Below are 115,343 nucleotides of genomic sequence, written 5' to 3' on the forward strand. Positions count from 1 at the left end.
TCACACCCAACTGACGACTGATCTCCGCGATCGTGCGGCCTTGCGCCGAAAGCACCTCGGCCTCTCGCAGCTTGTGGATGATCTCTTCGGAACTAAAGCGCTTCTTGGGCATGGTCCAAATCTCCTTGGTCATAGTTTATGAACAATCGATCTGGATCAGTTTTTTCAGGTCAGGTCAGTGGGGTAATCGAACGGATAAAGCGGGAGTGCCTGAGGTGCTAGTCTGGTGGGCGCCGGTTCTCGCCGTGCCGCCACAACAACCGCAGATCGACCCGGGAGCGCTTCAATTGATCCGTTTGTCGACCATCATTTCTTTCATCCTGATATTGGGCGTTGGTCTCTACGGAGTGGTGTTTATCAAGAGGTCGTACGATGAATTTTCACTCTTGACCCGCGGCACGACTGCAATCGTTCTGCCCATCGAAAAATACGAAACGACGACGCAAGGCTCCGGCTCGAACACTAAGTACTACTACGTCGCGGATCTGAGCGTAAAACTCAAGAACGGGGAGATTGCGACTATTCCCAGAAAGCCCATTGCGCTTGAGACGATCAAGGAAAGTCACAAAAGGGAATTGAGCATTGTATTCGTGCGAGCAAACCCCAGGATCAATCGCTTTACCGAAGTGCCATCGGGTCTGTTGAAGATATTGCTGATGTTCGTCGGCATCAGCGTAATCAGCTTCTTTTGGTTTCGTCGTGGAAGGCAATGAAAATCTCTTGCGGAGCTTGCCTGCCCACCGGCTCACTTACTCGGACCGAAGGTGAGCGTGAGCACGGCCCTGATCGTCATCGGCGCAATCGGCGATAAAAGCCCCGAGCGCGCGGCCGTATACCCTTCCGCATTCGTAAGGTTCGACGCCAGCACTCGCAACGCGGCCTGACGGCCGGCCAGCTTGAAGTTACGGCGCGTGCCGATGCTCAGGGTCGTGATGGCCGGCGCTCTCAAGGTGTTGGCGGTGTCGACCCAGCGTTCGCCCGAATAGTTGAGGTTGGCATCGAGCGACCATCCGTCGCGCAACTGATACTCGATGCTGGCGGCGGCCGCGCGTTGCGAAACGCCGACACCCTCCGAGCCGATCAGGCCTGCATCGACAAGCGTACCGGTCACTGCAGACTCGAAGCCGACGACGCCGACGACGATGTTGGTGCGGTCGTTGAGTCGACCTGCGATCGAAGCTTCAACGCCGCGATGGCGAACTTCTCCGACCAGTCCGAACGAGCCGTCGCGTTGGAGGCCTTGACTGGGTTTGGATACATCGAAAAGTGCGCCGATGAAAGTCAGCCGCGGCGAAAGCGCATGACGCGCGCCCAACTCGAATTGCTCGACTTCGCCAGGGGGCAGCACTTCGTCGGCGTTGCTCGCGAACAGCGGTGCCACGCCGCTCTCCTCCAGTCCCGTCACCCAGCTACCAAACAGTGCGGTTCGCTCTGTCAGATTGAACACCGCCGACGCATTGTAGTGCGTGCTCTCGCTGACCCGCTGGGTCTCCGCCCCGGCCAGGGAACGCACCGCTTTGTCGTAACGGATGCGATGGATCCCAAGCCGAAGCTGAAGCCGCTCATCCCAGGCAAGCGAATAGCCCGCCGATGCGGTGACCTGTTCGACCCGGTCTTCGCCGCGCGTGCCAGACCATGGAACTTCCCGTACCTCCGGCGGATCGCCGGAGAGCTGGAACGCACCAAGGGGAATGGCGAGGTTCGAGCCGAATTCGGCCGTCGTGCGGCCGCCCCGCAGCGACAGGGTGATGCGCTGGTCGAGCGCACCGCCCTCAAACTGGCGTCCAATTCGCGCTTCGACCGAGTCTGAGGTCTTTGCGCGCCCCGGGCTTCGAAGCAGGGTGGCTGTCGCGCGTCCCGCGCCGTCCGACGAAATGAGGGTGAAGTCGTTCTGCTCGATGTCGAAGATCGAACGAAATGCCGATACATCGGCAGTGAAACGACCGAACCGGGCGTCGTAGAGGACGCCCATGTTCGTGCTTGCAGCGGCCGTCTCGGCCCAACTTGGCGAGTACTGATGCAGCGTCCGCAACGGCGGCGGTATCGCCCCTGCGTTGGCGACCACCGCATAGTCGCCATCGTAGTGGCGCTGATACCTCGATGCGAATGCACGCAGCCGCTGATCGGGTGCGATGTCCAAGGCGACGACGCCACCCATATTGAAGGCGACGCCTTCGTATCCCTGAGCGTGCCGATGCAGCGGGCGCCACAAAAATCCACCCGCGAAACTCAAGGGCCCGGCACGGAACGAGCCGTCGCCCTGGACCGCGCGGGTTCCGAACTCGCGAAAGCCCGCGCCCAATCGAAATTCGTTCGCCGGGCCTGCTTCTCGCAGCCGGTAGTTCACCACGCCCGATGGCGCGGGATAGGCAAGACGCGCAGCGTTCACGCCGACGCGCACGCTGGCGCTCGACAACACCGTGTCGTCCAAGACCGCGGCTCGGCTGAAATACGCGTCGTCGATGCGGTAGGCGCCGCTGTCGTTGAGATCGAAGCCGCGGACCTGGCTTTCGCTGTAGAGGCCGGATTGTTCGATCCCAACGCGTTCGCCGAAGGCGTCGACAGCGGATGTGAGGGCGTTGTCCTGCGCCGTCGCGGGAGCCGCGCATGCGCAAAGGATGACAAAAATCACAATGCAAGACGCGTTCTGGTTCATCGACAGCTCGCAGGACTTTCGCCGGTTATCGGCGCGCTGATTCTGCAGTCCGCAGCAAGCGCTGAGCGCCTGCATAACGGCTCATAACATTGCATTTCCTGCCACCTGGCGTAATGTGCGCGAATGCGCAACCGAACTCGCGAAGTATGGTTCGTGGTGTTCCCGGGGTCTGAGCTCCTCGACCTCAGCGGGCCCTGGTCCGTGCTCGGTTATGCGAATGAAGTTCTGGGTCAGCCCGCTTACGCTGCCAAAATCGTCGCACCTGCAAGCGGGGCCGTGCCCACGCGCCACGGCGTCGTACTGGGTGGTGCGTGTTCTATCGACGATGCCGAACGCGACGGCTTGCCGAACACCGTGGTGATCGCCGGCGCCACACCGGCCAATGGTCGTTCCGCCGGCGAAATGCGCGTGGCGCAGTGGCTTCGTGCGAATTCGCGTCGCGTCTCCAGAATCGTGTCCATTTGCACGGGGGCGTTCGTGCTTGGCGAAGCGGGTTTGCTCGATCGCCGCTTGGCCACGACGCATTGGGTTTATCGCGACGAATTGCGGAACCGGTTCCCGCGCGCACGTGTCGAAAGCGACGACATGTTCATACGCGACGGACGCATCTGGACCTCGGCCGGAATCACCGCGGGTCTGGACTTGATGCTGGCGATCATCGAGGAGGATCACGGCCATCAGGCCGCACTGACCGTCGCCAAAAGCCTGGTGCTCTACCTGCGGCGCCCCGACCAGCAGGCAATGTTCTTTGACGAGAGCATAGTTCCCGAGCGCGGGCTGGCCGGCAGGGTCCACGCCATGACTGCGTTGATCCAGGGCCACTTGGCCAAGCCTTTACCGATTGCCAAGCTGGCGAGACTGGCCGGGATGAGCGCCCGCACGCTTGCCCGGGTATGTCAGCAAGAGTTCGGTCAAACGCCGTCAACCGTCGTTCGTCGAATGCGACTGGAGCAAGCTCAGCGCATGCTGGAGCACACCTCGCTGCCGCTCAAGACCATCGCGGTAAGAACCGGGGTTGGGGATGAAGCGACCTTGTGGCGGCTTTTTCGGCGTCAGCTCGGGATAGCACCCGTGGAATATAGAAGGCGCTTCAAACCGAGCTCGACTGTTTGAAGGCGGTGTTTGGAGGCTTGAAGGCAGTTGAGCCGCCTCTGGCGCTTCGGGATTTTCGACGGGTCGAAGCCTGATGGTAGCGGACGGGGGCGTCGCTGAGCTTCATGCCACAGGAGCCGGGTGTACGGCCGCGGAACTCTTTCTCTGACCTGTTTAGAGTACAGATTGCGTTTCCACTTAAGGCAGGGACTGCATTTGAGGTCGGCGCGGACTCATGGCCTGGCAATGGACTGACACTTGGGAGATGGCCGGTGGACGATGTCGATGACGCCCGCGAACTGGTGGAACAGCGGATGCGCGCCACGGGGTTCGAGAGGGGCATCTTCGACAAGGTGATGGATCTGCTCGAACGGTTCGACAGCGATCGGGAGAGCCTGTTCGAGGAGATGCTCTCCGAACTGGAGCAGCCCGGCCACGACGGCCTGCGCGACCGGTGGGACACCAATTGCGAGCAAGCCGAGGCGCTGATGGATCGCCTCGAAGACGACATCAAGTCTGTCCTGGAAGACAGCCAGGCAAACGCGTTGACTGTCGACCAGCGGTGGATCGCCGTCGGCCCGCGCGACTTCCTCGCTGGAGAGCGCAAGATATGGAAGCAGGTCGCCCGGCTCGACGTCCCCGACGTCGCCGCGCTGATGAGCAAGGTCCTTGAGACCGACATCGCGATCATCAAGAAGTGCGAGGAAGACCTCAAGAACGCGCGCAACAGCGACGTCATCATCGAGCAGCTCCTCGCCAAGAACTTCGCCACCATCACCGATCTGGGCAAAGGCCTGCTTGCCACATTCGTCCAGCTCCCTACTGCCATAGGCCGGCTGGCGGTCTACCTCCTGGATGACCCGACCGCCCAGGACGCGATCACCAAGGTGATCGAGGCGTTCGAGAAGACAGCCGCTGAGAACTACGAAGCGGCCAAGCAAAAGCGCGCCGCCAAGCAGACGGTCCTCGACAATATCAAGCTGCTCACCGACGCCCGTGAGCAACTGGACGAGGAATGGATCGACAAGCTCTTCGTGCGCGGCGCGGAGGCCGCCTCCAGTTGGCGAGGTATCGGTGCGACGGGCGACTACCGGGCGACCGATTGGGACTGGGTCAAGGACAACGTGATCGACCGAGGCCTCGACACGCGGGCGGAGGCGGCCAAAGAACAGTCCGCCCAGCTCTACCAGGACTTGTATCCGACGTTCATCAAAGAGAGTACGAATGCATTCGCCCAGTTGACCGACGACCCGGACACCCTCGCCAGGTTCACCGAGGAGCTGAAGACGCACTTCGAGTCGCTGGAAACGTTGTTGAAGGGCGAGGCGGCGTTCGTGGCGGATCTGGCAGACGGTCCCTACAAGCAGACGGCCATTAAGTCGCTGGCGAGCGCGATGGAGACCATCACAGCCGGCTGGCGGATGCTCTTCGAAAAGACCAAAGCCGCCGCCGACGAGGTGAAGAGGTAACCCTATGACCGACTTTTTCGTTGCCACGGGCAACACGGCCGGCGACGGCACCCGCGCGCGACCGTTCCACGACCCATGGCTCGCCCTGCGGCAAGCCGTCCCCGGCGACCGCATCCATATCGCAGCCGGGACCTACACCGGGCGCAGCGAACGCTCTTCCTGGGTCATCGATGCCCCGGACCTGACCGTGCTCGGCGGTTACAGCCCCGATTTCGCCACCCGCAACCCGTGGCGTACGCCGACGGTGCTCGCCGCGCGCGCCGATCTGCGCGTCCAGCACGAGCCCAACATGATCCAGGGCATGAGCGACCACGGCGGCCTCATCCTGGATGGGTTGTTCTTCGACGCGGCCGGGCGCAGCGAGTACGACGACCAGGGCGGCTTGCTGCGATCGTTTTATTCGGATGGACCGATCGTCGCGGTGCGCGGCGCGGGGATCACCATACGCAACTGCGTGTTCGCCAACGGCGGCGCGGGCGCCGTCGAGATCGGCGGCAACGCCGGGGTGTTCGAGAACAACCTGGTCATCAACTGCATTGGTCCCTGCTTGCTCGCCGTCCGTGACAGCGCAGCCGAGGCGCCGACCACGGTCAGCCGCAACACGTTCGCTTTCGGCCACGACCACTCCGATCCGCCCCGCGGTACGGGCGCCGACCGCGCCATCGGTGTGCGCGTCAGCGGCGCCGCGTCGATCGCCGACAACGTATTCTTGGGCTGCGGCAATGCGGCCATCGCCTGCCTCCACGACATCGATCAGATCGCCATCGATCGCAACCTGTTCTTCGCCACGTTGCGCGACATCGTGCGCAGCCGGGTCTCGGGCGCGGAGGCTGAGATCACTGAAGAGCACGCCGAGGAGCTCGAAGACGTCGGCCTGCGCTCGGCGGCCGGGAACACCCTCGGCGACCCGCAGCTGACCGGGTTGCCAACGGCGTGGCTGGATGCGTACACCGTGGACGCCGCCGCGACCTATGAGCGCCCGCCGCGCGCGGCCCTGAACGCACTGCGCAAGGCCGCGGGGCTCGGCGATCTGCCATCCACATTGGATTCCGACGCGCAGCGGCCGGTCATGCGCAGGCTCACGCCGACCGAGGTGCTCGCTATCGCTGTCGGTGTATCGCAGGGCTGCCACCCGGTCGAGCCGGCCGTACCTGCGCCGTATGTGGAGCGCAAGCCGGATCCGGTCTACCAGACCATCGATTGGGCGCGGCTCCACAAGGCCGATCCGGCGCTCGCGGGCACGCCCGTGCAGGTGCGGGCCGGCCTCGGGTTCGACCAGAACACGCAGATCATCCCCGAACTTGCGCAGACGCACATCGGCCTGGCCCTCTACGAGCCCGGCATCGACACTTCCGGGTGGCGGGCGCTCGCCCCGCGCTACGGACTGGTCCACCACCAGTCCGAGGACGCCATCCGGTATCAGCGCGGCCTCGACGTCCAGTCCACGTACCTGTTGCGCGGCACATACCGTACCGACCTGGCGCCCGGCGGACGGCAGGCCGTGACACTCGTCGTCGACGGCATCGCGCCCGTACTCGACGTCCAGCCTGTCGAAGCGCCGCGCCCGATCGGCCGCGACTGGTTCGTCCGGGCCGGATCGTCGGGCGGGGACGGCAGCCGCGAAGCGCCGTTCCGCGATCCCTTCCAAGCGCTGGAGAAGGCCGCCGAGGGCGATCGCATCCTGGTCGCCGAGGGCGAATACACCGGTCGCCTGCGGTCGGGCACGTGGCGCATCCCGGTGCGCTACCTGACGCTGCTGGGCGGATGGAACGCCGAGTTCGGCGCTCGCGACCCGTGGCGCCACCCGGTGCGTTTCGTACTCACTGCGGAGATCAAGGCAAAGGGCATCTTCGGCGATCCGGTACTGACCGTAGAAGACTCCGCGGAGGGCCTGATTCTCGACGGATTCGTGTTCGACGGATCGACCTACAACGTGTACGACGACACGGGCGCCCTCGATCCCAACCATTCCCATTCGGCGGCGCTGCTCGACCTGCGCAGCGGCAAGGGCGGCATCAGCGTACGCAACTGCGTCTTCGCCAACGCCGGGTACTGCGCGGTGCAGATCAACGCGGTGTACGGAACGTTCGAAAACAACGTCATCGTCAATACGAGCGGCACCGCCGTACGTCTTCGGATTTCTGGCGCAGTGCCCTTTACGCTCCGTGCGAACACCGTTCTCTTCGCTGCCGACCCCACCGGCCGTGCCTCGACCGGGCAGTCCACCACCGGCTGCCTGCTGGACATCTCCGGCCAGGGTGTCGTCCGGGTGGAATCCACGGTGCTCGCTTTCGCCGACAGCATCGCTGTGCGGGCCACCGTGCCCGGCCAGAGCCTGATCCTCGAGGACAACGTGCTGGCCGCCAATCTGTACGCCGACATCTACGACGGCCGCCACGTGCTCGTCGATGCGGCGAACCGGGGCCGTACCTTGCTCGACGCCCCGTTCAGCGGACAGGCCAGCACCCGGTTCGAGCTGCCGGCGCTGCCGGTCGATCCGGCCTACGCCCGCCAAGCGGTCGGACGCCTCTCGGCGCTGGCCGCCGCGATGCCGAAGGACGGGCTCAACGCCGCCGCGGCGGCACTCGGTGTCTCGATCACGGCATCGAAGGTCGAAGCGCCTGGCGAGGCGACCAAACCACCGGAGCTCGCGAAGGAGCCCTCGGTCGCCGACTTGCTGGCTGATCTCGGTCGGGCACGGCAGGCGTTCGAGGCGAAGGACGCTCCGCCGCCGCCATCGGCCGACCCGCTGTACTGCCCGGTCTACCCGGTCGAGGCAGCGCTGAAGCTGGCACTGAACGCCCCAGCGGACGCGTCCGGCGCCCACGCGATCGCTGTCGCGTGATCCATGATCGACCCACGGCTGTAGAGAGCATGCTGGAACTGACCCGCGAGAAGCAGCGGTTGCGCGGCGGCATAACTGCGCTATCGGCTTTCGATGTGCTGCATTTACGAGTAGTTCGGCGCGACGAACCTGATCAAGTCCCTCCGGGAGCAAGCAGAGGTTTCCAAGAGCACCTACGTTCATGGAACAGAAAAGAGTCACGGCAACGGCAACGGCCACTAAGCCGTTGAAGCTGCTGTACGTAAGGGCAATTCAAAGCTGCGATACAGACGACATGGAGCCCTAAGGCCTGTGTGCCCGATACGCACTGGGTTGCAAGCCGGTCCAGTGCTTGAACGCGCGGTGGAACGTGCTCGATTCGGAGAACCCCACGCGACGGGCTATTTCCGCGATCGGTATCGGCGTTTCCGCCAACAAAGTGATGGCCGTGTCGCGGCGCCAACCGTCCTTGATGCCCTGGAAGGTGTTTCCCTCCCGCTTGAGGTGGCGGCGCAGTGTTTGCGGACTCATGGTCAACCGTTCCGCGGCGGTTTCCAGGTGCAGCATCGAACCGTCTTCGTCGTGGCCGAGCATGCGCCGTACTTGCGCACTGATTTTTTTGCCGTGCTCGCGTCGCAGCAACAACTCGTAGATCGAGTTGCGCAGGAACACGCGCAGGCTGTCGTCGCCTTGCACCACCGGAGCGTCGAGATAGGCAGCGGGGAAGCACAGCGCGGTCCGCTGCGCACCGAAACGCAACGGCGCGGCGAAGATGATCTCGTACTCGCGCGCGTAGGCGGGCATCGCGAAGCTGAAATCCACGTGCTTGAGCGGAATCGAATCGCTTATCAGCCAACTGGCGAAGCGATGGCCCGCGACCAGCAGGGTCTCGGCGAGAAAAGGATCGGTAAATCCGTTCTCGTTTTCGTCGATGACCAAGTAGCCCAGTTCGCCGTCGCGGACGATCAGGAAATCGGGGCGGCCGCCTTGCAGCAGTGCGTAGTAGCGGCTGGCGCGGGACATGGCGTGCCCCATCGAACTGCTGTGGATGATCGCCCGGCAGATCATGCCGAAGCTGCCAAGCGGCAGCGGATGCCGGCCGCAACCGAGCAGTTCGTCGTCCATATGACGCCACAGCGATTGCAGTAGCCGGGCATATTGCTCGAAGCTCACGCGCGCGCGGGGCTCGCTGAGCGCCGATGCGGGAATGCCGGCCGGGACCAGCAGCGGCTCGATCGGTTCGCCCCGACGTTTGGCGCCGCGCAGCGCCGCATGCACGAAGTGAATCGAGACTGTGCGGTTGTGGTCGGACGAGCCCGTGCTCGGCGCTCTGGCTGACTCGGATGGCATCGCTTGCGTTCGGCTGTCCTGGGAAGCCTGCAGGCGGTTTCGGCCCCTGCGGCAGGAGCGGGCTTTATGCACCAATACCCGCAAAAGCCCAAGTCCCGAGGAAGCAAGCTTCGACCATGCCCGGCCTGTCATAAGCGACGCGCATCACAGCTGAGCGATTTTGCCAATGAATCGCGACGATTCCGCCATTGAGCCCCCAGGGGCCGTTCTTTAGCCTCCTAGCGCGGCACTGCTTCAGCCGACAGGGCGATGCGGTTGTTTCGCCCAGCCGCGCCCACGGGTCTGGTCTGCGCGCGCCCTGCGCCGAGCTTGGATGCTGGGTGACCGATGCGATGACCGTATGCCGAGCGCGTGCGGTTCCCCCGAATCTCTTTCATGGAGTCCGCGTCATGTTGAAGAAGACCCTGCTGAATCTGACCGTCGCCGCCGCGCTCAGCGCCGCCGCGATCATGCCGGCGGCCGCCGCCGACACTTACACCAAGACCAAATACCCGATCGTATTGATTCACGGCTTCGCCTCGTCCGACCAGGTGCTGGGCTTCAGCACCTTCTACAACATCCCCGACGAGTTGAAGGCCGGCGGAGCCACGGTGTACGCGGCGAAGTTGTCGGGCTTCAATTCCGATGAGGTGCGCGGCGAGGAACTCATCAAATATCTCGACAATCTCAAAGCCACGCAGGGCCACGCTAAGTTCAATCTGCTCGGCAACAGCCAGGGCGGACTGACCGTGCGTTATGTCGCCGCGGTGCGCCCGGATCTGGTCGCCTCGGTCACCACCGGCCATACGCCGCACGCGGGCACCGCCCCGGCCGATCTGCTCACGGTCGTGCTGCCGGAGGGCTCGCCGCTGCGTCCGATCGTCGCCGGCGTGATCAATGCGTTCGCGTCGTTGATGGGCGGAGAAGCCGATGCGTTGGCGGCATTGAATCAGCTCAGCTCCATGGGCGCGGCCGAGTTCACCCAGCGCTACCCGCAAGGCAAGCCGACCAGCGATTGCGGCAGCGGCGCCGCGGTCGTCGATGGTGTGCGTTATTACTCCTTCGGTGGTGTGGGCGTATCGACCAATCCGCTGGATCCCACCGATCTGACCGCGGGCGCGGTCAGCCTGACCTACTTCGGCTCGCCCAACGACGGCGTCGTCGGCCAGTGCTCCTCGCATTGGGGAGAGGTGTTGCGCGACGACTACAACTGGAACCACTTCGATTCGGTCAATCAGGTGTTCGGCCTGCGTTCGGTGTTCTCGTCCAATCCGGTCACCGTGTATCGCGCCCAAGCCAACCGCCTGAAGAACCTGGGGCTGTAATCGGTGCGAGGTCGAATCGTCGCATGCGCCGCCGTCGTCGTGGCGGGCGGCGTGCTCTGGTGGGGCGTCCAAAGCAGGGCGCCTCATCCCGATCGCGCCCGCGCACCGGACGGTGCCGTCGCGTCTGTTTCCAAGACTGATGGATCGCCGGCGCAAGCCGGCGATTCGGTGCGGGCGGCCGCAACGGAACATCCCGATTCGCTGCGCGGCACCGGCGTGGACGGCGCGGTGCGCTTGAACGCGCGTGGTGCGCCGATCGCCGACCGTGAGTTGCGGCGCTTGTTCGACTATTTCATCAGCCGCATCGGCGAACGCGACGAACAGCAGATTCGCGGCGATCTCAAAGCCCATCTCGATGCCGGATTCGCCCCGGCGGCCGTCGCCCAGGTGATGGTCTGGTTCGACAGCTACATGACCTTGGAACGCAGCGCGGCTTCGCTGGCCGCCGCCGGCGGCGATCCGCGCGCAGCGGTCGCGCGTTTGCGCGCATTACGTCGCGAGCGCATGGGCGAGGCCATCGCCGAAGCCTGGTGGGGCGATGAGGACCGCTATCTGGATTACACCCTGGCCCGTCAGGATCTCATCGACGATCGCAGCCTGGACGCCGCGCAACGTCAGCAAAAGCTCGCCGAACTGGAGCGGACGCTGGACCCCGCGCGCGTGGCCCTGATCCAACAGGAAGACCAGGCCGAACTGTCGCTGAAGCAAAGCGAGGATTACGCGAAACGCAACGTGCCCGCCGCGCAGCGTTTCGCCGAACGCGAGCGTCAGTACGGCTCGGACGCGGCACGGCGACTGGCCGATCTGGACGCTCAGCGCGCCCAATGGGACCGTCGTTTACGCGACTACGCCCAGCAGCGGCACAAGATCATGGCCGACGCTTCGCTGTCGATCGCTCAGCGCGATCGGCAGCTGCAGTCGCTGTTAAGCCGCGGCTTCGATGCCAATGAACGCAGGCGGGTGGATGTCATGGTGCGCAACGACCTGCTTCCGCCCCTGAACTAGGGGCGGTATCGAAGGCAGGACCGATTCGAGTTCAAGCGCGGAACGCAAGCGCGCCCTAGCCTGCCGGCAACAATCAGAAGTCTCCGATTGGATAACGCAGGCAGCAGGTTTGGCGGTTGATCGAACTCGATGGTGCATCCAGCAGGTTGACGCAATAGGCGGTCATCGGGGCCCGGCTGTCGCAAACAGTCCAGTCGCCGTCAGCGCTGTGCTGCCGCGGGGCTCTCGGTGTGAATCACGCAGCGCCATTGATCGTCGAGCTTGACCCACGTCGAGGTGTCATAGACGTCCATCTCCATGGATTTTCCATCCATCTGCGTCTTCTGGCTTACGCGGTAGCTGGCAATAGCTACGTCGTCTCTCGGGAAGAGTATGTCCATCCCGGATATTTTGTACTCGATCAACTTGAATCTTTCGTCGTTCGCCATCTTGGCGTAAGCCGCATGATCGAACTTATTCGCGCCATGGGCGCTGACCATGAGCGCGGGTTCGGTCAGCATTCCGGTGGCCACTTCAGATTCGCGATCGAGTATCGATTGCCAGAAAGAATGCTCGAGCCGCTCAATCTCGCCCTTGTGCTTGGAGGCGTTCATGGGAACGATCCTTTTCAGGTATGACGATGTTCATGGATAGGCGATATGGCGTTATTCCTTCGTGAGAAGCGCGCAGACATCGCCTAACAATTCCGAAGCCTCCTCGGCTTGGCTCAGTTCCGGGCCGGCATGCCTGTCAACGGTCAGCGGTTGACCGCGGAAGTTCATGTCTGACGCCAGGTTCGATCCAGTCCACGGCCGCAACTGCGCGCGGGCGATGGGTAAGTGCCGAAAATATCAGCAGTGCTTTGTTCTCGGGCCACCATCGGAGATACGGTTCGTTTCAGCGGCGAGTTAGGGAAAAAACGGTAATCGGTTGAACAGCGGTCGGCTGTTCAGGCGGCTGGGTCTCTACGAAGCCCCGGGGTTATCCGGAACGCTTCAAACCAAATTGTCTGATAAATTGCTTTCATGCCGAACAAGCCGAACAACATGTCCGATTCATTCAATTGCTCACGGCGCACGTTGCTGCAATTGGCCGGAAGCCTGGCTCTCGCACGCGGATTGAGCTGGTTGCCCGTGGCCGACGCGAAGGCCACGCCGGCGCACGCGGATGCGACCTCGCGAAGTCTTTGGTACGCACGGTCGGCGGACGAGAAGCAGCTGCTGCTCGACGGCCTGCCGCTCGGCAACGGTCACTTGGGTGCGTTGTTGGGTGGCGACGCTGCGCAGGAGTGCCTTGCGATTACCGACGGCAGCCTCTGGCAAGGGAGGCGCAACGACGAGCCGGACAACGAGGGCCAACTGCCCTATGAGCCTTTCGATGCGAGCAGGTTCGGAAGTTTCGCCCTGCTGGCCAAGCTGCGTCTGTCGTTACCCACGCACGCCGCGCCGGAAGACTATCGCCGCGAACTCGACCTGCAGCAAGGTTGCGCACGCGTGCATTACACCAAGGCAGGCACGCGCTATCGCCGCGAAGCGTTCGTGAGCCACCCCGATCGCGTGCTGGTCCTGCGCTTCACGAGCGAAGGCAGTGGTGATTATCAGGGGACGCTGGCGCTGGAAGGCGCACATGGCGAACGCACGCTTGAGGCGGGCCCACAGCCGTCCGACGCCCATGCGCTAGGCTTCGAAGGGCGCTTCGAGAACGGGCTGGGCTATGCGGCGCAGATGGCCATCGTCGCCGACGGCGGCCGCGTGGCGGTAGACGGCGATGTCCTGCGCTTCGACGGTTGCCGCGCGTTGACCGTGGTCCTCGCCGCGGCGACGAACTACGCGCCCGCCGCTCCGGATTTCATCGATCGCAAGGCCGAACCGATCGGAGTGGCATCGCAACGGATTCACGCGGCACTGGCCAAGCCGGTGCAAGTCCTGCGCGATACGCACGTGGCCGATCACCGCGCGCTGTTCGACACGATGCAAGTGAACCTCGGCGCATCCAGCGCGGCACAGCGAGGTCTGGACACCTGGGCACGGCTGCAGGACCGGGCAAAATCGCAGGTGCCCGATCCCGAATTTGAGGCTACGTATCTGCAGTTCGGCCGCTACCTCACCATCGCCGGTTCGCGCGACGGCCTGCCCACCAATCTGCAGGGCTTGTGGATCACCGACAACGACCTGCCCTGGTTCAGCGACTACCACACCGACATCAATCTGCAGATGAACTACTGGTTGCCGGATCGAGCGGGTCTGGGCGGCCAATGCTTCGAGGCTTTGGCCGACTACTGCGTGCAACGCCTCGAGATGTGGACGCAGATCACGCGCGAGCGCTTCAACGACCCGCGCAACCGCTTCCGCAACACCTCGGGAAAAGTCGCCGGGTGGAGCGTCGCGATCTCGCTCAATGCCTTCGGCGGCAACGGCTGGTGGTGGCATCCGGCCGGCAACGCGTGGCTGTGCCTGAGCCTGTGGGAGCACTGGCAATACACGCTCGACCGACGCTACCTGGAGAAGATCTTCCCACTGCTGCAAGGCGCATGCGAATTCTGGGAAGCCCGGTTGATCGAGACCGAAGTGCGCGATGCGGACGGCACCACGCGCCGCATGCTGGTCGACGATCACGACTGGTCGCCCGAACAAGGGCCCCAGGACGCGCGTGGCATCGCCTACGCGCAGGAACTGGTCTGGGCGCTGTTCGGCCACTACGTCGAGGCCAGCCGCGTGCTGGGGCGGGGCACGCATCACGCCGCCGTGGTCGGCAGGCTGCGCGAACGACTGTACCTGCCGCGTGTGCTCGATGACGGGGTGCTCGAAGAATGGATGGGCGCGCACGATCTGGGCGAGCCGCGACACCGGCACCTTTCGCATCTGATCGGCCTGTTCCCGGGCGACCGCATCCACGGCGACACCGCACCGCCGGCTCTGGTGGCAGGCGCGCGACGCGCGCTGGACTTGCGTGGCGAGGACAGCTACGGGTGGGCCAACGCCTGGCGCGCGCTGTGCCGCGCACGGCTGCGCGAAGGCGATGCCGCCTACGATCTGCTGATCGCCAACCTCGCACCCTGGCGGGAGGGATCGAAGGCGATGGCGGGCACGTCGGCCAACCTGTTCGACATCTATGCCCTCGGCGGCAAGGGCATCTTCCAGATCGACGCCAACTTCGGCGCGGCGGCGGCGATGCTTGAGATGCTGTTGTACTCGCGCCCGGGACGGATCGAACTGCTGCCGGCTCTGCCGCGCGCCTGGCCGCGCGGCAAGGTGACGGGGATCGGTGCGCGCGGCGGTTTCGTGGTCGATCTGGCATGGCGCGACGGCCGCGCCGAAGAGGTACGCATACGCAGTGTCGGCGGTACTGAAGTCGAACTGGCGCATGCCGGGCAAGTCCTGCCGCTGCGATTGGAAAGCGGGCAGTCTGTTCAGCTGCGCGTAAACGCCGAAGGTCGGCTGGGTTATCTCTAGCGTTGGCGTCTCATGGCGACCGGATTTAATTATTGATGTGGACGCAACCGCGTGCCTGGCGCAGAATCGCCAAAAAATCACGGTAGGTGGCGCAATGGCTCAGTCGATGCTTTTCGCGTTAGCTCTGGCGGCGGGTGCGGTGCTTCCCCAGGTCGATACGACGACCGTCGCCACGGGCCTCAAGCACCCCTGGTCGATGGCGTTTCTTCCTGGCGGCGATTTCCTGGTCAGCGAAAAGGAAGGCGGTTTCGTCCGGGTCACCGCGGATGGAACCAAATTTCCGATCGCGGGTATGCCATCGGATATCGACAATGTCCGGCAAACGCGAGCCGACAATAGCGGCCTGTTCGACGTCGTGCTGCATCCGGATTTTCTCCAGAATCGACGGCTCTATTTTTCCTATGCCTCCAAGGATCCCACCGGATCGACCACGCGCTTGTCCACGGCGCTCCTGGTGGATGACGGACTCGTCGATATCCAGGTGCTGTTCGACGCGACTCCACGTTCTGGCGAACGCTTCCACTACGGTGGCGGGCTGCTGATCGATCGCCATCGTCGACTGTATCTGACCGTCGGCGAACGTCATTACCATGAGCGGGACAATCCGCCGATGCCGGCGGCACAGGATCCCGCCAGCAGACACGGGAAAATCTATCGATTCACGCTCGATGGCCAACCCGCCGCGGGCAATCCCGACTTTGGCGCCGATGCGGTTCCCGGACTCTATGCGACCGGTATTCGCGCTGCCCAAGGCTTGGCGCAAGCCTCCGACAGCGATCGCATCTGGATGTCCGAACACGGCCCGGTGGGCGGCGACGAGATCAACATCCTGCGGCCGCGCGCCAACTACGGCTGGCCAGTGAAGACAGCGGGCGTCTATCGCGATCGCGAGTACAACCCGCAATCGCTGCCCGGCGCGATCTACACGGCCCCTGCCTGGATCTGGAAAGACCGTACCGTGGCACCGACCGGTTTGACGGTGTACAGCGGGTCGCAGTTTCCACAGTGGCGCGGCGATCTGATCATGACAGGCCTCGGCAGCGGCCACCTGATGCGCGTCGACCTCGATGGCGAACGCGTTGTCGGCGTCGACTATCTCATCGGCGGCACCCGATTTCGCAATGTGAAACAAGCCGCGGACGGCAACCTCTATGCGCTGACGGACGAGCCCGAGGGGCGAATCCTGCGGCTGGAACGAAAAGCGTCCACGGAAATTTCGCCCACTCGATAGTGGCTGTCTGCAGTCATGTCGATGGCGATCCTTGGCCTTGCGGTTGGCGCTGACGATCCAGCCCGTTATTCGGTGGCGGGCTGGGCGATGGCCCATGGCATGGCGCGGATATATCTGGATGGGTAATTTCCCAACAAGAACGATGGAAATGAGCCCGAAATCCATCAGCCCTGACCGCATCCGGCCGGCGCACATCGGCGCCGGCCGTCGCCGTCGTCATGGTTATCGACCAGGCCGCACCACGCAGCCCGGCTCGTTGATGCTGGTATCCAGCACCGCATAGCGCGCAGGCGTTGAGCCGTTGGCGAACACGTTGCCGAAGCCCCAGCCCTTCGAACCGTTGGTGAAGACGGATGCGTCGACGCGGGACACTGCCGTCGGCGAGGCGGCCGACGCGGTCAAGCGATGCATCTGCCCCACGCCCGGTCGATTCCACGCTTGTATGCTGCCGCGTCCGCTCAGGACGAAGCCGGTGCCGCCCACGCCGCTGTTGGCAGTGGTAAACCAGCCGCTGTCGCTGAAGCCGACGAAGCGTCCCGGGTTGTAGGGATCGGCGATGCAATACGTCGCATTGGACAAGCGCGCCATGCCGAAGTGGCCGTCACCATCCAGGATGGCCAGGACTACCGGCTTGCCGTCGGTCTGCAGCGCGATATCCTGGAAGTACCCATTGACGCCGTCGAAGTTGAAGCTAGGGGCAACGAAGTCGGTATCGATCGTGCCGTCGGGATTCACTCTGCGCATCCAGTCGGCTACGGAAAATCCGCGGAAAAAGATGTTGGCGGTCAATATCCTGCCGTCGGCCTGCTGGGCCACGCGATGGACGGGAATGTCGAGGTCCGGGCGGACGTAGCTGGTATCGAGGCTGCCGTCCGGGTTGTACCGCACCAGGGTGCCGTGAGGCGGGGCCGGGTCGCGACTGACGCCGTGTCCGGTCACCAGCTTGCCGTCGGCTTGAATAGCCAAGCTGGTAGCGCCGCTGGTCACGGCGTCCAGGATCCTGATTGAAACGCCGTTGCTGCCAAAGGTGGGATCGGGGCGGCCGTCGGTGAGATAGCGGGCCATTACCGATTCGGTGCCCCCGCGCCACCATACCCATGCTCCGGTGCCGGCGACGACGATCTTGCCGTCGGGCTGGATAGCGATCTCGCGTGCCTCGACACCGTTTTCCGACCATTCGTAGCGCGACAGCGCCACGCCGGAGTCGCCGAAAGATCGATCGAGTTCGCCGTTGCTGTGATAGCGAACGAGGAGCCCCCAGTTGAAGGCCGACCAATAGTCGATGACGTTGAGGGCGACCACGATCTTGCCGTCTGCCTGGACCGCGACGTCGTAGTTGGACACTCCGTAGTAGTCCGAATCCCAGTCACCGTCGGTGGTGGCTATTCCATCGCCGGAGAAGCTGCGGTCGGGCGTTCCGTCGGGGTTGTAGCGCAGCAATAGTGATTCGTCGTCGAGGAGGCCAGCGACTAGAATCTTGCCGTCCGGCTGAAGCGTCAGCGTGTCGCATGAACCTTTGTCTTCGCTCGTCTGCACGGCGATATCCACACCGCCGTTGTTGCCGAAACTGAGATCCGGTTGGCCATCGGCCTGTAAACGCGACAGGTGACATTTCAGAACAGGGATGGGGGTCCACCGGTAGTAACCGGTCGCCAATACCACGATCTTGCCATCGTTCTGGATAGCGAAAGCCTGGCCATAGAGAGGCTTGGGAACATCGTTGCGAATCGTGCCGCCGCGTCCGAAGCTGGGATCCAACGCGCCGTCGGACGGGGCTTGTGCGAAAGCGGGGGCGATGCTGGCCGCAAGCAGCGCGCATGCGAGGGACAGACGCCGTGCGCGGGGGAATGCACAGGTATTCATAGGGGACTCCTGTCGAAATATGACAAGCAGGCTGCCGTCGACGTCCCCTGTAACCACCGATGACCGCAGTTGGGTGATGCCCGGTGATCCGAGCGATAGCGCTATAGCACGTAACCGGGCGCCGGGCCGTGGCGATGTAGCGAAATCATGGATCGGCCGTTCGCGGAACTTCGCTTGCGTGATGCGATTCCTTCGTCAATTGCGACAGATTCCAGATGCGCTCTCCGACTTTCAGGCGACCGCTTAGGGAGGTGAATCACTACGACAGCATCGGTTCCTAACGCACCGCGTGGCCATCTGGAATGATGGTTGCTGTTTTGCATACGGCCGGCCAGAGAGATCTCCGGCAATGGGCGGCGGATCGACCGACATGGCGAAATCGTTTTGTAAAAACGTCTGATCTATTTTTCCATTCGGAAGGTAGCGGACCAACGCGGCGAAGTCGGGCTGATACAGCAAGGTGCGCGCGACGATGAAGCGGCCGTCGGGCTGAAGAACCATCGCCGGTTCGGGCCGTCCACTGCGCGGGTGCGTCTTGCTCCTTCGGTTCATGGCATCGGCGACGCTGTTTTCCACGTGGATGTTCCCTGAGCCTTGCTGGGGCTTAACAGCTCACTACTGTGATATCGGTATCCGCGGTTGCGGCCAACCGCCCCAAATGAAAGCCTCTGACGTGGCAGCTGTGACGACACAGCCGTCCCTCGGCGTCACGCCGCCGAGACTCGGCGCCGTCCGGGACACCGGAAGATCGACGCGATCGGATTCGCATATGCCCCAGCAGTGCTATCGTTCGGCAGCGCCGTAGAAGCCGGGCGCCCGGAACCAGCTTCAGCCTGATCGATGCGGTTGTGTATGGCCAGATTTCCTCATGCGTGGGTCGTTCTCGCCGTACTGGCGTCCCCGCTGACCGCAGGGGCGTCCCAAGCCCCCGCGGGCGATATTCCGTCCGGCGATTACGAGATTGCGCCCGGGGCGTTGGACGATGCGCTCAACGCCTTCGCCACCCGCAACGATCTGCAACTGATCTATTCGCCGGCCTTGGTGGCCAGGCGACGCAGCCCGGGCTTGACGGGTAATCCCGGGATTCGCGAAGGTCTGGCGCAACTGCTGGACGGCACGGGCCTCACCGCGGTCGCGGTAAGAGCCAATGTCTACTGGTTGCAGCCGGCGCCGCGTGCGCATTCGCGGCAGAAGACCGATGCAGGATCGGTCGCGCCAAAGTCGCCAGCCTCGCCGAAGTCGCCGACCCAGTTGGACACGGTGCATGTGACCGGAAGCCGGATCAAGCGCGCGGGGCTGGAAAGCTCGCTGCCTTTGACTCTGATCACCCAGGAGCAGATTCGCGCCAGCGGCCACCAGACTTTGTTCGATGTGCTGCGGTTGATGCCAGGCATGTCCGGTCACCATCCGCGCAATATCGCCAGCGAAGGCGGCAACAGCCAGGTGCCGACCGCGGCCGCGGCTTCGGCCAGTTTGTACTCGCTCGGTCCGCGAGCGACCTTGTTCCTCGTCGATGGGCGACGCATCGCCAACTACGGTCTGGTGTCGACCGACATGGGCGCGTTGACCGACCTCAACGGCATCCCGTTGAGCATGGTCGATCACATCGAGATCGCTCGCGGCGGTGCGTCGGCCATCTACGGCGCCGACGCGATGGCCGGCGTCGTCAACATCATCTTGAAGAAGGACTACCGAGGCGTCGAAGTCGGCGGCAGCTATGGCGTATCGCAGCGCGGCGATGCCGAGCAGCAGCGCCAGTACGCCAGCTTCGGCTCGCAGACGCGCGGCGGCGGCAACGTTTTCGTCAGTGTCGATCACTTCACCCGCAATCCGCTGATCGGCAGCCAGCGTCCGTGGGCCACGCTCGACCGGCGGAGGTTCGGCGGAGACGACCGGCGGATCCAACTGGGCTTCCTGCAGGACGACGGAAGCGTGGTTCCGACGGCCGGCTGTCGCCATCGCGATCCCACGCCGGCCGGCATCGAGTGCAGCTTCGATGTCCCGCGTTACAGCAGTCTGCAGCCGGGCATCACCAGCAATGCGCTGTACACCCATCTGCGTCAGCCGATCGGCGAGAACCTCGAGTTCTACGCCGATCTGCGCCTGTCGCGGACCGGACTGGAGCTGCGCAATGCGCCGAGCCATGGCGTGATGCCGCTGTCCGCCGATCATCCCGACAGCGAAGAGTTGCAAAACGGCTCGTACTCGCTATTGAACTACTGGTTCGCCGACGTGGGGCCGATAGGCAACCGTGTGGTCACCACCAACAAGGATTACGCCATCGGCATCAATGGGCAGCGCAACGCCTGGAGCTGGGATCTGAGCGTGTCGCGCCGCAACAACGAAGTCAGCAATCGCATCAACGGTTTGATCAGCCTGTCGGCGCTCGACTCGGTCATCGACGATCGAAGCTATCGCTTCAATCGGGTGGATAGGAATGCCGACGCCGTACTCGCCAAACTGTCGCCTACCGTCGTACTGGGCGGGCAAATGTCGCTGGATACCTTGTCCGGCAGCATCGACGGCCCGCTGTTCGCGTTGCCGGCCGGCGAGGTGCAGGTGGCGGCCGGTTTCGAAACGCGCCACGAGCATCTGAGCAATCGGCCCGATCCTTCGTTGACGCAGGGCGATATCGCGTTGGCGATGGACTTCCAGCGCCGAAGCGACAGCCGCAACGCGTCGGCGGTCTACGCCGAACTCAAGGCGCCGCTGCACGACAAGCTCTGGATGGATGCGGCATGGCGCCTGGATCGCAATCGCGGTTACGGCGACCAGACTTCGCCGATGTTCGGTCTGCGGTGGCAGCCGTGGCGGTCGCTGATGCTGCGCGCTTCGGCCGGAGAGGGCTATCGCGCGCCGACGCTGGCCGAACAGCGCGGCCCGCTGTTGATCAAGCAGCAGGCCAGTTACTACGTCCCCGTCGACGACTCGCTCCGGCCTTGCCATCAGGAAGCTTACGATCATTGCATCGTCGATCTGCGCGCGCGGGTCAACGCGGAACTCAAGCCCGAGACCTCGACCAGCCGCAACCTGGGCCTGGTCTGGACGCCCGGCGATGATTTTTCGTTGACCGCCAACCACTATCGCATCCGGCGCAAGAACGAAATTCTGCCGATCAATGCCCTGGGCCTGGAGGAAATCTCCCCCAAGGCCCTGATACGCGACGAGAACGGCGAGCTGATCGCCGTCGCCAGCTATCTCGACAACGTCGGCAGTACCGAAGTGCGCGGTTGGGAGATGGAGGCCGAGTACCGGCGCAAGACCGGGCGCTGGGGCGACGTCAGTTTTCGCCTGAGCGGCCACTACACGCATCGTCTGCTTCGACGGCAACGTCCGATCGCGTCGGTCGCGGACGATGCCGGCATCGAAATTCCCAATCGCAGCGTGCTGGGCGATGTGCGCTGGACCTATCGCGATTGGATAGCGACGCTCAACGTGTACTACATGGGGCCGACGACGGTGTCGGTACCCGGGCCCGTCAGCACCTTCGTCTACGGAAGCTACGTCGAGCGAAAGCGCCGCATACCGAGTACGACACTGACCGGCGTCGATCTGGCTTATGGCGGCATCAAGCGTTGGTTGTTCAGTGTCAACATCAACAATCTCGCCGACCGCCAGCCGGGCAACTACAACTACAGCAGCGGCGGCTACAGCATTGCCGACGACGATCCGGTCGGGCGCTATTACCTGGTCAGTGCGGCGTATCGGTTCTGAGCCGGGCGGGCGCGGGGCTTGCCGACGATCCGAAGAGGATCTTCAGCAAGCTCCACGCCTGTCAAACGCCCCGCGCGCCGGGCGGGCTCCATCTCGGCGTGTCGATGAGGCCTGACCCGTTCCGGGTCCACAGAGCTTGAACGCCCACTCCGACAATCAAAGTCCGCAAGGCGACGGCAGTACCGGATTTTGTTCTTTCACATTGTCGACATGGGCTACTTTTTTACTGCGCATGTCGGCGATCCGCGCTTCCACGTCGGCGGTGGTGATGGCTGCGCCTTCCTGGAAGAAGACCCAATCGATATCTTCCTGGTATTCGCGCATCTGAGGAGAATCGACGGGGCCTTGAGAGCCGTCCGCACCCTTGGGCATGAACCACAAGTTGAAGTTGATCGACATGAAATCCTCCGGGTACACGGCGCTGGTGTGCACGGAGAACAATGTGCCATCGACGTAGTAGCTGACTTTGTCGTCGGCGACCGTCAGCAGCAACGTATGCCAACCCGCATAACTGCCTTCCTTGCGGGAAAATTCGTTCACTTTGGTCCAGGGCTCGAGCTGGAACGTCTCCCAAGTGGTCGTCCACATCGCCGGCTTGGTGTTTTCGCCCCAGCCGCCGTTGGGCAGATACTCGAAATCGGTCTCACTGTAGTCTTTGTCCATCGGTGCTTTGAGCGGACTGATGGCATAGAACGTCTGGATCACTTCATCGCCGTCCGGCCCCGAGTTGGGTTCATCGCGGAAAAAGATGCGTGCGGCATAAGTGCCTTCGCGATATTTTCGCGCATGGCAAAACTGGGTGTGACGGGTCTTCTCGCCGGTGCCGTTGGTGACCGAGCTCATTCTGACTGCGCCCGCCGCGGTGTCCGGAATATCCGAATGGAACGACAGGCCCTGCGCGGACCAGGTCGCGCCTTTGATACCGGGATGGCCGGTTTCGGTTCTCACCTTCCAGCCGTTGCCGTGAAACGCGGCCAGATCGCGATAGCTGAAGTCATCGAAAAAGACGGCGGCCGTCGCCGGAGCCGAAGCTGGCTTTGCCGCGGCAGTTTCCGCCGGTTTGGATGCTTGTTCGGTCGCCGAGTCGGTTTTCGAACCGCATCCGGTCAAGGCAACGGCCCCGGCAAGAACGCTGGCGAGAAAAATACGATGCTGCCCCATGTTCTTATCCCTGTTCTTCGTGGCGGACTGTTTACGGCCGATTGCAGCGGGTGAATTTGTCGCATCACCGAGAACGTTGTCAAATGACTGGGCGATACATGCGCCGACCGGGCTCAGCGTCGGCAGCTGGTCGGGTTGTCGCCATGCCGCACTGCCGGCGGGGCGGCAAAAGCGGCGCATCACCTTCGAGATGGACTTGCAATCACAGTCCGGAGCAGCCGGGTATCCGATGCATGCGGGATGGAGCCTGCAATCACAGTCCAGGGCATGCCGATGTCTGATGCTTGCCGTCGAGCGGCGCCGTGTCTGGTCGTTGTTGTCGCGCCGTCACGGCGCGCATGGCCACGCGTCGCTCAGCGCATCAGGGCTGGATCGATCCATGAACGATCCGGTCACCCGCCGCCACGACGCGACAAGCCGCAGCCAGGGGACAACCATGAAACGACCGACCCACATCGGCCGCAGCGCCAGTATTCGCCGATCCATCGCATCGCTCGAATGCGGCGTGCCCGCGGGATTCATGCACTACCTGGCGCGCTTGAAGCCACTGAGCATCGTCTTTGCCGCCGCCTTGCTCGGCGGATGTCCCGCTACGCAGATCGACGAGAACGGCGTGCGCGTCCAGACCGGATCGATCCCGCCGCCGCCGACCACGACGCGCTTGAACGGCATCGGCTCTTCGCCCGCGCCCGCGCAGGCCAAGGCCGCCGCGAACTTGATGCTGCCGATCGAGTTGCTCAGTGCCGGCTATCCGACCACGCCGATCACCGCCCACGCCGATCTCGGCGTGAGCGCGGCCAACCTGTCGAAAGTGGCGCAGGTCTGGTTCCAATGCCATCGTTGCGGGTATTACGGCGCGCCCGAATTCGAAAAGGTCGTCACTGCGCTGCCCAAGGTCAAAGCCAGCATGCGGGTGATCGGCGGCGCGACCGCACCGGCGGAGATCGATGCGATCCCGTGGGTCGACATCACCGATGCCGACGTCGTGCTCGATACGCCCGAGCGTCTGCAAGGCGGCATCAACGGTGGTTTCTACACCATCAAGATCACGCTCAAGCTGACGCCGCAGAGCAAGAGCAAGCTGGTCGCCCTGCCCAAGCTCAACCGCGTGCAGTTCCGTTTCAACGGGACCGATGGCGAGACCAACGGCTTGCGCATTGTGCAATTGCAGCTGCGCGATACCGCCGCGAACGACGTCGGCCAGAACACCATCGCCTACACCAATCCCAAGGTCGAGAAGGACGCCGGCCGCTTGAACAGCGCGGATGCCGAGGCGGGGAGGGCGCTGTGGTACGCCGAGAATTCGCTGGCCAAGTCCAGCGTGGTGCGGCGCAAAATCCAGGCCTCGTGCTCGGGCTGCCACGCGCAGGATGGACGCGATCTGCAGTACTTCAACTATTCGAACAAGTCGATCGTCCAGCGCAGCCGCTTCCATGGCCTGAGCGAGGCGCAGGGCAAGCAGATCGCGGCCTTCATCCGCTATTCGCAGCGCGACCTGCCGCACGTGGCGCAGGCGCGGCCTTGGAATCCGCCGTATCAGCCCGGCCCCGGCCTGGACGCCCAGCCGCTCAACGAGTGGGCCGCCGGCGCGGGGCTGGACGCGGTGCTGACCACCGCGCAGGAGCAGATGAATTCGATGCTGGGTAAGCCGCTCGACACCGCGATGTCGGCGGTGACCCAGGCCGACATCGACAAGGCGATGGACGCCAAGGCCACCATGAACGTTCGCGAGATGCCGGTGAATCTGCAGTTCCCGGATTGGAACGCGTGGTTGCCGAGCATCCACCCGATGGATGTGTGGCCGGAAGGCGCGAACACCCAAGGCTCGTTCAAGGCCGGCGCCAACCTGCCGAACGGGTTCAAGCATCCCGCCGCGCAGCACAAGAAGGTCGCCGATTGGCTGACCGCGAAGAAAAGCGCGACGTTCGGCGATTGGAGCCATCTCGCCCCGAACGACCGCAACCAGATCAAGCACGAATTCTTCCTGCTGGGTTGGGATGCCTACAATTTCCTCGGCGGCGGCCGCGGCGATCACATCAACCACAATGGCGCGCCCTTTGGCGCGCAGTTGGGCGCGGCGAACCTCAAGCGCCTGGCCAGCGAGGCCACGATCCAGGCCAGCGGCCGACCCGGCGCATTCACCGATGCGGCCTTCATCGAGCGCGCGGTCGCCAGCATGCTGCACTGGAACTCGCTCAATCAGTGGTATCTGGCTCAGGCCTATGGCCTGGAAGGGAACCAGAAGTGGTTCTTCGGCGATATCGAGAACGGCCAGTGGGTGGGCCGCGGCGAGGCGCGCGGTTGGCCGTTCCGCACCGTCGGCCCGTTCTTCCTGGCGCCGCACATGCTCTACCAGCGCGACAACAACCTGCCCGGCGGTCGCTGGCGCGACTGGTACTTCGCCTGGGAGGCCGACAACATCACCGCGTCGTACTACAAGAGCAACCAGTGGTACCAGGCGCAGATGACGATCAACTCGGGCGCCCAGGACGACTGGTCCAACTTCACGATGGATTGGCCCTATCTGTTCGCGTTCGACAATCTGATCGGCGACATCGTCGGCACCTCGACGCCGGCGCATGCCGACATCAAGATCGGTCACTACATCCGCCTGATCCAGGGCCGGATCAAGGGCGCGCAGTACGTCATGAACAAGGTGCCGCTGAACCGGCCCAATCCCGCTGCGCCCGACGAGTTGTTCCAGAACAAGGGCCGCGACAGTCGCGCGAACGCGGCCAAGCAGTTCCAGCCGCGCAACTACATGGACAACGGCACCGGACAAACGCCGTACCGCGCGCTCAATACGCTGGCACAGGGCTTGCATCTGAAGGTGATCAACGGTTCGATCCGGATGTACCTGAGCGCCTACGGCGATGTTCCCGCCGAAGCGTGGCGTCGCTGCGATCCCAACAACTATTCCATGGGCGGTGAGCCCGAGCCGGTGCATGGGATGTCGTTCTGCCTGGATCGTTCGCGCACGCCGCTGCTGCGCGATCCCAACGGCAATTACTACCTGGCGGCCGGCAACACCACGCTGTATCAGGCCAACCAGTACGGCCTGATGACGGCCCGCGCGATGGGTGCCGACGCGCAACGCGTGCAGCAATGGGAGGCCTGGCAGAACCGGATGTGGCCGTGATCTTCGCGATGGCGGCCACGCGGCGCAAACGCCACGGCCGCTTCAGCCGGAGCCGGCGATAGGCCAATAAGGGCAGTCCTGCTCCAAAGGCTTGAGTTTCGCGCATTAAGAATCAATGGGTTGGCTGTGGACTGTTCAGCGGGTCATTCGGCGGTCAACATGTCGGCCAAGCCGTAAACTCGAAACCACGGACATGCACCGGGGAGAGGCTCGGCCTCGGGTCGCAGGAGAAGCCCATGAAGCGCACGTGGACCATCGTTGGCGTTGCCGATGTCGCTCGCAGCTTCGGCTGGTATCAGTCGTTGTTCGGTCAAGACAAGACCGCTCCGGCCCACGACTACTTCGGGCAAATCGTGGACGAGGACGGAACGGTCTTGATTTGCCTGCATCGATGGGGAGCGCACGAGCACCCGCCCTTGGCCGATCCCGAGCACGCCCAGCCGGGCAATGGACTGCTCTTGTTCTTCCGTGTAGACGACTTCGACGAGACCTTGCTCAGGGCCCGGTCGCTAGCCCCCAAGTTGGAAGAAGAACCTCATTTGAACCCCGCTACCGGAACGCAGGAATTCGCACTGCGTGATCCTGACGGGTACTACGTCATGGTCAGTGCGCTTGCCGTGGTGTGACACAAGGTTCAGGTCGGCTTTCGTCGAGCCGTGGACGCCGCCGTTGCGACGCCGGCACGCCGCCCGTCGCCAGGTGGTTTGACGGGCGTTGCCGAGTGGGTGTATCTATCGGCGGTCCGAGCAGGGAAGGGCTATGCCATGAGGAAGGCTGCAATGAATACCAAGGCGCTCATCGTGATGGGCTTTGTCCTCGGGGCGATGGCCGCTCCGGCGGCGGCGACCGACAAGATGATGATCGACATGCAGGGTGAGTCGCCGAATCGGGTCCTGGTGTACGTAGACGATCATTCGACCGACAAGTCGCCGATCGGGGACGAATCGGCCCGCATTCGCGAAATCGTCCTGACGATGGTCTACGAGGCCGCGGGACAGCCCTACTGGACCGAGACCGACCTGCAGTTCAAATGCCCCAGCCTGAGTTACGGCAAGAAGGCATCGCGTAAGGGGCAGGCGGACGAAACCGGGGTCCTCCCCGATGCCGACTCGGCCGAGTTCCGCATGGTCGAGGGACATAAGCGAATGAAGAATTCGCCGAACATCGAAACCTTGTCCGGCAGCAACTGGCAGACGGCATCGAACTACCTGATGCTCAAGGTCTATCGCGTTGCGTGCAGCGATGTGGCGATCAGCCAGGCGAAGCAGGCCGCCGCGATGCCGAACGGAAAGATGGATCCCGATGCGTTGCGCCGGAGCATGCGCGATATCGGCCTCGACGTGGCTGAGTTCCTGCCCGCCGAAGGCCTGTCGATGAACATGCTGGCCAGCTATACCTGGGAACATTTCTGGAAAGACGCTCCCAAGCCCGCGCTCAACAACGGCAGGCCGCTGACCGCGGAAGAGTCGACTGCGCTGGAGAAGGCGCTGAAGGACCAGATCGCCACGTTGGAGCAGCGACGAGATTCCGTCGGCGCTCGGATCAAGAAGATGGACGATGAGAATCGCTTCATCGGCGAGGCCGCGAAACTGCGTGGTGGCCGCCGCATCAGCAGCACCGAGCAGACGATGCTGAGCGTCTGGCTGGGCAAGGGCGAGAGCGATGTCGTCGCGGCGATGGGCGCGCCCAATGTCAGCGAAGCGGGCGGCATTCGCTTTCTGACGTATTTCGGTGAACACGATGGCCGTTTCGCCCTGGTAACGGCCGGCGGAGCCCACGTTGCGACCCAGGGTCTGTACGAAAGCTGCCAGGCTCAATTCGTCCTCAAGCCCGATGCCGCTGGAGCGATGCGCGTGGCGGACGTCGTCGTCAATGAAAGCCGCAGCGGTCCGGGCCGAGCATACGTTTGCTCAAGCTTGCTCAACGCACCAAGAAACTAGAACCCGACCCGGAATCGCCGATGCGCGTCTTTGGCGAAGCTTCCAGACTGCCGTCCCGCCAAGGCGGCGGGACGGTTTACGGCAGCGCGAAGCATTGGTCGTCCCTGGGCTGGGTTCTCGACAGCGGACGTCCAGTGACGACCCGCTGCGCCCGCTCATTCGGCGTTGACGCTCGATGGAGCCGACGCCGGGTGACGGCGCTGATCGCGGATCAATCGGCCTTGGCGCTCCCGGCAGCCATGCATTTTTCCAGCATCCGGTAGGCCTTCTGCAGCTCCACCAGCTTGACGGCATATACCTCCTTGCCATCGAGCTGCACCGTGAATTCATCGGTGTCCTCGCCTTTCTTGATGACCGTCTTAAGATAGTTCTTCACTTTAAGGAACAAAACGAAGGTGCCGTGTTCGGGAATGAACTTGGTGAGCGCGGTGGGATAAGTGACCGTCTTTCCCCGCGCATTGATGGTGATGCTGACCTGTTGGATGCCGTCCCGCGCCGGAATGTTCTTGCCGCTGAACCAGATCTGCCCGCCGCCTTCCTTCACTTGCGCGGCGTTTTCAGGGCCATGGATGGCGTACAGGCCATCGGTCATGATGTAGCTGACCGAGCAGCGCAGGCCGTTGTTTTCCCGGCTGCGCATCAGTACCCAAAAGCCGTCTTTCGACTTGTAGAAAGCGTCGCTGTACAGCGAGCCCTCGCTGCCTCCGCCTCCCTGGAGAAGTTCGGCCGGGATTTGCGCCATCGCCGAGGGAATCACCGGCAACGTGGCGGCCAAGCCGGCTGCTATGGCCCATAAATACTTTCTCAAAGGCATGGATTTACCCTCCGTGTTTCGCATGCCGGCCGATATTAGCATGCGGCGTGGCCGGGTTAATCGCATCGCAAATCCCGGCGCTGTTTGGGTTGCGCTGGACCAGTCCGTTCGTAAACGGCCGTTCGGCGAAGGTGCCGAGATGATTTTGATTCGGTCGTTGTTACTGAGTAATACCGCCGGGCCCTTCCATCCCGGCGGGTGCGCCAACAGGGGCCGGCCGGCGATGTCGGTTTGGGTTCCGGGTTAATCTTCACCGACCTTGGGATGCCTCAGTCCTGTTGAAATCGATGGGCATCGGGTGGTCGCGGCTCTATATGCACCACAGCTTCGCTTCACCCAGTCGCAGTGATTCGCCTCCTGGGCGTCCCGCTCGGGGCGGAAGACAATGAATCTGGAATCTGCCCGAATGATCGACTACGACCTCGAACTGCAACACCACAACGACGTGCTGCGGCGCGCGTGCGCGATCCGCGCCTCGGATCGGGTTCTCGACGTCGGATGCGGCACCGGACAGACTGCGCGCGAGGCGGCGCGGCTGGCGACGTCGGGATCCGTGCTCGGGATCGACCGGTCGAATGAGATGATCGAGCGTGCAAGGGCGCTTGCCGGCGAAGCAGAGCTGAGCAACGTCGAGTACGTATGCGCGGATGCCGAAGGACATCTATTGTCGCGCGAGAGTTTCGACGTGGCGATCAGCAGATTCGGCACGATGTTCTTCGGTCATCCGGTGGCGGCCTTCTCGAACATACGAAACGCACTGCGTCCAGATGGGCGTCTGGTGATGATGGTGTGGCAGTCGCGGGATCGTAATGAGTGGGCCACGTCCATCGAGCGCGTATTCACGTCCGACGAGGCAGGGAGCACCAACGCTGGCGCTGTCCCACAAGCTTTCTCGCTGGGCGACCCGGACGTCGTAAAGCGTCTTCTCGATTCCGCGGGCTTCGTGGCTCCCTCGTTCGACGAGGTGAATGCGCCTGTCTTCTACGGGCGCGACGTCGATTCCGCGTTCGAATTCGTTTCCGCATTCTCTACCGTGCAAGAGAAGGTCGCCCGCCTCGATGTCCAGCAATGTACGCGTGCATTCGATCGCCTCCGCCAGCTGTTGGCCGAGCACCAACGCGGCGATGGCGTATGGTTCGAATCACGCGCCTGGATCGTGGCCGCGCGCCGCAATCCATCCATGCGGAGCTGACGGACTGTGGTTCACACTATGCGCCGCTGACAACCTGGTTCGCCCGCCATGGCAACGAAACTCCGAGCCTCTCGTTCCAGCTTCGATGCGTTCGTGCGCGTGCGAGGCGCCCGAGAGCACAATCTGAAACGAAAAGGCGGGCCCGTGCAGGGGGCCCGCCCGCGAATCGCGCGTCCATCGGTCGCGACGAATCGTTACATCTCCACGATCGGCCCGGTCGGATCCGGCGGCGTGGGGCAACCACCCTGAGGCGTGCATATTCCGATCAAGCGCCATGCTCCGCCGCGGCATTGATAGAACGAGCCTGGATCGGACGGATGATCGTAAGGCACCTGAAACAAGTGTCCTTCAGCTTGCGCCGTGCATGCGTAGGTCGGCTCCGCCGCGACGGGCGCGGCGGCGATGATCGCTCCGGCGAAAAAAGCCAACGCGGCTGCTTTTGCACTCCATCCCTTCATGCGATTTTCCTCCTTCGATAGCCGCCGCGCTCACTCCCCGGCGAGGTCATGACGGCACGCGCAATCACGGTCAATCGCGATGACGCGAGCCTCCCGGAAGCGGCGGCGGCCTCCGGGAAAGGCGACGCTAGCACATGATGCGTCGCATCATGGTCCGGGTTCGGACTACCTTTCGCGAAGCCGGCGATGGAACGGTTGAGGGTGCATCGGGCGAAGGCATCGCCCGGCATTTCGGAAGCCGCTCGAACTCGCGTTCGCGATGACGGCGCCGCGCCGCATCGTGTTCCGCGCCGCCATCGCGAGCGGGATCGAACCGGGCCAGGCGGGCATCATGCGCGCAGCGGCCATCGAAGACCGCGTATCGCTCGGCAACGTGTTCGCAAACGGTGCGGCGCCGGCGAGCTATGCGGTGTTGGATGCCCGCATCAACTCGCCCGGCTGAGTGGTGCGGCCCACCCGATAGCTGTCGGCGATCGAGTTGTTTCGGCGAAGGTTCAGGAGCGGCCGGTTCGACCCGGCCGCTCCTGCTGGATCGCACCCGTTACCAGATCTTGATGCGATCGGCCGGCGCCAGATACAGCTTCTCGCCGGGCTTCGCGCCCCAGGCGTCGTACCACGCGTCGATGTTGCGCACGGTCTGCGCGCGCTGCGCGCCCGGTGCGTGGCCGTCGGTGAGCAGGCGCTGGCGCAATGCCGCGTCGCGGATCTTGCTGCGCCAGGTCTGGCCGTAGGCGAGGAAGAAGCGCTGGTCGCCAGTCAGGCCGTCGATCACCGGCGCTTGCTTGTCGCCGAGCGATTTGCGGTAGGCCATGTAGGCGATGGTCAGGCCCGACACGTCGGCGATGTTCTCGCCCGAGGTCTGCTTGCCGTTGACGTGCAGGCCCGGCAACGGCTCGTAGGCGCTGTACTGGTCGGCGAGTTTCTTGGTCGCTTCCTGGAAATGCTGCGTGTCCGCCGGCGTCCACCAGCTGGCCAGATGGCCCTGTCCGTCGAACTCCGCGCCGGTGTCGTCGAAGCCGTGGCTGATCTCGTGGCCGATCACCGCGCCGATCGCGCCGTAGTTCGCGGCCGGATCGGCGTCGGGATCGAAGAACGGCTTGTCGAGGATCGCCGCCGGGAAGTTCATCGCGTTCTGCAGCGGCAATTGCACCGCATTGACCGTCTGCGGCGTCATCCACCATTCGCCGCTGTCGACCGGCTGGCCGAGCTTGCCGATCTGGTGCCGGTATTCGTGCAGTTCCGCGCGCAGGCGGTTGCCCAGCGCGTCGTCGGCGCGGATCTCGAGCGCGGCGTAATCGCGCCAGCGCTCGGGATAGCCAACGCTCACGCGCATCGACTTCGCCTTCTCGCGGGCCTTGGCCTTGGTCTGCGGCGTCATCCAGGCGAGCGAGTCCACCCGTTCGTCGAATGCGGCGAGGATGTTGTGCACCATCTCCTCGACCTTGGCCTTCGACGACGCCGGGAAATATTTCTGCGCGTACACCTTGCCGACCGCGTCGCCGAGTGCGGTGCTGGTCGCGTCGAGCGCGCGCTTGCCGCGCTCGCGCGCCTGCGGCGTGCCCGCGAGCGTGGTGCCGTGGAAGCGGAAGGCGAGGTCGATGTACGCCTTGGGCAATTCGCCGGGGCCGCGCACGGCTTCGTTCCAGGCCGCGTGGTCCAGCGCGTGGAAGGCGAGGTAATCCTTCCAGGCCGGTAAGGGTTCGCTGCCCACCAGGGCGGCGATGCCGGCGATCGCGCCCGGTTGCCAGGCGACGATCCTGGTCTGCTTGGACAGCCCGGCCGAGTCGAAGAACGCGGACCAGTCCAGGCCCGGGGCGCGCTGCGCGAAGGCCGCCGTTTCCCAGGGATTGTTGGCTTTGTGCACGTTCTGCGACTCGATCACCGGCGCATGCGCCTTGGCGATCTTGGTTTCCAGCGCGAGGATCGTCTTCGCCTTGGCGTCGGCATCGGCGATGCCCGCCTGCTTCAACAACGCGGCCACGTAGGTCTCGTAGGCTTTGCGCGTATCGGCCATTTCCTTACTGGGCGACAGGTAGTACTCACGGTCGGGCATGCCCAGTCCGCCCTGCATCAGCGTTGCGACGTAGGCCGGTTCCTGCAGGTCCTTGGCGACGAACACGCCGAACAGGTTGTCGGTGTGGAAGTTGGTCGCGTTGAGCGGATCGGTGTCGGCGCGCACGCTGGCGCCGAGCACGCGCGACAGGTCGCCGCGCGAAGCGATCGCACCGATCGCATCGAGCTGCGGTTGCAGCGCCTGCAGGCCGTGTTTCTCGATGCCGGCTTCGTCCATGTAGGCGGCGTGGAAATCGGCGATGCGGCGCGCGTCGCTGCCGGGCGCGGGCTTGCCGGCGGCCAGTTCCGCGATCAGCGCGGCGTTGCGTTTTTCGGCGGTCTCCAGCAGCACGGTGAACGCGCCGTAGTTGGAGCGGTCCGCGGGGATCTCGAAGGTCTTGCGCCAACCACCGTTGGCGAAGGCGTCGAAGTCGTCGCCCGGCTTCACCGTCTTGTCCAGGCCGGTCAAGTCGATGCCGGAGATCGGCGCCGCGGTTGCTGCGGACGGCGCCTGAGCGGGCGCGGGAGCGGCGTCGGTGGGGGCGGGTTTGTTGCACGCGACGAGGGTGCCAGCCAGCGCCAGCGTCAATCCAAGAGACAGAATGTTCGGTCGGTAGGGCATCGTGGTTTTCCGGGACGGAAGCTTTAGGGATGTGGCCGGCGTTTTCACCAGGGCATTGACCGCCGCTTCGAAGGAGGCCGGATCTGGCCGGTGATCGGCGGATTGTCGGCTGCGATTTGGCCGACAGTGGCGGCCTGCGAATGGCGGCCCATTGTGCTTCAGCCTGTCCCCGGCCTGGAAGTGCAGGAAATCCGTAGGTCGTTCTGCCCATCGGACGATGGCCTGCCGCTGAGGCCCGCGGTTGCCTGAACACGCGCGGCGCGTCGTTCGCAGAAAGAAAGAGAGAGCGGCCTGTGATGTATTCGTTGGTCTTCCGGGTTGCGACGTGCGTATCGACTTGGCAGTCGTCTGGGTCCGCCGTGAGCCACAGACGATGCGCCGCTGTTCGGATTGACGATCTTCCCGGTCCGATCAAGAATCCGCGCTACTCCCTCTGTCAGGGGGCAATCCTAATTGGACGGCGGTCGTGACGATGCTCAGGGCGCGGTTGATCGTGATGTTCGTAGGAATAGCGCTCCCGTATGCGGCGCGACTGCCGCGCGGTATCGGGTGGCTTGAGCAGTACACCCAGCACGATATCGGCGCCTGGCTGTTCTTGCAGGCCTTCAATGCCGTCGCGTGGGGCGCGATCGTTGCGGTAAGCCTTCTGTACAAGCGTCCGTCGTCGGTGTTGGGGCCGGCGTTGCCGGGTTTCGGGTTCGTCGCGTTCGCGCACTACTCCCTGGATCTGGCCGCGGATGCGCAGGCGGCGCTCGGTTTGGTGTTCATTCCGATCTATGCGCTGGTTCCGATCGCGCTGGGTGCCGTGGCCGGGTACGTGATAGATCGGATGAAAACGCGCGCGGCTGCAGCATGACGGTTCGTTTGAGACGAGCCGCTTCCCGGTTCGGCTAAATTCAGGCGCAGATACTCATCTCAAGGAGCGAAATTTCATGGGAACTTGGTCGCACGAACCCTTTGGCAACGACACGGCAAACGATTGGGCGTACGACCTGGAGGAACGGAAAGATTTCTCTCTGGTCGATGAAGCGTTGCAGCGAGTGATCGATAACGGTGCCGACTACCTGGATGCGGATCTCGCGGCCGAAGCGATCGCCGCGGTGGAGGTGATCGCCAGGGCTCTGGGGCGGGGCACGCAATCGGACGTCTATACGGAAAAGGTCGACGAGTGGCTGAGTTCGATCGCGGCCAAGCCCGAGCCCGAACTGCTTGCCAAAGCCCAGGCGGCGCTGCTGCGTACCCTGGGGCCGGACTCCGAGTTGCGGGAGCTGTGGGAGGAGAGCGACGACTCCAGCGCCTGGGAAGACTCGGTCAAAGCGCTGCAGACGGCCATGGCGGCCTGACGGCCTATCCAGGTCGAAGCGGCCTTGCGGCTCGGCTCGATCGAGGTGTCGACCCGTTTCCCCCGCGGAGGACTACCGATGCCCTTCCAAACGAGCAGGATTATTTTGTTCGGCGACTGCGACCCCGGCGGCGTCGTCTACACTCCGCGTGTCGCCGATTTCGTCGTCGAAGCAGGGCTCGCCTTTCTGTCTTATGCGCTGGGCGGCCCCGCGGCGAGGCGGCTGTTCTCCATGGGTATTCTTCCTCCCGCGCGAGCGCTCTCGATCGAATTTCTGCATCCCATGGCCTGGGACGACGCGATCGATATCGAGGTGTCGGTCGAACGACTCGGCGAGCACTCGTTCACGCTGTCGATCAGCGGCTCCAACGCTGCCGGCGGCAACACGTTCCGAGCCTCGATCACCCAAGTCGCCGTATCGCCGCAGACCCGGCGGCCGGTGCCGCTGCCGGCCGAACTCAGAGTCGCGCTTGAGAGAACGCAAAGCGGTTGAGGGTCGGGTCAGCGCGTACACGCCAGCACGCTGGGTCCATCCGCCGCCGGCGTCGCTTCATTCGCTGTTGGCATCGCGGGCCGTGCGCGGGCGCTGGTTGCCGGGGCAGGCAAGCGGGGGCGGCCCGCCGATCGACATCGTGCCGTGGTCGGACCCGCTCGGCGACGAGGCGCCCCAGGCCGGGATGGCAACGGCGGCGGCGAAAGCGAGCGCGGCCGGAACCGGCGCGGGCAGTGCGGTCCTTGATACAGACGTCTGCATCCGGCGATCCCGAATCCGGCCGCGGCTCGGGTGGCTACCTGACGGAGGCTGTCGCGCCGGTCCCGCGGCCTCGGCGCACGGCGAAGGTCTGAAGTAAACCGCGGAGCGCGCCACTACAATGCCGCATCGAGTCCCTGGAACCGCGGAATGGAACCCTTCGTCGAAGACGCCGCACCGACCGGCCCTGGCACCGCTTCCAAGCTGCCGTCGGTGTCGCTGAAAGCGCCGCCGGGCCGGATCGCGGCCTGGGTCTTCACCGCGGCGGCGCTGGTGCTGGTGCTCAAGTTCGGCCTGCTCAGCGCGCTGCTGTCGGGGCTGCTGGTGTTCCAACTCGTGCATACACTCGCGCGCCTGGTCGACCGGCGGGTGAAAGGGCGCTGGGCGCGGCTGATCGCGGTGGTGTTGATCGCGGCGTTGGTGATCAGCGGCCTGACCCTGGCCACTGCGGGCCTGATCGCGTTCTTCCGCGCCGATACCGGCGGCGAGCAGGCGCTGCTGGCGCGGCTGATGGGGATCATCGACGCCTCGCGCAACCAGGTGCCGCCCTGGGCCCAGCCGTATCTGCCGGAAGACCTGAGCGAATTGCAGCGGGCGCTGAGCGCCTGGCTGGACGAGCATCGCGGCGAACTGAGCCTGGTCGGCGCGGAGGCGGTCCAACTCGGCGCGCGGCTGGTGATCGGCATGGTGCTGGGCGCGATGATCGCGCTGCAGGACGAACTGCAGCCCCTGAAGCTGGGACCGCTGGGCTCGGAGATGCTGGCGCGCGCGGCGCGGCTGTCCGACGCGTTCCGCCGGGTGGTGTTCGCGCAGATCAAGATCTCGGCGCTCAACACCGCCTTCACTGCGATCTTCCTGCTGATCGTGCTGCCGCTGTTCGGCGTGCACCTGCCGATGGCCAAGACCCTGGTGGTGCTGACCTTCGTGGTCGGGCTGCTGCCGGTGGTCGGCAACCTGATCTCGAACACCCTGATCACCGTCGCCGGCCTGTCGGTATCGGTGTACGTCGCCGCCGCGGCGCTGCTGTACCTGGTGCTGATCCACAAGCTCGAATACTTCCTCAACGCGCGCATCGTCGGCGGCGAAATCCAGGCGCGCGCGTGGGAGTTGCTGCTGGCGATGCTGATGATGGAAGCGCTGTTCGGCATGCCTGGGCTGGTGGCGGCGCCGATCTACTACGCCTACCTCAAGCGCGAGCTGGTCGAGCAAGGCTGGGTCTGACGCCGCGGCGATTGCGCCAGGGATCGTGCTGGCACGGGCGTTTGCATCGCATTCGCCCGCCGCGTGGCGAGGGCCGTGTTAAGGCGCCGCAGGCGCCTTGGCCGTGCGAGTGTCCTGTTCGCGCGTGGGCTGTTCTTGTTGCCGTTGTGCCTCGATGCCTTGCCCCTGGCGGATCGCATCGGCTTCTTGCAGGCGCTGATCGGCGGGTTTGGCCAGGGCCTCGGCCAGCGGCATCGAGGCGTGATTGGCGGACGGGTCCGGCGAAGCGTTCGCGCCTTGGCGATGCACCATCAGCAACTCGCCGGCCGCGTGCTGCGTGGTCTGGCGGTTCAATCCCACGGCGATGTCGTCACCGGGCTTGAAGTTCATTGCCACCGCCATCTTGAACGCGCTCGCGCTCAGGCGTTCGCTGTCGCCGTCCCAGGGCTTTCCGATGCTGTGATCGAGTTCGCGCACGCCGGCGTTGGTTTTCGCCAGCAGCGGGCTGTCGGGGTGGTCGCGGTCGGCGGCGGTGCGTGCGGCGGCCGGCGCCGGCGCGACGGCCGCTGGCGTTTGCGTCTGTGCCGCGGTCGGCGCTGGTGCGGCGCGGTTTTGCGCATCGCCGGCGTTGAGCGCGCCCGGTAGCGGCGTGTAGCTGGGCTCCGATATGTTCCGCCCATCGGAGGCGAATTCCGGCTTGCTCGCCGCCCGGGTCGATATCTTCGAGAGCGTTTCGGCGATGCCTTCGCTTCCGCCCGGCTTTCCGCGGGTGAGCTCGGCGATGAATTCCTCCGTGCTCTGGTTCGGCTCGGCGCGCGCGGACCAGATGGCGCTGTACCGCTGCGCATCGGCCACGGGCATTCCACTCGCGGCGGAGCGCGCCATTTTCTGCAACTGGGCCACCTCCGTCTCGGTCAGGGTGATGGTGACGTTCTTCCCATCCGCGGCCAGGGCATCGGGTTGGCCCTGCTTGCCGAACGCGGCGTTGAGAGCGGCCGCATCGGTCTGGGACATGGTGATCGCGTAGCGTCGCTCGGCCGTATCCTCCACTCCGCCAGCCCCGAACTTCTTTGCGATCTCGACGGTGGTGCCGCCGTAAGTTTCGGTGCTCAGCGATTCGCCGCTGCCGTCTTTGGCGTACTTGCCTTTAATCGTCAGCCACGTGGTGTCGCCGGTCTTGCTGACCAAGGTCTCCTCGCGTCCTTCCTTGGGAGGCGCTTCGAATACCTGGGTGATCGTCGTCGAATTGTCCGGAACCAGGACGCCGGTCAGGGTGCGCGAGCCGACGATCTCCTTGCGGCCGTCGGCATGGGTGGTGACGACATCGAGCGTGCCGTTCTTGACCAGGCTCCATTCGGTTTTCGAGGCCAGACTCACCTCATCGGTTCTGCCCTTCTGCTCTGGGAGCTTCTCCTTGGCGTCGATCTCGAACTTCATGCCGATATCCAAGGCGCCTTCTTTCTTTTCTATCGTGGCGACCCCGGCAACCGCTCTGCCGTCCTTGCTGTTTTCGATCGGCAGAACGCCATCCTTGAGGAAGCTCTCATAGCCTTTGCGCCCTTCCTCTGTGCTCAGGTCGAATTCGGCGGTCTTCAGCGTGCTTTCTTTGTCGTCGGTGGTAACGCCCAACAGGAGCTTGGCGTCGCCGATCTTGGCGCCGGCGCCCACGTAAACGTTGAGCGCGCTCTTGGGGCCGGCGGTTACGCGAATTTTGTTCTCGCCGGTCTTCTCCATGACGATGCCAAGGCTGTCTTCTTCCTTGAGATTAACTTCGGCGGCGATCTTGTTGTACGAACCTTCGAGCTTGCCGCTGCGATAGTCGGAACTGTCGATGCTGAGCTTGGTGCCGACCGGGACGTCCGCCGTGGCCATCGTGTACGGCGTAATCTTGGTCACATCGGTCGACTCGGCGTTCGCCTTGGGGACGGTGACCCGGTACTCCTCTTTCTTGCCCACCGTCCCGGTCGCGCTGCCTTTGGCGACATTTCCGTCTGCACTGACTTTGACCGCCACGGATCCGTCCGTGGTCAACGTATAAGTGATGGACCCGTCTTCATTCTCGAGATAATTGTCCTTGTGCTTGCCGTTGACCACGATCACCGCTTTGACCGGACCGAAGTCGATGCCCGCCTTCTTGCCGATGGAAACCTCTTCGCCGTTTCCCTTTTCCGATTCGGAGTAGGTAACGCCAACGGTGTTGGAGGAGATGGGGTTAATCTTGGCCATGGAGGACTGTCCGCTAATGAGTGTTCGTCTGAATCGGTTCGGTTACGCCGAACCAGGCAAGCCGAAGGCCGACCCAAGGCGCCGGGCCGGTGCAGTGAAGGCTTGGAGGTGCCGCGGAAACGAGTGACGCCGTTGTCCGCGATTATCCTGGGTTTGCGCTGTGGCCATCATCAGTCCGTTGGGTCGCTCGAGGGAACCGAGTTTGCACATTCATGTGCATCACGATCAGGGCCGGAGGCCTCAATTTTTCAGACGAGGCGTGAAGTTGTTGTTAATCGACAGGCCCCGCCACGCGCCTTGATCATCCTGAATCGGGGGCGGCCTGTCATGCGCTGCCGTCCTTTGACCCACGAAGATCGAATCGGCAGTGCAGGCAGGCGTCGACGTCGTAGTCGGTGCACACGCGGTCGTCCGATGGATCAGGCGATATCCACTGATGGGGCGTTTTTCCGCAGCCAGGGCAGCGGAACAGATCGGCTCTGTTTCGTCGTCTGACGGCGAGCGCGCCCAAGGCGATCAGAGCGCAAACCGCAGCGAACACCACGAGGATCGACTGGGCCAGGCCGCCGAGCAGGGCGACGATGACGGCGGTCCATGCAAACAGCGGACCGGTATCGGTAGTGCCTCGGAGGCGATTGTATTCGCTCAGCTTCATGCTTCTAAGGCTCCGGAAGTCGCGCCGCGATTGTATAGGCCGGCCCTGTCCGCGTGGATGCACCCTGGTTCCGCGGGCCGTCGTGTCGGCCGAGCGCCCGGACGCGGCCCAAGCCCGCCAAGCGTGCATCCGTCACGCATCCGCCCCAGTGAGTGCGACGGGTTGCGACGCCATGCGCAGCAAGCCGCGGCCGCTTGGGATCGAATCTGCCTGCGACCGCATGAAGGGCCGCAACCTCGGAGTGCGCCGGGACACGCACGCCATCGCAGCCTGTTGGATGTTGTCGCGCGCCGCGCTGCGGCGCGCGCGTGGCCTCACGCCGTGCCGAAAGCGCGAAGCGGTGTTCCCGTTCCCCTCGAGGAGAAGACAAATGAAACGTCTGTGGAAAGTGGTGGTTTGCCTGGTCGCAGGCTTGTTCGCCGGTGGCGCATGGGCGCAGAACTGGCAATTGGTGTGGAGCGACGAGTTCAACGGGTCGATCGGCCCGGACTGGGTGTTCGAAACCGGTAACGGCACCAGCGGCTGGGGCAATAACGAATTGGAGTACTACCGGCGCGAGAACGCCGGCATCGAGAACAACGCCCTGGTCATCACCGCCAAGCGCGAGGACTTCGGCGGGTTTCGCTACACCTCGGCGCGGATGAAGACGCAGGGCGTACGCACCTTCAAGTACGGCAAGATCGAGGCGCGGATGAGGCTGCCCTCGTTCATGGGCGCATGGCCGGCGTTCTGGGCCCTGGGCGCCAATATGCCGCAGGTGGGTTGGCCCGACTCCGGTGAAATCGACATCATGGAGCACATCAACAACGAGGACCGCACCTACGGCACCATCCACTGGCGCGACCACAACGGCAATTACGCGCAGTACGGCGGCAACACGCCGGTCAGCGTCGCCGACTGGCATGTGTACACGGTGGAGTGGGATGCCAACGCGATCCGTTGGTATGTCGACGGCAACCAGTTCCATGAAGCCAGCATCCAGAACAGCGTCAACGGCACTCACGAGTTCCACAACGACTTCTTTTTGTTGTTGAACTTCGCCATCGGCGGAAACTGGCCGGGCTTCAACGTCGACGAGAGCCGGTTCCCGGCGAAGATGCACGTCGACTACGTGCGTGTCTACAGCGCCGGCGGCGCCAGCGGCACGACGCTGGAGGCCGAGAACTTCAGCGCGCAGAGCGGCGTGCAGGTGGAGGCGTGCTCGGAAGGCGGCTACAACGTCGGCTGGATCGAGACCGGCGACTGGATGGCCTACAACAACGTCGCCTTCCCCGCGAGCGGCAACTATCAGGTGGAGTATCGGGTGGCCAGCCCCAGCGGCGGCGCGTTGTCGCTCGACCTCAACGGCGGCGCCATCGTGTTGGGCCAGGCGCAGGTGCCGGCGACCGGTGGCTGGCAGAACTGGACCACCGTCTCGCACACGGTCAACGTGGCCGCGGGTAACTACAACCTCGGCGTGTTCGCGCAACAAGGCGGTTGGAACATCAACTGGATCCGCATCACCCGGCTGTGATGCCAGTCCGCGCGGCGGGCAGCGCCTTCAGGCCTGCCCGTTGCGTGCTTCGCGAGTGGACGCTGCGCAGGCGGCGAGAGGTGAGGCCGCCGGCGGCGGAATCAACTCGTTCGCTTACGCCGAACAAGGCAACCCGCAAGAAAAAAACCGCATCGGCATGCGCTAATTTGGGTGGAAGATCGGCTTGGTGCAGTCGGAGTAAAACACACGGCAATTGGTATCTTCCTTGCTGCACTTTTGAATGCTTAATTCCGACAATGGCTCCCCAGGTTGTCTCCCAATAGCCCGCAGGTTGCGGTGGCGGCGCTGACTGGAACTGCTGCTTTTGCCGCGCGGCGTTCTCTCGTGCCCAGCAACCGGGGTCTTGCGAGACAGGTAGCCCAGAATTCGGACAAGCGAGCTGTGCCGACACGGGGCCGGCGAAAGTAAATAAAGCGACCAGCAAAAGACCTTGGGTCTTCATGACGGCCAAGTATCCCGTTCGGATGGAGGACTGCCCGGTACGGTACTCCCGCCGTCCTGGCTTGCCATGCGCGCCAGCTTGATCAGAACTGTATTGCGTTTTTCCGCTGTATGGCCCGCAAGGTCTTATCTCCCGGCCTGACGACCGGCTTGACCGGCGCGACTCACGGTCTCGACCGGATGCATCCCGACTGCGATCCGGCCTCGCCGTTGCTGCACGATCGATCGAGCGAGCGTCGGGTGGTAGGCTCGGGCCGCGGAGAGTGTGCAAGCACTCGGAGGTCGTCTTCGATGCGAACCGGAAACCTGTTCACCGATGCCGACGCGCCCGCCGAAGGCGAGCGCTTCGAGGCGCTGCTCACTCACAGGAACCTCGTCGTCGAGCGGATCGTCAGTTCCTCGGCCATAACGCCGAAGGAGTACGTGCAGGACCAGGACGAATGGGTCGTGTTGCTGCAGGGCGAGGCGGAACTGGAGGTCGCGGGCGAACGCATCGCGCTGGGCACCGGCGATCATCTGTTCTTGCCTGCCCGGACGCCTCATACCGTCCTGCGCGTTTCCGCCGGCGCGCTGTGGCTCGCGGTTCACTTGCATCGGCAAGAGTAAATCCGGCCCGATACCTCGGGCGTGTTCGGTGCCGCGAGTAGGCCTGGCTCAGCGCAGGCAAGCTGTCTGATGCCGAGGCACATTGGCGCCGATCGGCCTGCGTGCCATCAGGCGCTCGGTCGCCGGGCGCGGCCTTCGCGCTGCGTTTCCACCGGTCCCTCCCGTCATGTCGCCAGCCAAGCCTCGCCGCATGTAGTTGCATACGTAAGCACCGTCGTAACGCCGTGCACTGCGCCGCCGATGGCCCGGGCGAACGGGCGGGATCGAGGCGCGGGCGGAGTGCGAAACTGCGAAGCCGGCCTGTGTTTCCAGCGCGCCGATCGCTGCGCTTACACGCAGGGAGTCGCATTTTCACTCTGTGAAGTCATGCAATATGGCCCGGCAGAAACCGGTGTCATTTCTATTCGAGCGGCTCGCAGCGCGCTTGGGCCATGGCGATGACGACCGCTGTCGTGGATCGTCCAACGATGTTCGCAACCCTCCAGGACTCGCCGCCGGCGAAGGTCCTTGCCTGTGGCATGCCTCAGGAAAACCCACTACGACTCGAACGAGGAATCTTATGACTGGCAATAAGAAGATCCGCTTCAGTGCAATGGCCTTGGCGCTCACGATCTGTTGGACCGGCGCGGCCTGCGCCGCCGATCATGGCGCCGTCTACCCAGCCGATGCCGATCAATGGGAGCTCGCCGCCGGAGAGGTATCGGCGAAGGCGGTGCCGCCATTCAAGCACCCCGGCATCCTGGTCACCCAAACCCGCCTCAACAACATCCGCGCCGCTGTGCAGTCGAGCGCCTCCAGCGCGATGAAGACCGGCTACAACCGGCTCTTGCAAGACAGTCGCGGCTTGCACACCTATGCGCACTCGGCGCTGGCCACGGTGCAGGTGGTGCGGGCCGCCAGCGGCCCGCAAGAAGCGCGTTGGAAGAACGACGGTTTCGCCGCTTACTTGAACGCGCTGCGCTGGGCCGTCACCGGCGACACCCGCAACCGCGACAAGGCGATCCAGATCCTCGATGCGTGGTCGTCCACGTTTACCGCCTTCACCCTGGCCTCGGGCACCGACGCGCCGCAGGCGTGGCTGGAAGCGGCCTGGGGCTTGCCGGTGTGGGCCAGCGCGGCGGAGATCATCCGCCACCACAACGCTGGCCAAGCGGGTTGGACGACGGCGCAGCAAAGCCGCTTCAACGGTTACCTCAACAGGCTCTACGGCTATGCCAATCAGGCGTCCAGCCGGACCAACAACTGGGGCGTGTCGGCCGCGCTGGCGATGATGGCCGCGGGCGTATATCAGGACGACGCCAATCGCTACAACGCCGGCCTGAACCGGATGAAGCAGATGATTCCGCTGATCGTCTACAGCAGCGGCGAGGTGCAGGAGCTGAGCGCCCGCGATTGCCACCATCCGCAGTACTCGCTGGCCGGCATCGCCCAGGGCGCGGAAATCGCCGGAATCCAGGGCGACACCAGCGTGTGGACGCACACCATCGGCGGCGAGTCGCAGCCGCGATTCGCGCGCGGTCTGGAGTACATGGCCAAGTCGATCCTGTACGGCGAAGGTGCGCGCGATTGCCGCTCCTATGGGCTGTATGACGGCTACAGCGACATCGCAGTCAACGGCTATATGAACCGTGGTGTGGCCATTCCCAACTTCCAGAATGCCACCAAGCGCGGCCGCCCGGACGAAATTGCGGCGGAGTTCCTGGGTTATTCGACCGCCACGCACGGACGCGACGATTACTGATCACGTCGTTGCTGCGCCAATAAAACGAGGCGGCGAGAGGCATGAGGCCTCGCGCCGCCTCGTTGGTTTCAGCCTTCGCAACGATCCGCATCAGCTTCTTCGTCTCGCGGCTCAGCTACCTGCGGTCGACGCCCAAGTGTGGCGACGTGGTGGTTTACGGCGTGGACCGCGATGCCAACTACATCTTCGATGCGATCGATCGATCGCGCGTCGGCCGCTTGATTCGCTGAGCCGAGCGGACGGCCCGCCTCGCCTCGTGATGTTCCCGCGCGTCGACGACGTTCTCCGCGGGTACTCGCCCCGTATTCGCTCGCCACAACAGCGATTTCATCGCCCTCAGGCCGGTTTCGTCGCCCCGGTCTTGCGAGCGGGGGCGGCCGCCGCGTATCTGCTCTGAGCGGCCGCTGCCGTCGGATCTTGCGCCGACGCGGCCGTGAAGCATCCGTGGCCGGGGCGTCGTCGCCGACCGGCATGTTCATCCCCTGTCGATAAGCCGGGTCGGCGAAGCTTTTCCGAACTCGCGGCCGATGTCGACGGACCCATGAAGGACCATTGGCATGATCAGCAAATACGCTTTCGCGATCGCCGCGATGCTGTGCGGTACGCACGTAAACGCGGCGCCGCCCACGCCGTCGGACAGTTGGGTGATCGAAAACATCGCGGCGAACACACGGATGGCCCCGTGCGAGGTGCGGCGGATTCTCGGCGCCGAGTTTCCGATCGCCGCCGAGCAATACGTCATGAGTCCGTCTTCGCGGGGGCGCATCCAGCGTCTGGTGCGGCAGCGCCACGACGCTCGGCGCGACGACGAGGCCGGTGCGCCGGCGTTCGAGGCCTGCGCCGAGGGCGAGGGCGTGCGGCCCGCTACGAATCGTGGGCGGCCGGGTGAAGGCACTGCGCCTGCATTGCCGGCGTAACCAATCGGCCTGCCCGGCGGCTGTTCGCACGGCGCGGCGGTGGATACTGCATTCGCTTCGGGCCGGTCGATATTCGTCGTCCGGGCAGGGCCGATGGCGTCATTCGAGGTCGCTGGCCGGGTTTCAGACGCTGTTTTCGCGGCTTCGTCGCAGCAGCGTTGATCTCGCGGCGAAGGCCCATCAGTTTGATCCGGATGCAGACCCATTCGCTCGAGACGATCGACATGAAGCATCGCAAGTTTGCGCGGACGACGTTGTTGCTGGTGTCGGCGGCGATCGCGGGCATCGCCCAAGCGGCGCCCGTCGCGGCCGAGGCCGCCGCCGCTTGCCAGATCGGCAGCTATCGGATGGCCGACGGCAGCGCATTGGATATCGGCCCGGGCGCGCAGGGCCAATTGCGTTGGCGACGCACCGACGGGCTCACCGGCGCGCTGACCGCATCGGGCGCGAACCGCTGGACCAGCACGTACGGTTGGACGCAGCGACCCGATGGGCATTCGGTCGCATTCGTCGATTGCGGTCGCGGCGGCATCCGCTTCGACCGCGTCGTCGGGCGACGCGAAGCCTTGATCGAGCAAGAGACGCGCTTTGAAAGCAACGGTGTCGAGCTGGCCGGACGCTTGACCTTGCCGCCCGGGCAGGCGCGCGTCCCGATCGTCGTGCTGATCCACGGCGCCGAACATTCCTCGGCGCTGCAGGACTATTCGCTGCAACGCCAGTTCGCCAGCGTCGGCATCGGCGTATTCGCCTACGACAAACGCGGCACGGGCGCGTCGGGCGGCCGTTACACCCAGAACTATCTGCTGTTGGCGACCGACGCGGTCAAGGCCGCGCGCGAAGCCCGGCGCCTCGCGGCCGCGAGGACGGGACGCGTGGGATACCAGGGTGGCAGCCAGGGCGGCTGGGTGGCGCCCTTGGCCGCGCGCATCGAACCGGTGGATTTCGTGATCGTCAGTTTCGGACTGGCGGTATCGCCGCGCGAAGAGGATCGCGAAGCCATCGAAGGGGATTTGACCCGCGCCGGCTTCAGCGGCGAAGCGGTGGCTCAGGCGCTGGAAGTGGCCGATGCCGCCGCGGCCATCGTCGAAAGCGATTTCCGCGAGGGCTTCGAGCGGCTCGACGAGGTCAAGCGCAAGTACGCCGGCCAGCCGTGGTTCGCCGCGATCCGCGGCAACTACACCGGTTTCATGCTCGGCGCGTCGGACCAGGCCCTGCGCACGCAAGCGCCGGCGATGGTCGCGGGAATCGAGGTGCGATACGACCCGATGCCGGTGCTGAACAATCTGTCGGTGCCGCAATTGTGGCTGCTGGGCGGACAGGACCGCGATGCGCCGCCTGGGGAGACCGTGCGCCGCCTGGCTGCGTTGAAGCAAGCCGGACGCCCCGTCGAGTACGTCGTCTTCGCCGACGCCGACCACGGCATGTACGAGTTCGAGACCCGGCCCGATGGTGAGCGCGTGTCCACGCGCCAACCGCGGGATTACTTCGATCACATGCGCGAGTTCATCGTCGACGGGTCTTCGCCGTCGCGTTGAGTTCGTCCAGGTAGTCGCCGGCATTCGGCCGACTCCGGCGCAGTCCGGTCCGGGACATGCATCGACCAAGGCGGATCGAACGAAGGCGACAGCGAGGGCGTGCAGTTCCTGCGCCAGCTGCGCCGCGTGCGTCAGCGGCGCAACGGCGAGCAAGCGCGACGACCGCCGATCGCCGGCTCAGGGCACGATCCGCAGCGCCGGCGTCGCGGCCAAGCCTCCGGGCGGCGGGCTCGATCGGGTCTGGATCGCGCAAGGCGGCAGATTCGCCCTGAACACCAGACGGTTGGATACGGGCAACGCAGGCGGCGCGTTGAACTGGTCGGTGCTGTCGAGCACGCCGGCGATGCTGCCGCCGGTGGCCGGCGTGACCGGGCAATTGGTCGAGAGCGGCGCGGGCAGTCGGATCCTCACCCCGTCGAAGCTTACATCGCGCAGCACCGGCGTCAGCAGCGGTGCGCCGGCGAACGGCGGGTTGGCGCCGGCATAGGGCGCGGGCGAGGCGGTCACCGACCACGGCAGCAATTGCCCGGCGATCGCCGCGCACAACTGGCTGCCGCTGAATTGCACGTTGGTCACCTTCGCCACGCCGTTGCTTACGGTCACGGTGAGATCGGCCGTGCACGGAAACGAGTTCAGGTAAGAAAAATTGACCGGACCGATGAGATGCGAGGTTCCGTTGTTGGACCAGCCCGAGCCGTTCCAGACCTCGAAGGAACTGGCCGTGGCGGGCACGGCGCTGAAGGCGGCCGTGGCGCAGACCAGGCCGAGCAAGACGGGTTTGAGTGCGAGCATCGCGTTATCCCTCTATGGATGTGAGACGTCCTCATGGAGTACAGACGCAGTGGGCCGGCGATCCCGAACCGCCGCCGCGGCTGTCTGCGCGCGGCAGCGGTCGCCGGGACGCCGCGGTTCGCGCCCGGGGCATCGGGTTTCGTCGCCGCCGGAGCGGTTTGAGCGCCCGGCCGGGCCGTTTCGTCGCAAGCCGCTTGCCCGGGCTCGGGCGCGGCGGCAATGTCGAGCCGCGCCGGAGTTCCGGCTTTTGCGAAAGGGGCCCGAAGGAGCCCGAACATGAAGACGCTCGTCGTGACATTGGCCTGGTGCATCCTCTTCGTGCTGTGCTGGCCCCTGGCGCTGCTGGTCCTGGTGTTGTGGCCGGTGGTATGGCTGATCGCCTTGCCGTTCCGTCTGGTCGGCATCACCTTCCATGCGGTGTTCGCGTTCCTGCAGGCGCTGTTGCTGCTGCCGGCGCGCTTGCTCGGCTGGCGCCCGAATGGTGCCCAAGGCGTCGCATCGGCCTGAACTTGCGGTGAAACGCGCGCGGGCGTCTATCATCTGGCGCAAACTCGCATCGGCAGGTGGCGCAGTGAGCGTTGCGGTCACGGGGAAGAGACAAGGTATCCGGCGTCGCTGGTATGCAGTCGCGGCGCTGTTGCTCGCCGTCGCGGCCTTGTGGACGCAGTTCCCCGGGCCGCGCTTCGCGATGGCGTTCACCCTCGCCACCGGCATGGGCCGCGACACGCTCCAGCAACGTATCGACGGATTGGAGGACGCGGCCATTCGCCGCGCGCCGATGAGCGCGGACGACAAGCGGTTTCTGAGCGATTTCTACCGGACCCTGGCCCGGGGCGGGCGGCTGGTGATTCTGGCCGGACAGACCGGCCGCATGATGGACCACTATCTGGACGGCTCGGGCGGCGATTACCGGCTGGATCCGCCGATCTTCATCCACAACGCCAAAGTCCGCGCGCAGATGGCGCTGTTGCTCCAGCGCGCCGGCGCCGCGCCTTGCGCGCACGACAGCCGCCTGTCCAGCGATACGTTCTACATGCCCGACCGCAGTCAGATCGATTCGGTATTCGGGCTGTACTACGGCCGATTGCATCTGAGTCAGCGCCGCACCCGCGACGGCGCTTGTCTTCGCCACTGGCGCGCGGAAGTGCCGTGGGTCTGGCCTTCCTATCCCAGCCTGCGGCAGAAGTACGGCGATCCGCATGCCGAGAGTTTTCCGCTGCCGAATCTGCAGTCGGTGTTTCTGGGCAGACAGCACGCGCTGTATGTCGACAACGGCCTGGGCGAGTACCTGGTCCAGATCGGTCTGGCGCGATCCTTCATGGCCTATGCCGAGTGGGACGAGACGGCGTCAAGCGCGGGCGACCGCTAGCGCTTCGCACGACGAGGCCGGAACTCAGTCGCCCGCCGCTTCTTTGCGCAACCAGCGGCAGAAAGCGTCGACGGCCGGATGCCGACCGGGCTCATGCCGGCGCACGATCCAGAACGCATACGCGTTGGGCAGGGCCCGGTCGAAAGGTTTGACCAAGCGGCCGCGCAGCAGGTCGTCTTCGACCAGCGGCGCCAGGCCCAAGGCGACGCCGTGCCCGGCCACCGCCGCTTCCTGGGCCAGGTAGATGCTCGCGAACACCGGGCCGCGAGTCGCATCCACTCGCGTCGCGCCCGCGGCTTGCAGCCATGCCGGCCAATCGGGCACGCCGGCGCGGCCCGCAGCGCTGTCGTCGTGAAGCAAGGTGCGATGGCGCAGATCGTCGGGCACCGCGATCGCCGTCGCGTCCTCCGGGACCGGCGCGCAGACTGGAAACACCGGCGCGTCCATCAGCCGCTCGGCGTGGACGCCGGTGTAACCGCCGGGCCCGTAGCGGATGGCGACATCGATGCCGTCGCGAACGAAATCGGTGGGCTCGTCGCCGGTTTCGATGCGCAGCTTGAGCTCGGGGCAATCGCGATGGAATCGATGCAGCCGCGGCGCGAGCCACTTCGCCGCGAACGATTCCATGGTGCTCACGCGCAGGTGCGCGGTCGCCGGCGCGATGGCGCGGTCCAGGGCCAGATCGAGCTGCCCGAACAATTCCCCGAGCGACGCCGCCAGCGCCTCGCCTTCGCCGGTCAATTCGACCGTGCGATGGCCGCGGTGGAACAGCTTCACGCCCAGATACGCTTCCAGCCGCTTGACCTGATGGCTGACCGCGGCCGGAGTGACGAACAACTGCGCGGCGGCGGTCTGGAAACTCAGGCATCGCGCGGCCGCTTCGAAGGCCCGCAGCGCGTTGAGCGGAACAAGGTGGCGGGGTTGCACGATCGCCTCGGGATGGCGGAGCCGGGATCGCATCGTATCAAGTTAATTTTTCTAAGGTCAGCGCGAAAACATCTCGTTTGTCGTCGTCGCCGGCGCTGACGATGCTGGGGCCTTCCAACCCAGGGCGGCGCCATGAGATTCGAAACGCTGGACACCGATGTGCTGATGTTCGTCGGCAACGACCATGAGTCGGTCGCCACCGCGTTCCTCGACGGCGACGACGCGCTGTTGGTCGACTCGCTCGGCAGCATCGAGGACGCCCGCGAACTGCAGCGGGTGCTGTGCCTGGATCTGGGCAAGACCGTGCGGGTGGTGGCGGCGACCCACTTCATGAGCGATCACATCGCCGGCCTGTCGGTGTTCCCGCAGGCGCTGACGCTCGCGCACCGGAACTATCGGCACAGCTTCCTGTCGCAGAACCGGCCGGTCGATGCCTTGTATCGCGAGCCGCGGCTGGTGTTCGACCACGCGATGCGCCTGCGTTGGGGCCGTCACGAACTGCGCTTCGTGCATAACCCGGGCAAGACCATGGATCATCTCAGCGTGGACGTGCCGAGCGCGGATCTGGTCTGCGCGGGCGACAATATCGTCGGCCGTATCGTCTACCTGTCCAAGGCCGACCCGGCGATGATCCGCGCGGCGATACAGCGAATACGGCGGTTCGGCCGCAGCACGGTGATCGGCGGACATATCGGGCGCTTCCCGGCTGCCGCGCTCGATCATGCGATCGCCTATCTGGATCGGCTGCGCGAGCTCGTGATCGATATTCGCGCCGACGCGTCGCCGGACGCCGACGATCGCATCGCCGCCCTCGCCATCGAAGCCTGCCTGGCGCCGGGGGTAGAGCCGGTCGCGTTCGAGCGCGAATGGCATCGGCGCAATCTGGAAGCGATCGTCGCGCAGCGGATATTCGCGCTCGACACGGCGGTCGCGGCGCGCGAGGGCGGGGCATGAAGCGCGATCGCGATAGCTCCAGCCGCACCTGCGGCCGCATCGTGCGACGGCGCGAATTCCTGGCCGGCTGCGCGGCGCTGGCGGGCGCGGCGTTGCTTCCCGGCGCGCGCGCGGCCGCGGCCGTGGTCGCGGACGATCTGCGTATCCAGCGTTTGGCATGGGCGGGCATCCGGCTGCAACTCGCGCAGGCGACCTTGTTCATCGATCCGCTGATCAATCCCGAGGCCTGGGGCGACGCGCTCAAGGATCGACTGATTCCGGTCGGCGATGCGGTCGGCGACACCTGTGTCCTGATCACTCACGCGCACCCGGATCATTTCGATGCCACGGCCGTGGCCGCCGCGCTGAGCCAGGGCGGCGCGCTGGTGCATCCGGCGGGAACGAATCCGCTGCCGGTTCCGCCGAAAGCGCGCGCTCGGCCCAGCGCGTTGTGGGAGCCGCAATTGCTCGGCGATTTCACCGCCACCGCCGTGCCGGCGTCCGACGGCTACGGCGATCCGCAGGTGTCATGGGTGGTTTCGGCCGGCGGACGCCGTATTTTTCACGGCGGCGACACGCTGTGGCATGGGCATTGGTGGCGCATCGGCCGTCAGTTCGGTCCGTTCGACGCGGCGTTCCTGCCGATCAACGGCGCGCGTTTCGGCTGGCGCAAACCGGTCAGCGGCCAGCCGGGCGTGCTGACGCCGGAGCAGGCGGTGGCGGCGGCGAACATCCTCGGCGCGCGCCGTCTGATTCCCATCCACTACGGCATCACCGGCATGGACGAGTACGTGGAGGTCGACGATCCGATCGGACGCCTGCGCCGCGCCGCGCGCGAACGTCCCGTCGCGATCAAGGCGCTGGCGCCGGGCGCCTGGCTGGATTGGACGCGGTAACGACGCCGTCGCGCGCTAGTCGCCGCCGCCGCGCCGCCGGCCGCGCCATTTGGCGGCGTAAGGCAACACGAACAGGTACAGGCCGGTGATCAGCAGCAGCGCGAGCGGCAGCAGCGGAACGTACGACACCCAGACGACCGGTCGCTCTAGCGCCAAGGCGATGAAGGTCGCGATGACGCTGACGGTGAAGATCATGGACAACCAGCGGTGCGCCTGCCGAATTCCACTGTTCCAGCTCATAACGACTCCTCGCTGAGGAAGACCGACTGCGGACCCCGGCGATCCGCCGGGGGCTTGCACTCGGTAACGCCAAGACGGCCGCGATGAGGCCGCGGCGACGTGTTCGGTGCGTCGGATCGGCCGGTTCGAACGCGCAGGCGCGCTTGCGGCGGTGTGGAGCGGGAGGCTCACGCCTTCGGCCGGCGCGGTCGCGAGGATGCGCGGCGTCCATTACTCTTGCGATCGCAAGCCAGCCGCGGCGGAAAGCGTGTCGGAAGCGATCGGAGCACGAAGAAATCCGAGCTACCGCGCGTCCACGTCGAGTCGCTACGCCGAACACCTGATCAGAGGTCGACCATGTACGCCAAGGCCATCACGCCGATCTTGAACGTCTCGGACATGCAGCAAAGCTTCGATTGGTTCGAAAAGCTCGGCTGGAAGAAATGCTGGGACTGGGGCGAGCCGGCGACCTTCGGCGGCGTCGGTTCGGGCGAGTGCGAAATCTTTCTGTGCTTGAACGGCCAGGGCGGACGCGGACACGGCGGGCATCGCGCGACGTTCGGTCCGGATTGCGACGAAGCCGGCGAAACGGGCGTATGGATGTCGATCTGGGTCGACGATGTCGATGCCGTCCATCGGCATTGCCTGGAGCAGGGCATCGACGTCGCCTGGCCGCCCACCGACATGCCCTGGCGGGTGCGGGAGATGCATGTCCGTCATCCCGACGGGCATGTGTTCCGGATCGGCCGCGGCTTCTGACGACGCGCGGGACCCGCATCCGGCGCCCGGTGCTGCGCAGGGCGCCGCGCTGGCGCCGCGCGACCGGGAAAACGCTGCGCATACCGCGCAGGAAACACGATTGGCGGAATTATGAATCCGCTGAATCGGCGCGGGCCGACGTGTTCGCCGCCGAGGCCATAACGCGCCAGGGCCACCGTCGGACCGCAGGCGGCCTCCATTCACGTGTAAACTGGCGATCTTTTAGCCAGCAGTAATGATGGAAGCACCTCGACGGGCGCCGGTCCGTGGCCCGACGTTCATCCGCGTGCTTGCGCGCCTGACCGCCGCGGATGTTCCCCCGCCCCCGCAATCGTTGTCGGATCAGCTGAGTCAATGGATTGATTGGACGCACGCCGTGGCGCTGTCCACGGCCCTGGACGGCAAGCCGCCCGCGCCGTTGCTCGACGACCGGATCTTGAGCAGCGCCGACGAAAACGAGTGCGCCCGCGTGCGCGCGGCGCTGGCCGCCGCCATCGCCGCGGATCCCGCCTTCGCCGCACCCAAGCGCGAATCGACGCCGGTTTCGATCGGCAACGGCGCTACTGCTGCCAGTGCGGCTGTTAAAAGTGCGGACTACGCGTTCTTTCGCCAACGCTATCAGGCGATGCAGCAGGCGATGGAGGCCGGCGTCGGCCGCCTGCGCGAGCGGCTGCGCGCGATGCTGACCCACGGGACGGTCGAAATGGCCCGGCTCGCGGCCGTGGACGCGGTCATGGAGCGGGCGTTGAGCCGGCGCGAACGCAGTCTGTTGTCGGGCTCGCCGGCGCTGCTGGCCGACCACTTCGAACGTTTGCGCCAGGCCGCGCACGAGGCTCAGACGCAGGCCCGCGACGATACGTCCTCGGCCGCTTCCGATACCTGGTTGGACGTGTTCCGCAAGGACATGCGCAACGTACTGCTCGCCGAACTGGATGTTCGCCTACAACCGGCCGAGGGACTGCTCGCGGCCCTTCGCACTGCCTCACATGGATAACATGTTCAAGAATCTGCTTTATCCCGTGGTTTTTCTTGCCGGCTTGGCCGCTGTGTGCTGGGTCGGCGCCGGTTACGTCGGGACCAATTCGCTGGCCTTGTCCGTCGCGCTGTTGATCGGCGCGTGCTATCTGGCCGGCGGACTGGAGCTGCACCGCTATCGGCAAGCCACCGCCACCTTGCACCAGGCGCTGGCCGATCTGTCCGCGCCGCCGTCCAGCCTGGGCGATTGGCTCGAGCGTTTGCATCCCTCGCTGCGCAACGTGGCGCGCTTGCGCGTGGAAGGCGAACGCGCGGCGCTGCCGGCGCCGGCGTTGACGCCGTATCTGGTCGGCTTGCTGGTGTTGTTGGGCATGCTGGGCACCTTGCTGGGCATGATGACGACCCTGCGCGGAACCGGCATGGCGTTGCAGAGCGCCGCCGACCTGCCGGCGATTCGCGAATCCATCGCCGCGCCCGTTGCCGGCCTGGGCTTCGCCTTCGGCACTTCGATCGCCGGCGTCGCCGCTTCGGCGATGCTCGGCCTGCTCTCGGCGCTGTGCCGGCGCGAACGCAGCCAGGCCGCGCAGCGCCTGGACGTCGCCATCGCCACCACGTTGCGCGGCTATTCGCAGGCGCATCGGCGCGAGGAAGCCTTCAAGCTTCTGCAGCAACAGACGCAGGCGATGCCGGCGCTGGTCGATCGCCTGGCGCAGATGGCCGCGGCGATCGAACAGCACAGCCTGCTCGCGCACGAACGGCAGATGGCCCGGCAGGAGGCGTTCCACGACAAGACCGAAGCGGTGTATGCCCGGCTGGCCGCGTCGGTGGAGCAGTCGCTGAAGCAGAGCATCGGCGAGAGCGCGCGCGCGACCGGCGCGGCCTTGCAGCCGATGGTGGAAACCACGATGGCGGCGATCGCGCGCGAGACCGGCACGCTGCACGATGCGGTCACTCAGGCGATGGATCGGCAGATGGAAGTCTGGTCGACCGGGCTGACGGGCACCACCGCCACCGTGGCCGAGCTGTGGAATCGGGCCCTGGCCGATCAACGCCAGGGCAACGATGCGCTGGCCCGGGATTTGCGTTCGAGCCTGGACGGCTTTACCCAGACCTTCGAGCAAGGCGCGGCGGGTCTGGTGGAAACGGTCTCGGCGCGTTTCGAACTCAGCGCGAGCGGTGCGGCGGAGGCTTGGAATACCAGCTTGTCGCGTCAGTTGAGCGCCAACGACGACATCGCGGCGCGTAACCAGCAAGCGCTGGTCGCGGCCACGCAGGCCTGGAACGGCGCGCTTTCGCAACAGCTCGACACCAATCAGGCCATGGCCGAAGGCAATCGCCGAGTATTGAGCGAGGCGGCCGGGGCGTGGAATCAGGCGATCTCGCAGCAAGCCAGCGCCAACGAAGACATGGCGGCGCGCAATCAGCAGGCGCTGGCCGCCGCCGCGGCCACGTTCGAGCAACACGCCGCGTCGCTGGTCCGCGTCATGGGCGAGTCGCATGGCGAACTGCAGTCGCAACTGCAATCGCGCGACAGCGAACGCTTGGCTGAGTGGAGCGGCGCATTCCAGGCGATGGCCGATGCAGTGGGCCAGCGCTGGGAACAGGCGGGCGAACAGGCCGCGAGCCGGCAACAGGCGATCTGCGACACGCTGGCGCAGACCGCGCAGGATATTTCGACCCAGACGCAGGCCCAGGCCCAGGACACGATCGCGGAGATTTCCCGCCTCGTCGACGCCGCCTCGCAAGCGCCCAAGGCGGCCGCCGAAGTGGTCGCCGAACTGCGCCAGAAACTCTCCGACAGCATGGTCCGCGACACCGCGATGCTCGATGAGCGCAACCGCCTGCTGGCCACACTGGAAACCTTGCTCGATGCGGTCAACCACGCCTCGACCGAGCAGCGCGTCGCGGTCGATGCCCTGGTCGCCACCTCGGCGGATCTGCTCGATCGCGTCGGCACCCGCTTCATCGATCACGTCCAGGCCGAGACCGGCAAGCTCGACGGCGCCGCCGCGCGCGTGGAAGCCGGCGCCATCGAAGTGGCGAGCCTGGGCGATGCCTTCGGCGCGGCCGTGCAGCGGTTCGGCGAGTCCAACGACAAGCTGGCCGAGCGTTTGCAAGGCATCGAAACCGCGCTGGACAAATCGCTGGTACGCAGCGACGAGCAATTGGCGTACTACGTCGCGCAGGCCAAGGAAGTCGTCGACCTGAGCATGTTGGCGCAGAAGCAGATCATCGAAGACATTCACCAGTTGGCCGAACGGCGCGTCTCGCACGGGGCGCAAGCGGCATGAGTCTGGAGATCGACGGCGATACCGAATCGACCACGCCGGTGTGGGCCGCTTTCGGCGACCTGATGTCGGTGCTGTTGGGCGTGTTCGCGCTGATCCTGGTCGGCGTGATCGGCGTGCAGATGCAATTGTCGAGCCGGCTGGATCAGGAAGTGCGGCAGCGGCAGGTGGAGGCGCAGCGGCGCAAGTCGCTGGAGCAGGCGTTGGCGGTGCCGCTGGCGACCGGCCGGGTGACCCTGGTCGACGGCCGCATCGGCATTCGCGGCAGCGTGTTGTTCGCGCTCAACTCCGACCAGTTGCAGCCGGAAGGGCGCGAACTGCTGAAGACGTTGTCCGGCCCGCTGTCCGACTACCTGCGCGCGCGCGACGAGATTTTGATGGTGAGCGGGTTCACAGACGATCGCCAAGTGCGCGACGGCAACTCGCAGTTCGCCGACAACTGGGAACTGTCGGCGCGGCGCGCGTTGACCGTGACCCGCGCGCTGATCGCCGAAGGCGTGTCGTCGTCTTCGGTGTTCGCCGCGGCGTTCGGCGCGGAGCAGCCGGTGAGTTCGAACGCCGACGAACAGGGACGGGCCAAGAACCGGCGCGTGGAAATCGCGCCGATGCCGAAACCGTCCAAGTCGACGTGACGCCCCGTGGCCGCTGATCCGAACAACATCGCAGCGATGCTTGAGGCCTGGCGCGAGCGGGGCGTCGACCGTGTCGATCCGATCGGTTTTCACCGCATCGATGCGCTGCAGCGCCGCGCCGCCGTCCACGACGGCGAGGTGCGGCGGCTGTTGGACGCGCGGCTGGCCGCGCTGATCGAGGTCTACGCCGACGGTCTGAACCAGGCCGCGACCCGGGTCGACGCCGCCACGCGCGCGCCGGCGCGCGGTGCGATGGGCGAGCTGGTCGATTACATCGCCTGTCAGGCGGCGCAATGCGAAGGGATCGAGATCGCGAACGAAGCCGCGGCGAGCGCCTCGTTCCCGGAGCTCGGGGTGTTGGAAGACTTCAAGACCATTTGGTCCAGAGTCCGCGTCGAGAGCCAGCTCCGCGACACGATGCAAGCCGCTCCCGCCGATGCCGGCCCGCTCAATTCCGGCCGCCTGGTGCACCGCTCGCTCAACTTGATGCGCGAGCTGTCGCCGGGCTATCTGCAACAGTTCCTGTCCTACGTCGATGCCTTGAGCTGGATGGAGCGGATGAACGGCGATGGCGCGATGGCGTTCGAAGAAGTGCCGCGACCCGGAGCCGGCGGCAAGCGCGCGCCCAGGCCGCGCAAGCGCCGCGACTGAGTCGCAACGTCGGCGCGGTTGGCCGAGCGCGGTCTCGGCGATCTTGGCGGAGAAATCGTCGTCGGCGGCGCCCGAGCGACTTCGTACCGGCTTCACCGATCGCACATCGGCGATTCATGGGCGAACTTTAGTGTGCGTGCACCGTCGCCAGATGTTCCCGGATCGAATCGCATGCCGCTCACGAAAATTTTCCTGGTTGCCGCGTTGATTGCGATGTTGTCGGGCTGCCTCGACGAACCGCCCGCGCTGCAAGCGCCACTGCCCGCATCCGAGGCCGCGCTCGCGCGCGAGCGGACGGTGCGTGTGGGCGGGGTCGATTTGTATTTGCCGGTGCTGCTGTTGCTTTCCAGCACGAGCAGCGTCGGGCTGACGATGAGCCGGCAAGCCGCGGACAATCCGCATGCGGGGTATGTGCCGATGGATCGTCTGCTGTCGGATCCGACTTTTCCGCAGAGCGCCGCATCGCCGGTAGCATATGTCGAGGTGTCGTTGGGTTCGCTGCGGATGCTGCGGGATTACGCCAGCGACGCCCACGCAAGCACGATCCGGGTATGTCCGCATCTCATACGAAGCTGGGCGCGGGAGATCTGCGAGTCCGGTCTGATCGACGGGCGCCGCGTCTTTTATCCCGACCGATTCACCCTGATCGATGAGCAGTACCTCATCGCGCAACGGCCCGGCCTTGCGGCCTATGCCGGGGGCTGGCGGTCCGTCGGCGAAGCGGCGCGCGCCTCGATTCCCACGCCGGATTCGGACGCCCCGGTGGCGAATTGCCAGACCAATGCCGCGGGCGAGAAGAACAGTCTGTGCACGGTCGTTGCGCGTTTGGTCCCGAATCTGCTCGTGGTCTGGAGCACCAACCGATCGCATGCCGAGCAGGCGCACGAGCTTGAAGCGCAGGCCGTCCGCCTTCGTTGTCTGATCGGCCGCGGCATGGACGCTTCCGCGAGCGACGCGACGCTGTGCATGGGCCCGCCCGATGCGAGCGAGATCGATGTCGGCCATCGGGCCGAGCCCGGTTGATCGACCGCTGGGTTACGCGTCGAAGAGCGCTGCTTGCGGCGGTTGTTCCTTGGTCTGGGCGCGGCAACTGCGCTGCGCGGGGACCTACAAGGAAGTACGCGACTCAGCGCCGGCGATCCCGCGGACGTTGAAACAAGCGTTGCCGCTCAGCGCCGCTCGACGATCAGGAGGTCGCCGGCCGGCGATTCGCGAACCGCGACCGGATACAAGGCTTGCAAGGCCTCGACGAAGGCGTGCGGGTCATCGCTGCGGAACACGCCGCTGACCCGCATGCGTGCGACCGGGGCGCCATCGAGCAGCAGGCGCTTGCGGCTGTAGCGGTTGAACTCGGCCGCCGCCTGGTCGAGCGCTTGATCTTCGAACACCAGCTTGCCCGACAGCCAGGTCGGCGGCGTTCCCGGCGCTTGCGGCGGCAGCCGGCGCAGCGGCTGACGTTTGCCGAAGCGCGCCTTCTGGCCGGCGTCGAGGACGCCCACGGTGAGCTGTTTCGCGTGCGCGGACGGCGGCGTGAGCAAGGCCACGCGGCCTTCGACCAGCGTCACTTCGATGGCGTCGTCGCGGCGGTACACGTCGAATTCGGTGCCCACCGCCCTGACGCTGCCGCTCTCGGTATTGACCAGAAAGGGCCGCGACTCGCTGGCCACGCGGAAGTAGGCGCGACCGCGGACGAGGGTGAGTCGCCGTTGCCCGTCGGAGAAATCGACCCGCAGCCGGCTGTCGGTATCCATACTCACGCGCGAGCCGTCGTCCAGGGCGATAGTGCGGCTTTCGCCGATGCCGGTGACGTAGAGCGTTTCCGTCGCCGGCGGCTGGCCCAGGCGCGGCACGATCGCGACCAGTGCGATTACCGCGGCGACCGCCGTCGCGGCCCAGACGTAGCGCGCGCGCTTGCGGGCCGGCCGCGCCGGCGTCGATGCAGGCGATGGCTCCGGCGCAGGCATCGGCGGCGACACCGAATCGCGCAGCCGTTCGGCGATCTGCGGATGTTGCGCATGCTCTCCCGCCGCCGACCACAGCCGCTCGATGCGTTCGTAGGCGGCGCGGTGACGGGCGTCTTCGGCCATCCACTGCCGCCAGGCCTGACGATCGCGTTCGGCGACATCGTCGGCGTGCAGGCGCGCGAACCACGCCGCGGCCTGGCGCCGCAACGGATCGCCGCCCTCGATCACGCTCAGGCGCGGCGGTTTCACGCTTCCCCCAGCCGCGTATCGAAATGCAGCAAGGCGCGCATCATGTTCTTTTCGACCGCGCTCACGCTGATCTCCAATCGTTTGGCGATGGCGCTGTAGGTCAGCCCTTCGTAACGCTGCAGCAGGAACACCTGCCGGCAACGCGGCGGCAACTCGTCCAGCGCCGCCAGGAAGACCTGCAGACGTCGTCCTCCTTCGTAGACGCATTCGCCGTGCGGATCCTCACTCGGCCAGTCCGTCGCCATCTCGTCGATCGAGACATGCTGCAGGACCTGATGGCTTTTGTCGCGGCGGAAACGGTCGCGCAACAGGTTGGCGGCGATCTGCAGCAAGAACGCCTCGACGTTGAGCACGCCGCTCAGCGAGGGCATGCGCAGCACCCGCACCAGCGTTTCCTGGGCCAGATCCTCGGCATCGGCGCTGGAGGGCAGGTGGCGCGAGAAGTAGCGCACCAGCGTCGGCCGGTGACGGGCGATCAGGCGCGGCAGATCGGCGGCACACGCAGCGGCCGCGGCCGCGCTGCCCGCGGTCGCATTCGTGTAGTCCGCTTCGCCACTGATCACGCATTCTCCCCGCCGCCGGTCAAGCGGCCCGTACGCTACGGCAGCCGCCGGCCGGCGGCAAGCCTGCCGAAAGGCGAGTGAGGAATCGGCGGCGAGCTGCGTCTACCTGGGTTGGGGACAGGAAGAACACTCGAAGGATCGAGATCGAAGCCACTCAATCGGGGAGGATTGCAATGGGGAACGTTTCACTGCTGCAGGTACGCAATGCGGGATCGAACGACGCGGTTTCGACAGGGGGCTGTCGGAACGCGACGCCGAGGGCAGGGCAGGTCGCCGGCGCCGCGAGCGCTTACGGCGCGCTGCGGCCGCTGACGGTCGCGTTGAGTCTGGCCCTGGGCTGGTCGGCGCTGCTGGTCTGTTCACCGGCGGCGGCGCAGGGTGGGCAGGACACCGCGCATCACTACGCCTTGCCGAGCCAATCGCTGGCGTCGGCGCTCAATCAAGTCGCGTCCGCCGCCGATGCGCAGATTCTGGTTCCGCCGGATCTGGTGCGCGGCCGCGTCGCGCCGGCCTTGTCGGGCCGCTACACCGTGGGCGAGGCGATCGCCCGGCTGCTGGCCGGCACGGGTTTGTCGTATCGGATTACCCGCAGCGGCGTCATCACCATCGTCGCCGTACCGCAAACGTCCAAGCCCGCGCCCGCGGCCAAACCCGCGCGCACTCGCGAGGCGGCGGCCAAGGCGGAACCCGATCCGACCGAACTGGCCGCGGTCCAGGTCACCGGATCGCGGATCAAGCGCGCCGAAATCGAAGGCCCTTCGCCGGTCACCGTAATTACCGCCGAGCAGATGGAGCGCGAGGGCCACGCCACCGTGTTCGAGGCGCTCGAGACCCTGGTGATGGCCAACGGCGCGGTCGAGACCGAACTGTCGGGCGGCTTCTCGGCCAACGCGCATCCGCTCAATCTGCGCGGCCTCGGGCCGGGACGCTCGTTGTTGCTGATCGACGGTCGGCGCGCGGCCGACTATCCGTTTCCCTACGAGGGACGCAGCAACTTTCAGAACTTCGGCAATATTCCCTCCGGCGCGGTGGAACGCATCGAAGTGCTCGCCGGCGGCGCCTCGGCGATCTACGGCGCCGACGCGGTGTCCGGCGTGGTCAACATCGTGCTCAAGCGCGATTATCACGGCGATGAGGTCAAGCTTCGCGCCGGCACCAGTTCGATGGGCGGCCGCGACCGCATCGATCTGCAATGGACCGGCGGCAAGACCGGCGAGCGCTGGGGCCTGACGTATGCGTTTCAGTACTACAACCAGGAACTGCTGTACGGATTCCAGCGCGACGATTGGGACCTGCGCGCCAATCCCAGTCCCGATGCCCGGCTCGGCGTGCAGCCCGACGCCGGCCTGCGCATTCGCCGCGGCAGCACGAGCAGCAGCAGTCCGCTGATCGCGCCGCCCGCGGGCACTTGCGAACGCTGGGGCGGCGAGTTCGTGCGCCACACCTACAAACGCGTGAGTTCGGGCAACGTGCAGAGCCTCGGCGACGCCTGCGGTACCTGGAACGATGTCACCTACCAGCACTTGAGCAAGGGCAAGAACGAACTGGCCGGCTATGTGTTCGGCACCTGGAATTTCACCGACGACCTGCAAGGCTGGGGCTCGGTTCAGGCCTGGCGTTCGCGGGTCGAATCGCTCGGTGGATTCGAAAGCATCACCGGGCCGCACACCGACGGCGTCGGTCGGCGCGGCGACTTCTACGATCCGCAGTTCAATGCGGTGATCGCGCCGACCCGCGTGCTCACCCCGGTCGATCTGGGCGGCGTGGAGCAGATGAATCAGCATTACCGCGAGCGCTCGCTCGACGTCGCGGCGGGACTGCGCGGCAAGCTCGGCGACCGCTGGGATTGGGACGCCACCGTCAGCCGCGCCGAATATCACTTCGAACGCACGCGCCGGCGCATGGTCGGCAATCTGGTCAACGATTACTTTTTCGGCAAGCAACTGGGCACCCGGCCCAACGGCGTGCCGATCCACCGCTTGAACCTGGAGCGCTGGTATCGGCCGATGACGCCGGAGGAATACGGCTCGATCTCCACGCTGGCCAAGTACGAGGCCGAATCCTGGGTCCAGACCGCCAGCTTCGTGCTCACCGGCGATCTGTTCGAACTGCCGGCCGGACCGGTCGGCATGGCGACGGTGCTGGAGGCCAGTTCGCAAGGCTACGATCTGTCCAGCGACGCGCGTGTGCAACCGGGCGTGGTCGAGCTCTACAACCTCACCGGCACCAACGGCGGCGGCGAACGCGACCGCTATGCCGCCGGCGCGGAGTTGCGCATTCCGATTCTGAGCTCGCTCAAGGCCAGCCTGGCCGGCCGATTCGACAAGTACGACGACATCACCGCGGTCGACGATGCCCGAACCTGGAACGCCGGCCTGGAATGGCGGCCTGCCGACAATCTGCTGGTGCGCGGCAGCTACGCCACCAGCTTCAAGGCGCCCGACCTGCATTGGGTGTTCAGCGAAGGCAGCGGCAGCTTCGGTACCGCGGTCGATCCCTGGCGCTGTATCGCCGCGGGCGCCAATCCGACCTGTTCGGGCTACAGCTACAGCGTCTTCAGCCTCAGCGAAGGCGACCGGAATCTGGAAGAAGAAACCGGCAAGTCCTGGAGCGTCGGCGCGGTATGGGACATCGTCGACGGTCTGTCGGTCACCGCCGATTACTGGAACATCGAACTCAATGGCGCGATCGAGCGTCTGAGCCCGACCAGCATCCTGGAAGGCGAGGCCGGCTGCCGCACCGGCAAGCAGCTCAACGGCCAGCCGTTCGCGTTCGGTCCCGACTCGGGCTATTGCCGCAACGTCACCGCCTTGGTCACCCGTCGCCCGGAAGGCAGCGAAGCCATCGACCGTATCGCCGAGGTCAAGTCCGCGCCGCTCAATCAGTCCTATCGCCGTGTCGCAGGCATCGACGCGAGCGTGAATTGGCGGCTCAAGACCGAGCGTTACGGCGACTTCCGTTTCGACTTGAACTGGTCGCATACGCTCAAGTCCGAACGTCAGGTCTTCGCGACCGATCCGATCGAAAGCGATTGGCGCGACGATCCGACCAATCTGGATTTCCGCAGCCGCGTGCGCGCGGGCGCCAGCTGGCGCGCGGGCGATTGGTCGTCGAGCCTGTTCATGACGCGGTACGGCAGCTTGCCCAAGGCCGGCGGCGTCGGCCGCACCGGCGTGTACTTTCTTTGGAACGTCAACATCGGCAAGCGGATCACCGACAAGGCCACGCTGAAGTTCTTCGTCAACAACGTGTTCGACAACACCCACCCGGGCGACGAGACCAACACCTCGTTCCCGTACTTCTACGACGTCTACAGCCCGATCGGCCGCGAGTTAGCGGCCGAGTACGAGTATCGTTTCCACTAGCGGCGATCGCGCGAGCCCGGCAGTGCCGGGCTCGCGCGCACCGCGCCAAGCTGCAGGCGAGCGTCGCCTGCGGCGCCGATACCACCCGCCCAGGTCGTTCACGCCTGGGCATTCGCGCCACCGGAGCCGTCGATGATGAAGCCGTTTCATGTTCTGTCGGGAGTCGTCTTTGCGGCGCTGATGTCGCTGACGGCGAGCGCGGCCGCCGCAGGCCAGGACCGTCCGTCCGCGCCGGCCAGCGAGACGGCGTCGGTGCCGGCCGCGGTCCTGCCGAGCGTCGACGACGGCCCATATCTGTTCTACGCAGACGGCCGCATCGACGCGCGTTGGGTCTGCGGCGGCAAGGCGATCGAACGCGCGTTTCCGGCCGAACGCTGGCCGGTGACGGTGCCGGTGCAATGCGGCCAGACCCGGCCGGTCGTGGTGCGCGCGCCTGCCGAGCCGGAAGCGGACATCGCGGTCGAGCGCGTGGCACGCATCGCGGCGCTGTCGGACGTGCACGGCCAGTACGAGCTCATGGTCCGCCTGCTGCGCAACAACGGCATCGTCGATCGCAAGTTGAACTGGCGATATGGCCGCGGCCATCTGGTCGTGGTCGGCGACGTGTTCGATCGCGGGCCCAAGGTCAATCAAGCCTTGTGGCTGCTGTACGGCCTGGAACAACAAGCGCGCGCGGCCGGCGGCGGCGTGCACCTGTTGCTGGGCAATCACGAAATCATGGTGCTGGCCAACGACCTGCGTTACGTCAATGACGGCTATCAGCGTAACGCCGCCGTGCTCGGCACGTCCTATATCGATCTGTACGGCCCGCAGACCGTGCTCGGCCGCTGGTTGCGCAGCAAGCCGGTGATCGCCCAGGTCAACGACGTGTTGTTCGTGCATGGCGGTATCGCTTCGAGCTACTTCGCGTTGGACCTGACTCGGGCGCAGATCAACCAGCGCTATCGCGCCACGCTCGGCACGACCAAGTCGGTGTGGCAGGGCAATCCGGAACTGGCCGCGCTCTACAACGGCAAGACCAGTCCGATCTGGTACCGCGGTTACTTCACCGATCCGGAACTCAAGCAGGAACAGGTCGATGCGATCGCCGCGCGTTTGGGCGTCGAGCACATCGTCGTCGGCCACACCTCGCACAAGCGGATCGGCAGCTACTTCGACGGCACCGTGATCGGCGTCGACAGCAGCATCAAGAACGGAGAGTACGGCGAACTGCTGCTGATCGAACGCGGCAAGATGAGCCGCGGCACGCCCGAGGGGAAGCGATTGCCGCTGACCGCGGCCGACCGGCTCGCCGAACCCGACTGAGCGCGCGCGACGGCTGTTTTTACGTCGTTACCGCGCCGTGGGCGGCCACGGCGGTTGTCGGGTCGTGCGCCGCTCCCGTGCGCAATGGCCCGCCACGCAGTAGCCTGTGGCGATGGACTCCCTGATCGCCGCCGCCGGGCGCGCGTTGGCCGTGGGCGACGCGCTCGGCGCGCTCAAGCGCATCGCGCTGCGCGAGGATCCGCCGGCGCTGGCGCTGCGCGGCATCGCGATGGCGCAACTGGACGATTATCCGCGGGCGCGCGAGTTGTTGCGCCGCGCCGCGCGCGGCTTCGGCGCGCGCGAAGCCTTGGCGCGGGCGCGTTGCGTGGTCGCCGAGGCCGAGGTGGCTCTGGCCATGCGCGATCTGTCCGGTTCGCCGCGCGCGCTGGCCGATGCCGCGGTCGCGTTGGAGACGCGTGCCGACCGCGCCAACGCATTGCAGGCGCGTTTGATCGCGGTGCGTCGGCTGCTTCTGCTCGGCCGTCTGGACGAGGCCGCCGCGTCGCTGACCGAACTGGATGCGACCGGCCTGCCGCCGTCGCTGGCCGCGGTGGCCGAGTTGGCCGCCGCCGAAGTGGCGTTGCGCTCGCTGCGCACCACCGCCGCGCGCGAGGCCTTGCAACGCGCCTTCGACGCGGCGCAACGCGCGCGGGTGCCGGCGCTGTCGGCCGAGGTCGCCGAAGCGCGCGCCGGGCTCGATCGCTGCGCGGCGCGAATCGTTCACGCCGGCCACGAGCAACCGCTGCGGCTCGACGAAGTCGAGGCCTTGCTGGCGTCCGGCGCCTTGGTGATCGACGCCTGCCGTCGCGGCGCGCGCGCGGGCGAGCGCTGGCAGGCGTTGGCGGGACGGCCGGTGCTGTTCGCGCTGCTGCGCTCGCTCGCCGAAGCCTGGCCTGGCGATTGCGATCGCAACGCGCTGATCGCGCACGTGTTTCGCACTCGCAGGCCCGATGAAACGCATCGTGCCCGGTTGCGCGTGGAGATCGGCCGCCTGCGCGCGCTGATCGCGCCGCTGGCGCGGATCCACGCCAGTGCGCGCGGATTCGTGCTGGTGCCGGGCGAAGAACGCCGCGTGGTCGTGCTGGTGCCGCCGATCGACGGCGACCGGGCGTCGTTGCTGGCCTTGTTGTCCGACGGCGCGGCCTGGTCCACTTCGGCCTTGGCGCTGGCCTTGGGCGACAGCCAGCGCACGATTCAGCGCGCGTTGGTCGAGTTGGAAGCCGCGGGCGAAGTGCGTTCGATCGGCCGCGCCCGCGCGCAGCGCTGGCTGGCGCCGCCGCTGGTGGGATTCACGACGATCTTGTTACTCCCGGCCGCGTTGCCGTCTGAGTAGATTGTTTTTGCGGCGCCGCGATGAGCGCCACCAGGAGCCGACCATGACCCGCACCTCAGACAGCAACCGCGTCGCAAGCACGCAAGTACCGGCGCGAGCCGCCGAGATCGTCCGCGAATACGGCCCGTTCGAAGGCGCCGGGAATATCGGCGGCGTCACCCACGACGGCAGCCGGGTGTGGGCCGCGGGCGGACCTCATCTGGTCGCCTTCGATCCCGACAGCGGCCAGGTGGTGCGCACGCTCGACTGCGCCGCCCACGCCGGTACCGCGTTCGATGGCACCCACCTGTATCAGATCGCCGAGGCGCGCATCGACAAGATCGAACCGGCCACCGGCAAGATCGTGGCGTCGATTCCCGCACCCGGCGCCGGCGGCGACTCGGGCCTGACCTGGGCCGAGGGCAGCTTGTGGGTGGGGCAGTACCGCGATCGCAAGATCCATCAGATCGATCCGGCCACCGGCGCGATCGTGCGCACCATCGAATCCAACCGCTTCGTCACTGGCGTGACCTGGGTCGACGGCGAGCTGTGGCACGGCGTGTGGGACGGCGACGAGAGCGAACTGCGCCGTATCGATCCGAGCGACGGCGCGGTGCTGGAACGGTTGGAAATGCCGCCCGGCGTCGGCGTCAGCGGTCTGGAGTCGGACGGCGCCGACTTGTTCTATTGCGGCGGCGGATCCAGCGGCAAAGTCCGCGCCGTGCGCCGGCCGAAGAAGCCGGTTTCGTAAGCGTCCGGCCGATGCGCCGCGCCCCCGCGATTCGACCGCGCCGCCGCACGGCGCGGTAGCGAGGGCGGCGCGAGCCGGAACCGATCCTCTCCTTGTTCCGCTCTGGCCAACCGGCCGGAACAGGAACGCTGTTGTCCGCGTCGGGCCGCGCAAGCGGCCCGGCGCATCCGCTTCTCCCACGATGGCCCGCCGGGCCCAGGAGCACACCATGCACACCGCGATCGCTCAAACCCAAATCGCCGATCATCCCGTCGTGTCCAGGCCGCGCTGGCTGGAGGCGCGCACGGCCTTGCTCGCGCGCGAAAAGGAACTGACCCGTCTGCAGGACCAGGTCGCGCGCGAGCGCCGTGCGCTGCCGTGGCTGCGGGTCGAGAAGGACTATGTGTTCGACACCTTGCAAGGCCCGCGCCGGCTCGCCGATCTGTTCGACGGCCGCAGCCAGTTGCTGGTGCAGCACTTCATGTTCGCGCCGGGTTGGGAGCAGGGCTGCAAGAGCTGTTCGTACATGGCCGATCACAACGACGGCGCCAACCTGCATCTGGCCCAGCGCGACGTAACCTTGCTCGCCGTCTCGCGCGCGCCGCTGGCCGACATCGAGCGTTTCCGCCGGCGCATGGGCTGGACGTTCCAATGGGCGTCCTCGCACGGCAGCGATTTCAACCACGATTTCGGAGTTCATTTCACTCAGGACGAGATGTCCAGCGGCAAGGTCGATTACAACTACGTGCGTCAGCCGTTCCCGCATGAGGAAGCCCCCGGCCTGAGCGTGTTCTATCGCGATCCGGCGGGCGAGGTGTTCCATACCTACTCGCGCTACGGCCGCGGCGTGGAAGTGATGATGCACACCTATGCTTTGTTGGAACTCACGCCCAAGGGCCGCGACGAGGACGGTCTGGATTATCCGATGGCCTGGGTGCGCCATCACGATCGTTACGAGACCGCCGCGCCGGCCGCCGCTTGCTGCGGTTCGAAGGACTGACTCCGCCGCGCGCGCAGGAGGGCCTTATGGACACCTTGTGGCCATGGCTGACGATCGCCGGACTGGGCGCCCTGCACGGGTTGAATCCGGCGAACGGTTGGATGTTCGCCGCCGCTCGCGGCGGCGACGACGCCCGGGTGCGACGCGCCATGCTGCCGATCGCGATCGGTCATGCCGTTTCGATCGCGATGGTGGTATTCGCCGCGGCCCAAGGGATTCTGTTCGATCGCTCGGGCGTCCAGCGTCTGGCCGGCGTTGTATTGATCGCGTTGGCCGCATACCGCGCACTGCGTCGCTTCTGGCCGCGTATGCCCAAGCTACGCCTGCATGCGACGGACATCGGCGCGCGCGCCGGTCCCGCCGCTCTGGCGGTGTGGTCGTGCCTGATGGCCACCGCGCACGGCGCCGGATTGATGTTGCTGCCGGCCTTGCTGCCGCTGTGCATGTCCGACACGCCGGCGCGCGAAATCGTCGCCTCCGGTTCCTTGGTTCTGGCGTTGGCCGCGATCAGCGTTCATCTGGCGGTGATGCTGGTCATCACCGGCGTCATCGCCGCAGGCGTAGGCCGCGGCGTCGACGCGCAGGCCCGCCGCTTCGGCTGGCTCGCGTCGGACGATGCGTGGACCCTCGCGCAAGCGCTGGTCGGCGTGTGCTTGCTAAGGCTCGGTTGAGATCGCCGCTCGCGAGGCCTGCGGTCGGCGTGAGGCGAAAGCAGCTTTGGGCGGGAAGACTTTTGTGGGCGGGGCTTGGGCCCCTCCCACAAACGGCGTGCGCAATCACTCCGTCGTCGCGCGCGCCGCGGCCTGAGCGACGATAACGGTGCCGCAACGGCACCGTTTTGCTGCCTGTTTCAAACGGTGGTGCTCATTTGTGACGGCGTACGCATTCAGAAAAATGTGCGACAGAATAGGTAGGGGGATGTCGATTCGGCATCGTTTGTACTCCTAACGGCAGGGATCGCTTCGGCGCTCCGTCGCCGCCGCAACCTGCGATTCCCCCGATCGCTCGCCTCCTTGTTTCCGCATCGCAGGCGAGTGCGGGCGTCCTGTCGGGCTGCTCGTCCGTTCCCCTCGTTCGATCCCTCCACCGCGCATGCATCGCGGTGTCGCCTGTTCGCCCGTTTCGATCGCCTTCCCCCATTTCGTCCTGCCTATGAACGACCCGTCCGCCGGCATCGTCCCGTCCGTCGCTCCCGCGACGGCGCGCGCCGATGCCGTCGCGGTGCGGGCGTTTCGCGCGTTCCCCCGTGACGCGCCGCCTGGCGGCCGTTCCCGTCCGTGCCGCGCCGGGTATGCGCGGCACCCTTCATCCTCAGGAAGAAGTCCATGAAGCAAGCCCCGCTCGCCCTGCTGGCTATTGCGCTTTGCGTACCGGCGTTGTCGCACGCCGCCGACGGCACCCTCCGCATCGAAGGTTCGGTGATCGCGCCGACCTGCGTGCTCACCAACGGCCCGACCCCGGCCGACATCCGGGTCAAGTTGCCGGCGGTCGCGGTGTCGGCGCTGAACCAGAGCGGTCAGACCGCCGGGCGCACGCCGTTCGTGATCCGCATCGCCGATTGCGATTCCACCACCGCTCAGATCCAGACCTATTTCGAGCCGGGTCCGACCGTCAACACCAGCACCAACAATCTGACCCTGGAAGGCGGCGGCAACAACGCCGGCAACGTCGAGCTGCAACTGCTCAACGCCGACCACTCGCAGATACTGCTCGGCAACCCCAGCGGCCTGCAGAACTCGCAAGCCGCGGCGGTGTCCGGCGGCGGCGCCGACCTGCGCTATTACGCGCAGTACGTGGCTACTGGCGCGGCGACCGCGGGCGCGGCCAACAGCAGCGTCACTTTCACCATGATCTACCAGTGATGCGCTGATCCCCCTTCGCACGAACGCGATGACGTCCGGCGGTGTACGCACGCGCCGGCGCGCGGCGCCGTGTCCACCCAACATCAGGAGTTGCGGTATGGAGATGTACCTCAGGAACCCCGTCTTAAGGAAAGCCGCGTTGAGCGCGGCGCTGTTGTCCGCGCTGCCGCTGGCCGCGCAGGCGCAACAGGCGACCAACGATCCGCTGTATCGCTATCAGTGGCATTTGATGAACTACGGCCAGAGCGTATTGGGCGATACCAAGCCCGCGTTCGGCGCCGATCTGGGCATCGACGATCTGCACACCTACAACATCCGCGGCAAGAACGTGGTGGTGGGTGTGGTCGACGAAGGCCTGCAGATCGCCCATCCCGATCTGGCCGCCAACGTGGTGCCCGACGGTTCGCGCAACTTCAACACCGGCGGCCCGATCCACGATCCCAGCCCGACCCAGGCCGGCGAAGGCCACGGCACCGCGGTCGGCGGCATCATCGCCGCGGTCGGCTGGAACGGCATCGGCGTGCGCGGCGTGGCGCCGTCGGCCAAACTCAAGGGCTTCAACTTCCTCTCGCCCCAGGCCGGCGGCAATCAGGCCGCCAACATCGTCTATTCATGGTGGGACGGCCCCGAGTCCAAGGATGTGCAGGTCTCCAACAACAGTTGGGGCGCCGCGCCGTTGGCGCCGGTGGCGTTCTCCGAGAACGAAATCGCCTCGTTCGAAAACCCGATGGCCGCCACCCGCAACGGCCTGGGCACGGTCTACGTCAAGGCCGCCGGCAATCACTACAACCAGCATCCGGTGTTTTTCGGTCTGTTCAACGCCTGCACCGCGGAGACCCGCGCCGCCAACGTCGGTTGCACCCAGGCCGGTTTCGATCCACGCAATAACCTGTTCAGCGTGATGACCATCGCCGCGGTCAATGCCGCCGGTGTGCGTTCGAACTACTCCAGCCCGGGTTCGGCGCTGTGGGTGTCGGGTCTGGGCGGCGAGTACGGCCATCAGAAGCCGTACTCCACCGCGGTCAATCCGCTCAACTTTGATCCGGCCATCGTCACCACCGACGTCTCCGGGTGCACCAACGGTTACAACAGCGACGCCGCCGGGGCGCGTTTGAACGCGCTCGATTCCAGCCAGTCGACGATCGACAACACCTGCAACTACACCGGCCGCATGAACGGCACCTCGGCGGCGACGCCGACCGTGGCCGGCGTCGCCGCGCTGATGCTGCAGGCCAATCCGAAGTTGAGCTATCGCGACGTGCGCTATCTGCTGGCCGCGACCGCGCGCAAGATCGATCCGCAGCAGCCCGCGGCGACCCACGCCAACGGCACGGTGATCGCACCGGGTTGGATCACCAATGCGGCCGGGCATCACTTCAGCAATTGGTACGGTTACGGCCTGGTCGACGCCACCCTCGCGGTCGAGCGGGCGATGGCGTTCAAGCCGCTGCCCGCGGTGATCGACAGCGGTTGGCAACGCGCCGAAGTCGCCGCGCCGGTGGCCATCGGCGGCGCCGCCGCGCCGGCCAAGCTGCAGGTGCGCATCGATCGCCGCATCGGCAAGGTCGAGGGCGTGCAGTTGGGTCTGGAAACCAACTACGCGCTCACCGCCGGTTTCTTCTCCACCGCGCCCTCGCCGCTGATGGTGACGCTGACCTCGCCCAGCGGCACCAAGAGCTACGTGGTGCCGGCGATGACCGGCCTCGGCTCGACCACCGCCTTCACCATTCCCTTCATCGCCAGTAACGCGTTCCTGGACGAGAACGGCGAAGGCACCTGGACCCTGGAAGTCGCCGACGTGCCGTTGGCCGCGGACGCGGCCTCCAAGGGAAATCTCACTGGGTTCAAGATCCGCGTGTTGGGGCATTGATCATGAAGACTCTTTCCATGTTGTGCGTCTCCCTGCTGGGCATGGCCCTGGCCACCGCGGCGCAAGCGCAGTCCAGCGCCGAAACCCAGCTGCGCCAGGCCGCGACCGGCGCCAGCTTCAAGATCGGCGATACCCAGTTCCGTCTGGCGCCGTCGGCGGTGGTTTCGCCGGCGACCGCGGCGAGCGATCCGGCGCAAACCATCGTCGGCGGCAAGTACGCCGTCAGCGTCGACGCCGCCGATGCATCGCCGCGCAGCAAGCGCAGCGCGGCGGCCGATGCGCCGTCGGGCAAATTGGCCGCGGCGGTGTCGGAAAGCGGGGTGCCGGCGGTGGTGACTTCCTCGATCAACGTCTACTTCAATCAGCCCAGCGTCCTCGCCGACGCGGTGCGCGCCACCGGCGGCAAGCTGACCTACTCCTCGGACATCGGCGGCAAGGGCACGATCGAGTTCGGCTCGGTCGCCGAGGCGTTCGAAGCGGTGGGTAAGCTGCAAGGCAAGGCGGGCATCAAGGAAGTCAGCCCGCAGATCGAGCAGTTGGAGAACATTCTGTTGTAAGCGGGACAGCTGTATACGAGTCAGTTGTAAGCGAATCGGCCCCGCCGGCGCCCTGACGGCGCCGGCGGGGCTTTGCGCATCGAAGGGCATTACTCGCGGCACCTTGTCGTACGCCGCCAACGCCGCCGCCAACGGCGTGCCGGCCTTGTCTCGGTGCGCGTGGTGGCCGCAGCGACGCGACGCATCGAAGGCCGCGCAAGCATCCAAGGAAGCCGGCCCGCCCGCCGAGCGCCGCGATATCGGTACCTGAGCCATGGCTGGATACGGCCATGCAGCTCCGCGGTGGCATGCAGCCGCGGCGGGGTTCGTCGTCGCCCATCGCAACCCGTGCTATCCGGGTCGACAACGGCCATTCACAAAAAAAATGCATCGGCATGTCGGGGGGAGGGTGCGACTGCGCGTTCTATCTCGTGACGCGTTTCTCATCGGCACATGTTGCGACGTATCAGTTGTGGCGTCAGCGCGTCGAGCCAGCCGGTTTCACACACGTACTTTCCCGACCACGCCTTGCGGCCGGGTTCCACCGCATGTTCCGGAGATGCTTCAGTGAATAAAACGCAGTTCGCTTTGCTCGTCGCCGTACTCGCCGCGCCGATGTCGGCCTACGCCGTCGATGGCACCATCCATATCGAAGGTTCGGTGATCGCGCCGACCTGCGTGCTCACCAACGGTCCGACCCCGGCCGACATCCGGGTCAAGCTGCCGGCGGTTGCGGTGTCGGCGCTGAACGAGAGCGGCCAGACCGCCGGGCGCACGCCGTTCGTGATCCGCGTCGCCGACTGCGATGCCACCACCGCTCAGATCCAGACTTATTTCGAACCCGGTCCGACCGTCAACACCAGCACCAACAATCTGACCCTGGAAGGCGGCACCGGCAACGCCGGCAACGTCGAGCTGCAACTGCTCAACGCCGACCATTCGCAGATCCTGCTCGGCAACCCCAGCGGCCTGCAGAACTCGCAAGCCGCGGCGGTGTCCGGCGGCGGCGCCGACCTGCGCTACTACGCGCAGTACGTGGCTACCGGCGCGGCGACCGCGGGCGCGGCCAACAGCAGCGTCACCTTCACGATGATCTATCAGTAAATCTCCGCTCAGCCCGCGCCGGTCGGGCGTCGGCGCACCGTATCGCACCGCGCATGGCCGCCGTCGCCACGGCGGGCGGCGCGGCGCACCGGCCGCCGCGCGGCCCACGTCGTTAAAGGAGTCGATGGTAATGAAGCATCAGGTTCTTCCGCGCGCCGCGTTGGCCGCGGCCTTGCTCGCCGCACTTCCGCTCTCGGTCGCCCAGGCGCAACAGCTCGGCGATCCGCTGTACCGCTATCAATGGCATTTGATGAACTACGGGCAGGCCGTGCTCGGCGACAGCCGCCCGGCATTCGGCATCGATCTGGGCATCGACGATCTGCATGCCTACAACATCCGCGGCAAGAACGTGGTGGTGGCGGTGGTCGACGACGGCCTGGAAATCGCTCACCCGGACTTGGTCGCGAACGTGGTGCCCAACGGTTCGTGGAACTTCGTCGACAACAGCAACGATCCGACGCCGGCCAGTGGCTCCGCCGGTCATGGCACCGCGGTCGGCGGCATCATCGGCGCGGTCGGCTGGAACGGCATCGGCGTGCGCGGCGTGGCGCCGTCGGCGCGGTTGAAAGGCTTCAATTTCCTCGCCAACCAGGCCGCCGGCAATCTGGAACGCTCGTGGTGGGACGGGGCGCAGGCCAAGGACGTGCAGGTGTCCAACAACAGCTGGGGCCGCACCCTGGTCTGGCCGATGGCGTTCTCCGAGAACGAAGTCGCCGCGTTCGAACGGCCGATGGCCGCGACCCGCGGCGGGCTCGGCACGGTCTACGTCAAATCGGCCGGCAACAACTACGCCAGCACCGTGGTCAGCAACATCAACCGCTGCACCGCGGCGATCCGCGCGCGCAACGTCGGTTGCAGCGCCACCAACCTGGACGCGCGCAACAATCTGTTCACCGTGGTCACCGTCGCCGCGGTCAATGCCGCTGGCGTGCGTTCGAACTATTCCTCGGCGGGCTCGGCGCTGTGGGTGTCGGGCCTGGGCGGTGAGTACGGCCATCAGGCGGTGTATTCGAACGCCGTCAATGCGCTCAACTTCGATCCGGCTGTCGTCACCACCGATCGCGCCGGTTGCGCCAACGGTTACAACAACGACATCGACGTCGACCGCAATTCGCCGAACAATACGCGCCGCAACGCGCTCGATTCCAGCCTGTCGGCGATCGACGCCACCTGCAACTACACCGGCCGCATGAACGGCACTTCGGCCGCGGCGCCGACCGTGTCGGGCACCATCGCGCTGATGCTGCAGGCCAATCCCAAGCTCAGCTATCGCGACGTGAAGTATTTGCTGGCCACGACCGCGCGCCGGATCGATCCGAATCAGCCCACCATCACCGACGCCAACGGAACCATCGCGGCGCCGGGCTGGACGGTCAACGCCGCCGGCCATGCCTTCAGCAACTGGTACGGTTTCGGTCTGGTCGATGCGACGCTGGCGGTGACCCGCGCCGGCAACTTCAAATCGCTGGCGCCGTTGATCGACAGCGGTTGGCAACGCGCGCAGGTCGCCGCGCCCGTGGCGATCGGCGGACCGGCCGCGCCGGCGTTGTTGCGCATTCCTGTCGCCGGCGGCATCGCCAGAGTGGAGAGCGTGCAACTGGGCCTGGAAACCAGCTACGCCCACGCCAGCGGCGCATCGCTGATGGAGCCCACGCCTTTACGCGTGGTGCTGATCTCTCCCAGCGGAACCCGCAGCTACGTCATGCCGGCTTACACCGGTCTGCGCGGCTCGGGCGCGGCGCTGACGATTCCCTTCAGCGCAAGCAACGCCTTCCTCGATGAGGGCGGCGACGGCGAGTGGACGTTGGAAATCACCGACGTGACGCTCGCCGCCGGCGCCGCATCGGCCGGCAATCTCACCTCGTTCAAGATCCGCGTGCTGGGGCACTGACCATGAAAATCATCGTTCTGTCCTGCGTCGGCCTGCTCGCGTTCGCGATCGCACCCATGAGCCACGCCCAGAGTCACAGCAAGAAAGCCGAGTTGGAGTTGGCCGCGACCGGCGAATCGTTCAGCGTAGGCGATACGCATTTCCGCATCGTGCCTTCGGCGTCGGTGCGTGCGTCCTCGGCGACGGTGGATCCCGAACGCGACGTGGTCGTGGCCGGCTACTTGCTGGAGCCCGCCGCTGCGACTCCCGCGCGCGCCAAGCGTTCTCTCGACGCGGGCAACGCCGCCGCGCCGGCCGGCGCCGAAAACCTCGCCGTGGCGGTCTCCGAAGGCGGCCTGCCGACCGTGGTCGCGCCGGAGCTCAACGTCTATTTCGACCGCATCAGCGTGCTCGATGCGCTGATCCGCGATACCGGCGGCAGCTTGCTGTATTCCTCGGCGATCGGCGGCAAGGCCACGATCGGTTACGGCTCGGTGGCCGAGGCGATCGCGGCGATGAAACGCATCCAGGGACGCGCGGGCGTCGCCGAGGTCAGCCCGCGCATCATCGAGGCGATCGACACCGCGCAGTAAATCGTAGTCCACGCGCGGCGAAGACACGTTCGGACGCTGGTAATTTCATTCGGGCGTCCTCGCGGCGCGCACGATCGGCCCCCGCCGGTCGTGCGCGCGCTCGCCGCGAATCGTTTATCCAAGGAGTAGGTGGTATGCACAAGTACGCTGGAAAAAGAACCATCTTGAGCGCGGCCTTGCTGGGCGCGCTGTCGCTCGCGGCGGCTCACGCGCAGCAAGCGCAGGGCGATCCGCTGTATCGCTATCAATGGCATCTGATGAACTACGGGCAGGCCGTGCTGGCCGACACCCGCCCCGCATTCGCGATCGACATGGGCATCGACGATCTGCACACCTACAACATCCGCGGCAAGAACGTGGTGGTGGCGGTGGTCGACGACGGCCTGGAAATCGCCCATCCTGATCTGGCCGCCAACGTGGTGCCTAACGGTTCGTGGAACTTCGTCGACGACAGCCACGATCCGACTCCGACCGATCCGGGCGACGCGCACGGCACAGCAGTCGGCGGCATCATCGCCGCGGTCGGCTGGAACGGCATCGGCGTGCGCGGCGTGGCGCCGTCGGCCAGGCTCAAGGGTTTCAACTTCCTCAACGCGCCCGATCAGGACCTGGCCCAGACCTATTCTTGGTGGGCCGGCCCCGAAGCTCAGGACGTGCAGGTCAGCAACAACAGCTGGGGCTTCACCGTGCCGATGCTGTCGCGGCCGATTTCCGAGAACGAAATCGCCGCGTCCGAGCAGCCGATGTCGGCCATGCGCGGAGGCCTGGGCATGATCTACGTCAAGGCCGCGGGCAACGATTTCAGCAACGTTCCCTACCGCGGGCGCAACCTGTGCGTGGATGCGATCCGCCGCGTCGGCACCGGCTGTTCGCAGTCGATCTGGGAAAACGACAACAACCTGTTCAACATGATGACCATCGCCGCGGTCAACGCCGCCGGCCGCCGTTCCAGCTATTCCACCCCGGGCGCGTCGCTGTGGGTGTCGGGCCTGGGCGGCGAGTACGGCCATCAGGCGGTGTACTCCAATGCGGTCAATCCGCTCAACTTCGATCCGGCCATCGTCACCACCGACCGCGCCGGCTGCGTCAACGGCTACAACAACGACAACGACGTCGACCGCGACTCGCCGGACAACGAGCGCCGCAACGCGCTCGATTCCAGCCTGTCGGCGATCGACAACACCTGCAACTACACCGGCCGCATGAACGGCACCTCGGCGGCCACGCCGAACGTCGCCGGCGTCGTCGCGTTGCTGCTGCAGGCCAATCCCAAGCTGACCTACCGCGACGTGAAGTACATCCTGGCCACCACCGCGCGCCGCGTCGATCCGAACCAGGCCGCGATCACCGACGCCAACGGCACCGTGCTGTCGCCGGGTTGGACGGTCAACGCCGCCGGCCGCGCTTTCAGCAACTGGTACGGCTTCGGTCTGGTCGACGCGACCCTCGCGGTCACCCGCGCCAACAACTTCAAGACCCTCGGCCCGCTGCTCAACAGCGGCTGGCAGCCGGTCGCGCTCGCCGCGCCGGTGCCGATCGGCAACGCCGCCGCGCCGGCGCGCGCGACCATCCGCCTCGGCAACGGTGTGCGCAACATCGAAGCGGTGCAGATCGGCATGGCCACCGACTACGTCCACGGCGGCGACGCACTCGGCGCGGTGGCTTCGCCGTTGATGGTCACTCTGATCTCGCCGCGCGGCACCCGCGCCTACGTGTTGCCCGGCCGCGCCGGTTACATCGGCCAGGGCTCGGCGCTGACCATTCCGCTGGCCGCGGTCAACGGCTTCCTCGACGAGCCGGGCGACGGCGACTGGACCTTGGAGGTCGCCGACGTGGGGCTGGCCGCCGGAGCCGCATCCGCCGGCAACCTCACCTCGTTCAAGATCCGCGTCCTGGGGCACTGAGCATGAAAATCCAATCCGTTTCGTTCTGCATCGGCCTGCTGGCCCTGGCCATCGCCCCGGCGATCCACGCCCAGACCTACTCCAAGAAGGCCGAGCTCGAGCTCGGCGCCACCGGCGACACGTTCAAGATCGGCGACACCGTGTTCCGCATCGCGCCGCAGGCGGTGGTGAAGGCGTCCACGCCGCAGGCCGATCCCGCGCGCGATCTCGTCGTGGCCGACTACGTGGTCGAACCCGTCGCGGCGCAAGCGCCTAGCCCGCGCAGCAAGCGTTCGATCGATTCGGCCGTATCGTCGCCGGGCGGCGCGGTACAGAACCTGGCCGCCGCCGTGTCCGACGGCGGACTGCCGGTGGTGGTCGCGCCCGAGTTGAACGTGTACTTCGATCAGATCGGCGTGCTCGATGCGCTGGTCCGCGATACCGGCGGCACCCTGGTGTATTCCTCGCAGGTCGGCGGCAAGGGCACGATCGCTTATGGTTCGGTGGCCGAGGCGATGACGGCCATGCGGCGCATTCAGGCTCGCGCCGGCGTCAAGGAAGTCAGCCCGCGCCTGATACAGTCGCGTCGCGTCGCCAAGTAAGGGCTTCGCCTGCCTCCGCCGGCGCCTGGCGCGCCGGCGGAGTTTTCTGTTTTAACGGCGGTTCTACGGCGGCGACCGGCCGCCTTGCGACGAGGCACGAGCATGGGGTTTACAAGCGTTGGTTTTCGAAGCGCCGCGCGCGGGTTGTTCGCCGCGGTACTGGTCTGGGGCGCGATCGGCGTCGCCAGCGCCGAGGTGACCATTGCCGGTACCCGCGTGATCTACCCGGCGCAGCAGCGCGAGGTCGCGGTCAAGCTCAACAACGCCGGCGCGCGGCCTGCGCTGGTGCAGGTGTGGGTCGACGACGGTGACCCCAAGCAATCGCCCGACACCAGCACCGCGCCGTTCCTGGTGTCGCCGCCGGTGGTGCGGATCGAGCCGGGCAAGGGCCAGGCCTTGCGTCTGATCTACGGCGCCGCGGGCGCGACGGCCGCCGCCGCACCGGCGCGCGAGTCGGTGTACTGGTTGAACGTGCTGGAGATTCCGCCGGGCGCCAATCCGGCCGAGACCGAGCAGAATCATTTGCAGGTCGCCTTCCGCACCCGCATCAAAGTGTTCCTGCGCCCGCCGGGCCTGCCCGGCGATGCCGAAACCGCCGCGCGCGATCTGCGCTGGCGGGTGGTGCGCGGCGAGGGCGGCGGTTGGGCGCTGGAATGCGCCAATTCCAGCGCCTTCCATGTCTCCTTCAACCGCGTGAGCTTGACGGCCGGCGGTCGCGAATTCCGTTTCGACAACGCCGGCATGCTGGCGCCCGGCGCGCAGCTGCGTCTGGATATGGCGCAGTTGAGCGCGATGCCGCCGGCCGGCACGCGTGTGGACTATGCGGTCATCAACGATTACGGCGGCCGCGCCGAGCACCACGGGCAGACCGTGGAGTAAGCCGTGGCGTCGAAAGGATCCGTGCCGCATCGCGTGCGCGCTGCGCTCGCACCGCCGTCATGGGCGTGGCTGCCGGCCGGACTGTGTCTGTGCGCCGGCGCGGCGCGCGCGGGCGATCCGCCGCCGGCCGCGCAGGAGGTGCCGTTCGATCTGCGCTATCTGTCCGGCAGCGCGCGCGATGCCGATCTGTCGCGTTATGCGCGCGCGGGCGAAGTGCCGCCCGGTCGCTACCGCATCGATGTGCGCGTCAACGGCGCGTTCGCGCTGCGCGAGGAAATTGAATTCCGCCGCATGGCGGCCGATGCGCCGGCGCAGCCGTGCTTGAGCGCGATATTTCTGCGACGCCTGGGCGTGGATCTGCACGAGCGCGACGGCACGAGCGAATGCGTGGACTTGCCGCGCAGCATCGAACAGGCCGCGGTGCAGGTGGATTTCACCGAGTTGAGCCTGGATGTGAGCGTGCCGCAGGCGGCCTTGCGCCGCAGCGCGCGCGGTTCGGTCGCCCCGGAGCTGTGGCAGCGCGGCAACGATGCGCTGTTGTTGGGCTACAGCTACAGCCAGAACCGCATGCGCACCGACGCCGGCGATTTCGATTCGGCCTATCTGGGCCTGGAGCTCGGCGCCAACCTCGGCGATTGGCAATACCGCCAGCGCAGTGCGCTGACCTGGGACGACGGCGATCCGCGCCAGTGGAACACCCAGGCCGCATATTTGCAGCGCGCGTTGCCGCGTTGGTCCGGGCGTCTGCAACTGGGGCGCGCCAGCGCCGGCGATGCGACCCTGGGCGTGTACGGTTTCCGCGGCGCGCGCCTGGTCAAGGACGAACGCATGGTTCCCGATTCGCTGCGCGGTTATGCGCCGGTGGTGCGCGGCACCGCCTTCAGCAACGCCGTGGTCGAGGTGCATCAACGCGGCAGTCTGCTCTATCGCAGCAACGTCGCGCCGGGGCCGTTCGAGATCGACGATCTGTACGCGGCCGGCAACGGTGGCGATCTGGATGTCTCGGTGATCGAAGCCGACGGGCGGGTCGCCCGTTTCCGCGTGGCCAACGCGTCCAACCCGCAACTGCGCCGCGCCGGCAGCCTGGGCTACGAATTCGTGCTCGGCCAGGTCGAGGAAAGCTCATTACGACGCCATCCCGGCGTCGCCCAGGCCAGCATGCAGTACGGCTTCTCCGACGCTTTCACCGGTTATGGCGGCGCTTTGTCGAGCAGCGGCTATACCTCGGCGGTGATCGGCACGGCGTGGAACACGCCGTGGGGCGCGTTCTCGCTCGACGCCAATCCGGTGCGCGCCGACGGTTTCGGCTCGGCGCTGCGCTGGCGCGGCGGCTACAACCGTCGTTTCAATGACAGCGGCGCGGTAGTGGCGGCGACGGTGGCGACCTACGGCAACGATCGGCACGTCGATCTGTACACCGCCTTGCGCGCGCGCGAAACGCCCTTGTCGGCGCCGCGCTTGCGCACCTTGCGCGACACCGCGCAGTTGTCGTTGAGTTGGCCGTTGGGCGAGCGGACCTCGGTCTACCTCAGCGGCTCGCGCCTGAACTACTGGGACGGCGCGCGCAGCGGCAACTACCAGGCCGGCCTGCGCGGGCAATGGCGCAATCTGGGCATCGTGCTCACCGCCGCGCGCGTGGACGATCCGGCCGGGCGCCGCGACGATCAGTATTTCCTCGGACTGTCGCTGCCGCTGGGGCGCGCCGCGTCGCTGGCGGCATCGGCCGAGCACAGCGCGCGCGGCGGTTCGGCGCGACTGGGCCTCAGCGGCAGTCTCGGTCCCGAGGACGTGTTCGGTTACGGACTCAGCATGGCGCACGGGCCCGACGGCGCGGACACCGGTGCGGCCAACGCGCAGTACCGCGCGGCGGCCACCACGGTCAACGCGTCCTACGGCTGGGGACCGGGTTACCGCCAGAGCGGCTGGGGCGCCGACGGCGTGGCCGTGCTGCATGCGAACGGCCTGACCTTGGGCCCGCAATACGGTGAAACCCTGGCCCTGGTCGAAGCGCCCGGCGCTTACGGCGCGCGTTTGTTGAATCAGGGCGGCGCGCGCGTGGACCGGCGCGGTTACGCGCTGGCGCCGTATTTGATCGCCTATGCGCGCAACATCGTCGAGATCGACCCGCTCAGTGCGCGCAGTTCGGTCGCCATCGACGGCACCAGCCAGACCGTGGTGCCTTACGCCGGCGCGATCGTGCGTCTGGATTTCGCGACCCAGAGCGGGCGCGGCGCGATCTTGCACGTGCGCGACGCCGCCGGCGCCGGCTTGCCGTTCGCCGCGGAAGTGTTCGACGACACCGGCCGCAGCGTCGGCGCGGTCGGCCAGGCAAGCCGCATCTACGCCACCGGTCTGAGCGAACACGGGCGTCTGCGCGTGCGTTGGCGCGCCGACCGCGAGTGCACGATCGACTATGTTCTTCCTCCGTCCACCCAGGAGTCCGCGAATGCGTATGCCACGCTTGAAGCTGTGTGCCTTAGCGATGCGCCGCGCTGAGCCCGCGCGTCGCCTGCCAGGATCGGCGCGCGCCTGGCTCGTCGGCGGCGCGGTCTGGCTGGGCTTGAGCGGCGGAGCCGCGCAAGCCCAGTGCGCCGCGCCGGTGGAGCGTTCGATCGCGCTCGACGCGGCGATCGTGGTGCCGCGCGATCGCGCCGCCGGCAGCGTGCTCTACGCCGCCGACTATCCGCTGCCGGTGCCCGCACCGGGCTGCGTCGATCCGGCGCGCGGCGCCGGCTGGGCGTACGCGCAAACCCCGCATCCGAGCCAGGCGCAGGACATCTACCGTACCGGCGTGGACGCGGTCGGCGTGCGCGTATCGATCGACGGCCGGCCGCTGCCGGCGACCGAGTACGCGCCGGTGACCGCGGCCGACGGCAGTGCGCGCGGCAGCCTGCGCCTGGAGCTGATCAAGATCGACGAAGCCGGCAGCGGCGGCGCGGTGCGCGGCGCCGACCTGCCCAGCCTGGTGTACCGCGGCGACGGCGAAGCCGGCATCGCCGCGCGCATCGTCTTCGGCGGCGCGATCGCGGTGCGCGCGGCCACCTGCAACACGCCCAACCTGCGGGTCGCGCTCGACCCGGTCTCGCCCGCGGCGCTGGCCACGGTCGGCGCCAGCGCCGGCGCGAAGGATTTCGATCTGCGCTTGAACGCCTGTCCGCCTGGCATCGCACGCATTTCCTATCGCCTCGATCCGCTCGGCGGCGTCGCCGACGCGGCCGCTTCGGTGGTCGCGCTCGATGCCGACGCCAGCGCGCGCGGCCTGGGCATCCAGATCCGCGATCGCGAGCGGCGTCCGCTGGCGTTCGGCGTCAATCACTTGTTGCAGGCCGAAGGCATCGCCGACGGCGGCGATTTCCGCATACCGCTGCAAGCCGCGTACTACCGCAGCGATGCGCAGCCGCCGACGCCCGGGCGGGTATCGGCGTCGTTGACGTTCACTATCAGCTACGAGTGATCGGTTGGCGCGGCGACGGGTATCGATCGCGGCCCGTGCATCGCCGGTCGCATGCGAGGCCGCTCACGCCATCGCAGCTGCGATCGCGCCGAGCTGCGCGCGCAAGCGCGGCGTCGCGTAATCGATGAAGCCGCGCAGCAGCCGGTTGCGGCGCGGTACCCGATGGAACAGCAGGTTTACCGGCACCGGTTCGGGTTCGAATGCGGACAGCACGTGCACCAGGCGTCCGGCGGCGAGGTGTTCGATCACCTGGTACGAACGCGCCCGGCAGATGCCGTGTCCGCGCATGGCCGAATCGATCGCGCAGGCGGCGGCGTTGAGCGCGATGCGTGGTTGCACGCTAACCGACAGCGCGCGCGGACGCGCCGCGGTACGGTCGATGAAGCGCCAGAATTCGCGTTCGCGCGCTTCGTCCTCGCCCAGGCAGGCATGCTGGCGCAGTTCCGCCGGCGTGAGCGGAGCGCCGTGGCGCGCGAGGTAGGCGGGCGCGGCGCAGATCAGGCTGCGCACTTCGCCGAGTTGGATCGCAACCGCGCTGGAGTCGGGCAGCGGCGCCAGGCGCACGGCGATGTCCACGCCTTCCTCGACCAGATTCACCAACCGGTTGAGCAACAACACCCGCGCCCGCGCGCCGGGATGCTCGGCGAGAAAATCCTCGACCACCGGCAACACCTTGAGCCGTCCGAACAACTCCGGCGCGGTGATGGCGAAGCTGCCGTCCAGTCCCGCGGCGCCGGACGCGCCGCGTCCGTCGGCCTCGTCCATGTCCGCCAGTTCGGCCAAGACCGCGCGATACACGGCCACATGCCGTTCGCCGCTGTCGGTCAAACGCATGCGCCGCGCGCTGCGATGCAGCAAGCGCTCGCCGCTGCGTTGTTCGAGCAGCGCGATCGCGCGTGTCACCGTCGCCGGCGATCGTCCCAGCGCGCGGGCCGCGGCGACCAGCGAGCCCTTGTCGACCACGGCGACGAAAACAGTCATCGCTTCGAGCCGGTCCATGATTTCATATTCCGCAATATGGAATTTCGATAATACCCGCTTATTGCTATGACTGAAACTATCTAGACTCCCGCCCATCGCGTCGCGGGACGCAAATTGGCGAGAGGCAATAGCGATGAACGGCTTCGATGCGAATCGGCGCGCGGTGGTGACCGCGATCGGCATGGGCACGATCGCCAGCGTCGCCACAGCGACCGGCGGCGATAAGGTTGCGGCGCCCGAGCCGCGGGCCGCGGCGGCGAACAAAGCGGACAGGACGGTGCGTTATGCGTCCCAAAAAGTCGGCGAGGTCAGCGTGTTCTATCGCGAGGCCGGACCGCGCGATGCGCCGGTGCTGCTGTTGCTGCATGGGTTTCCGACCTCCAGCCACATGTTTCGCGATCTGATCGGGTCGCTCGCCGACCGCTACCGGGTGATCGCGCCCGACTTGCCGGGCTTCGGCAACACCATCGCGCCGCCGCGCGGATCGTTCCAATACAGTTTCGATGCCCTGGCGCAGGTCGTGGCCGGCTTCGTCGATGCGCTCGCGCTTACGCGCTATGCCCTGTACTTGTTCGACTACGGCGCGCCGACCGGTTTTCGTCTGGCGATGAAACATCCCGAGCGGATCAGCGCCATCGTCAGTCAGAACGGCAATGCCTATGTCGAGGGACTGAGCGATGCGTGGGAGCCATGGCAACGGTATTGGCGCGAGCCGACCGCGGAGCATCGCGAAGCGTGCCGGGCGTCGCTGACCGATGAGAGCATCCGTTTCCAATACCAGCACGGCGCGCCGGCGCATCGGCTCTCGCCCGACGGTTACGGCCTGGACGGCTTCTACATGCGCCGTCCCGACGCGCAGGAGATCCAGCTCGATCTGATCCTGAGTTATCGGACCAACGTCGAGCTGTATCCGGCCTTCCAACAGTACTTCCGCGACCATCGCCCGCCGTTGCTGGCGGCCTGGGGCAAGCACGATCCGTTCTTCATTCCGCCCGGAGCGTTGGCCTATAAACGCGATCTGCCCGAGGCGGAAATCCATTTCCTCGATGCCGGCCATTTCGCCCTGGAGACGCACCACGCGCAGATCGCCGGGTTGATGCGCGGCTTCCTGCGCAAGCACGGAATCTGAAGCCGCGCGCACGGCGCCCAGACGCATCGGCGGGCGCGACGGCGCTACCATCGGTCCTCGTACCGCCGACTGGCGTTCGATGCCGCCGATGCCTTCATGCTGAATTACCTGCGACTGATCCTGCATTCGCTGTCGGCGATGGCCGCGGCCGCGACGGTGTTGGTACTGACCAATCTGGCCGGCGGCACGCTGGCGCAGTGGTGGGGTTTCGCGCGCGGCGGCAAAGGGCGCCTGGCGTGGGATCTGGGCTGGGTGATCGCGGGCGGCGTGCTCGCCGTCGCTGTCGCGACGCGATGCGCGCCCGCTGCGCCGCGTCGCCATGGCTTGGTTTGCGCGGCGTTGATCGCCGCGGTCACGGTCTATGCGGTGATCGAATTGGGCGAGGATTTCCCGCGCTGGTTCTGCGCCGGCTTGTTGCTGAGCGTGCCGCTGCAGGCGTGGCTGGGAACGAAGTGGGGCTCGCGCCGGAGCGGTTGAATCGTCGGTGTTCGGCGGTCGCCGAAACTTGCGGCATCGCCGCTCGATAAACGAAAAGCGCCCCGGAATCCCGGGGCGCTGGATTCGCACTGGCTCCGCGATCGATTACGGGCTGGTGCGCAGGGTCAGCGCGTAGGCGCTGAGGATCGACTTGATCGGCGTGTAGTAGCTGTTGCCGCCGCCGTTGTTGCCCTGGCTGCCCGAGCAGCTGCCGCTGCCGCCCGACAGCACGCCCTGCGCCTGGCCGGCGCCGGTGATGAACGAACCGCCGGAATCGCCGCCTTCGGCGCACGCGCTGGTGCGGGTCAGGCCGGTCACGGTGCCGTCCGGATTGCCGTCGTCGTCGACATAGGACACGGTCATGTTCTTGCTGCGGATGGCGCCGCAATGCCAGCCGCTGGTGCGGCCCGAACGGCACAGCGCGGCGCCGACGGCGGCTTCGGTGCTGCCGCGCACGGTAACGTCGCCCTGACCGTAGCCGTACACGCTGGGCGACAGGGTGTGGGTGCTGTCGACCTTGACCCAGCCGCGGTCGGGACCGGTCTGGCTGCCGCTGGGCATGGACGATGCGGAGAACGTGCCCACGCGGACGCCCGGGCTCCACTGCGAGACTTCCTGGTAAACGATCTCGCCCACGCTGCCGCAGTGACCGGCGGTGGCGTAGCCCGGCGTGCTGCCCTTGGTCACGGTGAAACCGACCGAGCAGGCGTACAGGAAACCGTCGCCGGGATCGCGCAGCATGCCGCGGCCGCCTTGCACGGCGATGCGGCGCTGCGGCGCTTGGTCGAGGGTTTCGAAGCGCACGACGCCCGCATCGAGTCCGCTGCGCGCGACGAAATCGACGCCGGCCTCTTGCGCGCCCGGAGCGACGCCCACGATCACGCTGTTGCTGGGCAGATCCACGGTCCAACTGTAAACGCCCTTGGGCACCTTGGAGCTGCGAGCGAGCAGGCCGTCGAGTTGGCCTTTCGCCGAATTGAGCGCGGCCAGGCTGTGACGCGCCTGACGCGTTTCCACGCCGGCGACGGCCTTGACGCTCTTGATCGAGGTGCTGGCCGCGACCAGGCCGAAGGAACCATCGGCCTTACGCTCCAGCCACGTGCCGGCGTAGTTGCGGCCGAGCTGCGTTTCCAGGGTCTTTTCCTGCTGTGCGGCCAGGCGTTCGACCTTGAGGTACTGAGTCAGCTGCGTGCTGGACAGACCCAGATCGCGCTGCATGGCCGACTTCAACGCGGGGGCGAGATCGTCGGCGGCGAATGCCGTGCCGGATACAGCCATGGCCACGGTCGCAGCAATGACCGACATACTGAACTTGCGCATATCCAAAAACTCCTTCAGCAAAAAGAGGGATGCGAACAGTAGTTGCGGCGGATCTGGGGCAGGCGTTGGTTTGCGTGTTTGCGATGCCAAGCGATCAGTCGAGCCGCACTGACTACAACGGGCCCTCGCGTCGTCACCCCTACCCGTTGTAGTCAAAGTGAGACGCTCATTTTGATTCGCGCCGCTGAAAGCGCCGCCGACATGAACCGAGTGGTCGATCGTCGAAAAATAACTGAGAAATAGCTACGAATCGCTGCACCGGCTGTTTTTTGCCGACCTTGGTTGATGCGAATCTTTTCTATTTGACTCGCGTGGCGGCGCGGCGAATCGTGCGCACGGATCGAACCCGTCTTCGCTCGTTTCGATCGCTGCGATTCGCGTGTGCGAAATTGCTTCGAAGCCTGATCGAAGCGTGTCGGTCCTGAAGGCCCTCCCACAAAAGTGCCTTAGATCATGAGGTCTTTTGTGGGAGGGGCTTCAGCCCCGACGCTTTTGTTCGCGAATGCGGAGTTGTTTCGAGGTCTGATCGAAGCGAGTCGGCCCCATAGGCCCTCCCACAACAGCTCGGCGAGCCACGAATGGTCGTGCGGCTCCGCCTTCAGTCGTCCGCCGCCGCGGCCTCGCGCCCTTGCTGGCGGATCAAGGCTTCCTCGCGCGCATCGTTGATCGCATGGCGCACGCTGTCCAGATCGACCACCGCTTCGTTGTGGACGAAGGTGCCGGTCAGTTCGCTGTCCGGATGCAGATCGCCGGCCTCGAACAAGGCCCACATTTCCTCGGCGTACCAGGTATCGAGCAGCTCCGGCGCCCATGCGCCGAGGCTGGCGGTGAGATTGTTGACGTCGCGCAACAGCATCATGCGCGCGGCGTTGTTGCCCGCCGCGCTGACCACCTGCGGGAAGTCGATGATCACCGGGCCGTCGGGCGCGACCAGCACGTTGTACTCGGACAGATCGCCGTGGATCAGTCCCACGCACAGCATCTTCACCACCTGGCGCACCAGGAAGCGATGGAAGCCGCGCGCCTGATCCGGCGCCAGCTCGACCTCGCCCAGGCGCGGCGCAGAATGGCCGTCGGCGTCGGTGACCAGTTCCATCACCAGCACGCCGTGGTAGTAGCCGTAGGGCTCGGGCACGCGCACGCCGGCCTCGCGCAGTTGGTACAGCGCGTCGACCTCGGTGTTCTTCCAGGCCGTTTCCTGCTGCTTGCGCCCGTACTTGGTGGCCTTGCCGATCGCGCGCGCCTCGCGGCTGCCGCGCACCTTGCGCCCTTCCTGGTACTGCACGCGCTGCTGGAAGCTGCGCTGGGCCATGTCCTTGTAGACCTTGGCGCAGCGCACTTCCTCGCCGCAGCGGACCACGTAGACCGCGGCCTCTTTGCCGCTCTTGAGCGGGCGCATCACTTCATCGATCACGCCGTCGTCGATCAGCGCCTGCAAACCGGGGGGAGTCTTCATCTAATCCTGCGAAAAAGTCGGACCGGGGCAGGGAGAACGCCTCCGGGGATCTGCATATCTTTACACTTAGCGCCTTTCCCGCCGACTTTGCTCATGTCCGAACCTGTCCGTCTAGATAAACGCGTCGCAGAACTGGCGGGCTGTTCGCGCGCGCAGGCCCAGCAATACATCGAGGGCGGCTGGGTCCGGGTCGACGGCGAGGTGGTCGAAGAACCGCAGGCCGCGGTCTCCGGCCAGCGGGTCGAACTGGACCCGGATGCGCGGCTGGAACCGGCCGAACCGGCGACGATGCTGCTGCACAAGCCCGCCGGCGTGGACTTCATGAACGCGCCCGACCTGGTCGTGCCGGCTGCCCAGGCCGAGGGCGACCTGTCCGGGGTGCGCCTGCTCAAGCGCCATTTCCAGCGGCTGACCCCGCTGATGCCGATCGACGCCGAGGCCTCCGGCATCGTGGTGCTGAGCCAGGACGGCCGGGTCTGGCGCCGGCTGACCGAGGATTACGCGCAGATCGAGCAGGAATTCGTGGTCGAGGTCAGCGGCGAACTGGGGCCGTACGGGCTCAAGCGGCTCGCCCATGGGCTGGGGTACCGAGGCCGGCCGTTGGCGCCGTGCAAGGTCAGCTGGCAGAACGAAACCCGCTTGCGTTTCGCGATCAAGAACCTGCAGGGCGGGCAATTGCGGCATATGTGCGCGCAGGTCGGCCTGACCGTGGTGTCGAGCAAGCGTCTGCGCATCGGCCGGGTGTCGTTGAGCAAGATGCCGGTCGGGCAGTGGCGCTATTTTCCGGTGAGCGAGCGGTTCTGAGGCCGCCCGGCGCACGCGCCGATTACTTCGTTCAGGTCAGCAATCGGCGCGCGTGCGCCGGCTGTCGCGTCGGTCCGCTACGCCGCTGCCTACTGGCCCAAGGTCAGGCTCAGCATCACCCGGCGCTCGGGTTCGTAGGTCTGGATGCCGCTGGTGCCCGCCGACCAGCCGTAACGATTGCCCGCGTTGTAGACCCGCAACCGCAGCGCCGCCGGCGTGCCGTCCCAGTCGAACCGGTAACGCGCGCCGAGGTTGAGCAAGGCGTAGCCCGGCGTCTGGAAGCGATTCAAGGTGTCGGCCGGGCGCGGGCCGTAGTAGTTGAGGTCGGCGTCGAACGACAGGCCGGGCCGGCTGGGCACGCGGTAGTTCAGGCTCAACAGCGCCTGCCGCGCCGAACGCCCGAGCGGACGCGCGCCGATGGAGCCGTCCTCGACCAGTTCGCCGCGTTGGCGCAAACGCAGTTGGGTCAGGCCGGCGACGATGCTCAGGTGTTCGCCCAGATTGCCGGCCAGCGATACCTCCACGCCGCGATGCGATACGTCGGTGAGGTAGCGATACACCCAGGCGTCGTCGAAACCGGGCGAGGGCTTTTCGATCTCGAACGCCATCGCCAACAGCGCCAGATCCTCGCGCGCCTGCCACTTGATACCCAACTCGTTCTGCCGCGCCAACACCGGTTCCAGCACCTGATAGCGATTGACCGCGTTTTCCGGCGCGGTCACGCCTTCCTCGATGCCGCGCGTGGTCGCGGCGAAGGCGGTGGTTCGCTCGCCTAGCGGCACCACCAGCGCCGCGTTGTAGAGCCAGGCCATCGATGAACGCGATTGCGCCGGCCCTTGCAGCGGCCGCGCGGTCTGATCGATGGCCGCGCGGCGCGCGCCCAGGTTCAGCGCGAACCCATCGTGACGCTGGTACTGCCAGCCCAGGCCGAGTTCGTACTGATCGATTCCCGCGGTGGAGTGGCGCGTGGGCGTCGCCGGGCCCGGGTCGCCGATCGGCCGCGCGGGTGCGAGGATCGATGCCGGCCCCAGATCCAGATAGTCCACGTGCGGGTTGCGGTAAGTCGATCGGCGCAGCCGTGCCAGCATCGTGAGTTCGTTGCGGTGCTTCGCGCCGGTCCAATCGTAGCGGGCGATGGCCTCGTGGCCCCAGGCATCGATCTTGCGGCCGCGCGCGATCACCGTCGCCGCCTGCGCATGGCCGTCGGGCGTGATCTGAGTGAACAGATTCAAGTCCGAGCGTGGCCGGTCGACGCCGGAATACAGACTCGACCAGCGATAGTCCCAGCCGTTGTCGCGCTCGTCGCTGGCGGCGATCACGCCGTAGGTGGTGTTCCGGGTGTCGTAGCGCGACCACGGCTGGCCGAGATAACGCAGACGGTCCAGGCGCGGCAGCGCGTGCGGGCCCACCGGGGTGAATCCGACATCGGCCTGGTAGTGATGGTCGTAGCGGGTGAGCACGCCGGTGATTTCCCAGCGATCGCCCACGCGCAGACGAGGCACTAGGCCCAGGCCGTAGTACTCGGCCTGGTTGCCGAAGATATAGCGCGCACTGTGCGTGCCGATGAATCCGGCCGCGAGCGAGGCCCGGCCGTCGTCGCTGCGACGCGCGGCGTAGGCGCGCAGGTACGGCCGCGGATTGCTGTCGGTCAGATGCTGGAAGCCGAGTTCCAGCTTGCTGCGTTCGCGGTCGCCGGGAATCAGGCGGTAATGCACCGAACCCGACGGAGCGGGAAAGCTCAGATTCAACGCGCTCGGTCCGACCCGCACCTGCACGCCTTCGATCACCGCGTCGGAGGGATTGGCCGCGCGCACGAAATAGGCGTCGTTGAGCCGGTAGTTGCCGGCCTCCTGCAGATTGAAACCGCGCACCAGCGATTCGGAATACAGCCCGATGCTTTCCTGACCGATGCGATGGCCGAACGCGTCGCCAGCCTTGTACGCGCTGTCTTCCTGCGCTTGCGCCGGGCTGCCCCAGGCCAGCCCCAGCGACATCAACAGTTGCGCGGGCGCGCCCCAGGCCAGTCCCAGCGGTGCCGTCGGTGCGGAGCCCGGCCGCGTTCGCGGCCCGGGATACGGCGTGGAGGTTGGGCGCATGGCGAAAGGCACGAGTGGCGAGGACGGTCTTCATTGAAGCGCCGCGCCGATCGTTGACATAGCGCGCCGATCGGTGATGAGCTGTGCGTGCCATGCACAGCTTGAAATCGCTCCCGCCGCTGGAAGGTCTCAACGCGGTCATCGCCGCACGCGATACCGGCTCGTTCACCGCGGCCGCCGAACGCCTGGGCCTGACGCACGGCGCAGTCAGCCGGCGGGTGCATGCGGTCGAGCACTGGCTGGGCACGGAGGTGTTCGAACGCCACGGCCGCGGGGTCCGGGTCACTCCGGCCGGACAGCGCTTCATTGCCCAGGTGGAGCAGGCGTTGAGCGCGATCAGCGATTCGGCCGATCGCTGGCGTCCGCGCCGCGAGTTGCCGGTGGTGCGCCTGAGCGTGGTGCCTTCGTTCGCGCGTCTGTGGCTGCTGCCGCGGATGCGCGCGCTGCAGGGATATCCCGCGCAGCGCCGGGTCGAACTGTCGATCGAGCATCGACTGGCCGATTTCGCCACCGGCGAGGTCGATCTGGCGGTGCGTTACGGCAAGGGCCAGTGGCGTGAGGTTTCCTCACGCCTCCTGTTCAAGGAACAACTGATTCCGGTCGCGGCGCCTGAGTTGGCCGCCGAACTGGGACATCACCCGGGCGCGGCGCGCCTGGCCGACGCGCCGTTGCTGCACGACTCCGATACCAGCCAATGGCGCGCCTGGCTCAAGGCGCAGGGCGCAGCGTATCGCGGCAAAGCGGCGGATCGCCGCTTCGAGGATTACGACTTGGTGCTCGCTGCGGCCAAGGCCGGCCTGGGTGTGGCGCTGCTACGCTCACCGTTGGCCGACGAAGCGATGGCGAGCGCGCAACTGGTGCGGTTGACCAAGGCCTCGCTGGCCAATCCGTGGTCGCATCATCTGGTCATGCGCACCGGCGAAAGCCGCCCGATGGTGCTGGAAGCCGCGGCCGTGTTGCTTGCGCTGTCGGCCAGGATCCGACCTCCTCCTTTGTAGGAGCGGCGCAAGCCGCGACCGCGAAACCATACTTGCGTCGCAGTCGCGGCTTGCGCCGTTCCCAGAAGGCAGGCGGGGTACTGCGTCAATGACCTGCGTGCCGCGACCGCCAATTGCCGATATGCGCGCTTGCGAGCAACACGCTGCCGGCGACGGTCAGCGGCAGCTCGACCTGGTCGCCGAAGACGCGCGTCGCGCCCACCACGAGACACGTCAACCCGATCGCGGCCAGCACGACGATGCCGCCGCGCAACGAGCGCGAACGATGCGCGCTATACAAGGCCAGCGCGGTGATCGGCGCGGCGAACATAACGAAGGCGGTGTGCAGCCACTCGGCGTGGGTCCATGCCGACAGACCGGGCAGCAAGGCGGCCAGCAACGGGACGGCGAGGCAGTGCAGAAAGCACAGCCCCGACAATCCGATGGCTGAGAGGTCGAAAACAGGCAGGCGGGAGGCGCGGCGCATGGGATCCGGACCGAATTAATGCAATGTTATAACATAACATATAGAGGGCGAGCGATACCTGCCCCCACCATGCCGGAGCGGGCGTTTCGCGTGCTTTACGACGCAGGTCCGGTTGCAGCGCCGGACTGATCGGGCGCGCCTTCGATGCCGGTGTAGGCGGCGGTGGCGATCAGGATTTCGCCCGTGCCGAAGGACGGCCCGGCGGTGGACATCAGGGTTCCTGGTAATCGATGAAAGAAGGTGGTCGGTCGCCGGCCGCGCGATGGGCCGCGGCGCGCGATGGCGCTACGTGCCGCGCGGCGCTGCTTCCCGGCGGCCGTGGATTCGGCGAGCGCCGCTCGAGGGACGGCGCTGATGCGCGCTGGCGTGCATCGCGGGGGGACGAGTGGCTCCGCCGCCTGAGCGGCGTGCGCCATCGATCGCCGCGGCGAACAGGCGGCCACCCGTTTCGCATCCCCTCGACGCGACAAATGAGAACGAATCTCGTTATCGGTTAATATGGCACGGCCCCTGGGGCGCGGGAGGTTTGCGTTTGTACCAACGACCGTCCAGGCAAAGCGCCGGCGTGCGCGGCGCTGGGCTGTGCGCGTGGCGAATGTCAGCCATGCGCGTCGCACCCGCCATCACGCCCGCGCAGGGGCGCCGTGCAATACCGCAGCCTCGGGCCGCCGCCGGAGGGATCAACCCATTTGTCTGGAAGCGCTCGTCATGTCAGCTCATCGTCTCCGCCGGTTTCACCGCTCCTTGTCCGCGTCGAGCCCTTGCCGCGACCGCAACGCGCTGTACTGCGCGCTGACGATCGGGCTGGCCGGACTGAGCGGCACCGGCGCGGCCTGGGCGCAAACGCCGCCGCAGAATTCGAAGGCGGCGCGCGATCCGCAAACGCTGGAAACCGTGCAGGTCACCGCCAATCAGCTGGGTACCGTCACCGAAGGCAGCGGCTCCTACACTCCCGGCACCATCGCCACCGCCACCCGACTGGTGCTGTCGCCGCGGCAGACGCCGCAGAGCATCAGCGTCATCACCCGTCAGCAGATGGACGATTTCGGCCTGACCGACATCGACGATGTCATGCGCGTCACCCCGGGGCTGAGCATCGTCACCTACGACAGCGAACGCACCGAGTACTACGCGCGCGGTTTCCCGATCCAGAACTTCCAGTACGACGGGGTGCCGATGCAGCGCGACTCGGCGTACTCGGCCGGTAACACCCTCAGCGACATGGCGATCTACGATCGCGTCGAAGTGCTCAAGGGCGCCACCGGCCTGCTGACCGGCATCGGCGATCCCGGCGCGACCATCAACCTCATCCGCAAGAAACCCTCACGCAAGGGCTTCACCGGCAGCGCCAGCCTCGGCGCCGGTTCCCGGGACGAGTATCGCGCCGAGATCGACGTCGGCGGGCCGCTCACCGACAGCGGCCGGGTACGCGGCCGCGCGGTCGCCGCGTATCAGGACAAGCACGGCAACACCGACTACTACCAGCGCAGCACCCAGGTGCTGTACGGCATCCTCGAAGCCGATCTGGGCGAGAACACCTTGTTGACGCTGGGCGCGGATTATCTCGACAGCGATCCCAAGGGCTCCAGTTGGGGCGGCATCCCGCTGCTCGACAGCAACGGCGAGTTCAATCGCATGCCGCGCTCGTTCAACAACGGCGCGCGCTGGAGCCGTTGGCGCCAGTACACCCGCACCGGCTTCGGCACCTTGGAACATCGCTTCGGCGACGACTGGGTCGCCAAGCTGCAGCTCAACCATCAGGTCAACGGTTACGATGCCGCACTCGGCGCGGCCGCGGCCGGCAATCCCGACCCCGTCACCGGCCGCGGTGTCGGTTTGTGGATGGGGCAGTACATCGGCCGCATCGTCAGCAATGCGGCCGATGTCTATCTCAGCGGCCGCTTCGGCTGGCTGGGGCGCGAACACGAATTGGTGGTCGGCGGCAGCGTCTCGCGCAAGCGCTGGACCAACACCGGCTACGCCCCGCCCGCCGATTACTCCTACGACGTGCCCGATTACCGCACCTGGAACGGCGATATTCCCGAGCCCGCGTGGCAGCGCTCTTATGGCGACGACGTGGTGACGCGCGAGAACGGCATGTACATCGTCGGCCGCTTCGACGTGGCCGACGCGCTCAAAGCCATCGTCGGCACTCGCGTGTCCAACTACAAGGCGACCGACATCGACAAGAGTGGCATCGTCGCGCCCTATGCCGGCCTGGTCTACGACTTGAACGCCAACTACTCGGTGTTCGCCAGCTACACCAGCATCTTCAAGCCGCAGGGCTATCAGGACGAACAAGGGCGCACGCTCGACCCGCTGGACGGCCGCAATTACGAAGTCGGTCTGAAGGGCGAGTTCTTCGATGGCCGCCTCAACGCCAGCGCCGCGGTGTTCCAACTCGATCAGGACAACTACGCTCAGCCCACCGGCGGACGCACGCCGTCCGGCGGTCTGGCCTACCGCGCGCTGCAGGGCGTGCGCACCAAGGGTCATGAGTTCGAATTGTCCGGCGAGCTGTCGCCGGGCTGGCAGATTCAGGGCGGGTACTCGCACAAGGTCGCGCGCCAAACCGGCGGCAAGGTGTCGACCTTGGAGCCGGAAGATCAGTTCAGCGTGCACACCAGTTACCGCTTGCACGGCGGCCTGCAAGGCTGGACGGTCGGCGGTGGCGCGCGTTGGCAGAGCCAGACCTGGGGAGCGGTGCCCAATCCCTTGTCGGGCAGCGAGATCGAGCATCGCACCGAACCGTATTGGCTGCTCGATCTGATGGCGCGCTATCAGGTCAACGACAATCTCTCGGCTACGCTCAACGTCGACAATCTGCTCGACAAGCGTTACTACACGATCTTCAGTTACTACAGCACCTACACCTGGGGCGAACCGCGCAGCGTGCGTCTGGCGATGACGTACCGGTTCTGACCGGATGCGCGCGAGCCGCTGACGCAAGCAGCGCGTTCGGAATGCAGGTTTCGCCAGCGCGTCGCGTGCTGGCGGAATCAGCGCTCGGCGATGTGGAACTCGATGGGCACCCGCACCTGCACCGGGTCTTGCAGATCCTGCGGCGGCGCCGGCACCGGACTGGCCCGCCGCGCCACCGCCAAGGCTTCTTCGTCCAGCGTGGAATAGCCGCTGGAGCGGGCGAGCCGGCATTCCACCACGTTGCCGCGGCGGTCGACGATCAGGTCGACCTCGGCCACGCCTTGCTGATGCAATCGCCGCGATTGCCGCGGATAGCGTTTGTAGCGCTGAAGATGGCCGAGCAGGAGCTGCTGCCACGCAGTGGCCGCCAACGGCAGCGATCCGGCCGTGTCCTGAGGCGCGGCATGGCGCGGTGCGTCGGTGAAGGCCGCTTGCGGTGGCGCCGAGGCTTCCGAGGCGATAGCCGCGTCGGCGGCCGGCGGCTGCTCGGGGCGATGCGGCCGTTCGATCGGTTCCGGCAGCGCAGCCGGTTTTTCGCCGGCGTCGCGCGGTTTCAGATCGGGCAGGATCGGCGGTTCATGGGTCGCGCGCGTGGCTTGCCGCGCCGAGGCGATGCGATCGGGCTTGAGCGCGCCCGGTGGCAGATCGCGCTGGACGGTGCGCGGCGCTTCGGGAATCAGGCTCAGTTCCACCAGCACCGCCTCGGCGGTCGGTTGCGGTGGCGGCAGCGGCGTCAAGGTGCGTTGCTGCCACAACACGAACAAGGCCAAGGCGATGTGGAAGACGATCGAAGCCAGCCCGCCGAGCCATTCGACCCGACGGTTGCCTGTGCGGCCGTCGTGCCGGCCCTGGGTCGCGCGCGGTTTGCGATCGCGCCGCGCGCCGCGCGCCGCCCCGGTCGCGGAGAAGGCATCGCCGGTGTTGGCCGATACGACGATGCATGCGAAGACGTTCATGCCGGCCGGCCCGTCGTGTCCGCGTCGAAAGCGCCATCGGCGCGCGTGCGGTTCAAAACGAGCGCTCCAGTTTCAGACTGACCGAATTGCGGTCGTAGGAATACAGCCAATCGACGCTGCTGGCGATGGTGTTGTGCTTGAGGGTGAGGCTCGGCGTCAGCCCGGCGAAGGCGAACTTGGGCATGCGCACGATCACGGTGTAGTTCTGCTCGTCGTCGTGCCGCCGCGCCTGCAAGGTGTCGTTGAAAGCGTCGTGATCGCGGCGTCGCAGCGAAGCGAATGCGAGCAGGCCGAAACCGGCGTCGAACTGCTTGGACACGCCCAGGCGCACGCCGCGCTGCAGATAGGACTCGCTCTCGCGCCGGCCGTCGCGCTGGCTCAGGTCCAGGCCGCCGAAGACCAGCCATTGCCGCGGCAGCGCGCGCCACACGGTGGCGTAGATCGAGGCGATATCGCCGTCGAAGTGCGACAGCACGCTGCGCCGATAGCGCATGCGCTTGTAGTCGCCTTCCAGTTTGAACATCCAGCGCGGGGAAAACGTATACGACCAGTCCGCGCGCAGGCCCCAGGCGCCGTACAGCGCCTGGTTGCCGTAGGCGCCGTATTCGAAGGTCGGCGCCAAGGAATACGAATGGCGCGCGCTGGCGTAAGAGTAACCGGCGCTGTTGATCCAGGTGGATTCGTTGTAACGGCTGTCGTCGCGGTAGGCGTAGCCGTACACCAGCGAACGCACGAACACGCCGTGGTGGCCGCGCAGCGCCACGCGCCGGCTCAGGCTGGCGTCGAAGTCCAGGCCCGCCGAGCGCGCGGCCTTGGGCAGGCTGCGTTCGATCACGCACAAGCCGTCCGGCGCGGCCAGCAGACAGGTGCGGCTTTCCGAACTCTGGTTGAGGTTGTCGTTCCAGGTGGGGCCGACGGCGACGCTGCCGTGCCAGCCGCGGCGGTTGGCGAGCGCGCGCAGGAACGTCGCCACGGTGCGGCGCACGCCTTCGGTCTTGGAATCGGCGGGGTCCAGCGAATCCTCGATCGCGCGGAAGCGTTGTTCGGCTTCGCGATCGAGCTGATTCTCGAACAGCACCCGCGCCAGTTCCAGGCGGCCGGGCAGAAAGTCGGCCTGGCGGTCGAGCAAGGCGCGGTAGTGACGCTCGGCCTGGCTCAGATCGCCGTCGGCGCGGGCCAGCGCGCCCAATGCGTACAGCTCGAGCATGGGATCGCGATCGGGCAAGGATCGATACTGCGCGAGCAGGCGCTTAGCCAGCGGCCATTGCCGCGCCTCCACCGCCTGATACAGGGTGAGGCTCAAGGTGCCCACGTCCACTGCTGCGGCGTCGGTCGAGGCCGCATCGACCGGCATCGCCGCGTCGCGATTTTCCTCTTCCAGCAGTTTGCGTTCGCGTTCGTTCTGGCGTTGTTCCAGACCGTGGTCCAGGCGCAGCCGGGTGTCGTCGCGATCTTGCGCCCACGCGCTCGCGCCCGCGCACAGCAGGCTGCACAGACTCAGGCCGATCGCCCATCGGCGAGGGAACAGCGGCGATTTTCTTGGTCGATTCATCGATGACGGGCCAATCTCCGCGCCGCATCCTTGCGGCGGCGGAGCGGGTCGCGACCGCGAACGGCCGCGACCCGGTACGGCGATACGATCAGGGGTTCTTGGTGCCGCCGAAGGCGGTGTCGTACAGGCGATCGTCGAAGCGGGTGACGCCGGCCAGGGCCGCGGCGTTGGCGCCGAAGAACTGGCCGCTGACGCCGCCGCTGGCGACCGTGGAGCCGCCGACCGAGGCGCTGGCGCCGCTGCCGGAGAAGCCGGTGCCGCTGATCGCGGCGGTGCCGATGTCCACCGTCAGGCTGCCGTTGGACAGGCTGCCGCTGAGCTGGCCGGCACCGAAGTTGGCGGTCAGAGTGCCGTTGAGCTTGTTGCTGCCGTTGTACTGGCTCAGGCCGGCGACGGTGTAGGTGGCGGTGCCCGAGCCCGGCACGGTGGTGCCGGTGTTGTCGCCGGCGTAGTAGACGGTGTGGGAGTCGGTGCCGGCCGCGTCCTTGGACCACTCACCGAAATAGACGTTCTGGCCGGCGATCTTGGCGAAGTGGAACACGCCCATGCCGCTGTGGCTGGGCGGGGTGATCGGCTGGCTCAGGTTGGAAACGCCGTTGGCGTCGGGTGCAGCGAACAGTTGCAGGCCCTGGAAGTCGACTTTCTGGCTGGTGCCCATGGTGTAGACGCCGATGCCCGGGCGGCCGGCCACGTGCGGGCCCGCGTTGACGACCGACACGCCGGCTTCGACGTAGGTGTTGTCGCTCTGGTCGCCGACGACCGCGGCATTGGCGCCGCCAGCGATCATCGCGGCGGTCAGTACAGCGAGGGTGAGGCTGATGCGCTTCATGAGATGACTCCTGAGTAGAGAGAGAGATAGAACCGATGGAATGAACTTTGGCTAGAGCGCATCGCGCCCGGTCGCTCATCCATTGCCTGTGGTGCAACAGATTCTTGGAACAGAATTCTTCAGGCCGTGTTTTTCAGGGCGCGCCGTTCACAGGCGAGTTTTCAAGAGCCGCGCTTTTCAGCGCAGCGCTGTTTCAGAATCGCGCGGTGAAACTCAGCTTCAGCGTGCGGCCGGGCGCCGCCATCGGCGAGCGCGTCAGCGGGTCCACGTAATACAGATCGCCCAGATTGGTGCCGACCAGCTCCAGCGCCAGCGAATCGTTGAAGCGGTAATTGACGTAGGCGTCGTAGGTGGTGATGCGATCCCAGGCCAGCGGTACGTTGAAGTACGCGCCCAGGCGTTGTTCCTGATAGAGATCGTAGTCCTTGTTCTCGTAGCCGCTGTGATGGACCACGCGCGCGCCGACTTCGAGTTTGCGGTCGAACCAGCGTCCGCCGACGTTCCAGTTGGCGCTGGTTTCCGGCACCGCCATGGTGATCAGGTAACCGCCGACGAAGCCGGCTTGCACGCAATCGGGCACACCGATCTTGCCGGTGGGATCGTTGATCGCGGCCACGCTCTGGTCGCAGACCTGGTTCTCCAGATTGCGCGCCACGCTGAGGTCGGTGAAGAACCGGCCGTTGTCGTAGCGGGCTTGGAACTCGATGCCGCGCAGAGTCTGTTTTTCGATGTTGGAGAACTGCAGCTGGCCGCTGCGCTCGATCACGTTCTCGGTCTTGTGGTGGTAGTAAGTCAGCTTGATGTCGGCGTATTCGGCGTCCAGCGCGCGGCTGAAGTCGTGCACATAGGCCAGCTCGTAGTTGTAAGCGTGCTCGGGCTTGAGTTCGGCCACCGGCAGGCTGGCCGAAAAACCCAGCGTGCTTTCGAACATGCTCGGATAGCGCCGCGCCTGGCTGTGGCGGAAGTACAGGCGCGCGTCGTCGTTGAAGTTGAAGGTCGTGGCGAAGGTCGGCGACCAGTCGCTGCCGCTGTGATGCGCGGCCGGCATTTGAGTGAACACCGGCTGCAGCGAGGCGTTGCCGCGGCCGTAGTCGACGCCGTCCAGGCTGCCGTTGAGGAAGATATTGTCGGCGCGGCTGAAGCGGCCGCGCTCGTCGGCCCGCCAATCCGTGCCGGTTTTTCGCAGGGTGTAAGTGGCTTGCTCGATCTGGGTGTCGATCGTCTCCTGGCCCCAGCCGTAGCGCGCGGCGTTGCGGTGGATCGCCGCGATGCGCGCGTCCAGCGTGGCCTGGGTCAGTCGCGGATCGCGGGTGTAGTAGGTCATCAGGTAGCGCTCGGGTACCACCACCATGCCCACGCGGGTATCGCCCTGGTCGAGCCGGTCGGCGAGGAAATCGTCGAAGGCCCAGTACGACTGGTAACGCATGCCGGCGCTGAAACTCAGGCGTTCGGTGGCGCGCCAATCGAGTTTGATGCTGTAGTCGCGCTCCTCGCGGCGACCGGCGCGCGGAAACATGCGCCAGCCGTCGGCGACGCCCTTGTATTCGTCATCCGAACGCAGCTTCTCGTGCTGGTAGTTGGCGCCGATGGTCAGGTCCAGATTCGGCAGCAGCGCCATCTTGTTGCTCAGCGTCAGGCCGGTGCGGTCGTGATGCGCGTTGGCCAGGGCGGTGTTGCGCAGGATCGGGTCTTCCCACGTGGCCATGTTGGGGAAGCCGCCGGCGCTGTAGGTATCGCTGTCGGTGCGGGTGGTCCACAGGTTGGCGTAGACGTCGAACCAGCGGCCGCCCGGCTGCCACTGGTATTCCAGGTTGTAGGCCTTGGCGTCGACCCGGCTCAGCGGCCACTGCGGCGCGCCCTGGCCGACGGTGTCGCGCCAGGAAATGCGTGTGGGCAGGATTTCGCCATAGGTCGAGCGGGTGTCGCGCAGGCCGAGCTTGAAGGTCTGGTGGGTGGTCGGCCGGAAGGTGGCCTTGACCAGCCACGATTCCATTTCGCTGGAGGTGTTGGGCACTTCGTCGCCGGGTCGGTAGAACCGCGCCAGGCTGGTGATGTAGTTCAGGCTCTTGGCCGGATCGTAAGGGCGGGTGTAGAAATCGCCGCCGTTCTCGCCGGAGAAGTGATTGCCGTTCTTGCGATAGGCGTAGGCGGCCAGCAATTCGAAGCGTTCTTCGCGCAGGCCCAACGCCAGGCGCCAGGCCTGGTCGTCGCCGAGGATCAGGTCGTTGCCGCCGCTGCTGCGCACCGGTTTGTACAGCGTGGGGTCGTAGTAGGTGGCGAAGGGATTGCTCGGGAAGCCGGGCACGGTGCGGTAATCGCGTCCGGTCGACAAGGTCGGCAGGCGCGGGTCGATCGAGTTGTCGCTGCTTTCGAGTTTGAACTCGCCGCCGAAGCGCTCGCCCTGCTTGAGCACATCGTCGACGCCGATCGTGGTGACCACCACCGCGCCGCCGATGGAGCTGTTGACGTTGCGGGTGAGGTTGGGCCCCTTGATGACCTGAATGCCGCCGATCAGATTCGGGTCGATGTAGTTGCGGTTGTTGGCGCCGTTGTAGCCGCGCCACACGGTCAGCGCCTGCTCGGTGCCGTCGATGGTCAACGGCACCCGGCCCGGGCCCTGGATGCCGCGGATGTTGGGATCGAGCGCGCCGCTGTTGCGCGCGTCGCCGCTGTATACGTTGAGCATGCCCTTGAACACGTCGGCCGGCGCGGCGCCCTTGTAGCGTTCGATCTGTTCCTTGCCGGCGTACACCGTCGACAGGTCGGCGTCGTAGACCTCGTCGTAACTGCGTTCGTCGCGCTGCGCGTCGCGGTAGGCGCCGGCGCCTACCGACAGCGTGTCGGTGACGATCACGCCCGACGGCGCGGCCGCGGACGGATCGCGCTGCACGGTGACCGTGTCGGCGCCGCTGCGGCGCGCGCTCAGGCCGGTGCCCGCCAGCAGACGGGTCAGCGCCTGCGCATCGTCGTAGTCCCCGTGCAGCGGCGCCGAGCGCGCGCCTTCGCCGTCGGCGCTGTCGAACACCACCTGCACGCCGCTGATCCGGCTGTACTGGCGTAAGGCGGCCGACAACGGCTGCGCGTCGATGTCGTAGCGGCGCAGGTTCGGTGCGGGCTGCGCCGCTTGCGCCGCCGCGGTCTGCGCCGATGCGCATGGAGCGGCCAGGCCGAACAGGACCCAATGGATGCAGGTCGCCAATCCGACGGGCACGAAGGCCCGCCGGCGGCGGGCCGGAACGGATGACATGCAGCGAACTCCTCAAGTCGTAAGGTGGCGCGGGTCCGTACCGTCCGGACCCGCGCGGCATTTGGCTTGAGATGCGATGCGCGTCTCGCGGCTACGAACTACAGGACGTCCTCGAAGACGTCCACCCAACCCCCTGCGCGAACAAAATCACCGCGCCGGCGGACGCACCAGCAAGGCGCCGCCGGGCAGGCGCTGCACGCGCAGGTGCGCGCTGCTGGCGATCGCCTCGATGGCCTAATCGGGCCGATCGGTGCGCAGCGTCGCGGTGATCCGCGGCGCGCCAGCGAACGAGCCCAGGGTCCATACCGGCGCCTGGCGGTAGCGCGCGATCCGTTGCAGCGCTTGTTCGGGCGAGACCGCGTCCAGCAGCAATTCGCCGCGGCGCCAGCCGGCGATGTCGGCCGGATCGATCGCAACCGGACGCGACACCGCGCCGCCCGCCATGTACGCAACCGCTTGGCCGGCGCGCACGGAGGTCGCGCCGCCGCCCGATTCCACTTCGACCAGGCCTTCGCTGACCGCGGTATGCACCCGCGCGTCCTGCAATCTGACTTCGAACGCGGTGCCGATGTCGCGGCTGACGCCGTCCAGCGCTTCGATTCGGAACGGGCGCGCATCGCCGTGCGCCACCCGGAACCACGCCGCGCCGCGCAGCAGTTCGATGCGCCGTTCGCCGTCGCGGTAGTCGACCGCGATCGCTGAGTCGGCATCCAATACCGCTTCGGACCCGTCGTTCAGCACCAGGCGCATCGGCGCCGCATCGCTGTGGTGGTCCGCGCGCAGCCGCAGCGACAGCGCCGGCGCGGCGGCGATCGCCGCGGTCAGGCAGGCGGCGGTGGCCAGGCTCCAGCCGATCGCGCGGCGTCGCCGTCCGTGGCGGCGCGGCGTGGACATCGGCGCGACTGCCGCGACCGGTGCGACGGTCGCTTCGAACGCATCGCGCAGCGGTTCCAGCCCGCGCCACAGCGCGCGTTGCTGGGCGAACGCCGCGTGTTGCGGCGGCGAATTCATCCAGGTTTCGAACGCGGCCAGCTCGGCTTCGTCCATCTCGCCCGAGGCGAGCCGGCCGACCCAGCGGCGCGCCTGTTCGGCGAGCTCGACGCGGTCGTGCGGCGAGTGATCGGGTGAGTCGGGGGGCGCGGCATGGGTCATGCGGTGGCTGAGGCTGCCTGGACTTGAATAGTGACGAGCGTGAGGCGCGGTTACCCAACCCCGCCGCGGCATTGGCGCGGATCAGCCGCCTTCGCGCGCCTGATCGAGCAGGCGCAGCACCCGTTGGATATGTTTTTCGACGGTGGTGGTGGAGACCTCCAGCCGCTGCGCGATCTCGCGCTGGGTCAGGCCTTCGAAACGGTTGAGCAGGAAAATCTGGCGCGAGCGTTCGGGCAGATCGCGGGCGGCCTTGGCGATCCGCGCCAGCTCGTCCTGGGCCAACACCACGCGCGCCGTATCGGGCAGCGCGTCGTCCTCCAGCCACGCCGCCGCGGCATCGCGCAGCTTGCGTCGTCGCGCCTCGGCGCGGCCCTGATCGACCGCATGGTGATGAGCCAGGCGATAGAGGTAGTGGCGTGCATCGGCGATCGGCGGCTCGCCGGCCACCGCGATGACTTTGAAATACATCGACTGCAACGCGTCTTCGGCTTCGGCGCGATCGAGATAACGCCGCAGATAGCGCAACAACCGCTCGCGCTCCGAGACCAGCAGCGAGGTGAGGAGAGCGGCGTTGGAAGACATCGTCTGTGGAGGGGGCAGGCGAGCGGCGTTGCGTCGGGAATGAGGCCGGCGGATGCAGACCTTAGCATTAAATGAGACTGATTGTCATTTGCCTTTGTGACGGTGGCAGGCCGAATGTTCGCCGGTCTGGCCGCCCAGTTGGCCGGCGCGCAGCGTTGAGAATGTGCGCCTCGGCTCAGGCCGCGGCGGTGTCCGAGCGCAGGAACTGCAGGATCAGTTCTTGCACCTGTTCCGGCTGCGCCATCGCCGCGATATGGTCGGCCCCGGCGACGACGCGGCCTTGCAGGCGCGGCATCCGTCTGCGCGCGTATTGCAGCATCGTCGCGGCGTCGTAGAGCCGCTCGCCGTCGCCGATCAACAACAAGGCCGGCGCGCGGATGGCGCGCAGTTCGCCGCGGCCCAGCACCGCGGGGTTGATGACGCTCACCTGCGCGAACGACGACATCGTCGCGGCCATCAACGCGGCCCAGCGTTCGTCGCGCGGACGCATGCCCAGATCGGCCATGCTCGGCGCATGCGGGGTGCGGCGCAGGCGGCGCACGAGATTGAGCAGCGGCCGTTTGATCCGCGCCGAATAGATCAGCTTCCAATACTGCGAAGCGAAAGTTCCGACCGGACTGATCAACACCACCCGTTCGACCCGCTCAGGCGTCAATGAGGCCTGGTTCAAGGCCAGAAAGCCGCCGAAGGAGCAACCGACCATCGATGCGCGATGCACGCCCAGGCCATCGAGCAATTGCGCGAGCCAGCGTGCGTATTCTCGGCGATCGCGCAGGCGCCGATGCGCCCAGCCCTTGCCCGGTTGTCCGATCACGTCGATCGCATACACGCGGTGGTCCCGGCTCAGCGCGGCGATGTTGAGCCGCCATGCCACCGCGGTGCCGGCGAAGCTGGGCAACAGCAGCAGCGACGGCGCGTCGGCCGGACCGCTGGCGACGACATGGGTCGAGCCGAATTCGGTCGCGACTTCGAAGGCTTCGTACGGCACCGGCCACTCGCCCAGCGCGGCGTCGTAAGCGGCGACAAAGCGCTCGCGGGCCGGTTCGCTCTTGAACGCGGGGAGCGCATCGGGCGGTCGGGTCGTGCTCGCCTGGGGCGGTGTTCCGGTGCGGGCCATGGTCGTCAGATCCTGTCGAGGTGACGTCGCAACTATATGAATTTATTGGATAAATACCAGTCTTGAAGGAGGCGTTCAAAGCCCCATGTCAGTAATAGCAGGGGCGTTGCGATTTGCGCGGGTGGGGCCGCCCTGCGGCCCGCGTCCTCGGCGCATAGCGCGGTGCGGTCGGATCGGACTATTGCGTACCTTGTTTCATCGCCGCGGCTGATCGCGCTGCTGCGCGACCTCGCGAACCCATCCCTTGAGCGTGCCGCGCGCCACGGCAGTGCGTGGACGAAGTCGCGTGTTCAGTGGCTCGGTCCGGCCAGGGGCGCGTGTTCGCGCAAGGCCTGGATCTTCCAGGCGCGCGGCGACAGACCGGTGGAGGATTTGAACGCGCGCGACAAGGCCGCCTCGCTGCCGTAGCCCACGTCCATCGCGATGGTTTTCAACGGCCGGCCGCCGAGCAGCGATTGCTGCGCCAGGCCCACGCGCCACTGCTGCAGATACAGGCCGGGCGTGCAGCCCACAGCGTCGCGGAACGCGTTGGCGAACACGCTGCGCGACATGCCGGCGCGCGCGGCCAGCGAATCGAGCGTCCAATCGTGCTCGGGCGATTCGTGGATCGCGACCAGTGCATGGCGCAATTGCGGATGCGACAGCCCGGCCAGCATGCCCACGCGGGTACGGCCGCTTTCCATCAGATGCCGCAGCACCTGGATCAACACCACTTCGAACAGGCGGTTGACCAGGGCCTGCCGGCCGCAGCGGCGGTCGAAGGCTTCCTCGAACAACAACGACAGCACCGGTTGCGCGCCGTCGATCTCATGCAGGTCGATGCACACGAACGGCGGCAGCGCGCTGGCGATGGGATTGGCCGCGCCGCCTTCGAAATGCAGATTCGCGCAGGCCAGATCGGCGCCGCGCTCGGCGTCGGTGATGAAGCGGTGCGCCATCGGCCGCGGGTAGAGCAGCAGGCTCGGCGTATCGATGCGCAAGCCCGGCTCGCCGCCGTTGACCACTTCGACCACGCCGCCGTGCACCAGATGCAGCTGCCCGGCGCCGAGCTCCGGCACCAGGTCGTTGATCCCGCACAGGGCGCCGGCGTGGAACAGCCGGGCACTGGCGGAGAAGCGTTCCAGCAGGGCTTCGAGGCGGTCGGTCATGACATACGATGAGTAAAGTTTTACGGACTATACGTTACGTAGAGTCCCGATTGGGCGCGCAAAGTACGTCTCACGGGCCAGCCGCCCGCCACCCAACCGGAGAGACCGCCATGACCGTCACGACCGCTTTGCACCGCTCCTTCGCCCTGTCGCTGCTGAGCCTGGGCCTGGCCACCGCCGCGAAAGCCGCGACCCCGGCCGCGGCGACCACCGCGCCGACCCAGCAGGCCGCATCGGTGCGCCAGGCCTCCGACACCATCGTCACCGAGGACGGGGTGCAGCTGTACTACAAGGATTGGGGTCCGAAGGACGGCCCGGTGGTGGCCTTCAGCCATGGCTGGCCGCTGAGCTCGGACAGCTGGGAATCGCAGATGCTGTTCCTGGCCGACCAGGGCTTTCGGGTGATCGCCCACGACCGTCGCGGCCATGGCCGCTCCAGCCAGCCGTGGGACGGCAACGACATGGACCATTACGCGGCCGATCTCAAGGCCGTGCTCGACACCTTGAACGTGCGCGATGCGGTCCTGGTCGGCTTCTCCACCGGCGGCGGTGAAGTGGCGCGTTATCTCGGCCGCTACGGCAGCGAGCGGGTGCGCAAGGCGGTGCTGGTGAGTTCGGTGCCGCCGCTGATGCTCAAGACCGCGGCCAATCCCGGCGGGCTGCCGATCGAAGTCTTCGACGCCTTGCGCAAGGCTTCGCTGGAGAACCGTTCGCAGTTGTACCTGGACATCGCTTCGGGCCCGTTCTACGGCTACAACCGGCCTGGCGCCAAGCCTTCGCCGGGGCTGATCGAATCGTTCCGTTCACAGGGCATGCAGGGCGGCCACAAGAACACCTACGACTCGATCGCCGCGTTCTCGGCCACCGACTTCACCGCTGATCTCAAGCGCATCGATGTGCCGGTGCTGGTGATCCACGGCGACGACGATCAGATCGTGCCGATCGACGCGGCCGGTCGCGCTTCGGCCAAACTGATCAAGAACGCCAAGCTGATCGTGTACCCGGGCGCGCCGCACGGTCTGCCGGATACGCACAAGGATCGTTTGAACCGCGACTTGTTGGAGTTCGTGCGCAAGTAACAGCGGATTGAAGTCTCGTCGCTGTCGTGCCCTCACCCCAACCCCTCTCCCGCAAAGCGGGAGAGGGGCTTAGTGTTGGGGGCGTCCCGCGTTACGGGAAACAGGTGCGATCTTCTCCCTCTCCCGCGCCGCGGGAGAGGCTTGTGGGGTGAGAGGATGAGCGCGCAGCGCGAATGCGCTTACCGCAACCTCAAACGTTGAACGAGGGCTTGCGCTGCGGTTGCTCGACCTCTGCGACTTGTTCGGTGCGCGCTTGCTCAGCCTGATTCGCCGCCACCTGCACGGTGACGCCGCGCGCTTCGTTCTCGCTGACCCGGGCGTGGTTCGGACCCAGCGGGCCGCTGGTGCCGTCGAGGACGAAGAAATTGCGGTCGGGGTTGCCTTGCGCATCTTGAACCGGCCGGCCGATCTCGATGCTGGCCACCGCGGGCAGGTTCGCGCGCGCGGCCGCTGAGTACAGATTGGCGGCAAGCGTCTCATCGTGCAGGCCCTTGGCGTCCATCGCCGTGACGACCTGGCCGTAGCGCGGATCCTGACGCATGCGCTCCACCGCGGGCGAAGCTTCGGCGGCCGCGAGCCGGGTATCGGCGGCGGGCGCGGCGTTGGCGCTGACGGAGTTGTCGGGGTAGACCACGCCGGGCGTGCGCAGATGCGGCGGCAGCACGCCATCGGGCGCCAGGCCGTGCTGGCCCTTGGTGACCCGATCGCTCCATTCGAGTTGGCCGTTGCGATCGATCATCACCAGCTTGCCCTGGTTCAAGCTTTGCTCGACCAGATCGGCCAGTTTCTCGGCCGAGACGTTGGGATTGGCGGCGCCGATTTCGCGCCCGATCTTGTTGTTGTAAAGGTCCATCGCCTCGCGATTGGCGTTGTTGCCCGGCACGCCTTCGTGCGCGGTGGCGAACGCGCCGGTCCATTCCGCGCCGTACTTCTGCGTCATCAACGCGTTCCAGTAGGCATGGCGGAAGGCATCGCGGTGGCCGTCGTTGCCCTGCCATTCGCGACTGCGATCGGCCGGAATCGTGCCGGGGACCGGATTGTTGGGAAAACGCTCGACGCCTTCGTTGAGCGCCTGCTTGCGGATGCCGTCGAGCTCGCGCAGGCCCAGCAGGCCGCGATCCTGGGTCAGACGGTCGAGCAGCGCGCCTTCGGTCTTGGTGACCTTGACCGAATCGGAGCCCGGAATATCGAACCTGCCGGCCAGGCGCGGGTGGTAGTCGATCATCCGATCTTCGGCGACCTGATAAGTGGTAAGCAGCGTAGCCAGATCGGGCCGGTCAGCCATGACGATCTCCCTGATTCGCTCGTGTGTATGGGCGTGTCGCTGAACTTAAGGCGTGCGGTCGAAGCCGGGATCAGCGACGGCCCCAGCGATGCGAGGCGACTTTCCCGTCCTGGTACTGGATCCGGTAGAACTCCTCGTCCACGCCGAAGCGGGCGACGCCGAGTTCGTAGACGTCGGTCGAGGATGCGGCATCGGTGGAGTCGGGTTCGCCGAGCAAGGCGATCACCTCTGCGCGCGGCATGCCGGCGCTGACGGTTTTTTCCAGCGACGCCACCATCGCGCCGCGCTGGTTGTCCTGAGCATTGGTGCCGCGCTGGGATTTCCAGGCGGCCGAATCGAACGAAGTCGTGGTCTGCATGGTGCACGCCGATAAGGAGAGGGAAACCATCAGGGCCAAGCACAGCGCGCGGCCGTGCGTCGGCAAGAACAAGTCCGGCCAGCGCAGGCTCGGCCCGCAAGAGGCCAGCGGCAAACCTTGCGCGGCCGCGTCCGGCGCGGGCCGGGGGGCGGCGGCGCCGTGGGGTAGGCGAAAAACCAGCGGAATCCTTGCCATGGCGGGGCCGTCTCGATCCGGGTTCAGTGCGGCTGAGGCCGAACATAGCACGCGTGCCGCGCGTTCATGTCGCGGCCGCGCAGCCCACAAACCCTAGGTGGGCGGCGATCTGCGACGCCAATCCAGGTTTCCGCCGAGGGCGCCGCTCAAGCGCCGTGCGACGGGCTCGCGCGCAAGCGTGCGACCGCGGCCATGGCCTGATCCCGCATCGATTCGGGCACGCCCCAGTAATCGAAGATGCCGCCGCGCCGGCTGTTCTGACCGCAGACCACGAACACACCGGTACCGAGCCCGCGCTTGAGTTCGCTGGCCAGCCAGCCGACGAAACCGCTGTTGTCCACGCCGCCTTGAAAGTGGAACGAGAACAGCGCGAAGGTTTCCGGCGCCGGTCCGGACACCGGCTTGAGCAGGCTCCAGACCTCCTCGTCGGCGACCGCGGCGAGTGCGCCGTCGAGCGCGTCGCTGGGCAAGGCGCGCTTGGGAAATTCGTAGAACGCGTAAGCGCCGGGGTGCCAGACCAGATCGGCGGCGGCGATGACGCCGCGCAGGCGGGCGTCGGTCTGGTCTGGGGTTTCGTGGCTGATATGCATGCGGTCGTTTCCGTGATCGGTGCGGGCGATGGCGACGCCATGCGGGGCGACGCGCAGGATCTACGATCTCCAGGCCGACAGGCTCGGCTCATTGTGATTCTGCGATTTCATCGGTTGGGGGCGGAGAGTTCGGTTGCCGGTTGCCGGAAGTGGGTCGCGGCGATCGGGTCGGGATCGCCGCCCGATCGATCGGGATGAGCCGTTATGCCCGCCGATTGCGAGTATGTGAATCAGCAAGCGTACCGAAGGGCGAGCCCTTGGCCGAAACGACCGGGTCGGGCGTGGCGAGGACACGGCGGTGAGTCTGCGCTGCGGGTCCGGCAGCACAAGCGCAGGTAGGCTTTGCGCACCCGCACCCGCACCCGCACCCGCACCCGCCGCCGCACAGGTCGTATGGGTCGTCGATCGAATTTCCACAGGGAGGTTTTTCGTGAAAAGCATGTTGAAACTGTTAGTCGCGCCGCTGGCGCTGTGCGCCGGTCAAGCGGTCGCCGGCAACGACTTCTGCGATGAAAGCACGGGTCCCGATTGGACCGGCGTGACGGCACCGAACGGAGGAAGCTGCGAAGTCGAAATATTTCGCGGCAGCGAGGCCTATATGCCGCCTCCGCTGGTCGATCGCGGTCCCTATCTGGTGCACGATCTGAGCTTCGACGAGGGTTTGTATCTTCGTCTGCAAAGCGGCAATTCCCAACAGAATCCTTATCGCCTGAATTTCAAGGTCGCCATCTCCTCGCTGACGTTCGGCGATGGCCGGGACGCGGAGATGGGCATCGCCGAATGGCTGTTCTCGCCGCCGGACAAGAGCGCGCCGGAGCGGTTGTTGTCGCTGTCGTTGGCGCGCGAAGGCGACAAGATCTTGTTGCTGGCCGATTGGCTGATGCCGCCGCGCCCGACCTGGTCGTCGGTGGGCGGCTCCAAACTCGAGCCACTGTTGCTGGAGCACGACAGAATGACGATCGGATACGTGGACGAGTCCGCTGTCAGGCTGTCCTGGTCTGAGCTGGAATTCGCGCGTAATGGAAATGTGGTGTCGGTACTGCCGAAGGGCGCTGATGCCCCGGCGCAGCGACCGATCCAGTTCAAGTTGCCGACCGCGCAATGGACGCCGACGCGCTTGCGCAACGGTGTGCTGCATGCCACCGGGCTCGGGCCCGAAGACGGCGTGCATCTGTCGTGGCCGGGCGAGTTCAAGGAGTGCGGGGGCGAAGGCGAGGGCAGCGGAGGTTCCATCGGCGGACCGGCCTTGCCGGACTCCTAGCGCCGGGCCACGGCATCCAGTCGCGCGTCGCAACGCTCCAGACGCCGGCGCTTGGGATGGTCGGCGGCCAGTTCGGCGCGGACCGTGTCCAGTGCGCGACCCAGTTCGCGTTTGCCCGCCGCGTCGACGGTGGTTGTGCTCAGGCAGATCGTTTCGGCCTGGGCCAACGCCAGATTCAAGGTCTGTCCGGACATCTGCTGGAAACGCGCGCGCGCCGGTGCGAGCACCCGGCGCGCTTCCGCGGCGCGGTTCAGATCGTGCAAGGCTGTCGCCAGGCCCATCCGGTACATCGCCAGATTCAGATGCTCCGCCGGCAGGACGCGGGCGCCGATCTCCACCGCCTTGCGCAAATGCGGTTCGGCCGCGGCGGGGGCGTCGAGGTACAGATGCTGCATGACGCCGATATTGAACTCGGCACCCGCGACCGAGGGATGGATGTCGCCGTTGACCGCGCGTTTGATCGCCAGCGAGCGCTCGAAGTACGCCACCGCTCCGGGATAGTCGCCGCGCGCCTGACGGATGGTGGCCAGCGCATTGAGCGCCTTGGCGGTCTCGCCGTGGCGCTCGCCGTAGAGTTTGATGTCGATCCGCAGCGCTTGCTGCGCCAGGCGCTCGGCTTGCGGGTAGTTGCCTTGATCGCGCTGTTGCAAGGCTTGCGAATAGATCGCCTTGGCCGAGGCCGGATCGTCGCCGTGTTCGCTCGCGGCCGGTGCCGGCAGCTGCGCCAGCAAGCGCGCGGCGCGCGGCTGTTGGCCCGATGCGCGCAATGCGCTGGCCCAGGCGCGGCGCGCCTGCATGCTGCGCGGGTCGCTCAGGCCGTACCGCCGCTGGTGCTCTGGATCCAGCGTTTCCCACAAGCGCAGCGAGTCGTCCAGCCGGCCTTGGGCCTGATACAGCCCGGCGCGCAGCGATTGCAGCTGCAGACGCTCGTCGATGGCCGCCGCGGGCAAGCCGGCGAAGGCTTGGTCGAGATAGCGCTGTGTGGCCGTGTACTCGGCGCGCGCCATGGCCACGCGCGCGCGCAACGCATAGACCGCGCGCAAGGCCGACGGATCGCGCTCGGGCAGCGTCTGCAACAGCTTGAGCGCATCGGCGGAATGGCGTTCGGCACCGTCGCGATCGTCCAGCGCCAGATCCACATCGGCGATCGCCGCGGCGAGCGCGGCGCGGGTCTGGGTGTCGTCGACGTGCAGCAGGCGCTGCGCGCCGCGCGCCAGCAACTCGCGCGCGCTGGGATCGCGGCCGCGCGCTTGCGCCGGGTCGGAGGCGCGGAACAGATCGATCATGAAGGCGGTGACGTGTTCGGCCTGGATCTGCCGCGCCTGCGCGCGGTCGCGCGCGGCGGCCAGTTCGCGCGACTGCAGCACGATATGGCTGACGAAGCCGATGCTGAGCGCGCAGGCGAATACGGCCAAACTCAATGCCGCGGTGTGCCGGCGCGCGAACTTGCCCAGCCGGTACAGCGATTCGCCGTGGCGCGCGGCGATCGGGCGCGATTCCAGCACCGCGCGCAAGTCCGCGGCGAGGCGTTCGACGCTGGGATAACGCCGCTCCGGTTCCTTGCGCAGACAGCGGGCCAGGATCGCATCCAGGTCGCCCTGCAATTGCCGGCTCAACTTCGGCGCGTTCGCGGTGTGGCGTTGTTGGGCGACGGCCTGCGCGCGCTCGGGCGCTTGCTTGTGCAGGCGCGCGATCGCGCGGCTGGGCAGCGCCGGCACGGTGGTGGCGATGGCGTGCGCCAGCATCGCCGGGCTGGCGTCGGCCATGGTCAGCGGCAATTCGCCGACGAACAGCTCGTACATCAGCGCGCCCAGCGCATACACGTCGGTCGCCACGCCGGTCGCCGCGCCCAGCACCTGTTCGGGCGCGGCGCTGGCGGGCGAGAAGAAGGCGTGCGCATCGGCGGTGGCCGCGCCCGCCGCCGGTTCGCTCGCGACCAGGGTCTTGGCGATGCCGAAGTCGAGCAGTTTCGGCCGGCCGTCGCGATCGACCAGCACGTTGCCGCCCTTGAGATCGCGATGCAGCACCAGGCGTTGATGCGCGTACTCCACCGCCGACAACACCTGCAGCATCAGCGCGATGCGCGCGCGCAGCGGCAGTCGCAGGCGATCGCAATAGGGCACGATCGGTTCGCCGTCGACGTATTCCATGGCGAAATACGGGCGGTCCGACGCCAGTTCGCCGGCATCGACCAGGCGCGCGATGTTGGGATGCTCCAGCGTCGCCAGCAATTGCCGCTCGCGTCGCAGCCGCTGGCGCACTTGCGGGACCAGGCGATGTAGGGTGGCGATCTTGAGCGCGACGTGTTGCCGGCCCTCGTCGATCTCGCGGTGAGCCAGATAGACGCGACCCATGCCGCCCGCGCCGAGTTCGCGTTCGATGGTGAAGGCGCCGGCGCGGCTGCCTGGGCTCAGGCGTTCGCCGTCGTGCTCGATCCAATCGGCGAGCGCCGCGTTGGCGGCCTCGTCCCAGATGTCGGCCTGCGCGGCGTCCGGCGCCGAGTCCAGCGCTTGGTGGGCATCGAGCAGGCGTTGCACCGCTGCGCGCAACGCAGCCGGATCGGGATGCCCCGCGCAGTGTTCGATCAGGAACCGCTCGCGTCGATCCGGCGGCAGTTCCACCGCTCGCGCGAACAGTTCGGCGGCCTGCGCCCACACCGACGTGGAGGTCTGCATGGGTGAGATCTCCGGCTCAGACGGTGGGCGGAGACAGTTGGTCATGCAGCCAGGCGCGCGCGAACTGCCAGTCGCGCTTGGCGGTGGGCAGCGACACGCCGATGGTCTCGGCGGTTTCCTCGATGGTCAGGCCGCCGAAGTAACGCAGCTCCACGCCCTTGGCGGCGCGCGCATGGATGCGTTCGAGCCGCTGCAACAGGCGATCCAGATCGAGCGCGTCGGCCAGGTCCGGCGCGGCCGCGGCGATGTCGTGTCCGGCTTGCAGGGTTACGCGCAACACGTCGCCGCCGCGTTTGAGCGCCGAGCGTTCGCGCAGATGATCGACCAACAGGCGGCGGATCACGTGCGCGGCGATCGCGTAGAAGTGGGTGCGGTTCTGGAACGTGGCCTGGCGTTGTTCGACCAGTTTGAAGTAGGCCTCGTTGGCCAGTTCGGTCGCCACCAGGGTGAGTTGTCCGTTGCGGTTGAGGCGCTGCTGAGCCAGACGCCGCAGCACCGGGTAGATCTGTTCGAGCAATTGCGTCTCAGCGTCGGGATCGCCGTCGCGCCAGCTTTGCAGGAGCTGGGTGATGTCTTGTGGAACAGCGGCGGTCATCGGAAGGGCGCCGAGAGGAATGCCATCAGCATAGCGCTTCGGTTTCGGGCCGGCCATTTTGGTCGCGTCGTGGACCCGCTGGAGCCGCGTAGCCGGAGCTCGGGTCGCGCTGCGTCGTCGTCGCGGCTCGGTTCGGCGGCTACTAGGCTTGGCACGGTCTTGGTGGCTCGGCGCCTGCGCCGCGGTCGGCCGGGGTGGGCCGGAGCCGGTCGGGTGCGGGGACGCAGGGGCCGGCCGGTCGGCTTCCATCGCGACCGGGTCGGTCCGACGGGGGCGGCGCGCGGTGAGAACGCAAGCGCGGTGGCGGATCGACGGTAACGATCATCCAGCGCGTCAAGGACTGTCATCGTTCTGCCAACGAAGCGAGTATTCGCGCGATCACTACGTGGGCGCTGAACATGCAACTGTTAGCTGAATCCAAGCCAATGCGCGCGCCGCCACTGCGTGCGCACGAGACGCGTGTCGCGTCCGCCTCGCGACGGGATGGATAAACTATCGCCACTTCCCCCGGAGTACGTTCAGCATGTGTGGAATCGTTGGTGCGATCGCCGATCGCGATGTGGTACCGGTCCTCATCGATGGACTCAAACGCCTGGAATACCGCGGCTACGACTCGGCGGGCATCGCCGTGTTCGACGGCGCCGACCTGCGCCGTGTGCGCCGCACCGGCCGGGTCAGCGAAATGGAGAACGCGGCCCAGGCCGAGAATTTCCATGCGCAGATCGGCATCGGCCACACCCGTTGGGCGACCCACGGCGGCGTCACCGAAGCCAATGCCCACCCGCACATCAGCTTCGGCGAGTTGGCGGTGGTGCATAACGGCATCATCGAAAATCACGAACAGCAACGCGAGCGCTTGCGCGCGGCCGGTTATGCGTTCGAATCGCAGACCGACACCGAGGTGATTGCGCACTTGGTGCATTACCACCAGAAGCAGGGTCTGGATCTGCTGGCGGCGGTGCAGGCGGCGGTGCGCGAACTGACCGGCGCCTACGCGATCGCGGTGGTGAGCAAGCACGAACCCGGCCGTCTGATCGCCGCGCGCATGGGCTGCCCGCTGCTGATCGGCCTGGGCGAAGGCGAGAATTTCGTCGCCAGCGACGTCTCGGCGATTCTGCAGGCCACGCGCCGGGTGATCTTCCTGGAAGAAGGCGATACCGCCGAAGTGACCCGCGCGCAGGTGCGGGTATTCGACGCGCAGGGCGCGGTGATCGAGCGCGAAGTGCACGTATCCGACGTGTCGCTGGCCTCGCTGGAGCTGGGCCCGTATCGCCACTTCATGCAGAAAGAGATCCACGAGCAGCCGCGCGCGATCGCCGACACCATCGAGGCGGTGATGGACGAGGGCGCGTTCAACGCTGAGCTGTTTGGCGCCGCCGCGGCCGAGGTGTTCGCCGATCTGGAAGGCGTGCAGATCCTGGCCTGCGGCACCAGTTACTACGCTGGCCTGACCGCGCGTTATTGGATCGAGGCCATCGCCGGCCTGCCGTGTCGGGTCGAGATCGCCAGCGAATATCGCTATCGCGCGGCGGTGGCGAATCCGAAGCAGCTGATCGTGACGATTTCGCAATCCGGCGAAACCCTCGACACGATGGAGGCGCTGAAATACGCCAAGTCGCTGGGCCACGACAAGACCTTGTCGATCTGCAACGTGCCCGAGAGCGCGATTCCGCGCGCGAGCAAGCTGGCGTACTACACCCGCGCCGGCGCCGAGATCGGCGTGGCGTCGACCAAGGCCTTCACCACCCAACTGGTGGCGTTGTTCACCTTGACCGCGACCTTGGCCAAGCTGCGCGGAAATCTGTCGGCCGAACAGGAAGCCGAGTACATCGATGCGCTGCGGCATCTGCCGGGCAGCGTGCAGCACGCGTTGAACCTGGAGCCGCAGGTCATCGCCTGGGCCGAGCGGTTCGCGCCCAAGCAGCACGCGCTGTTCCTCGGCCGCGGCGTGCATTATCCGATCGCGCTGGAAGGCGCGCTCAAGCTCAAGGAAATCTCCTACATCCACGCCGAGGCGTATCCGGCGGGCGAGCTAAAGCACGGTCCGCTGGCCCTGGTCGACGCCGATATGCCGGTGGTGGTGATCGCGCCGAACGACAAACTGCTGGAGAAGGTGAAGTCGAACATCCAGGAAGTGCGCGCTCGCGGCGGCGAGATGTTCGTGTTCGCCGACCTGGACAGCCACTTCGGCGAATCCGAGGCGGTGCACGTGATCCGCACGCCGCG

General features: G+C 66.3%; 94 protein-coding genes (1 of these 94 running past the window's edge). 59 read left to right on the plus strand and 35 right to left on the minus strand.

What is annotated here, in order from left to right:
* The first annotated feature begins 206 nt into the window (after positions 1–206).
* Positions 207–713, plus strand: a complete 507-nt coding sequence (locus tag ACTOWJ_RS11435; protein ID WP_441334746.1) for a hypothetical protein — start codon at positions 207–209, stop codon at positions 711–713.
* A gap of 32 nt (positions 714–745) precedes the next feature.
* Here ACTOWJ_RS11435 and ACTOWJ_RS11440 read toward each other — a convergent pair whose 3' ends face one another.
* The gene (locus ACTOWJ_RS11440) at positions 746–2,731 is read right to left on the minus strand and encodes a TonB-dependent receptor domain-containing protein (RefSeq protein ID WP_441334747.1); all 1,986 of its coding nucleotides are present in this window, start codon (positions 2,729–2,731) and stop codon (positions 746–748) included.
* A 48-nt stretch (positions 2,732–2,779) separates the two neighbouring features.
* Here ACTOWJ_RS11440 and ACTOWJ_RS11445 point away from each other — a divergent pair, with 48 nt between their 5' ends.
* The 3 genes from ACTOWJ_RS11445 to ACTOWJ_RS11455 all read left to right on the plus strand — a co-directional run bounded on the left by ACTOWJ_RS11445 (position 2,780) and on the right by ACTOWJ_RS11455 (position 8,062).
* Positions 2,780–3,769: a GlxA family transcriptional regulator gene (locus ACTOWJ_RS11445; protein WP_441334748.1), complete on the plus strand. Its 990-nt coding sequence runs from the start codon at positions 2,780–2,782 to the stop codon at positions 3,767–3,769.
* 251 nt (positions 3,770–4,020) lie between these two features.
* Positions 4,021–5,217, plus strand: a complete 1,197-nt coding sequence (locus tag ACTOWJ_RS11450) for a hypothetical protein (RefSeq protein WP_441334749.1) — start codon at positions 4,021–4,023, stop codon at positions 5,215–5,217.
* A 4-nt stretch (positions 5,218–5,221) separates the two neighbouring features.
* A complete protein-coding gene (locus tag ACTOWJ_RS11455) occupies positions 5,222–8,062 on the plus strand; it encodes a right-handed parallel beta-helix repeat-containing protein (RefSeq protein ID WP_441334750.1) in 2,841 nt (946 codons plus the stop codon).
* Positions 8,063–8,344: 282 nt separating this feature from the next.
* Here ACTOWJ_RS11455 and ACTOWJ_RS11460 read toward each other — a convergent pair whose 3' ends face one another.
* Positions 8,345–9,391: an AraC family transcriptional regulator gene (locus tag ACTOWJ_RS11460; protein ID WP_441334751.1), complete on the minus strand. Its 1,047-nt coding sequence runs from the start codon at positions 9,389–9,391 to the stop codon at positions 8,345–8,347.
* Positions 9,392–9,780: 389 nt separating this feature from the next.
* Here ACTOWJ_RS11460 and ACTOWJ_RS11465 point away from each other — a divergent pair, with 389 nt between their 5' ends.
* Both ACTOWJ_RS11465 and ACTOWJ_RS11470 read left to right on the plus strand, forming a co-directional pair.
* A complete protein-coding gene (locus ACTOWJ_RS11465; protein WP_441334752.1) occupies positions 9,781–10,695 on the plus strand; it encodes an esterase/lipase family protein in 915 nt (304 codons plus the stop codon).
* Between the two features lie 168 nt (positions 10,696–10,863).
* On the plus strand, positions 10,864–11,700 hold the full coding sequence (locus tag ACTOWJ_RS11470) for a lipase secretion chaperone (RefSeq protein ID WP_441334753.1): 837 nt from the start codon (positions 10,864–10,866) through the stop codon (positions 11,698–11,700).
* Positions 11,701–11,900: 200 nt separating this feature from the next.
* Here ACTOWJ_RS11470 and ACTOWJ_RS11475 read toward each other — a convergent pair whose 3' ends face one another.
* The gene (locus ACTOWJ_RS11475) at positions 11,901–12,293 is read right to left on the minus strand and encodes a nuclear transport factor 2 family protein (protein WP_441334754.1); all 393 of its coding nucleotides are present in this window, start codon (positions 12,291–12,293) and stop codon (positions 11,901–11,903) included.
* Between the two features lie 432 nt (positions 12,294–12,725).
* Here ACTOWJ_RS11475 and ACTOWJ_RS11480 point away from each other — a divergent pair, with 432 nt between their 5' ends.
* Both ACTOWJ_RS11480 and ACTOWJ_RS11485 read left to right on the plus strand, forming a co-directional pair.
* Positions 12,726–15,131, plus strand: a complete 2,406-nt coding sequence (locus ACTOWJ_RS11480; RefSeq protein WP_441334755.1) for a glycosyl hydrolase family 95 catalytic domain-containing protein — start codon at positions 12,726–12,728, stop codon at positions 15,129–15,131.
* 94 nt (positions 15,132–15,225) lie between these two features.
* Positions 15,226–16,362, plus strand: a complete 1,137-nt coding sequence (locus tag ACTOWJ_RS11485) for a PQQ-dependent sugar dehydrogenase (RefSeq protein WP_441334756.1) — start codon at positions 15,226–15,228, stop codon at positions 16,360–16,362.
* A 222-nt stretch (positions 16,363–16,584) separates the two neighbouring features.
* On the opposite strand, the gene ACTOWJ_RS11490 is transcribed toward ACTOWJ_RS11485, so the two are convergent.
* Together ACTOWJ_RS11490 and ACTOWJ_RS11495 are read right to left on the minus strand one after the other, a co-directional pair.
* Complete coding sequence (locus ACTOWJ_RS11490; RefSeq protein WP_441334757.1) at positions 16,585–18,225, minus strand: hypothetical protein; 1,641 nt, start codon at positions 18,223–18,225, stop codon at positions 16,585–16,587.
* Between the two features lie 243 nt (positions 18,226–18,468).
* Positions 18,469–18,801, minus strand: coding sequence for a delta-60 repeat domain-containing protein (locus ACTOWJ_RS11495; RefSeq protein WP_441334758.1), 333 nt, complete (start codon positions 18,799–18,801; stop codon positions 18,469–18,471).
* 276 nt (positions 18,802–19,077) lie between these two features.
* On the opposite strand from ACTOWJ_RS11495, the gene ACTOWJ_RS11500 reads away from it, so the two are divergent.
* The gene (locus tag ACTOWJ_RS11500) at positions 19,078–21,939 is read left to right on the plus strand and encodes a TonB-dependent receptor domain-containing protein (protein WP_441334759.1); all 2,862 of its coding nucleotides are present in this window, start codon (positions 19,078–19,080) and stop codon (positions 21,937–21,939) included.
* A 156-nt stretch (positions 21,940–22,095) separates the two neighbouring features.
* Here the strand turns inward: ACTOWJ_RS11500 and ACTOWJ_RS11505 are convergent, their stop codons facing one another.
* The gene (locus tag ACTOWJ_RS11505) at positions 22,096–23,100 is read right to left on the minus strand and encodes a glycoside hydrolase family 16 protein (protein ID WP_441334760.1); all 1,005 of its coding nucleotides are present in this window, start codon (positions 23,098–23,100) and stop codon (positions 22,096–22,098) included.
* Between the two features lie 436 nt (positions 23,101–23,536).
* Between ACTOWJ_RS11505 and ACTOWJ_RS11510 the strand changes: the two genes are divergently transcribed.
* From ACTOWJ_RS11510 to ACTOWJ_RS11520, 3 genes are all read left to right on the plus strand, one after another.
* Positions 23,537–26,239 carry a hypothetical protein gene (locus ACTOWJ_RS11510; RefSeq protein ID WP_441334761.1) on the plus strand — a complete coding sequence of 901 codons (2,703 nt, stop codon included), beginning with the start codon at positions 23,537–23,539 and terminating at the stop codon, positions 26,237–26,239.
* A 236-nt stretch (positions 26,240–26,475) separates the two neighbouring features.
* A complete protein-coding gene (locus tag ACTOWJ_RS11515) occupies positions 26,476–26,865 on the plus strand; it encodes a VOC family protein (RefSeq protein ID WP_441334762.1) in 390 nt (129 codons plus the stop codon).
* Positions 26,866–26,895: 30 nt separating this feature from the next.
* On the plus strand, positions 26,896–28,179 hold the full coding sequence (locus ACTOWJ_RS11520) for a hypothetical protein (RefSeq protein WP_441334763.1): 1,284 nt from the start codon (positions 26,896–26,898) through the stop codon (positions 28,177–28,179).
* A 211-nt stretch (positions 28,180–28,390) separates the two neighbouring features.
* On the opposite strand, the gene ACTOWJ_RS11525 is transcribed toward ACTOWJ_RS11520, so the two are convergent.
* A complete protein-coding gene (locus ACTOWJ_RS11525) occupies positions 28,391–28,993 on the minus strand; it encodes a hypothetical protein (protein WP_441334764.1) in 603 nt (200 codons plus the stop codon).
* Positions 28,994–29,399: 406 nt separating this feature from the next.
* On the opposite strand from ACTOWJ_RS11525, the gene ACTOWJ_RS11530 reads away from it, so the two are divergent.
* Positions 29,400–30,185 (plus strand): class I SAM-dependent methyltransferase, encoded by a 786-nt coding sequence (locus ACTOWJ_RS11530; protein ID WP_441334765.1) that lies wholly within the window; start codon positions 29,400–29,402, stop codon positions 30,183–30,185.
* Positions 30,186–30,379: 194 nt separating this feature from the next.
* Here ACTOWJ_RS11530 and ACTOWJ_RS11535 read toward each other — a convergent pair whose 3' ends face one another.
* Positions 30,380–30,643: a hypothetical protein gene (locus tag ACTOWJ_RS11535; protein WP_441334766.1), complete on the minus strand. Its 264-nt coding sequence runs from the start codon at positions 30,641–30,643 to the stop codon at positions 30,380–30,382.
* Positions 30,644–30,902: 259 nt separating this feature from the next.
* Between ACTOWJ_RS11535 and ACTOWJ_RS11540 the strand changes: the two genes are divergently transcribed.
* Positions 30,903–31,085: a hypothetical protein gene (locus ACTOWJ_RS11540; protein WP_441334767.1), complete on the plus strand. Its 183-nt coding sequence runs from the start codon at positions 30,903–30,905 to the stop codon at positions 31,083–31,085.
* A gap of 99 nt (positions 31,086–31,184) precedes the next feature.
* Here the strand turns inward: ACTOWJ_RS11540 and ACTOWJ_RS11545 are convergent, their stop codons facing one another.
* Positions 31,185–33,317 (minus strand): M13 family metallopeptidase, encoded by a 2,133-nt coding sequence (locus ACTOWJ_RS11545; protein ID WP_441334768.1) that lies wholly within the window; start codon positions 33,315–33,317, stop codon positions 31,185–31,187.
* A gap of 466 nt (positions 33,318–33,783) precedes the next feature.
* Between ACTOWJ_RS11545 and ACTOWJ_RS11550 the strand changes: the two genes are divergently transcribed.
* From ACTOWJ_RS11550 to ACTOWJ_RS11565, 4 genes are all read left to right on the plus strand, one after another.
* The gene (locus ACTOWJ_RS11550; RefSeq protein ID WP_441334769.1) at positions 33,784–34,173 is read left to right on the plus strand and encodes a hypothetical protein; all 390 of its coding nucleotides are present in this window, start codon (positions 33,784–33,786) and stop codon (positions 34,171–34,173) included.
* Between the two features lie 76 nt (positions 34,174–34,249).
* Positions 34,250–34,660 (plus strand): DUF4259 domain-containing protein, encoded by a 411-nt coding sequence (locus ACTOWJ_RS11555; protein WP_441334770.1) that lies wholly within the window; start codon positions 34,250–34,252, stop codon positions 34,658–34,660.
* Between the two features lie 78 nt (positions 34,661–34,738).
* On the plus strand, positions 34,739–35,152 hold the full coding sequence (locus tag ACTOWJ_RS11560) for an acyl-CoA thioesterase (protein WP_441334771.1): 414 nt from the start codon (positions 34,739–34,741) through the stop codon (positions 35,150–35,152).
* A gap of 408 nt (positions 35,153–35,560) precedes the next feature.
* Positions 35,561–36,631 (plus strand): AI-2E family transporter, encoded by a 1,071-nt coding sequence (locus ACTOWJ_RS11565; protein WP_441334772.1) that lies wholly within the window; start codon positions 35,561–35,563, stop codon positions 36,629–36,631.
* Positions 36,632–36,709: 78 nt separating this feature from the next.
* Here the strand turns inward: ACTOWJ_RS11565 and ACTOWJ_RS11570 are convergent, their stop codons facing one another.
* A complete protein-coding gene (locus ACTOWJ_RS11570) occupies positions 36,710–38,836 on the minus strand; it encodes an XVIPCD domain-containing protein (protein WP_441334773.1) in 2,127 nt (708 codons plus the stop codon).
* 325 nt (positions 38,837–39,161) lie between these two features.
* Positions 39,162–39,491: a hypothetical protein gene (locus ACTOWJ_RS11575; RefSeq protein ID WP_441334774.1), complete on the minus strand. Its 330-nt coding sequence runs from the start codon at positions 39,489–39,491 to the stop codon at positions 39,162–39,164.
* A gap of 370 nt (positions 39,492–39,861) precedes the next feature.
* Between ACTOWJ_RS11575 and ACTOWJ_RS11580 the strand changes: the two genes are divergently transcribed.
* Positions 39,862–41,004, plus strand: a complete 1,143-nt coding sequence (locus ACTOWJ_RS11580; protein ID WP_441334775.1) for a carbohydrate-binding protein — start codon at positions 39,862–39,864, stop codon at positions 41,002–41,004.
* Here ACTOWJ_RS11580 and ACTOWJ_RS11585 read toward each other — a convergent pair.
* Entirely contained in the window at positions 40,991–41,467 is a 477-nt protein-coding gene (locus ACTOWJ_RS11585; RefSeq protein WP_441334776.1) for a hypothetical protein, read from the minus strand. The two genes, ACTOWJ_RS11580 and ACTOWJ_RS11585, sit on opposite strands and share 14 nt — an antisense overlap.
* Before the next feature lie 290 nt (positions 41,468–41,757).
* Between ACTOWJ_RS11585 and ACTOWJ_RS11590 the strand changes: the two genes are divergently transcribed.
* From ACTOWJ_RS11590 to ACTOWJ_RS11610, 5 genes are all read left to right on the plus strand, one after another.
* Positions 41,758–42,072 carry a cupin domain-containing protein gene (locus ACTOWJ_RS11590; protein WP_441334777.1) on the plus strand — a complete coding sequence of 105 codons (315 nt, stop codon included), beginning with the start codon at positions 41,758–41,760 and terminating at the stop codon, positions 42,070–42,072.
* A gap of 559 nt (positions 42,073–42,631) precedes the next feature.
* Positions 42,632–43,813 (plus strand): alginate lyase family protein, encoded by a 1,182-nt coding sequence (locus tag ACTOWJ_RS11595; protein ID WP_441334778.1) that lies wholly within the window; start codon positions 42,632–42,634, stop codon positions 43,811–43,813.
* 41 nt (positions 43,814–43,854) lie between these two features.
* Entirely contained in the window at positions 43,855–44,043 is a 189-nt protein-coding gene (locus ACTOWJ_RS11600; protein ID WP_441334779.1) for a hypothetical protein, read from the plus strand.
* A gap of 327 nt (positions 44,044–44,370) precedes the next feature.
* Entirely contained in the window at positions 44,371–44,730 is a 360-nt protein-coding gene (locus ACTOWJ_RS11605; RefSeq protein WP_441334780.1) for a hypothetical protein, read from the plus strand.
* A gap of 224 nt (positions 44,731–44,954) precedes the next feature.
* A complete protein-coding gene (locus ACTOWJ_RS11610) occupies positions 44,955–46,265 on the plus strand; it encodes an alpha/beta hydrolase family protein (protein ID WP_441334781.1) in 1,311 nt (436 codons plus the stop codon).
* 177 nt (positions 46,266–46,442) lie between these two features.
* On the opposite strand, the gene ACTOWJ_RS11615 is transcribed toward ACTOWJ_RS11610, so the two are convergent.
* Positions 46,443–47,057: a hypothetical protein gene (locus tag ACTOWJ_RS11615; RefSeq protein ID WP_441334782.1), complete on the minus strand. Its 615-nt coding sequence runs from the start codon at positions 47,055–47,057 to the stop codon at positions 46,443–46,445.
* A 276-nt stretch (positions 47,058–47,333) separates the two neighbouring features.
* On the opposite strand from ACTOWJ_RS11615, the gene ACTOWJ_RS11620 reads away from it, so the two are divergent.
* Entirely contained in the window at positions 47,334–47,564 is a 231-nt protein-coding gene (locus tag ACTOWJ_RS11620; protein ID WP_441334783.1) for a hypothetical protein, read from the plus strand.
* A 130-nt stretch (positions 47,565–47,694) separates the two neighbouring features.
* On the plus strand, positions 47,695–48,426 hold the full coding sequence (locus ACTOWJ_RS11625; RefSeq protein WP_441334784.1) for a hypothetical protein: 732 nt from the start codon (positions 47,695–47,697) through the stop codon (positions 48,424–48,426).
* A gap of 24 nt (positions 48,427–48,450) precedes the next feature.
* Here ACTOWJ_RS11625 and gcvA read toward each other — a convergent pair whose 3' ends face one another.
* Positions 48,451–49,353 (minus strand): transcriptional regulator GcvA, encoded by a 903-nt coding sequence (gene gcvA / locus ACTOWJ_RS11630; protein ID WP_441334785.1) that lies wholly within the window; start codon positions 49,351–49,353, stop codon positions 48,451–48,453.
* A gap of 132 nt (positions 49,354–49,485) precedes the next feature.
* Here gcvA and ACTOWJ_RS11635 point away from each other — a divergent pair, with 132 nt between their 5' ends.
* Both ACTOWJ_RS11635 and ACTOWJ_RS11640 read left to right on the plus strand, forming a co-directional pair.
* A complete protein-coding gene (locus ACTOWJ_RS11635) occupies positions 49,486–50,307 on the plus strand; it encodes an MBL fold metallo-hydrolase (RefSeq protein WP_441334786.1) in 822 nt (273 codons plus the stop codon).
* The gene (locus ACTOWJ_RS11640) at positions 50,304–51,182 is read left to right on the plus strand and encodes an MBL fold metallo-hydrolase (RefSeq protein WP_441334787.1); all 879 of its coding nucleotides are present in this window, start codon (positions 50,304–50,306) and stop codon (positions 51,180–51,182) included. The genes ACTOWJ_RS11635 and ACTOWJ_RS11640 overlap by 4 nt, the downstream gene beginning before the upstream one ends.
* Before the next feature lie 15 nt (positions 51,183–51,197).
* Here the strand turns inward: ACTOWJ_RS11640 and ACTOWJ_RS11645 are convergent, their stop codons facing one another.
* Entirely contained in the window at positions 51,198–51,422 is a 225-nt protein-coding gene (locus ACTOWJ_RS11645) for a hypothetical protein (RefSeq protein ID WP_441334788.1), read from the minus strand.
* A 336-nt stretch (positions 51,423–51,758) separates the two neighbouring features.
* Here ACTOWJ_RS11645 and ACTOWJ_RS11650 point away from each other — a divergent pair, with 336 nt between their 5' ends.
* The 6 genes from ACTOWJ_RS11650 (at position 51,759) to ACTOWJ_RS11675 (ending at position 57,729) form a co-directional block, all read left to right on the plus strand.
* The gene (locus ACTOWJ_RS11650; RefSeq protein WP_441334789.1) at positions 51,759–52,160 is read left to right on the plus strand and encodes a bleomycin resistance family protein; all 402 of its coding nucleotides are present in this window, start codon (positions 51,759–51,761) and stop codon (positions 52,158–52,160) included.
* A 235-nt stretch (positions 52,161–52,395) separates the two neighbouring features.
* Complete coding sequence (locus ACTOWJ_RS11655; protein WP_441334790.1) at positions 52,396–53,154, plus strand: DUF3348 domain-containing protein; 759 nt, start codon at positions 52,396–52,398, stop codon at positions 53,152–53,154.
* A 1-nt stretch (position 53,155) separates the two neighbouring features.
* Positions 53,156–55,426, plus strand: coding sequence for a DUF802 domain-containing protein (locus ACTOWJ_RS11660; protein ID WP_441334791.1), 2,271 nt, complete (start codon positions 53,156–53,158; stop codon positions 55,424–55,426).
* Positions 55,423–56,055 (plus strand): OmpA family protein, encoded by a 633-nt coding sequence (locus ACTOWJ_RS11665; RefSeq protein ID WP_441334792.1) that lies wholly within the window; start codon positions 55,423–55,425, stop codon positions 56,053–56,055. The genes ACTOWJ_RS11660 and ACTOWJ_RS11665 overlap by 4 nt, the downstream gene beginning before the upstream one ends.
* Before the next feature lie 6 nt (positions 56,056–56,061).
* Positions 56,062–56,706: a DUF2894 domain-containing protein gene (locus ACTOWJ_RS11670; RefSeq protein WP_441334793.1), complete on the plus strand. Its 645-nt coding sequence runs from the start codon at positions 56,062–56,064 to the stop codon at positions 56,704–56,706.
* A 171-nt stretch (positions 56,707–56,877) separates the two neighbouring features.
* Entirely contained in the window at positions 56,878–57,729 is an 852-nt protein-coding gene (locus ACTOWJ_RS11675; protein ID WP_441334794.1) for a hypothetical protein, read from the plus strand.
* A 146-nt stretch (positions 57,730–57,875) separates the two neighbouring features.
* On the opposite strand, the gene ACTOWJ_RS11680 is transcribed toward ACTOWJ_RS11675, so the two are convergent.
* Together ACTOWJ_RS11680 and ACTOWJ_RS11685 are read right to left on the minus strand one after the other, a co-directional pair.
* Positions 57,876–58,919: a FecR family protein gene (locus tag ACTOWJ_RS11680; RefSeq protein WP_441334795.1), complete on the minus strand. Its 1,044-nt coding sequence runs from the start codon at positions 58,917–58,919 to the stop codon at positions 57,876–57,878.
* Positions 58,916–59,482, minus strand: a complete 567-nt coding sequence (locus ACTOWJ_RS11685) for an RNA polymerase sigma factor (protein WP_441334796.1) — start codon at positions 59,480–59,482, stop codon at positions 58,916–58,918. Before ACTOWJ_RS11685 ends, ACTOWJ_RS11680 begins: the two co-directional genes overlap by 4 nt.
* Positions 59,483–59,655: 173 nt before the next feature.
* Between ACTOWJ_RS11685 and ACTOWJ_RS11690 the strand changes: the two genes are divergently transcribed.
* From ACTOWJ_RS11690 to ACTOWJ_RS11770, 17 genes are all read left to right on the plus strand, one after another.
* Positions 59,656–62,847 carry a TonB-dependent receptor domain-containing protein gene (locus ACTOWJ_RS11690; protein WP_441334797.1) on the plus strand — a complete coding sequence of 1,064 codons (3,192 nt, stop codon included), beginning with the start codon at positions 59,656–59,658 and terminating at the stop codon, positions 62,845–62,847.
* Positions 62,848–62,982: 135 nt separating this feature from the next.
* Positions 62,983–64,152, plus strand: a complete 1,170-nt coding sequence (locus tag ACTOWJ_RS11695; RefSeq protein WP_441334798.1) for a metallophosphoesterase — start codon at positions 62,983–62,985, stop codon at positions 64,150–64,152.
* A gap of 112 nt (positions 64,153–64,264) precedes the next feature.
* On the plus strand, positions 64,265–65,485 hold the full coding sequence (locus ACTOWJ_RS11700; RefSeq protein ID WP_441334799.1) for a helix-turn-helix domain-containing protein: 1,221 nt from the start codon (positions 64,265–64,267) through the stop codon (positions 65,483–65,485).
* 43 nt (positions 65,486–65,528) lie between these two features.
* The gene (locus ACTOWJ_RS11705; protein WP_441334800.1) at positions 65,529–66,215 is read left to right on the plus strand and encodes a Vgb family protein; all 687 of its coding nucleotides are present in this window, start codon (positions 65,529–65,531) and stop codon (positions 66,213–66,215) included.
* A 208-nt stretch (positions 66,216–66,423) separates the two neighbouring features.
* Positions 66,424–67,194 carry a DUF899 domain-containing protein gene (locus tag ACTOWJ_RS11710; protein ID WP_441334801.1) on the plus strand — a complete coding sequence of 257 codons (771 nt, stop codon included), beginning with the start codon at positions 66,424–66,426 and terminating at the stop codon, positions 67,192–67,194.
* Positions 67,195–67,220: 26 nt separating this feature from the next.
* The gene (locus ACTOWJ_RS11715) at positions 67,221–67,865 is read left to right on the plus strand and encodes a hypothetical protein (RefSeq protein ID WP_441334802.1); all 645 of its coding nucleotides are present in this window, start codon (positions 67,221–67,223) and stop codon (positions 67,863–67,865) included.
* 654 nt (positions 67,866–68,519) lie between these two features.
* Positions 68,520–69,056, plus strand: a complete 537-nt coding sequence (locus ACTOWJ_RS11720) for a fimbrial protein (RefSeq protein WP_441334803.1) — start codon at positions 68,520–68,522, stop codon at positions 69,054–69,056.
* 103 nt (positions 69,057–69,159) lie between these two features.
* Positions 69,160–70,926: a S8 family serine peptidase gene (locus ACTOWJ_RS11725; RefSeq protein WP_441335097.1), complete on the plus strand. Its 1,767-nt coding sequence runs from the start codon at positions 69,160–69,162 to the stop codon at positions 70,924–70,926.
* Between the two features lie 2 nt (positions 70,927–70,928).
* Positions 70,929–71,483 carry a hypothetical protein gene (locus ACTOWJ_RS11730; protein WP_441334804.1) on the plus strand — a complete coding sequence of 185 codons (555 nt, stop codon included), beginning with the start codon at positions 70,929–70,931 and terminating at the stop codon, positions 71,481–71,483.
* Positions 71,484–72,029: 546 nt separating this feature from the next.
* A complete protein-coding gene (locus tag ACTOWJ_RS11735; RefSeq protein ID WP_441334805.1) occupies positions 72,030–72,566 on the plus strand; it encodes a fimbrial protein in 537 nt (178 codons plus the stop codon).
* A gap of 130 nt (positions 72,567–72,696) precedes the next feature.
* Positions 72,697–74,457 carry a S8 family serine peptidase gene (locus ACTOWJ_RS11740; RefSeq protein WP_441334806.1) on the plus strand — a complete coding sequence of 587 codons (1,761 nt, stop codon included), beginning with the start codon at positions 72,697–72,699 and terminating at the stop codon, positions 74,455–74,457.
* 2 nt (positions 74,458–74,459) lie between these two features.
* Positions 74,460–75,029, plus strand: coding sequence for a hypothetical protein (locus ACTOWJ_RS11745; protein ID WP_441334807.1), 570 nt, complete (start codon positions 74,460–74,462; stop codon positions 75,027–75,029).
* A gap of 134 nt (positions 75,030–75,163) precedes the next feature.
* Positions 75,164–76,933: a S8 family serine peptidase gene (locus tag ACTOWJ_RS11750; protein ID WP_441334808.1), complete on the plus strand. Its 1,770-nt coding sequence runs from the start codon at positions 75,164–75,166 to the stop codon at positions 76,931–76,933.
* A gap of 2 nt (positions 76,934–76,935) precedes the next feature.
* Positions 76,936–77,514 (plus strand): hypothetical protein, encoded by a 579-nt coding sequence (locus ACTOWJ_RS11755; RefSeq protein ID WP_441334809.1) that lies wholly within the window; start codon positions 76,936–76,938, stop codon positions 77,512–77,514.
* Positions 77,515–77,616: 102 nt separating this feature from the next.
* Positions 77,617–78,393, plus strand: a complete 777-nt coding sequence (locus ACTOWJ_RS11760) for a fimbrial biogenesis chaperone (protein ID WP_441334810.1) — start codon at positions 77,617–77,619, stop codon at positions 78,391–78,393.
* 33 nt (positions 78,394–78,426) lie between these two features.
* Complete coding sequence (locus ACTOWJ_RS11765) at positions 78,427–80,889, plus strand: fimbria/pilus outer membrane usher protein (RefSeq protein WP_441334811.1); 2,463 nt, start codon at positions 78,427–78,429, stop codon at positions 80,887–80,889.
* On the plus strand, positions 80,840–81,847 hold the full coding sequence (locus ACTOWJ_RS11770) for a fimbrial protein (protein WP_441334812.1): 1,008 nt from the start codon (positions 80,840–80,842) through the stop codon (positions 81,845–81,847). The genes ACTOWJ_RS11765 and ACTOWJ_RS11770 overlap by 50 nt, the downstream gene beginning before the upstream one ends.
* Positions 81,848–81,910: 63 nt before the next feature.
* Here ACTOWJ_RS11770 and ACTOWJ_RS11775 read toward each other — a convergent pair whose 3' ends face one another.
* Positions 81,911–82,846 carry a LysR family transcriptional regulator gene (locus tag ACTOWJ_RS11775; protein WP_441334813.1) on the minus strand — a complete coding sequence of 312 codons (936 nt, stop codon included), beginning with the start codon at positions 82,844–82,846 and terminating at the stop codon, positions 81,911–81,913.
* A 115-nt stretch (positions 82,847–82,961) separates the two neighbouring features.
* Between ACTOWJ_RS11775 and ACTOWJ_RS11780 the strand changes: the two genes are divergently transcribed.
* Both ACTOWJ_RS11780 and ACTOWJ_RS11785 read left to right on the plus strand, forming a co-directional pair.
* Entirely contained in the window at positions 82,962–83,957 is a 996-nt protein-coding gene (locus ACTOWJ_RS11780) for an alpha/beta fold hydrolase (protein ID WP_441334814.1), read from the plus strand.
* Between the two features lie 96 nt (positions 83,958–84,053).
* Positions 84,054–84,434 (plus strand): hypothetical protein, encoded by a 381-nt coding sequence (locus ACTOWJ_RS11785; protein ID WP_441334815.1) that lies wholly within the window; start codon positions 84,054–84,056, stop codon positions 84,432–84,434.
* Between the two features lie 105 nt (positions 84,435–84,539).
* Here the strand turns inward: ACTOWJ_RS11785 and ACTOWJ_RS11790 are convergent, their stop codons facing one another.
* Both ACTOWJ_RS11790 and ACTOWJ_RS11795 read right to left on the minus strand, forming a co-directional pair.
* The gene (locus tag ACTOWJ_RS11790; RefSeq protein ID WP_441334816.1) at positions 84,540–85,754 is read right to left on the minus strand and encodes a S1 family peptidase; all 1,215 of its coding nucleotides are present in this window, start codon (positions 85,752–85,754) and stop codon (positions 84,540–84,542) included.
* Positions 85,755–86,352: 598 nt separating this feature from the next.
* Entirely contained in the window at positions 86,353–87,210 is an 858-nt protein-coding gene (locus ACTOWJ_RS11795; RefSeq protein WP_441334817.1) for a PA4780 family RIO1-like protein kinase, read from the minus strand.
* A 93-nt stretch (positions 87,211–87,303) separates the two neighbouring features.
* On the opposite strand from ACTOWJ_RS11795, the gene ACTOWJ_RS11800 reads away from it, so the two are divergent.
* Positions 87,304–88,014: an rRNA pseudouridine synthase gene (locus tag ACTOWJ_RS11800; protein WP_441334818.1), complete on the plus strand. Its 711-nt coding sequence runs from the start codon at positions 87,304–87,306 to the stop codon at positions 88,012–88,014.
* An 89-nt stretch (positions 88,015–88,103) separates the two neighbouring features.
* On the opposite strand, the gene ACTOWJ_RS11805 is transcribed toward ACTOWJ_RS11800, so the two are convergent.
* Positions 88,104–90,110, minus strand: coding sequence for a TonB-dependent siderophore receptor (locus tag ACTOWJ_RS11805; protein WP_441334819.1), 2,007 nt, complete (start codon positions 90,108–90,110; stop codon positions 88,104–88,106).
* A gap of 92 nt (positions 90,111–90,202) precedes the next feature.
* Between ACTOWJ_RS11805 and ACTOWJ_RS11810 the strand changes: the two genes are divergently transcribed.
* A complete protein-coding gene (locus ACTOWJ_RS11810; RefSeq protein ID WP_441334820.1) occupies positions 90,203–91,108 on the plus strand; it encodes a LysR substrate-binding domain-containing protein in 906 nt (301 codons plus the stop codon).
* 85 nt (positions 91,109–91,193) lie between these two features.
* Here ACTOWJ_RS11810 and ACTOWJ_RS11815 read toward each other — a convergent pair whose 3' ends face one another.
* The gene (locus ACTOWJ_RS11815) at positions 91,194–91,574 is read right to left on the minus strand and encodes a MerC domain-containing protein (protein ID WP_441334821.1); all 381 of its coding nucleotides are present in this window, start codon (positions 91,572–91,574) and stop codon (positions 91,194–91,196) included.
* Positions 91,575–92,387: 813 nt separating this feature from the next.
* Here ACTOWJ_RS11815 and ACTOWJ_RS11820 point away from each other — a divergent pair.
* Positions 92,388–94,496, plus strand: coding sequence for a TonB-dependent siderophore receptor (locus ACTOWJ_RS11820; RefSeq protein ID WP_441335098.1), 2,109 nt, complete (start codon positions 92,388–92,390; stop codon positions 94,494–94,496).
* Between the two features lie 77 nt (positions 94,497–94,573).
* Here ACTOWJ_RS11820 and ACTOWJ_RS11825 read toward each other — a convergent pair whose 3' ends face one another.
* The 8 genes from ACTOWJ_RS11825 to ACTOWJ_RS11860 form a co-directional block, all read right to left on the minus strand.
* The gene (locus tag ACTOWJ_RS11825; protein WP_441334822.1) at positions 94,574–95,452 is read right to left on the minus strand and encodes an energy transducer TonB; all 879 of its coding nucleotides are present in this window, start codon (positions 95,450–95,452) and stop codon (positions 94,574–94,576) included.
* Between the two features lie 52 nt (positions 95,453–95,504).
* Positions 95,505–97,004 (minus strand): surface lipoprotein assembly modifier, encoded by a 1,500-nt coding sequence (locus tag ACTOWJ_RS11830; protein ID WP_441334823.1) that lies wholly within the window; start codon positions 97,002–97,004, stop codon positions 95,505–95,507.
* Between the two features lie 88 nt (positions 97,005–97,092).
* Positions 97,093–97,833, minus strand: coding sequence for a Slam-dependent surface lipoprotein (locus tag ACTOWJ_RS11835; protein ID WP_441334824.1), 741 nt, complete (start codon positions 97,831–97,833; stop codon positions 97,093–97,095).
* 193 nt (positions 97,834–98,026) lie between these two features.
* On the minus strand, positions 98,027–101,080 hold the full coding sequence (locus tag ACTOWJ_RS11840; RefSeq protein WP_441334825.1) for a TonB-dependent receptor domain-containing protein: 3,054 nt from the start codon (positions 101,078–101,080) through the stop codon (positions 98,027–98,029).
* Between the two features lie 234 nt (positions 101,081–101,314).
* Positions 101,315–102,232 carry a FecR family protein gene (locus ACTOWJ_RS11845; protein ID WP_441334826.1) on the minus strand — a complete coding sequence of 306 codons (918 nt, stop codon included), beginning with the start codon at positions 102,230–102,232 and terminating at the stop codon, positions 101,315–101,317.
* A gap of 81 nt (positions 102,233–102,313) precedes the next feature.
* Positions 102,314–102,814 (minus strand): RNA polymerase sigma factor, encoded by a 501-nt coding sequence (locus ACTOWJ_RS11850; RefSeq protein ID WP_441334827.1) that lies wholly within the window; start codon positions 102,812–102,814, stop codon positions 102,314–102,316.
* 175 nt (positions 102,815–102,989) lie between these two features.
* The gene (locus ACTOWJ_RS11855; protein WP_441334828.1) at positions 102,990–103,931 is read right to left on the minus strand and encodes an alpha/beta fold hydrolase; all 942 of its coding nucleotides are present in this window, start codon (positions 103,929–103,931) and stop codon (positions 102,990–102,992) included.
* Between the two features lie 290 nt (positions 103,932–104,221).
* Positions 104,222–105,079, minus strand: a complete 858-nt coding sequence (locus ACTOWJ_RS11860) for a cupin domain-containing protein (protein ID WP_441334829.1) — start codon at positions 105,077–105,079, stop codon at positions 104,222–104,224.
* 110 nt (positions 105,080–105,189) lie between these two features.
* Here ACTOWJ_RS11860 and ACTOWJ_RS11865 point away from each other — a divergent pair, with 110 nt between their 5' ends.
* Entirely contained in the window at positions 105,190–106,158 is a 969-nt protein-coding gene (locus tag ACTOWJ_RS11865; RefSeq protein WP_441334830.1) for an alpha/beta fold hydrolase, read from the plus strand.
* A 190-nt stretch (positions 106,159–106,348) separates the two neighbouring features.
* Here ACTOWJ_RS11865 and ACTOWJ_RS11870 read toward each other — a convergent pair whose 3' ends face one another.
* The 3 genes from ACTOWJ_RS11870 to ACTOWJ_RS11880 form a co-directional block, all read right to left on the minus strand.
* The gene (locus ACTOWJ_RS11870; protein ID WP_441334831.1) at positions 106,349–107,443 is read right to left on the minus strand and encodes a DUF6973 domain-containing protein; all 1,095 of its coding nucleotides are present in this window, start codon (positions 107,441–107,443) and stop codon (positions 106,349–106,351) included.
* Between the two features lie 70 nt (positions 107,444–107,513).
* A complete protein-coding gene (locus ACTOWJ_RS11875; protein WP_441334832.1) occupies positions 107,514–107,801 on the minus strand; it encodes a hypothetical protein in 288 nt (95 codons plus the stop codon).
* Between the two features lie 341 nt (positions 107,802–108,142).
* Complete coding sequence (locus ACTOWJ_RS11880; RefSeq protein ID WP_441334833.1) at positions 108,143–108,586, minus strand: DUF6196 family protein; 444 nt, start codon at positions 108,584–108,586, stop codon at positions 108,143–108,145.
* 430 nt (positions 108,587–109,016) lie between these two features.
* Here ACTOWJ_RS11880 and ACTOWJ_RS11885 point away from each other — a divergent pair, with 430 nt between their 5' ends.
* Positions 109,017–109,847 carry a hypothetical protein gene (locus ACTOWJ_RS11885; protein ID WP_441334834.1) on the plus strand — a complete coding sequence of 277 codons (831 nt, stop codon included), beginning with the start codon at positions 109,017–109,019 and terminating at the stop codon, positions 109,845–109,847.
* Here the strand turns inward: ACTOWJ_RS11885 and ACTOWJ_RS11890 are convergent.
* Both ACTOWJ_RS11890 and ACTOWJ_RS11895 read right to left on the minus strand, forming a co-directional pair.
* Positions 109,844–112,522 carry a protein kinase domain-containing protein gene (locus tag ACTOWJ_RS11890; RefSeq protein WP_441334835.1) on the minus strand — a complete coding sequence of 893 codons (2,679 nt, stop codon included), beginning with the start codon at positions 112,520–112,522 and terminating at the stop codon, positions 109,844–109,846. The genes ACTOWJ_RS11885 and ACTOWJ_RS11890 overlap by 4 nt on opposite strands.
* A gap of 16 nt (positions 112,523–112,538) precedes the next feature.
* The gene (locus ACTOWJ_RS11895) at positions 112,539–113,117 is read right to left on the minus strand and encodes an ECF-type sigma factor (protein ID WP_441334836.1); all 579 of its coding nucleotides are present in this window, start codon (positions 113,115–113,117) and stop codon (positions 112,539–112,541) included.
* 523 nt (positions 113,118–113,640) lie between these two features.
* Between ACTOWJ_RS11895 and glmS the strand changes: the two genes are divergently transcribed.
* Positions 113,641–115,343 carry the 5' portion of a glutamine--fructose-6-phosphate transaminase (isomerizing) gene (gene glmS, locus ACTOWJ_RS11900; RefSeq protein ID WP_441334837.1) on the plus strand. The gene runs 130 nt beyond the window's last position, so the window shows 1,703 of its 1,833 coding nt (coding positions 1–1,703); it begins with the start codon at positions 113,641–113,643; the stop codon falls past the right edge of the window.

Source organism: Lysobacter sp. CA199, from assembly GCF_052078715.1.
Lineage (GTDB): Bacteria > Pseudomonadota > Gammaproteobacteria > Xanthomonadales > Xanthomonadaceae > Lysobacter.

Excerpts from the sequence above, each read along its gene's own strand:
- ACTOWJ_RS11440 (WP_441334747.1), bottom strand. The coding sequence starts at position 2,731 with ATGCAGGCGCTCAGCGCTTGCTGCGGACTGCAGAATCAGCGCGCCGAT.
- ACTOWJ_RS11445 (WP_441334748.1), top strand. The coding sequence starts at position 2,780 with ATGCGCAACCGAACTCGCGAAGTATGGTTCGTGGTGTTCCCGGGGTCT.
- ACTOWJ_RS11455 (WP_441334750.1), top strand. The coding sequence starts at position 5,222 with ATGACCGACTTTTTCGTTGCCACGGGCAACACGGCCGGCGACGGCACC.
- ACTOWJ_RS11460 (WP_441334751.1), bottom strand. The coding sequence starts at position 9,391 with ATGCCATCCGAGTCAGCCAGAGCGCCGAGCACGGGCTCGTCCGACCAC.
- ACTOWJ_RS11465 (WP_441334752.1), top strand. The coding sequence starts at position 9,781 with ATGTTGAAGAAGACCCTGCTGAATCTGACCGTCGCCGCCGCGCTCAGC.
- ACTOWJ_RS11475 (WP_441334754.1), bottom strand. The coding sequence starts at position 12,293 with ATGAACGCCTCCAAGCACAAGGGCGAGATTGAGCGGCTCGAGCATTCT.
- ACTOWJ_RS11480 (WP_441334755.1), top strand. The coding sequence starts at position 12,726 with ATGTCCGATTCATTCAATTGCTCACGGCGCACGTTGCTGCAATTGGCC.
- ACTOWJ_RS11485 (WP_441334756.1), top strand. The coding sequence starts at position 15,226 with ATGGCTCAGTCGATGCTTTTCGCGTTAGCTCTGGCGGCGGGTGCGGTG.
- ACTOWJ_RS11490 (WP_441334757.1), bottom strand. The coding sequence starts at position 18,225 with ATGAATACCTGTGCATTCCCCCGCGCACGGCGTCTGTCCCTCGCATGC.
- ACTOWJ_RS11500 (WP_441334759.1), top strand. The coding sequence starts at position 19,078 with ATGGCCAGATTTCCTCATGCGTGGGTCGTTCTCGCCGTACTGGCGTCC.
- ACTOWJ_RS11505 (WP_441334760.1), bottom strand. The coding sequence starts at position 23,100 with ATGGGGCAGCATCGTATTTTTCTCGCCAGCGTTCTTGCCGGGGCCGTT.
- ACTOWJ_RS11510 (WP_441334761.1), top strand. The coding sequence starts at position 23,537 with ATGAAACGACCGACCCACATCGGCCGCAGCGCCAGTATTCGCCGATCC.
- ACTOWJ_RS11515 (WP_441334762.1), top strand. The coding sequence starts at position 26,476 with ATGAAGCGCACGTGGACCATCGTTGGCGTTGCCGATGTCGCTCGCAGC.
- ACTOWJ_RS11525 (WP_441334764.1), bottom strand. The coding sequence starts at position 28,993 with ATGCCTTTGAGAAAGTATTTATGGGCCATAGCAGCCGGCTTGGCCGCC.
- ACTOWJ_RS11530 (WP_441334765.1), top strand. The coding sequence starts at position 29,400 with ATGATCGACTACGACCTCGAACTGCAACACCACAACGACGTGCTGCGG.
- ACTOWJ_RS11535 (WP_441334766.1), bottom strand. The coding sequence starts at position 30,643 with ATGAAGGGATGGAGTGCAAAAGCAGCCGCGTTGGCTTTTTTCGCCGGA.
- ACTOWJ_RS11540 (WP_441334767.1), top strand. The coding sequence starts at position 30,903 with ATGACGGCGCCGCGCCGCATCGTGTTCCGCGCCGCCATCGCGAGCGGG.
- ACTOWJ_RS11545 (WP_441334768.1), bottom strand. The coding sequence starts at position 33,317 with ATGCCCTACCGACCGAACATTCTGTCTCTTGGATTGACGCTGGCGCTG.
- ACTOWJ_RS11555 (WP_441334770.1), top strand. The coding sequence starts at position 34,250 with ATGGGAACTTGGTCGCACGAACCCTTTGGCAACGACACGGCAAACGAT.
- ACTOWJ_RS11560 (WP_441334771.1), top strand. The coding sequence starts at position 34,739 with ATGCCCTTCCAAACGAGCAGGATTATTTTGTTCGGCGACTGCGACCCC.
- ACTOWJ_RS11565 (WP_441334772.1), top strand. The coding sequence starts at position 35,561 with ATGGAACCCTTCGTCGAAGACGCCGCACCGACCGGCCCTGGCACCGCT.
- ACTOWJ_RS11570 (WP_441334773.1), bottom strand. The coding sequence starts at position 38,836 with ATGGCCAAGATTAACCCCATCTCCTCCAACACCGTTGGCGTTACCTAC.
- ACTOWJ_RS11575 (WP_441334774.1), bottom strand. The coding sequence starts at position 39,491 with ATGAAGCTGAGCGAATACAATCGCCTCCGAGGCACTACCGATACCGGT.
- ACTOWJ_RS11580 (WP_441334775.1), top strand. The coding sequence starts at position 39,862 with ATGAAACGTCTGTGGAAAGTGGTGGTTTGCCTGGTCGCAGGCTTGTTC.
- ACTOWJ_RS11585 (WP_441334776.1), bottom strand. The coding sequence starts at position 41,467 with ATGAAGACCCAAGGTCTTTTGCTGGTCGCTTTATTTACTTTCGCCGGC.
- ACTOWJ_RS11590 (WP_441334777.1), top strand. The coding sequence starts at position 41,758 with ATGCGAACCGGAAACCTGTTCACCGATGCCGACGCGCCCGCCGAAGGC.
- ACTOWJ_RS11595 (WP_441334778.1), top strand. The coding sequence starts at position 42,632 with ATGACTGGCAATAAGAAGATCCGCTTCAGTGCAATGGCCTTGGCGCTC.
- ACTOWJ_RS11600 (WP_441334779.1), top strand. The coding sequence starts at position 43,855 with ATGAGGCCTCGCGCCGCCTCGTTGGTTTCAGCCTTCGCAACGATCCGC.
- ACTOWJ_RS11605 (WP_441334780.1), top strand. The coding sequence starts at position 44,371 with ATGATCAGCAAATACGCTTTCGCGATCGCCGCGATGCTGTGCGGTACG.
- ACTOWJ_RS11610 (WP_441334781.1), top strand. The coding sequence starts at position 44,955 with ATGAAGCATCGCAAGTTTGCGCGGACGACGTTGTTGCTGGTGTCGGCG.
- ACTOWJ_RS11615 (WP_441334782.1), bottom strand. The coding sequence starts at position 47,057 with ATGCTCGCACTCAAACCCGTCTTGCTCGGCCTGGTCTGCGCCACGGCC.
- ACTOWJ_RS11620 (WP_441334783.1), top strand. The coding sequence starts at position 47,334 with ATGAAGACGCTCGTCGTGACATTGGCCTGGTGCATCCTCTTCGTGCTG.
- ACTOWJ_RS11635 (WP_441334786.1), top strand. The coding sequence starts at position 49,486 with ATGAGATTCGAAACGCTGGACACCGATGTGCTGATGTTCGTCGGCAAC.
- ACTOWJ_RS11640 (WP_441334787.1), top strand. The coding sequence starts at position 50,304 with ATGAAGCGCGATCGCGATAGCTCCAGCCGCACCTGCGGCCGCATCGTG.
- ACTOWJ_RS11645 (WP_441334788.1), bottom strand. The coding sequence starts at position 51,422 with ATGAGCTGGAACAGTGGAATTCGGCAGGCGCACCGCTGGTTGTCCATG.
- ACTOWJ_RS11650 (WP_441334789.1), top strand. The coding sequence starts at position 51,759 with ATGTACGCCAAGGCCATCACGCCGATCTTGAACGTCTCGGACATGCAG.
- ACTOWJ_RS11655 (WP_441334790.1), top strand. The coding sequence starts at position 52,396 with ATGATGGAAGCACCTCGACGGGCGCCGGTCCGTGGCCCGACGTTCATC.
- ACTOWJ_RS11660 (WP_441334791.1), top strand. The coding sequence starts at position 53,156 with ATGTTCAAGAATCTGCTTTATCCCGTGGTTTTTCTTGCCGGCTTGGCC.
- ACTOWJ_RS11665 (WP_441334792.1), top strand. The coding sequence starts at position 55,423 with ATGAGTCTGGAGATCGACGGCGATACCGAATCGACCACGCCGGTGTGG.
- ACTOWJ_RS11675 (WP_441334794.1), top strand. The coding sequence starts at position 56,878 with ATGCCGCTCACGAAAATTTTCCTGGTTGCCGCGTTGATTGCGATGTTG.
- ACTOWJ_RS11690 (WP_441334797.1), top strand. The coding sequence starts at position 59,656 with ATGGGGAACGTTTCACTGCTGCAGGTACGCAATGCGGGATCGAACGAC.
- ACTOWJ_RS11695 (WP_441334798.1), top strand. The coding sequence starts at position 62,983 with ATGAAGCCGTTTCATGTTCTGTCGGGAGTCGTCTTTGCGGCGCTGATG.
- ACTOWJ_RS11700 (WP_441334799.1), top strand. The coding sequence starts at position 64,265 with ATGGACTCCCTGATCGCCGCCGCCGGGCGCGCGTTGGCCGTGGGCGAC.
- ACTOWJ_RS11705 (WP_441334800.1), top strand. The coding sequence starts at position 65,529 with ATGACCCGCACCTCAGACAGCAACCGCGTCGCAAGCACGCAAGTACCG.
- ACTOWJ_RS11710 (WP_441334801.1), top strand. The coding sequence starts at position 66,424 with ATGCACACCGCGATCGCTCAAACCCAAATCGCCGATCATCCCGTCGTG.
- ACTOWJ_RS11715 (WP_441334802.1), top strand. The coding sequence starts at position 67,221 with ATGGACACCTTGTGGCCATGGCTGACGATCGCCGGACTGGGCGCCCTG.
- ACTOWJ_RS11720 (WP_441334803.1), top strand. The coding sequence starts at position 68,520 with ATGAAGCAAGCCCCGCTCGCCCTGCTGGCTATTGCGCTTTGCGTACCG.
- ACTOWJ_RS11725 (WP_441335097.1), top strand. The coding sequence starts at position 69,160 with ATGTACCTCAGGAACCCCGTCTTAAGGAAAGCCGCGTTGAGCGCGGCG.
- ACTOWJ_RS11730 (WP_441334804.1), top strand. The coding sequence starts at position 70,929 with ATGAAGACTCTTTCCATGTTGTGCGTCTCCCTGCTGGGCATGGCCCTG.
- ACTOWJ_RS11740 (WP_441334806.1), top strand. The coding sequence starts at position 72,697 with ATGAAGCATCAGGTTCTTCCGCGCGCCGCGTTGGCCGCGGCCTTGCTC.
- ACTOWJ_RS11745 (WP_441334807.1), top strand. The coding sequence starts at position 74,460 with ATGAAAATCATCGTTCTGTCCTGCGTCGGCCTGCTCGCGTTCGCGATC.
- ACTOWJ_RS11750 (WP_441334808.1), top strand. The coding sequence starts at position 75,164 with ATGCACAAGTACGCTGGAAAAAGAACCATCTTGAGCGCGGCCTTGCTG.
- ACTOWJ_RS11755 (WP_441334809.1), top strand. The coding sequence starts at position 76,936 with ATGAAAATCCAATCCGTTTCGTTCTGCATCGGCCTGCTGGCCCTGGCC.
- ACTOWJ_RS11760 (WP_441334810.1), top strand. The coding sequence starts at position 77,617 with ATGGGGTTTACAAGCGTTGGTTTTCGAAGCGCCGCGCGCGGGTTGTTC.
- ACTOWJ_RS11770 (WP_441334812.1), top strand. The coding sequence starts at position 80,840 with ATGCGTATGCCACGCTTGAAGCTGTGTGCCTTAGCGATGCGCCGCGCT.
- ACTOWJ_RS11775 (WP_441334813.1), bottom strand. The coding sequence starts at position 82,846 with ATGGACCGGCTCGAAGCGATGACTGTTTTCGTCGCCGTGGTCGACAAG.
- ACTOWJ_RS11780 (WP_441334814.1), top strand. The coding sequence starts at position 82,962 with ATGAACGGCTTCGATGCGAATCGGCGCGCGGTGGTGACCGCGATCGGC.
- ACTOWJ_RS11785 (WP_441334815.1), top strand. The coding sequence starts at position 84,054 with ATGCTGAATTACCTGCGACTGATCCTGCATTCGCTGTCGGCGATGGCC.
- ACTOWJ_RS11790 (WP_441334816.1), bottom strand. The coding sequence starts at position 85,754 with ATGCGCAAGTTCAGTATGTCGGTCATTGCTGCGACCGTGGCCATGGCT.
- ACTOWJ_RS11795 (WP_441334817.1), bottom strand. The coding sequence starts at position 87,210 with ATGAAGACTCCCCCCGGTTTGCAGGCGCTGATCGACGACGGCGTGATC.
- ACTOWJ_RS11800 (WP_441334818.1), top strand. The coding sequence starts at position 87,304 with ATGTCCGAACCTGTCCGTCTAGATAAACGCGTCGCAGAACTGGCGGGC.
- ACTOWJ_RS11805 (WP_441334819.1), bottom strand. The coding sequence starts at position 90,110 with ATGCGCCCAACCTCCACGCCGTATCCCGGGCCGCGAACGCGGCCGGGC.
- ACTOWJ_RS11810 (WP_441334820.1), top strand. The coding sequence starts at position 90,203 with ATGCACAGCTTGAAATCGCTCCCGCCGCTGGAAGGTCTCAACGCGGTC.
- ACTOWJ_RS11815 (WP_441334821.1), bottom strand. The coding sequence starts at position 91,574 with ATGCGCCGCGCCTCCCGCCTGCCTGTTTTCGACCTCTCAGCCATCGGA.
- ACTOWJ_RS11825 (WP_441334822.1), bottom strand. The coding sequence starts at position 95,452 with ATGAACGTCTTCGCATGCATCGTCGTATCGGCCAACACCGGCGATGCC.
- ACTOWJ_RS11830 (WP_441334823.1), bottom strand. The coding sequence starts at position 97,004 with ATGAATCGACCAAGAAAATCGCCGCTGTTCCCTCGCCGATGGGCGATC.
- ACTOWJ_RS11835 (WP_441334824.1), bottom strand. The coding sequence starts at position 97,833 with ATGAAGCGCATCAGCCTCACCCTCGCTGTACTGACCGCCGCGATGATC.
- ACTOWJ_RS11840 (WP_441334825.1), bottom strand. The coding sequence starts at position 101,080 with ATGTCATCCGTTCCGGCCCGCCGCCGGCGGGCCTTCGTGCCCGTCGGA.
- ACTOWJ_RS11845 (WP_441334826.1), bottom strand. The coding sequence starts at position 102,232 with ATGACCCATGCCGCGCCCCCCGACTCACCCGATCACTCGCCGCACGAC.
- ACTOWJ_RS11850 (WP_441334827.1), bottom strand. The coding sequence starts at position 102,814 with ATGTCTTCCAACGCCGCTCTCCTCACCTCGCTGCTGGTCTCGGAGCGC.
- ACTOWJ_RS11855 (WP_441334828.1), bottom strand. The coding sequence starts at position 103,931 with ATGGCCCGCACCGGAACACCGCCCCAGGCGAGCACGACCCGACCGCCC.
- ACTOWJ_RS11860 (WP_441334829.1), bottom strand. The coding sequence starts at position 105,079 with ATGACCGACCGCCTCGAAGCCCTGCTGGAACGCTTCTCCGCCAGTGCC.
- ACTOWJ_RS11865 (WP_441334830.1), top strand. The coding sequence starts at position 105,190 with ATGACCGTCACGACCGCTTTGCACCGCTCCTTCGCCCTGTCGCTGCTG.
- ACTOWJ_RS11870 (WP_441334831.1), bottom strand. The coding sequence starts at position 107,443 with ATGGCTGACCGGCCCGATCTGGCTACGCTGCTTACCACTTATCAGGTC.
- ACTOWJ_RS11875 (WP_441334832.1), bottom strand. The coding sequence starts at position 107,801 with ATGCAGACCACGACTTCGTTCGATTCGGCCGCCTGGAAATCCCAGCGC.
- ACTOWJ_RS11880 (WP_441334833.1), bottom strand. The coding sequence starts at position 108,586 with ATGCATATCAGCCACGAAACCCCAGACCAGACCGACGCCCGCCTGCGC.
- ACTOWJ_RS11890 (WP_441334835.1), bottom strand. The coding sequence starts at position 112,522 with ATGCAGACCTCCACGTCGGTGTGGGCGCAGGCCGCCGAACTGTTCGCG.
- ACTOWJ_RS11895 (WP_441334836.1), bottom strand. The coding sequence starts at position 113,117 with ATGACCGCCGCTGTTCCACAAGACATCACCCAGCTCCTGCAAAGCTGG.